The 113,944-nt window shown below is 70.3% G+C and carries 101 protein-coding genes, 3 tRNA genes and 2 pseudogenes (2 of these 106 only partly in view); 28 read left to right on the top strand and 78 right to left on the bottom strand.

Translation table 11 applies throughout. The annotated features are described in order from the left end of the window. Positions 1-493, top strand: the 3' portion of a protein-coding gene (locus DSC45_RS00800; RefSeq protein WP_119286170.1) for an NAD(P)-dependent oxidoreductase. Its footprint begins 149 nt before the window's first position; only the last 493 of its 642 coding nucleotides appear in the window; the start codon falls outside the window, past its left edge; the stop codon is at positions 491-493. Positions 494-513: 20 nt separating this feature from the next. Here the strand turns inward: DSC45_RS00800 and DSC45_RS00795 are convergent, their stop codons facing one another. The 8 genes from DSC45_RS00795 to DSC45_RS00760 all read right to left on the bottom strand — a co-directional run bounded on the left by DSC45_RS00795 (position 514) and on the right by DSC45_RS00760 (position 5,539). Then, positions 514-1,569: a UDP-N-acetylmuramate dehydrogenase gene (locus DSC45_RS00795; protein WP_119286761.1), complete on the bottom strand. Its 1,056-nt coding sequence runs from the start codon at positions 1,567-1,569 to the stop codon at positions 514-516. 93 nt (positions 1,570-1,662) lie between these two features. After that, on the bottom strand, positions 1,663-3,099 hold the full coding sequence (locus DSC45_RS00790) for a DHA2 family efflux MFS transporter permease subunit (protein ID WP_240434302.1): 1,437 nt from the start codon (positions 3,097-3,099) through the stop codon (positions 1,663-1,665). A 239-nt stretch (positions 3,100-3,338) separates the two neighbouring features. Beyond that, positions 3,339-3,908, bottom strand: a complete 570-nt coding sequence (locus DSC45_RS00785) for a TetR/AcrR family transcriptional regulator (protein ID WP_119286168.1) — start codon at positions 3,906-3,908, stop codon at positions 3,339-3,341. A 191-nt stretch (positions 3,909-4,099) separates the two neighbouring features. Continuing rightward, positions 4,100-4,528, bottom strand: a complete 429-nt coding sequence (locus DSC45_RS00780; RefSeq protein ID WP_119286167.1) for a MaoC family dehydratase — start codon at positions 4,526-4,528, stop codon at positions 4,100-4,102. A 1-nt stretch (position 4,529) separates the two neighbouring features. Further along, positions 4,530-4,982 (bottom strand): MaoC family dehydratase N-terminal domain-containing protein, encoded by a 453-nt coding sequence (locus DSC45_RS00775; protein WP_119286166.1) that lies wholly within the window; start codon positions 4,980-4,982, stop codon positions 4,530-4,532. Between the two features lie 115 nt (positions 4,983-5,097). Next, positions 5,098-5,262, bottom strand: a complete 165-nt coding sequence (gene rpmG, locus DSC45_RS00770; protein WP_003948671.1) for a 50S ribosomal protein L33 — start codon at positions 5,260-5,262, stop codon at positions 5,098-5,100. Positions 5,263-5,349: 87 nt separating this feature from the next. Then, a tRNA-Met gene (locus DSC45_RS00765) sits at positions 5,350-5,422 on the bottom strand. A 44-nt stretch (positions 5,423-5,466) separates the two neighbouring features. After that, positions 5,467-5,539, bottom strand: a tRNA-Thr gene (locus DSC45_RS00760). 214 nt (positions 5,540-5,753) lie between these two features. Here DSC45_RS00760 and DSC45_RS00755 point away from each other — a divergent pair. Both DSC45_RS00755 and DSC45_RS00750 read left to right on the top strand, forming a co-directional pair. Further along, positions 5,754-7,001 carry an amidohydrolase family protein gene (locus tag DSC45_RS00755; RefSeq protein ID WP_119286165.1) on the top strand — a complete coding sequence of 416 codons (1,248 nt, stop codon included), beginning with the start codon at positions 5,754-5,756 and terminating at the stop codon, positions 6,999-7,001. 309 nt (positions 7,002-7,310) lie between these two features. Then, on the top strand, positions 7,311-7,967 hold the full coding sequence (locus tag DSC45_RS00750; RefSeq protein ID WP_119286164.1) for an SDR family oxidoreductase: 657 nt from the start codon (positions 7,311-7,313) through the stop codon (positions 7,965-7,967). 170 nt (positions 7,968-8,137) lie between these two features. Here the strand turns inward: DSC45_RS00750 and DSC45_RS00745 are convergent. Beyond that, positions 8,138-8,219 (bottom strand) — tRNA-Tyr (locus tag DSC45_RS00745). A gap of 222 nt (positions 8,220-8,441) precedes the next feature. Here DSC45_RS00745 and DSC45_RS00740 point away from each other — a divergent pair. After that, on the top strand, positions 8,442-8,930 hold the full coding sequence (locus DSC45_RS00740; protein ID WP_119286163.1) for a YajQ family cyclic di-GMP-binding protein: 489 nt from the start codon (positions 8,442-8,444) through the stop codon (positions 8,928-8,930). Positions 8,931-9,074: 144 nt separating this feature from the next. On the opposite strand, the gene DSC45_RS36195 is transcribed toward DSC45_RS00740, so the two are convergent. From DSC45_RS36195 to DSC45_RS00665, 16 genes and pseudogenes are all read right to left on the bottom strand, one after another. Then, positions 9,075-9,920: an MSCRAMM family protein gene (locus tag DSC45_RS36195; protein WP_240434361.1), complete on the bottom strand. Its 846-nt coding sequence runs from the start codon at positions 9,918-9,920 to the stop codon at positions 9,075-9,077. Between the two features lie 69 nt (positions 9,921-9,989). Next, positions 9,990-12,182 (bottom strand): annotated as a pseudogene (locus tag DSC45_RS00735) (MMPL family transporter); the annotation flags it as partial. A gap of 154 nt (positions 12,183-12,336) precedes the next feature. Next, complete coding sequence (locus tag DSC45_RS00730; RefSeq protein ID WP_119286161.1) at positions 12,337-12,936, bottom strand: TetR/AcrR family transcriptional regulator; 600 nt, start codon at positions 12,934-12,936, stop codon at positions 12,337-12,339. Positions 12,937-13,155: 219 nt separating this feature from the next. Beyond that, positions 13,156-13,422, bottom strand: a complete 267-nt coding sequence (locus DSC45_RS00725) for a GlsB/YeaQ/YmgE family stress response membrane protein (protein ID WP_119286160.1) — start codon at positions 13,420-13,422, stop codon at positions 13,156-13,158. A gap of 208 nt (positions 13,423-13,630) precedes the next feature. Next, positions 13,631-14,029: a YccF domain-containing protein gene (locus DSC45_RS00720; RefSeq protein WP_119286159.1), complete on the bottom strand. Its 399-nt coding sequence runs from the start codon at positions 14,027-14,029 to the stop codon at positions 13,631-13,633. Beyond that, a complete protein-coding gene (gene htpX, locus DSC45_RS00715; protein ID WP_119286158.1) occupies positions 14,026-14,889 on the bottom strand; it encodes a zinc metalloprotease HtpX in 864 nt (287 codons plus the stop codon). Before htpX ends, DSC45_RS00720 begins: the two co-directional genes overlap by 4 nt. Before the next feature lie 218 nt (positions 14,890-15,107). Further along, positions 15,108-16,640 (bottom strand): NADH-quinone oxidoreductase subunit N, encoded by a 1,533-nt coding sequence (locus DSC45_RS00710; RefSeq protein WP_119286157.1) that lies wholly within the window; start codon positions 16,638-16,640, stop codon positions 15,108-15,110. Then, positions 16,637-18,223, bottom strand: coding sequence for a complex I subunit 4 family protein (locus DSC45_RS00705; protein WP_119286156.1), 1,587 nt, complete (start codon positions 18,221-18,223; stop codon positions 16,637-16,639). Before DSC45_RS00705 ends, DSC45_RS00710 begins: the two co-directional genes overlap by 4 nt. A gap of 3 nt (positions 18,224-18,226) precedes the next feature. Next, the gene (locus tag DSC45_RS00700; protein ID WP_119286155.1) at positions 18,227-20,236 is read right to left on the bottom strand and encodes an NADH-quinone oxidoreductase subunit 5 family protein; all 2,010 of its coding nucleotides are present in this window, start codon (positions 20,234-20,236) and stop codon (positions 18,227-18,229) included. Then, a complete protein-coding gene (nuoK, locus tag DSC45_RS00695) occupies positions 20,233-20,670 on the bottom strand; it encodes an NADH-quinone oxidoreductase subunit NuoK (RefSeq protein ID WP_119286154.1) in 438 nt (145 codons plus the stop codon). Before nuoK (DSC45_RS00695) ends, DSC45_RS00700 begins: the two co-directional genes overlap by 4 nt. Beyond that, positions 20,670-21,296 (bottom strand): NADH-quinone oxidoreductase subunit J family protein, encoded by a 627-nt coding sequence (locus DSC45_RS00690; protein WP_119286757.1) that lies wholly within the window; start codon positions 21,294-21,296, stop codon positions 20,670-20,672. The genes nuoK (DSC45_RS00695) and DSC45_RS00690 overlap by 1 nt, the downstream gene beginning before the upstream one ends. Next, positions 21,296-21,796: a 4Fe-4S binding protein gene (locus DSC45_RS00685; RefSeq protein ID WP_119286759.1), complete on the bottom strand. Its 501-nt coding sequence runs from the start codon at positions 21,794-21,796 to the stop codon at positions 21,296-21,298. Before DSC45_RS00685 ends, DSC45_RS00690 begins: the two co-directional genes overlap by 1 nt. Before the next feature lie 131 nt (positions 21,797-21,927). Further along, complete coding sequence (locus DSC45_RS00680) at positions 21,928-22,896, bottom strand: complex I subunit 1/NuoH family protein (protein WP_119286153.1); 969 nt, start codon at positions 22,894-22,896, stop codon at positions 21,928-21,930. Beyond that, positions 22,893-24,395, bottom strand: coding sequence for an NADH-quinone oxidoreductase subunit C (locus DSC45_RS00675; protein ID WP_119286152.1), 1,503 nt, complete (start codon positions 24,393-24,395; stop codon positions 22,893-22,895). The genes DSC45_RS00680 and DSC45_RS00675 overlap by 4 nt, the downstream gene beginning before the upstream one ends. After that, positions 24,392-25,015, bottom strand: coding sequence for an NADH-quinone oxidoreductase subunit B (locus tag DSC45_RS00670; protein ID WP_205571211.1), 624 nt, complete (start codon positions 25,013-25,015; stop codon positions 24,392-24,394). The genes DSC45_RS00675 and DSC45_RS00670 overlap by 4 nt, the downstream gene beginning before the upstream one ends. Then, entirely contained in the window at positions 25,006-25,431 is a 426-nt protein-coding gene (locus tag DSC45_RS00665) for an NADH-quinone oxidoreductase subunit A (protein WP_119286755.1), read from the bottom strand. Before DSC45_RS00665 ends, DSC45_RS00670 begins: the two co-directional genes overlap by 10 nt. A gap of 385 nt (positions 25,432-25,816) precedes the next feature. Between DSC45_RS00665 and DSC45_RS00660 the strand changes: the two genes are divergently transcribed. The 5 genes from DSC45_RS00660 (at position 25,817) to DSC45_RS00640 (ending at position 33,120) form a co-directional block, all read left to right on the top strand. Then, on the top strand, positions 25,817-26,992 hold the full coding sequence (locus DSC45_RS00660) for a sensor histidine kinase (RefSeq protein ID WP_119286151.1): 1,176 nt from the start codon (positions 25,817-25,819) through the stop codon (positions 26,990-26,992). 439 nt (positions 26,993-27,431) lie between these two features. After that, positions 27,432-28,775: a sensor histidine kinase gene (locus tag DSC45_RS00655; RefSeq protein ID WP_119286150.1), complete on the top strand. Its 1,344-nt coding sequence runs from the start codon at positions 27,432-27,434 to the stop codon at positions 28,773-28,775. 305 nt (positions 28,776-29,080) lie between these two features. After that, positions 29,081-29,740, top strand: a complete 660-nt coding sequence (locus DSC45_RS00650; protein ID WP_276145437.1) for a response regulator transcription factor — start codon at positions 29,081-29,083, stop codon at positions 29,738-29,740. A 316-nt stretch (positions 29,741-30,056) separates the two neighbouring features. After that, entirely contained in the window at positions 30,057-32,024 is a 1,968-nt protein-coding gene (locus DSC45_RS00645; RefSeq protein ID WP_119286148.1) for a 2-oxoacid:acceptor oxidoreductase subunit alpha, read from the top strand. 94 nt (positions 32,025-32,118) lie between these two features. Then, positions 32,119-33,120 carry a 2-oxoacid:ferredoxin oxidoreductase subunit beta gene (locus DSC45_RS00640; RefSeq protein ID WP_240434360.1) on the top strand — a complete coding sequence of 334 codons (1,002 nt, stop codon included), beginning with the start codon at positions 32,119-32,121 and terminating at the stop codon, positions 33,118-33,120. Between the two features lie 109 nt (positions 33,121-33,229). Here the strand turns inward: DSC45_RS00640 and DSC45_RS00635 are convergent, their stop codons facing one another. Next, positions 33,230-33,655 (bottom strand): winged helix-turn-helix transcriptional regulator, encoded by a 426-nt coding sequence (locus DSC45_RS00635; protein ID WP_119286146.1) that lies wholly within the window; start codon positions 33,653-33,655, stop codon positions 33,230-33,232. 137 nt (positions 33,656-33,792) lie between these two features. Here DSC45_RS00635 and DSC45_RS00630 point away from each other — a divergent pair, with 137 nt between their 5' ends. Further along, on the top strand, positions 33,793-34,650 hold the full coding sequence (locus DSC45_RS00630) for an SDR family oxidoreductase (RefSeq protein ID WP_119286145.1): 858 nt from the start codon (positions 33,793-33,795) through the stop codon (positions 34,648-34,650). Positions 34,651-34,739: 89 nt separating this feature from the next. After that, the gene (gene rarD, locus DSC45_RS00625; RefSeq protein ID WP_119286144.1) at positions 34,740-35,759 is read left to right on the top strand and encodes an EamA family transporter RarD; all 1,020 of its coding nucleotides are present in this window, start codon (positions 34,740-34,742) and stop codon (positions 35,757-35,759) included. 24 nt (positions 35,760-35,783) lie between these two features. Here rarD and DSC45_RS00620 read toward each other — a convergent pair whose 3' ends face one another. Both DSC45_RS00620 and DSC45_RS00615 read right to left on the bottom strand, forming a co-directional pair. Next, entirely contained in the window at positions 35,784-36,203 is a 420-nt protein-coding gene (locus DSC45_RS00620; protein WP_119286751.1) for an SRPBCC family protein, read from the bottom strand. 138 nt (positions 36,204-36,341) lie between these two features. Next, a pseudogene (locus tag DSC45_RS00615) lies at positions 36,342-36,863 on the bottom strand (CGNR zinc finger domain-containing protein); the annotation flags it as partial. A gap of 22 nt (positions 36,864-36,885) precedes the next feature. On the opposite strand from DSC45_RS00615, the gene DSC45_RS00610 reads away from it, so the two are divergent. The 3 genes from DSC45_RS00610 (at position 36,886) to DSC45_RS00600 (ending at position 39,835) form a co-directional block, all read left to right on the top strand. Further along, complete coding sequence (locus tag DSC45_RS00610) at positions 36,886-37,335, top strand: VOC family protein (RefSeq protein ID WP_119286143.1); 450 nt, start codon at positions 36,886-36,888, stop codon at positions 37,333-37,335. A gap of 157 nt (positions 37,336-37,492) precedes the next feature. Further along, on the top strand, positions 37,493-38,680 hold the full coding sequence (locus DSC45_RS00605) for an FAD-dependent oxidoreductase (protein WP_119286142.1): 1,188 nt from the start codon (positions 37,493-37,495) through the stop codon (positions 38,678-38,680). Between the two features lie 216 nt (positions 38,681-38,896). Beyond that, positions 38,897-39,835: a M28 family metallopeptidase gene (locus DSC45_RS00600; RefSeq protein WP_119286141.1), complete on the top strand. Its 939-nt coding sequence runs from the start codon at positions 38,897-38,899 to the stop codon at positions 39,833-39,835. Between the two features lie 58 nt (positions 39,836-39,893). Here DSC45_RS00600 and DSC45_RS00595 read toward each other — a convergent pair whose 3' ends face one another. The 4 genes from DSC45_RS00595 to DSC45_RS00580 all read right to left on the bottom strand — a co-directional run bounded on the left by DSC45_RS00595 (position 39,894) and on the right by DSC45_RS00580 (position 44,452). After that, positions 39,894-40,796, bottom strand: a complete 903-nt coding sequence (locus tag DSC45_RS00595; protein ID WP_119286140.1) for an ABC transporter permease — start codon at positions 40,794-40,796, stop codon at positions 39,894-39,896. After that, positions 40,783-41,811, bottom strand: a complete 1,029-nt coding sequence (locus DSC45_RS00590; protein ID WP_119286139.1) for an ABC transporter ATP-binding protein — start codon at positions 41,809-41,811, stop codon at positions 40,783-40,785. The genes DSC45_RS00595 and DSC45_RS00590 overlap by 14 nt, the downstream gene beginning before the upstream one ends. A gap of 153 nt (positions 41,812-41,964) precedes the next feature. Beyond that, positions 41,965-43,185, bottom strand: a complete 1,221-nt coding sequence (locus tag DSC45_RS00585; RefSeq protein ID WP_119286138.1) for a LolA family protein — start codon at positions 43,183-43,185, stop codon at positions 41,965-41,967. 256 nt (positions 43,186-43,441) lie between these two features. After that, positions 43,442-44,452 (bottom strand): polyprenyl synthetase family protein, encoded by a 1,011-nt coding sequence (locus DSC45_RS00580; RefSeq protein ID WP_119286137.1) that lies wholly within the window; start codon positions 44,450-44,452, stop codon positions 43,442-43,444. Between the two features lie 272 nt (positions 44,453-44,724). On the opposite strand from DSC45_RS00580, the gene DSC45_RS00575 reads away from it, so the two are divergent. Together DSC45_RS00575 and DSC45_RS00570 are read left to right on the top strand one after the other, a co-directional pair. Continuing rightward, positions 44,725-46,233 carry a peptide MFS transporter gene (locus DSC45_RS00575; RefSeq protein WP_119286136.1) on the top strand — a complete coding sequence of 503 codons (1,509 nt, stop codon included), beginning with the start codon at positions 44,725-44,727 and terminating at the stop codon, positions 46,231-46,233. 26 nt (positions 46,234-46,259) lie between these two features. After that, positions 46,260-48,299, top strand: coding sequence for a CocE/NonD family hydrolase (locus DSC45_RS00570; protein ID WP_119286135.1), 2,040 nt, complete (start codon positions 46,260-46,262; stop codon positions 48,297-48,299). Between the two features lie 64 nt (positions 48,300-48,363). On the opposite strand, the gene DSC45_RS00565 is transcribed toward DSC45_RS00570, so the two are convergent. Both DSC45_RS00565 and DSC45_RS00560 read right to left on the bottom strand, forming a co-directional pair. Continuing rightward, on the bottom strand, positions 48,364-49,170 hold the full coding sequence (locus DSC45_RS00565) for an HAD family hydrolase (protein ID WP_119286134.1): 807 nt from the start codon (positions 49,168-49,170) through the stop codon (positions 48,364-48,366). A gap of 113 nt (positions 49,171-49,283) precedes the next feature. After that, on the bottom strand, positions 49,284-50,138 hold the full coding sequence (locus DSC45_RS00560) for an NmrA family NAD(P)-binding protein (RefSeq protein WP_119286133.1): 855 nt from the start codon (positions 50,136-50,138) through the stop codon (positions 49,284-49,286). Between the two features lie 82 nt (positions 50,139-50,220). Between DSC45_RS00560 and DSC45_RS00555 the strand changes: the two genes are divergently transcribed. Beyond that, positions 50,221-50,922: a TetR/AcrR family transcriptional regulator gene (locus tag DSC45_RS00555; protein ID WP_119286132.1), complete on the top strand. Its 702-nt coding sequence runs from the start codon at positions 50,221-50,223 to the stop codon at positions 50,920-50,922. Positions 50,923-51,058: 136 nt separating this feature from the next. Then, positions 51,059-52,282 (top strand): fumarylacetoacetase, encoded by a 1,224-nt coding sequence (gene fahA / locus DSC45_RS00550; RefSeq protein WP_119286131.1) that lies wholly within the window; start codon positions 51,059-51,061, stop codon positions 52,280-52,282. A gap of 104 nt (positions 52,283-52,386) precedes the next feature. On the opposite strand, the gene recQ is transcribed toward fahA, so the two are convergent. The 15 genes from recQ to DSC45_RS00475 form a co-directional block, all read right to left on the bottom strand. Next, complete coding sequence (gene recQ, locus DSC45_RS00545; protein WP_119286130.1) at positions 52,387-54,396, bottom strand: DNA helicase RecQ; 2,010 nt, start codon at positions 54,394-54,396, stop codon at positions 52,387-52,389. A gap of 340 nt (positions 54,397-54,736) precedes the next feature. Next, entirely contained in the window at positions 54,737-56,386 is a 1,650-nt protein-coding gene (gene nuoN / locus DSC45_RS00540) for an NADH-quinone oxidoreductase subunit NuoN (protein WP_119286129.1), read from the bottom strand. After that, positions 56,383-57,993, bottom strand: coding sequence for an NADH-quinone oxidoreductase subunit M (locus DSC45_RS00535; protein WP_119286128.1), 1,611 nt, complete (start codon positions 57,991-57,993; stop codon positions 56,383-56,385). Before DSC45_RS00535 ends, nuoN begins: the two co-directional genes overlap by 4 nt. Positions 57,994-57,997: 4 nt before the next feature. Continuing rightward, a complete protein-coding gene (nuoL, locus tag DSC45_RS00530) occupies positions 57,998-59,896 on the bottom strand; it encodes an NADH-quinone oxidoreductase subunit L (protein ID WP_119286127.1) in 1,899 nt (632 codons plus the stop codon). Positions 59,897-59,911: 15 nt separating this feature from the next. Next, a complete protein-coding gene (gene nuoK / locus DSC45_RS00525) occupies positions 59,912-60,211 on the bottom strand; it encodes an NADH-quinone oxidoreductase subunit NuoK (RefSeq protein ID WP_119286126.1) in 300 nt (99 codons plus the stop codon). After that, positions 60,208-61,074 (bottom strand): NADH-quinone oxidoreductase subunit J, encoded by an 867-nt coding sequence (locus DSC45_RS00520; RefSeq protein WP_119286125.1) that lies wholly within the window; start codon positions 61,072-61,074, stop codon positions 60,208-60,210. Before DSC45_RS00520 ends, nuoK (DSC45_RS00525) begins: the two co-directional genes overlap by 4 nt. Then, positions 61,071-61,715, bottom strand: a complete 645-nt coding sequence (gene nuoI / locus DSC45_RS00515; RefSeq protein WP_119286124.1) for an NADH-quinone oxidoreductase subunit NuoI — start codon at positions 61,713-61,715, stop codon at positions 61,071-61,073. The genes DSC45_RS00520 and nuoI overlap by 4 nt, the downstream gene beginning before the upstream one ends. Then, positions 61,708-63,096, bottom strand: coding sequence for an NADH-quinone oxidoreductase subunit NuoH (gene nuoH / locus DSC45_RS00510; RefSeq protein WP_119286123.1), 1,389 nt, complete (start codon positions 63,094-63,096; stop codon positions 61,708-61,710). The genes nuoI and nuoH overlap by 8 nt, the downstream gene beginning before the upstream one ends. Beyond that, the gene (locus DSC45_RS00505; RefSeq protein WP_119286122.1) at positions 63,093-65,594 is read right to left on the bottom strand and encodes an NADH-quinone oxidoreductase subunit G; all 2,502 of its coding nucleotides are present in this window, start codon (positions 65,592-65,594) and stop codon (positions 63,093-63,095) included. The genes nuoH and DSC45_RS00505 overlap by 4 nt, the downstream gene beginning before the upstream one ends. Continuing rightward, on the bottom strand, positions 65,591-66,976 hold the full coding sequence (gene nuoF, locus DSC45_RS00500) for an NADH-quinone oxidoreductase subunit NuoF (RefSeq protein WP_119286121.1): 1,386 nt from the start codon (positions 66,974-66,976) through the stop codon (positions 65,591-65,593). Before nuoF ends, DSC45_RS00505 begins: the two co-directional genes overlap by 4 nt. Beyond that, on the bottom strand, positions 66,976-67,803 hold the full coding sequence (nuoE, locus tag DSC45_RS00495) for an NADH-quinone oxidoreductase subunit NuoE (protein WP_119286120.1): 828 nt from the start codon (positions 67,801-67,803) through the stop codon (positions 66,976-66,978). Before nuoE ends, nuoF begins: the two co-directional genes overlap by 1 nt. A 44-nt stretch (positions 67,804-67,847) precedes the next feature. Continuing rightward, on the bottom strand, positions 67,848-69,170 hold the full coding sequence (locus DSC45_RS00490) for an NADH-quinone oxidoreductase subunit D (protein ID WP_119286119.1): 1,323 nt from the start codon (positions 69,168-69,170) through the stop codon (positions 67,848-67,850). Next, positions 69,167-69,901, bottom strand: coding sequence for an NADH-quinone oxidoreductase subunit C (locus DSC45_RS00485; RefSeq protein WP_119286118.1), 735 nt, complete (start codon positions 69,899-69,901; stop codon positions 69,167-69,169). The genes DSC45_RS00490 and DSC45_RS00485 overlap by 4 nt, the downstream gene beginning before the upstream one ends. Further along, positions 69,898-70,452 (bottom strand): NuoB/complex I 20 kDa subunit family protein, encoded by a 555-nt coding sequence (locus DSC45_RS00480; RefSeq protein ID WP_119286117.1) that lies wholly within the window; start codon positions 70,450-70,452, stop codon positions 69,898-69,900. The genes DSC45_RS00485 and DSC45_RS00480 overlap by 4 nt, the downstream gene beginning before the upstream one ends. A 15-nt stretch (positions 70,453-70,467) precedes the next feature. Continuing rightward, a complete protein-coding gene (locus tag DSC45_RS00475) occupies positions 70,468-70,827 on the bottom strand; it encodes an NADH-quinone oxidoreductase subunit A (protein WP_119286116.1) in 360 nt (119 codons plus the stop codon). Between the two features lie 1,102 nt (positions 70,828-71,929). Here DSC45_RS00475 and DSC45_RS00470 point away from each other — a divergent pair. Further along, a complete protein-coding gene (locus tag DSC45_RS00470; RefSeq protein ID WP_119286115.1) occupies positions 71,930-72,748 on the top strand; it encodes a C40 family peptidase in 819 nt (272 codons plus the stop codon). Positions 72,749-72,868: 120 nt separating this feature from the next. On the opposite strand, the gene DSC45_RS00465 is transcribed toward DSC45_RS00470, so the two are convergent. Both DSC45_RS00465 and DSC45_RS00460 read right to left on the bottom strand, forming a co-directional pair. Next, entirely contained in the window at positions 72,869-73,237 is a 369-nt protein-coding gene (locus DSC45_RS00465; protein ID WP_119286114.1) for a hypothetical protein, read from the bottom strand. Between the two features lie 156 nt (positions 73,238-73,393). Continuing rightward, positions 73,394-74,911, bottom strand: a complete 1,518-nt coding sequence (locus DSC45_RS00460) for an alpha/beta hydrolase (RefSeq protein ID WP_119286113.1) — start codon at positions 74,909-74,911, stop codon at positions 73,394-73,396. A gap of 135 nt (positions 74,912-75,046) precedes the next feature. Here DSC45_RS00460 and DSC45_RS00455 point away from each other — a divergent pair, with 135 nt between their 5' ends. Beyond that, positions 75,047-75,859, top strand: coding sequence for a helix-turn-helix domain-containing protein (locus DSC45_RS00455; protein WP_119286112.1), 813 nt, complete (start codon positions 75,047-75,049; stop codon positions 75,857-75,859). Between the two features lie 330 nt (positions 75,860-76,189). On the opposite strand, the gene DSC45_RS00445 is transcribed toward DSC45_RS00455, so the two are convergent. After that, a complete protein-coding gene (locus tag DSC45_RS00445) occupies positions 76,190-76,627 on the bottom strand; it encodes an ATP-binding protein (protein ID WP_205571210.1) in 438 nt (145 codons plus the stop codon). A gap of 166 nt (positions 76,628-76,793) precedes the next feature. On the opposite strand from DSC45_RS00445, the gene DSC45_RS00440 reads away from it, so the two are divergent. Both DSC45_RS00440 and DSC45_RS00435 read left to right on the top strand, forming a co-directional pair. Continuing rightward, positions 76,794-77,687: a helix-turn-helix domain-containing protein gene (locus DSC45_RS00440; protein ID WP_240434301.1), complete on the top strand. Its 894-nt coding sequence runs from the start codon at positions 76,794-76,796 to the stop codon at positions 77,685-77,687. Further along, positions 77,684-77,893 carry a DUF397 domain-containing protein gene (locus tag DSC45_RS00435; protein ID WP_119286109.1) on the top strand — a complete coding sequence of 70 codons (210 nt, stop codon included), beginning with the start codon at positions 77,684-77,686 and terminating at the stop codon, positions 77,891-77,893. Before DSC45_RS00440 ends, DSC45_RS00435 begins: the two co-directional genes overlap by 4 nt. A gap of 495 nt (positions 77,894-78,388) precedes the next feature. Here DSC45_RS00435 and DSC45_RS00430 read toward each other — a convergent pair whose 3' ends face one another. The 7 genes from DSC45_RS00430 to DSC45_RS00400 form a co-directional block, all read right to left on the bottom strand. Beyond that, positions 78,389-79,195 carry a hypothetical protein gene (locus DSC45_RS00430; protein ID WP_162929076.1) on the bottom strand — a complete coding sequence of 269 codons (807 nt, stop codon included), beginning with the start codon at positions 79,193-79,195 and terminating at the stop codon, positions 78,389-78,391. A gap of 39 nt (positions 79,196-79,234) precedes the next feature. Continuing rightward, complete coding sequence (locus tag DSC45_RS00425; RefSeq protein WP_119286107.1) at positions 79,235-79,657, bottom strand: hypothetical protein; 423 nt, start codon at positions 79,655-79,657, stop codon at positions 79,235-79,237. Then, positions 79,654-79,953, bottom strand: a complete 300-nt coding sequence (locus DSC45_RS00420) for a hypothetical protein (RefSeq protein WP_119286106.1) — start codon at positions 79,951-79,953, stop codon at positions 79,654-79,656. Before DSC45_RS00420 ends, DSC45_RS00425 begins: the two co-directional genes overlap by 4 nt. A 485-nt stretch (positions 79,954-80,438) precedes the next feature. Then, positions 80,439-80,798, bottom strand: coding sequence for a DUF7674 family protein (locus DSC45_RS00415; RefSeq protein ID WP_119286105.1), 360 nt, complete (start codon positions 80,796-80,798; stop codon positions 80,439-80,441). Next, the gene (locus DSC45_RS00410; protein ID WP_162929075.1) at positions 80,795-82,315 is read right to left on the bottom strand and encodes a polymorphic toxin-type HINT domain-containing protein; all 1,521 of its coding nucleotides are present in this window, start codon (positions 82,313-82,315) and stop codon (positions 80,795-80,797) included. Before DSC45_RS00410 ends, DSC45_RS00415 begins: the two co-directional genes overlap by 4 nt. An 80-nt stretch (positions 82,316-82,395) precedes the next feature. Further along, entirely contained in the window at positions 82,396-83,247 is an 852-nt protein-coding gene (locus tag DSC45_RS00405) for a hypothetical protein (RefSeq protein ID WP_162929074.1), read from the bottom strand. Positions 83,248-83,560: 313 nt separating this feature from the next. After that, complete coding sequence (locus DSC45_RS00400) at positions 83,561-84,844, bottom strand: geranylgeranyl reductase family protein (protein WP_119286102.1); 1,284 nt, start codon at positions 84,842-84,844, stop codon at positions 83,561-83,563. Between the two features lie 100 nt (positions 84,845-84,944). On the opposite strand from DSC45_RS00400, the gene DSC45_RS00395 reads away from it, so the two are divergent. Beyond that, positions 84,945-85,448, top strand: a complete 504-nt coding sequence (locus DSC45_RS00395; RefSeq protein WP_119286101.1) for a GNAT family N-acetyltransferase — start codon at positions 84,945-84,947, stop codon at positions 85,446-85,448. 76 nt (positions 85,449-85,524) lie between these two features. On the opposite strand, the gene DSC45_RS00390 is transcribed toward DSC45_RS00395, so the two are convergent. The 5 genes from DSC45_RS00390 to DSC45_RS00360 all read right to left on the bottom strand — a co-directional run bounded on the left by DSC45_RS00390 (position 85,525) and on the right by DSC45_RS00360 (position 92,250). Then, positions 85,525-88,116 carry a zinc-ribbon domain-containing protein gene (locus DSC45_RS00390; protein WP_162929073.1) on the bottom strand — a complete coding sequence of 864 codons (2,592 nt, stop codon included), beginning with the start codon at positions 88,114-88,116 and terminating at the stop codon, positions 85,525-85,527. Positions 88,117-88,383: 267 nt separating this feature from the next. Continuing rightward, positions 88,384-89,079: a demethylmenaquinone methyltransferase gene (locus DSC45_RS00380; RefSeq protein ID WP_119286098.1), complete on the bottom strand. Its 696-nt coding sequence runs from the start codon at positions 89,077-89,079 to the stop codon at positions 88,384-88,386. A gap of 373 nt (positions 89,080-89,452) precedes the next feature. Continuing rightward, complete coding sequence (locus DSC45_RS00370; RefSeq protein ID WP_240434300.1) at positions 89,453-90,010, bottom strand: imidazolonepropionase-like domain-containing protein; 558 nt, start codon at positions 90,008-90,010, stop codon at positions 89,453-89,455. Between the two features lie 100 nt (positions 90,011-90,110). Next, entirely contained in the window at positions 90,111-91,310 is a 1,200-nt protein-coding gene (mqnC, locus tag DSC45_RS00365; protein WP_119286095.1) for a cyclic dehypoxanthinyl futalosine synthase, read from the bottom strand. 88 nt (positions 91,311-91,398) lie between these two features. Then, positions 91,399-92,250 carry a DUF8017 domain-containing protein gene (locus DSC45_RS00360; protein WP_119286747.1) on the bottom strand — a complete coding sequence of 284 codons (852 nt, stop codon included), beginning with the start codon at positions 92,248-92,250 and terminating at the stop codon, positions 91,399-91,401. Between the two features lie 232 nt (positions 92,251-92,482). Between DSC45_RS00360 and DSC45_RS36190 the strand changes: the two genes are divergently transcribed. After that, on the top strand, positions 92,483-94,567 hold the full coding sequence (locus tag DSC45_RS36190) for a hypothetical protein (RefSeq protein ID WP_240434299.1): 2,085 nt from the start codon (positions 92,483-92,485) through the stop codon (positions 94,565-94,567). 127 nt (positions 94,568-94,694) lie between these two features. On the opposite strand, the gene DSC45_RS00350 is transcribed toward DSC45_RS36190, so the two are convergent. Then, on the bottom strand, positions 94,695-96,539 hold the full coding sequence (locus DSC45_RS00350; RefSeq protein ID WP_119286094.1) for a serine/threonine-protein kinase: 1,845 nt from the start codon (positions 96,537-96,539) through the stop codon (positions 94,695-94,697). Positions 96,540-96,636: 97 nt separating this feature from the next. Then, positions 96,637-97,488 carry a menaquinone biosynthetic enzyme MqnA/MqnD family protein gene (locus tag DSC45_RS00345; protein WP_119286093.1) on the bottom strand — a complete coding sequence of 284 codons (852 nt, stop codon included), beginning with the start codon at positions 97,486-97,488 and terminating at the stop codon, positions 96,637-96,639. 292 nt (positions 97,489-97,780) lie between these two features. Here DSC45_RS00345 and DSC45_RS00340 point away from each other — a divergent pair, with 292 nt between their 5' ends. Beyond that, complete coding sequence (locus DSC45_RS00340) at positions 97,781-97,984, top strand: cold-shock protein (protein WP_016645643.1); 204 nt, start codon at positions 97,781-97,783, stop codon at positions 97,982-97,984. A 261-nt stretch (positions 97,985-98,245) separates the two neighbouring features. Here the strand turns inward: DSC45_RS00340 and DSC45_RS00335 are convergent, their stop codons facing one another. The 3 genes from DSC45_RS00335 to DSC45_RS00325 form a co-directional block, all read right to left on the bottom strand. Beyond that, positions 98,246-99,814 carry an alpha/beta hydrolase gene (locus tag DSC45_RS00335; RefSeq protein ID WP_119286092.1) on the bottom strand — a complete coding sequence of 523 codons (1,569 nt, stop codon included), beginning with the start codon at positions 99,812-99,814 and terminating at the stop codon, positions 98,246-98,248. A gap of 101 nt (positions 99,815-99,915) precedes the next feature. After that, the gene (locus tag DSC45_RS00330; protein ID WP_119286091.1) at positions 99,916-101,808 is read right to left on the bottom strand and encodes an AMP-dependent synthetase/ligase; all 1,893 of its coding nucleotides are present in this window, start codon (positions 101,806-101,808) and stop codon (positions 99,916-99,918) included. Between the two features lie 80 nt (positions 101,809-101,888). Continuing rightward, complete coding sequence (locus DSC45_RS00325; protein WP_119286090.1) at positions 101,889-103,157, bottom strand: acetyl-CoA C-acetyltransferase; 1,269 nt, start codon at positions 103,155-103,157, stop codon at positions 101,889-101,891. A 72-nt stretch (positions 103,158-103,229) separates the two neighbouring features. Between DSC45_RS00325 and DSC45_RS00320 the strand changes: the two genes are divergently transcribed. Continuing rightward, positions 103,230-104,570 carry a 3-oxoacyl-ACP reductase gene (locus DSC45_RS00320; RefSeq protein WP_119286089.1) on the top strand — a complete coding sequence of 447 codons (1,341 nt, stop codon included), beginning with the start codon at positions 103,230-103,232 and terminating at the stop codon, positions 104,568-104,570. Between the two features lie 2 nt (positions 104,571-104,572). Next, positions 104,573-105,460, top strand: a complete 888-nt coding sequence (locus tag DSC45_RS00315) for a MaoC family dehydratase (protein ID WP_119286088.1) — start codon at positions 104,573-104,575, stop codon at positions 105,458-105,460. A 51-nt stretch (positions 105,461-105,511) separates the two neighbouring features. Here the strand turns inward: DSC45_RS00315 and DSC45_RS00310 are convergent, their stop codons facing one another. The 7 genes from DSC45_RS00310 to DSC45_RS00280 form a co-directional block, all read right to left on the bottom strand. Further along, entirely contained in the window at positions 105,512-106,153 is a 642-nt protein-coding gene (locus tag DSC45_RS00310) for a TetR/AcrR family transcriptional regulator (protein WP_119286087.1), read from the bottom strand. Positions 106,154-106,318: 165 nt separating this feature from the next. After that, positions 106,319-107,662: a dicarboxylate/amino acid:cation symporter gene (locus DSC45_RS00305; protein ID WP_119286086.1), complete on the bottom strand. Its 1,344-nt coding sequence runs from the start codon at positions 107,660-107,662 to the stop codon at positions 106,319-106,321. Positions 107,663-108,214: 552 nt separating this feature from the next. Next, positions 108,215-108,589, bottom strand: coding sequence for a DUF4229 domain-containing protein (locus tag DSC45_RS00300; protein ID WP_119286085.1), 375 nt, complete (start codon positions 108,587-108,589; stop codon positions 108,215-108,217). A 102-nt stretch (positions 108,590-108,691) separates the two neighbouring features. After that, entirely contained in the window at positions 108,692-109,216 is a 525-nt protein-coding gene (locus DSC45_RS00295; protein ID WP_119286084.1) for a GNAT family N-acetyltransferase, read from the bottom strand. Between the two features lie 3 nt (positions 109,217-109,219). Further along, positions 109,220-110,386: an aminofutalosine synthase MqnE gene (mqnE, locus tag DSC45_RS00290; RefSeq protein ID WP_119286083.1), complete on the bottom strand. Its 1,167-nt coding sequence runs from the start codon at positions 110,384-110,386 to the stop codon at positions 109,220-109,222. Positions 110,387-110,484: 98 nt separating this feature from the next. Further along, positions 110,485-110,940 carry an Lrp/AsnC family transcriptional regulator gene (locus tag DSC45_RS00285; RefSeq protein ID WP_119286082.1) on the bottom strand — a complete coding sequence of 152 codons (456 nt, stop codon included), beginning with the start codon at positions 110,938-110,940 and terminating at the stop codon, positions 110,485-110,487. Positions 110,941-111,109: 169 nt separating this feature from the next. Continuing rightward, complete coding sequence (locus DSC45_RS00280; protein WP_119286745.1) at positions 111,110-111,763, bottom strand: UbiX family flavin prenyltransferase; 654 nt, start codon at positions 111,761-111,763, stop codon at positions 111,110-111,112. Between the two features lie 290 nt (positions 111,764-112,053). Between DSC45_RS00280 and DSC45_RS00275 the strand changes: the two genes are divergently transcribed. After that, positions 112,054-112,590 (top strand): rhomboid family intramembrane serine protease, encoded by a 537-nt coding sequence (locus tag DSC45_RS00275; protein ID WP_240434357.1) that lies wholly within the window; start codon positions 112,054-112,056, stop codon positions 112,588-112,590. Between the two features lie 89 nt (positions 112,591-112,679). Here the strand turns inward: DSC45_RS00275 and mqnP are convergent, their stop codons facing one another. Continuing rightward, entirely contained in the window at positions 112,680-113,597 is a 918-nt protein-coding gene (gene mqnP / locus DSC45_RS00270; protein ID WP_119286080.1) for a menaquinone biosynthesis prenyltransferase MqnP, read from the bottom strand. After that, positions 113,594-113,944, bottom strand: partial view of a menaquinone biosynthesis decarboxylase gene (locus tag DSC45_RS00265; RefSeq protein ID WP_119286079.1) — the end only. Its footprint extends 1,107 nt past the window's final position; 351 of the gene's 1,458 nt are visible here — the last part of the coding sequence; its start codon lies off the right edge, out of view; the stop codon is at positions 113,594-113,596. Before DSC45_RS00265 ends, mqnP begins: the two co-directional genes overlap by 4 nt.

Here is a 113,944-nt window from a genome sequence, read left to right as displayed (position 1 = left end):
TCTCGGCGACGAGGCCGCGCTGCGCGATGCCGTGGCGGGGCGGGACGCGGTGCTCTCGGGCCTGGGCGCACGCGGGCGCGCAGCGGCCAAGTCCGGTATCGCCGCGCGGCTCACCCGGCCCGTACTGCGGGCCCTGGAGGAGACCGGGACACGGCGGTTCCTCGCGGTGAGTGCGGCTCCGCTGGCCCCGGAGCCCGCCGACCAGACCTTCCTCCACCGCACCCTGGTCCTGCCGCTGGTCAGTGCGATCCTGCGCCCGGTCTACGACGACCTGCGGGTGCTCGAGGAGCAGGTACGGGCGGGCGCCACGGACTGGACCCTGGTGCGACCCCCGCAGCTCCTGGACAGGCCACTCACCGGCTCGTACCGCACCGCTCTCAACGTCAACCTGCGCAAGGGAACGCAGATCGGCCGTGCGGACGTGGCCCACGCGATGCTCGCCATGGTCGATGATCCGGCGACGGTGAAGCAGGGAGTGAGTGTCGCCTACTAGGCCCCGGCACCGCCGACGGCTCAGAGGCTGACGCCGACCGTCACCGGCTCGTTGACCAGAGTGACGCCGAACGCGTCCTGCACACCGGCGACCACTTCGCGCGCGAGGCCGAGCAGATCCTCGGTACGGGCGGAACCGCGGTTGGTCAGGGCCAGCGTGTGCTTGCTCGAGATGCGGGCCGGACCGCTGCCGTACCCCTTGGTGAAGCCGGCCTTGTCGATGAGCCAGGCCGCGGAGGTCTTGGTGCGCCCCTCCCCAGCCGGAAAGGCGGGAGGCTCGATTCCGGCGCCGAGCCGGGCCTCCACGCGCGCGTGGAAGGCGGCGAACTGGGCGTCGTCCAGGATCGGGTTGGTGAAGAACGAGCCGGCGGACCAGGTGTCGTGGTCCTCGGGGTCGAGCACCATGCCCTTCCCGGCACGCAGCTTCAGTACGGTCTCGCGGGCGCGGTCGAGCGGCACCCGCTCGCCGGCCGAGACCCCGAGAGCGCGCGCGGTCTCCGGGTACTTCAGCGGCGCGCTGAGACCGGCCGCGTCCTCGAGGGCGAAGCGGACGCGCAGCACCACGTAGCGCTCGGGGTCCGCCTTGAAGCGGCTGTGGCGGTACGAGAAGGCACAGTCGGCGTTCGCCAGCGTGACCGTCTCGTTCGCCGTCCGGTCGTAGGCCACCACTTCGGTGATCGTCGAGGAGACCTCCTGGCCGTACGCCCCCACGTTCTGGATCGGGGTCGCGCCGGCGGATCCGGGGATCCCGGCCAGGCATTCGATGCCGGCCAGACCGGCCTCCACGGTGCGGGCGACCGCGTCGGTCCAGACCTCGCCGGCGGCCAGTTCGAGGTCGGTGCCGTGCAGTTCGAAGCCGGTGGTGGCGATCCGCAGGGCCGTGCCCGCGAAACCGTCGTCGGAGACGACGAGGTTGCTGCCGCCTCCGATCACCAGGAGCGGCGTGCCCTCGGCGTCGGCCTCGCGGACGGCGGCGACCACCTCGGCATCTGTGGTCGCCGTGATCAGGCGGGTCGCGGGGCCGCCGAGCCGGAAGGTGGTCAGCGGGGCGAGCGGGGCGTCGTGGAGTTCCTGCACGGGCACCAGGGTACGGGCCGGAAGGCGGCGGTCGTACGGGACGGGGCGGGGGCGCACGGGTCCGCGCGCGAGACCCGTGCCCACCCCCACCGGTCAGCCCACCTGCCGTTCCCGCGTGGCCGCTGCCGACCGTCCGGGGATCAGCAGTGCGGCGACGGTGGCGAGGGCCACCGCCCCGGCGCCGATCCAGAGCGCGGGCACCACCCCGTCGGCGGCCTCCTGCGGCGAACCGAACCCGCCCTGCGACGAGAACACCGAGGCCAGGGTCGCGACACCGAGCGTGCCGCCGATCTCACGCAGCCCGTTGTTGGCGCCGGACGCGATGCCCTGCTCGGAGCTCCGCACGCTGCCCATCACCAGGCTGGCCGCCGGCGCGAAATACAGCGCCATGCCGATCCCGCTGAGGATCAGGGCGGGCAACTGCGCGGCGTAGGACATATCGGGTTCGAGCACCAGGGCGTACGCCGCGAGGCCGAGCGCCTGCAGAGCGAGTCCGGTGGCCACCACCGGACGGCCGCCGATCCGGTCGGAGAGGTAGCCGGCGATGGGCGCCACGAGGAGGGGCATGCCGGTCCACGGCAGCATCCGGAGACCCGCTTCGGTCGGCGAGTAGCCGAGCACGATCTGCAGGAACTGGCTCAGCAGGAAGACCGAGCCGAACATCCCGAGGAACATCAGCAGGCTCGCGGCATTGATCCCCGAGAAGGCCCGCTCACGGAACAGCCGCATCGGCAGCATCGGGCGCTCGGCCCGCAGTTCGTGGAGTACGAAGCCGACGAGGAAGGCCGAGCCGCCGATCAGGCCGGCCAGCACCCGGCCGCTGGTCCAGCCGTGCGAGCCGGTACTGACCAGCGCGTAGACGATGCCGAAGAGGCCGGTGCTGACGAGCAGTGTGCCGGGGACGTCCAGGCGGGCGCCGGGTGCGTGGGACTCGCGCAGGCGCAGACGGGCGAGCGGGATCAGGACGAGGCCGATCGGCACATTCAGCCAGAAGATCCACTCCCAGGCGATGTGTTCGGTCAGGCTGCCGCCCACCAACGGCCCGCTGGCGACGGCGAGTCCGGTCACGGCACTGTAGAGGCCGAGCGCCGCACCCCGGCGCTCGGCGGGCACCGCGGCGGTCAGCAGGGTCAGGGTGAGCGGCATCATCACGGCCGCGCCGACGCCCTGCAGCGCACGGGCCGCGATGAGTTCGTCGATCCCGGGCACCGCCGCCGCGGCGGCGGAGGCGGCCGTGAATACGGAGAGGCCGGCGATGAACAGCCGGCGCCTGCCGAACCGGTCTCCGAGCGCGGCGCCGAACATCAGCAGCACGGCGAAGGTGAGCGTGTACGCGTTGACCGTCCACTCGAGGTCGGCGAGCCCGCCGCCGAGGTCCCGGCCGATGGACGGCAGGGCGGTGGTCACGACGAGATTGTCGAGCGCCGCCATGAACGCGGCGACGCTGGTGATCGCCAGTGCCCAGCCGGCGCCGCCCCGCCCGCCGCGCCCGTCCGGCGGGCGCTCCTCCCCAGTGACAGGTCCGGTCACAGGTCCGGCCGATCCACCGCGCGAACCGCCTCGTGACGTGCCCGCTCGTGACGGGTCGACCGTGCTTTCCGGATCGACCGTGCTTTCCGGAGTGATGGACATGACTCCTCCTTCTCTAGTTAGTCATTGATTACTAACTTTCTGAGGCATGACTGTCCGCTCCTCATGACCGACGGAGACACCGCACCCGCCACCTCAGCCCCGGACCGCCACCCCTTCCACGCCGGCCCGCACCACGGCTACGACCCGACCTCGCGCTTGACGCGGGCCGAGATGTCCAGGGCGCCCCACACCCGATGCTCGGACGTGAAGCCCATCGCCGCCAGGCAGTTGATCAGCATCCCGTGCCCCATGAAAGTCGCGACCTCGTCGGCATCCGCGCCGAGCGCCGCCTGAGCGGTGTCCCAGATCCCCATCCAGCCGGCCCGCACCATCTCGCCGAACTCGTGATCCCCCGCAGCCTCCGCCGCGGCGACGGCCACGTAGATCTGCATCTGCAACTGCAACTTGTCGGGATCCTCGACGACCAGCCGCGTGTAGGCCTCGGCCAGCGCCTCCTTGGCCTCTTCGCCTTCAAGCCCCTCGGATGCGGCCTCGAAGACCTCGCGGGTCTCGTCGAGACATCGGGACGCCACGGCCAGGAAGATCGCCTTCTTGCCGGGGAACAACCGGAACAGGTACGGCTGCGAGACACCCACACGCCTGGCGATCGCCTCCGTCGACGTGCCGTGGTACCCGCCCTGCGCGAACTCGGCCGTCGCCGCCCGAATCACGCTCTCCCGCCGGTCCTCGGCACTCATTCTGACCATGCGAGCAAGTTAGTGGCCAATCACTAAGTACGTCAAGGGAAGGCAGCTACGGGGACGGAGCAGCGGCTGCGGCGGACGGCGGCGGATTGCGGCGCCCGAACAGCAGTAAGGAGCGCCCGCCATTGCGAACGCCCCTTACGCCTACCGAACCCCCTACGACCGGTTACGTACCGGCACCGCGTCGGTCGTCCTCAGACCAGCTGCACGACCGCCCGGGCCATACCGAGCACCTTCTTGCCGTCATTCACGGCGGTCAGGTCGACCCGCACCCGGTTGTCGTCCAGGAGGGCCGCGACCTTCGCGCTGACCTCGATCGTCGTGCCCTCGCCGTCGTTGGGGACCACGACCGGCTTCGTGAAACGGACGCCGTACTCGACAACCGCTCCGGGGTCGCCCACCCAGTCCGTCACCACCCGGATCGCCTCGGCCATCGTGAACATGCCGTGCGCGATGACGTCCGGGAGGCCCACCTCGCGTGCGAACTTCTCGTTCCAGTGGATGGGGTTGAAGTCCCCGGAAGCGCCCGCGTAGCGGACCAGTACGTCCCGGGTCACCGAGAAGGTCTGGGCGGGCAGTTCGGTGCCGGCCTCGACCTCGCTGTACTTCACCTGTGCCGCCATCTCAGCTCTCCTCCGGTGCGCGCGCCACGAGCTTGATGGAGGCGGTCACCACGTGCTCGTTCGCCTCGTCGTGGACGTCGGCACGGACGTCGAGGATGTCGTTGCCCGCCATCGACCTGATCGCCTCGATCGTGGTGGTCACGCTCAGCCGGTCGCCGGCCCGCACCGGGCGGGTGTACGCGAACTTCTGGTCGCCGTGCACCACCTGGTTGTAATCCAGGCCCAGTTGCGGGTCCCCGGTCACCTGTCCCGCGGCTTTGAAAGCGATGGAGAACACAAAGGTCGGCGGGGCGATCACATCGGGATACCCCAGCGCTTCGGCCGCCTCCCGGTCGATGTACGCGGGGTGGGAATCGCCTACCGCCTCCGCGAATTCGCGGATCTTCTCCCGGCCGACCTCGTACGGATCGGTGGGCGGGTAGGACCGTCCGACGAAGGACTGGTCGAGCGCCATGGGTCCGGAACCTCCTGCAACGAATCGGTGGATCGGATGCGGCCTGAGAAACGACACCGAGACACGACGCGAGGCCGCCCCCACTGGTGGGGACGGCCTCGTGTACGAGCCTGTTTCAGCGCGTTTCGCGGTGCGCGGTGTGCGCGTTGCAACGCGGGCAGTGCTTCTTCATCTCAAGACGGTCCGGGTTGTTACGCCGGTTCTTCTTGGTGATGTAGTTCCGCTCCTTGCACTCCACGCAGGCCAGCGTGATCTTCGGGCGGACGTCGGTGGCAGCCACGTGAGTGCTCCTTGACGGACATTGGACGGATTAACGCAGAAAAGAGTAGCCGATCGGAGGACCGACCCCACAATCGGCTACTAACAGTAGCGGTGACCGGACTTGAACCGGTGACACAGCGATTATGAGCCGCTTGCTCTACCGACTGAGCTACACCGCTTTGATGCGAGCCCCTCACCCGAAGGCGAGGGAGCCGCACATCAGAGCCCCAATACGGAATCGAACCGTAGACCTTCTCCTTACCATGGAGACGCTCTACCGACTGAGCTATTGGGGCGAGCGATGAAGACATTACACGGTCGGCTGCCGTTCGCCCAAATCCGTTTCGCTGCCCCCTTCTCGACACTTGCCCCACAGGCCACAGCGGTCTCGGTCGGCCACGCCGGTACGACTATTTCGCTCCTGCGCGGGCGCCGTGAAGCGGCGCCCTAGGCTCGTCCCACGCTGCGTGATCTTGATCTCCTGCAGCCGTACGACCTTCCAGGAGCGCGATGCCCGACAGTCAGCCGCAGCCACGCCGTGACGGTGCCGCCGAGGACGCGAGCGCCCTGCTGCTCAGCGGGGCAAAGCTCACCGACGGCAGGACAGTGGATGTCAGGTTGGGCCACGGCCGTATCGAAGCGGTGGGCACCGCGGGCAGCCTGACGGCACACTCCGCGCGCGTGGACCTCGGCGGCTATCTGCTGCTGCCGGCCCCTGCCGAACCACACGGCCACCACGCCACGGCCCAGACCGCCGACGCCGACGGCCCGGTCTCGTACGACGTTCCGGAGGTCCAGCGGCGGGCCACCGAGTCCGCTCTCCTGCAGCTCGGGCACGGGGCCACGGCGTTGCGCTCGCACGTGCGGATCGGCGATGTGCACGGACTGGGGCCGATGGAGGCCGTGCTGCAGGCCCGCCGCTCGCTGCGAGGGCTCGCCGACCTGACCGCCGTCGCGGTCCCCCGGCTGCTCACCGGTCTCGCCGGGGCCGACGGACTCGCGATGCTGCGGGACGCGGTGAAGATGGGCGCCGGCGTGGTGGGCGGATGCCCGGACCTGGACCCGGATCCGACGGGGTACGTGGAGGCCGTGCTCGAGGTGGCCGCGGAGCACGGCTGCCCGGTCGACCTGCACACCGATGGCTCCGACCCGGCCCGTCTCGCCCGTCTCGCGTCGATAGCCGGCGGTCTGCGTCCGTCCGTCAGCATCGGCCCCTGCTCAGGACTCGGAAGGCTTGCGGCGGACAGCGCGGCCCGGGCGGCCGAGAGCCTCGCGGCGGCCGGTGTGACGGTCGTCTGCCTGCCCCAGGGCGACTGCGGGGGCCTCGAGCAGCGCGGGACGGGGGCCGCTCCGGTACGGCTGCTGCAGGCGGCCGGGGTCCGGGTCGCGGCCGGTAGCGGCGCGCTGCGCGATGTGGCGAATCCGGTGGGACGTGGCGACCCGTTGGAGGCCGCGTATCTGCTGGCGTCCCAGCACGGGCGCAGTCCCGGCGACGCGTACGCGGCGGTGAGTGCGACGGCGCGAGCCGCGATGGGGCTGCCGGAGGTCAGGGTCGAGGCCGGCTTCCCCGCCGAACTCCTCGCCGTACGCGGTGAACGTCTCGGGAGCGTGCTGTCCCTCGCGTACAGCCGGGTGGTGGTGCACCGGGGCCGGGTCGTCGCGCGGACCAGCGCGGTGCGGGAGTACTGCGACTCGGCGGCGGCCGTCGCACTCGATCTGCCCCGGCAGGGACGGCCCAAGGGGAACGGCGCTTCCTGAACACGCCCCAGCTGCCCGCCCGCTGGAATTGTGCTCCGAGGCCCGGGCGTCAACTCGATGCGTCAACCGACGTCCCGTCGACTACGCGCGCGTGGACGGGGACCAAACCCCCTACCGTCGTACGCCGTTCGCGTCCTCCGTCAGCGGCTGACTGACACCCGGCATGCGACTCCTGCGCGCGCGTGCAGACGTTTCCGCGTCTTGAGGCGCCCGGCGCGCAGGGCGCGTATCCGAACGTTCAGGAAACCCCCGGTGGGGTGCGTCGCGGTTGGGCGGCAGGAGGGCGCCGCCCGGCGTACCGTCGAAGACATGCGCATTGTCATTGCTGGAGGACACGGTCAGATCGCGCTGCGGCTCGAGCGGCTGCTCGCTGCGCGCGGTTACGAAGTCGCGGGCCTGATCCGCAACCCCGAGCAGGGCGACGACCTACGGGAGGCCGGGGCCGAGCCGGTCAACTGCGACCTGGAATCGGCCACGGTCGAGGAGGTGGCCGCCCATCTCCAGGGCGCGACCGCCGCCGTCTTCGCGGCAGGCGCGGGTCCGGGCAGTGGCACCGAGCGCAAGGTAACGGTGGACCGGGATGCCGCCGTGCTGTTCGCCGACGCGGCCGAACGTGCCGGAGTACGCCGCCACATCGTCGTCTCCGCGATGGGCGCCGACGTCGCCCACGAGGGGGACGAGGTCTTCGACGCCTACCTGCGCGCCAAGGGCGCGGCGGACGACCACGTACGAGGCCGTCCGGGCCTGGACTGGACGATCCTGCGCCCCGGCCAACTCACCGACGACGCAGGCACCGGACAGGTACGCCTGGAGGCCTCCACCGGCCGCGGCCCCGTCCCCCGCGAGGACGTGGCAGCCGTGATCGCCGACCTCATCGAGACGACGGCCACTGCGGGACTGACCCTGGAACTCATCAGCGGTACGACGCCCGTCCCGGTCGCGGTGAAGGACGTGGCAGGCAACTGACAACGGGCGCTGCCCCACTGCGGCCCCACGAATCCTGGACGCTTTACGGACGACCCGTGGACTGACAGGTCGGGGGACGCGCGGGGGACGCCGCCCCGGCTTCGGGGCGTGAAACGAAGAAAGGCCCCGTGGCCAGCATTCACGCTGGTCACGGGGCCTTTCCTACCGTGTGGCGGCGCCAGGATTCGAACCTGGGAAGGCTGAGCCGGCAGATTTACAGTCTGCTCCCTTTGGCCGCTCGGGCACACCGCCTGGGTGGCTGCTCGAAGCTGTGGGCTCCGTGGCAACGACGTAAACGATACCCGATGCCCAGGGGTGGTTCGCCACCCGGTTGATCGTGGGTGGGGCGGTCCTGGGCAGGTGCTGTGTGCGGCGGGCGGTACCCCCTCCGGGCGGCGGTGCAGGGCCTAGGCTTTGCGGTGCAAGCCCGTACGCAGAGCGACATACGCACACCGATACAAGGAGCCACAGGACATGGCCGACTCCAGTTTCGACATCGTCTCGAAGGTCGAGCGGCAGGAGGTCGACAACGCCCTCAACCAGGCCGGCAAGGAGATCTCGCAGCGCTACGACTTCAAGAACGTCGGCGCCTCGATCTCCTGGTCCGGCGAGAAGATCCTGATGGAGGCGAACTCCGAGGAACGAGTGAAGGCGATCCTCGACGTCTTCCAGTCGAAGTTGATCAAGCGCGGCATCTCCCTGAAGTCGCTCGATGCCGGTGAGCCGCAGATCTCCGGCAAGGAGTACAAGATTTTCGCCTCGATCGAGGAGGGCATCAGCCAGGAGAACGCGAAGAAGGTCGCGAAGATCATCCGGGACGAGGGCCCCAAGGGGATCAAGGCGCAGGTGCAGGGTGACGAGCTGCGTGTCACCTCGAAGAGCCGCGACGACCTGCAGTCGGTGATCGCCCTCCTCAAGAGCCACGATTTCGAGTTCGACCTGCAGTTCGTGAACTACCGCTAGGCGGTGCCCGATACCGCAGGCCGGCGTGAACTGCCGCCGGCCCGCGATGCCTCGAGTCGGGCGAGGTGGAACGGGGCGGACGAACGAGGTCCCCGGCCGGTGGTTCCGGCCGGGGACCTCGTCCTTGTGGTGCGCTGTTGCCGGTCAGGGCAGGTCGTGGCTCAGTTCGATGTCGAACTCGGCGGCGTCCGGGCCCGCGGTGTGCAGCACGTTCGCCACGGGCGGGTAGCCGCTGGCGATCACCGAGTACTCACCGGCGTCCAGGTCGGTGAAGGCATACGCACCGTCGTCGCCCGTGGTGGAGGTGGCCACCACTTCGCCCGCCGAGTCGAGCAGCGTGACGAGGGCGTCGGGGAGCGGGCCGCCGTTCGCCGCTGAGCGTACGGTGCCCTGCACGCGGGCGGTCGCGACCAGGTCGAACTCCAGGCGGTTACCCGCCCGTTCGCCCGTTTCCACCGTCCGTGCCGCGGGGCGGAAGCCCGGTGCGCTGACGGTGACGGTGGCCGCGCCCGAGGTCAGCTCCTCGAAGTCGAAGCCGCCGCGTTCGCCGGTCGTGGCGGTGGCCAGGACCTCGCCGCCCGCGTCGGTCACCACGACCCGGGCGCCGGACACGGGTCCGCCGTCGGGGCAACGGACCAGTCCTGCCGGGCCGTTGGACGCGGCGAGGCGGATGTCGTAGCCGAGGACGTCCTCGCGTACGACGACCGTGGCGGCCTGGGGCTGGTGGCCTTCTGCGGCGACGATCAGGCCGTAGCTGCCGGGGCCGGGAACGTCGAGGTCGTAGGAGCCGTCGACGTGGGCGGTGGAGCGGCCCAACTGGTCACCGGTCACCGAGATCAGGGTGACCGCGGCGCGCGGGAGCCCCTCGCCCGCGGCGTCCCTGACCGTGCCGCGGATGCCGGCTCCGGCCGGCTCGACGGCATCGGCCGGGGCGAACGCGGTGGTCCGGGTGACCGCGTCGGCCGGCTGGAGCGCATCGGTCGGCGCCACGGCGCCGACGGCGGCCGGAACCCCCACCGGATCGGCGCCCGAACCCGCCGAGGCGGCAACGTACTTGGCCAGGCCCTCGCCCTCGACGTCGACGTTCGGCAGCGCGCGGTCCAGCCAGCGCGGCAGCCACCAGGCAGCGCGGCCGAGCAGCGCGAGCACCGCGGGAACGATGGCCATGCGGACGATGAACGCGTCGAAGAGCACGGCGATGGCGAGACCGAAGCCGATCATCTTGACCATCGACTCGCTGGAGCCGATGAAGCCGGAGAAGACCGCGATCATGATCACGGCGGCCGCCGTCACCACCCGCGCGCCGTGCGTGAAGCCGGTGACGATCGCTTCGCGTGGGCTCTCGCCGTGGACGTACGCCTCTCGCATGCGGGTGACCAGGAAGACCTCGTAGTCCATCGCCAGGCCGAAGACGACGCCCACCATGAAGATCGGCATCATCGACATGACCGGACCGGTCTCCTCGACGCCGAGCAGCGAGCCGAGCCAGCCCCACTGGAACACGGCGACGACGGCGCCGAGCGCGGCGAGCACGGAGAGCAGGAAGCCGAGGGCCGCCTTGAGGGGCACCAGGATCGACCGGAAGACGATGATCAGGAGCAGGAAGGCCAGGCCCACGACGAGCGCGAGGTAGGGCAGGAGCGCGTCGTTCAGCTTCTGCGAGACGTCGGTGTTCATCGCCGTGGTGCCGGTGACCAGGACGTTCGCATCGGTCGTGGCCTTGAGGTCGCCGCCCGCGTCGCGGATGGCGTGCACCAGGTCCTCGGTCTCGACGGAGGACGGCTTGGAGTCGGGGACGACATTGATCATCGCGGCGTCGCCGGACTTGTTGAACGTCGCCGGGGTCACCGTGGTGACGTTGTCGAGGCCCTTGACGGTGTCCGAGACCTCCTTGACGGCCTGCTTGGGGCTGTCGCTGGAGCCGGCGTCGACGACGACCATCAGGGGGCCGTTGAAGCCGGGGCCGAAGCCGTCGGAGAGCAGGTCGTAGGCCTTGCGCTGGGTGGTGCTTGTGGGCTGTGCGCCGTCGTCGGGCAGGCCGAGTTCGAGCGACGAGGCCGGTAGGGCGGCGGCGCCGAGGCCGAGGACCGCGAGCAGCAGTACGGCGACGGGGTGGCGCAGGACGAAGCGCGCCCAGCGGGTGCCGGCGCCCTCCTTGCGGGGAGCCTCGCTCGCGGGAGCCGCGTGGGCCGGGCCGTCTGCCGCCTCGGCCTTCTTGCGGTCGCGCTTCTTGCGCTTGGCGCCCATGGGGCGCACCCGGCGCCCCGCGTAGCCGAGCAGCGCGGGGATCATGGTGAGGGCGATCAGGACCGCGATCACGACCGTGCCGGCGGCGGCGATACCCATCTTGGTGAGCATCGGGATGTTGACCACCGCGAGGCCGACGAGGGCGATCACGACGGTGAGGCCGGCGAAGACCACTGCGGAACCGGCGGTTCCGACTGCTCGTCCGGCGGCTTCCTCGCGTTCTCGGCCCTCGGCCAGTTCGGCGCGGTAGCGGGAGACGATGAAGAGGGCGTAGTCGATGCCGACGGCGAGGCCGATCATCATGGCCAGGATCGAGGTGGTCGAGCCCAGGTCCATGACACTGGCCAGTGCGGTGATCGTGGAGACGCCGATGCCGACGCCGATCAGTGCGGTCAGCAGCGGCAGTCCGGCCGCGACCAGCGATCCGAAGGTGATGATGAGGACGACTGCGGCGACGCCGATGCCGATGATCTCGGTGGCGCCCGTCTCGGGCACCGCCTGGAGCGCGTCACCGCCGATCTCGACGGTCAGGCCGCTGTCGCGGGCGTCCTTCGCGGTGTCCTCGAGCGCTTCCCGTGAGGAGTCCTCGAGCTCCATGCCGGACACCTTGTACGAGACCTGGGCGTAGGCCGTCGTACCGTCCTGGCTGACCGCCTTGGCCTGGAACGGGTCCATGACCGAGGCGACCTCGGAGTCCCTGCCGAGCTCCTTGACGGTCTCGCGCACGGTGTCCCGGTTGTCGGCGGAAGCGATCTTCTCGCCGTCGGGGGCCTTGAAGACGACGCGCGCGGTGGCGCCGTCCGCGCTGGCTCCGGGGAACCGTTCCTCCAGCAGGTCGAAGGCCTTCTGGGCCTCGGTTCCGGGGATCGAGAACGAGCTGTTGCCGGCCACCGGCGCCTGCGAGGCACCGACTCCGGCGAGCGCGAGTAGGGCCACCCAGAGGAGGGTGACGAGGTGGCGTCGCCGGAAGGCGAGCTTGCCCAGTTTGTAGAGGAAAGTGGCCACGAGGACGTAACTCCCGGTCAGGTCGTGGTACTTGGGCCAGGTGGGGGCCCTGGGGCGTGGAGCATCGGCCCGACGACGTGAGCGGTCGCGTCAGGTGCTGTGGTGCGGGAGCCCGGCGTACGACGGTGTACGCGCGGGTTCCGGTGTGGGGAGATCAGGCGCCGAGGGCGGGGAGCACCACGGCTTCGATGTACGAGTGGAGGAATTGCTGGTCCGGGGGCAGCTCGTCGATCAGGGCGCGGGTCCCTATCGCTCCGACGAGCATGTGCAGGACGTAGTCCTTGGCCGGGTTGTCCGGGCGGATCTCGCCCCGGTCGACGGCCCGCTGCAGCATTTTGCGCAGCTCCGCCAGTTCAGGGTCGATGAGCAGTTCGCACAGGGCCTGGCGCAGGTCGGGGTTGTGGTGCACCGCCGTGGCCAGGCCGCGCATCAGCGCGGAGGACCGCTCGAATTCGCATACGTCCTGCTGGTCGTGCAGAGCGTGCAGATCGCCGCGCAGCGTTCCGGTGTCGATGCCGCCGACCCGGTCGACGCCCAGCGGCTTGTTGTGCCGCAGGGCCCGGACGACCAGTTCGGCCTTGCCGCCCCACTGGCGGTAGAGGGTGGCCTTGCTGGAGCGGGTCCGGGCGGCGACGGTGTCCATGGTGAGCGCCTCGTAGCCGACCTCGCCGAGCAGGTCGAGCACGGCGAGGTACAGCTCGGACTCGCGCTCCGGCGTGATCCGGCTGCGACGGCCCGTCGCGGCTTCCACCATGTCCTGTGCACCTTCCGCTGAATTGGTTCCGCACCTCGGGCACTGGGGATGCACCGCAGGAACGAAACTGTTTCGTACCCGTCCGAGAGTAACCCCTGCGCGCTGCGAAACGAAACCGTTTCGTACGTGGTCCAGGTCACGCAGCGCAGCGGCGCCGGTGAACGCGAGAGCTGCCGCCCGGTTCCCCGGACGGCAGCTCGATGACGGCGAAGGCGGCGGTCAGCGCCGCGAGTGGCCGAACAGCAGCCGGTAGGCGATCAGCAGCACCAGGGAGCCGCCGATCGCCGCGACCCAGGTCGCCCCGTCGTAGAAGTCCGTGGATATCGGCCGGTCCAGGAGCCGGGTGGACAGCCAGCCGCCGACGAACGCACCGGCGATGCCGATCAGTGTCGTCCCGACGAGTCCCCCCGGATCGCGGCCCGGCAGCAGGATCTTGGCGACGGCCCCCGCGAGGAGTCCGAGAACGATCCAGCTGATGATGCCCATGCCGTGGCCTGCCCTTCATGCCTGGTGAACGCGCTTGCCGCGGGGCCCCGTTGGCGTGGTCCGCCGAGGCGGTACCCCGCAGGAGCGGCTACCCGCGGCAGGGGCGCGTACGCCCCTGCACGTCACACCGGTTGCGGTGTCCTGTGAGGGAGGACGAGCAGGAGGGGCCGCACGGTTGCCTCGGCGGGGGCGGTGCGCGCCCGGCGGGTCACCAGCGGGTCTGGGCGAACGCCTGGTTCGTGGAGACCACTTCGCGGCCCAGCGGCATCAGCGACACCGGGATCAGCTTGAAGTTCGCGATGCCCAGCGGGATTCCGATGATGGTGATGCACAGCGCGATTCCGGTGGCGATGTGTCCGAGCGTGAGCCACCAGCCCGCGAGGACCAGCCACAGGACGTTCCCCACGCAGGAGGGCGCGCCCGCGTCACGGCGCTCGACGGTGGTACGGCCGAACGGCCACAGCGCGTACGCACCGATCCGGAAGGCCGCTATGCCGAACGGGATGCCGATCACCGTGATACACAGCAGCGCCCCTGCCACGAGGTACCCGAGGAACAGCCAGAAGCCGCTCAGGACCAGCCAAATAACGTTCAGGATTGTCTTCACTGCTGGCGACCTGCCATCTGTTCGAGACGGGCGATACGTTCCGCCATCGGCGGGTGTGTGGAGAACATCTTCGCCATTCCCTGGCCGGGGCGAAAGGGATTCGCGATCATCATGTGGCTCGCCGCCTCGATCTTGGGCTCCGGGGGCAGCGGCAGCTGCTTCGTCCCCGCGTCCAGCTTGCGCAGCGCGGCGGCCAGGGCGAGCGGGTCTCCGGTGAGCTGAGCGCCTGAGGCGTCGGCCTCGTACTCGCGGGAACGACTGATGGCGAGCTTGATGACGGAGGCCGCGATCGGGCCGAGCAGCATGATCAGGAGCATGCCGAAGATGCCGGGGCCCTCGCGGTTGTTGGAACCTCCGCTCGGGATCAGCCAGGCGAAGTTGACCAGGAACATGATCACCGAGGCGAGGGCGCCGGCCACCGACGAGATCAGGATGTCGCGGTTGTAGACGTGGCTCAGTTCATGGCCGATCACGCCGCGCAGTTCGCGCTCGCTCAGCAGGCGCAGGATGCCGTCCGTGCAGCAGACCGCCGCATTGCGCGGGTTGCGGCCGGTGGCGAAGGCGTTGGGCGCCTCGGTGGGCGAGATGTAGAGCCGGGGCATGGGCTGTCGGGCCTGGGTGGAGAGCTCGCGGACCATCCGGTACAGCTGCGGGGCCTCGAACTCGCTGACCGGGCGGGCGCGCATCGCGCGCAGGGCGAGCTTGTCGCTGTTCCAGTACGCGTACGCGTTGGTGCCGAGGGCGACGACGAGGGCGATGAGCAGGCCGGTGCGTCCGAAGAAGCCGCCGATCACGATGATGAGGGCCGAGAGCCCTCCGAGCAGCAGAGCGGTCTTCAGACCGTTGTGACGGCGGTGCACGGTACGCCCTCCTGATGGTGCGGCAGGGGAACCCTTGACTTACTGGTTCACTCTCCAGTGGACCCTCCCTACCTGGTCAACGCCAGGCGGTGGGCGCGGGTTCCCCGGCCCCCGGGGACGACGGCTCATCCGTTCGGGTGAGATACGCGACGGGCGGGCGGAACCAGGCGCTCCGTGGGGCGCCTACCGGCGAGCGCGGGGCGCTCGCGCGAACCCGCTCAGAACAGCACGCCCTCCGAGAAACGCAGGACGAGCTGCGGTGCCCCGGACAGGGCGATGCCGACGACAGCGGTCAGGGCGACAGCGCCGGTGAGCGGCAGCGGGAGCCGTACCGCGGGCTGCTGCGGGACCGCAGGTGCGTCGTCCCGCGGGCGGAAGAGGACCGCGGTCCAGCGCAGGTAGTAGACCAGCGCGATGACGACGTTGACGGCCATCACCACGGCCAGCCAGCCGAGGCCCGCGTCGACCGCCGCGGCGAACACGGTGACCTTCGCGAACAGGCCGATGATGCCGGGTGGCAGGCCCGCGAGGCAGAGCAGGAAGAACCCGAGGGCGAGGGCGGCGAGCGGGCGCTCGGCGTACAGGCCCCGGTAGTCGTCGATCCGGTTGCGCGGGTGGCTGCGCGCGACGAGGGAGGCGACCGCGAAGGCGCCCAGGTTCACCGCCGTGTACATCAGCGCGTACGCCACGGTGGAGCCGATGGCCCGCTCGGCGCCGGACGCGTCGTCCGCGTAGGCCGCCGAGGCGATCGGCACCAGGAGGTAGCCGGCCTGGCCGACGGAGGACCAGGCGAGCAGCCGAACCGCGCTGTACGCGCGCGTGGAGGCCTGTCGCAGGGCAGCCGCGTTGCCGACGGTCATCGTCAGCGCCGCGAGGACGGCGACCACCGGTCCCCAGACGTGGGCGTACGAGGGGAACGCGACGACGGTGACGAGGATCAGACCGGTGAAACCGACGGCCTTGCCGACGACCGACAGATAGGCCGCGACCGGGAGGGGCGCCCCGATGTACGTGTCGGGCACCCAGAAGTGGAACGGCACCGCGGCGGTCTTGAAGGCGAAGCCGACGAGAGTGAGGGCAACTCCCGTCTGCGCCAGGGTGGTCAGGCCGGGGTCCACGTCGTCCAGGCGGGCGGCGATCTCGGTCAGGTGCAGTGTGCCGGTCGCCGCGTACACGAAGCTGGCGCCCAGCAGGGTGACGGCGGTCGCGACGACCGACGAGAGGAAGAACTTCAGGGCCGCCTCGGCGGAGCGGCGGTCGCCGCGGCGCAGGCCGACGAGTGCGAAGGCGGGCAGTGACGCCACCTCGAGGGCGATGACCAGCGTGGCCAGGTCACGGGACGCGGGCAGCAGGGCGGCGCCCGCGGTGGCGGAGAGCAGCAGGAACCAGTACTCGCCCGCGGGGAGTTCGCCGTCGCTGCCGCGGCTGTCACGCAGCGGGCCCACCGAGAGGAGCGCGGTCACCAGGGCTCCGGCGAGTACCAGGAACTGGATGACGAGGGTGAAGCGGTCCGCGGTGTAACTGCACACCGCCGCGTCCCCGGTCAGGCAGAACGTCGACCGGTCGCCGTCGAGCAACGGCACGAGGGCCAGCGAGGCGGCGACGAGGCCGGCCACCGCGATCCAGGCGAGCACGCCCTTGCGGCGGGCGGGCACGAACAGGTCGGTGACGAGCACGATCAGGCCGGCGACCGCTGCGATGGTCGGCGGCGCGATCGCCAGCCAGTCGACGGACTGGACCAGGGAGGTCATGCCTTGCCTCCTGCGAGGAGCTGCTGCACGGCCGGGTCGGTGAGGCCGAGCAACAGCGCGGGCCACAGTCCGGCGAGGACGGTGAGGGCGACGAGCGGGGTCCAGGAGGCGAACTCGTAGGCCTGGACGTCGGCGAGACGGGGAGCGTCCGGTGCGTCGGCTTCCGGGGCGGCGCCCATGCAGACGCGGCGGACGACGATCAGGAGGTACGCGGCGGTCAGCAGGGTGCCGATTCCGGCGATCACCATGAACGTCAGGAAGGCACCGCGGTGCAGTCCCGCGGCCGGCCGGAAGGCACCGAACAGGGCGAGCATCTCGCCCCAGAATCCGGCGAGTCCGGGCAGTCCGAGGGAGGCGGCGGCGCCGAAGGCGAGCAGTCCGCCGAGGCGGGGGGCGCGGCCGTAGAGGGCGCCGCCGGTCTCCCGGGCGAGTGTGTCGAGATCGGTGCTGCCGGTGCGGTCCTTGAGCGCGCCGACCAGGAAGAACAGCAGGCCGGTGATGAGGCCGTGGCCGATGTTGGCGAACAGTGCGCCGTTGACCCCGGTCGGCGTCATCGTCGCGATGCCGAGCAGGACGAAGCCCATGTGGCCGATGGATGAGTACGCGATGAGCCGCTTGAGGTCGCCGCCTGCGCCCTTGCGGGCGAGCGCGAGGCAGGCCAGCGAGCCGTAGATGATGCCGACCACGGCGAAGGCGGCCAGGTACGGAGCGAACACGGTCATTCCGTCCGGCGCCGCCGGCAGCAGGATGCGCACGAAACCGTAGGTGCCCATCTTCAGCAGGACTCCCGCCAGCAGCACCGAGCCCACCGTCGGGGCGGCGGTGTGGGCATCCGGGAGCCAGCTGTGCAGCGGCCACATCGGGGTCTTCACCGCGAGCCCGACCCCGATCGCCGATACGGCCACGACCTGCACGGACTTGCTCATCCCCGAGCCGTTGTCAGTGGCGAGTGCCACCATGTCGAACGTGCCCGAGTCGAGTCCGATGACGAGGAGGCCGAGCAGCATGACGACGGAGCCGAGCAGCGTGTAGAGGATGAACTTCCAGGCGGAGCGGGCCTTTTGCGCACCGCCCCAGCGCGCGATGAGGAAGTACATCGGGATGAGCACCATCTCGAACGCCAGGAAGAACAGCAGCAGGTCGAGGACGGCGAAGGTCGCGAGCGTGCCGGATTCGAGGACGAGCAGCAGGGCGACGAATGCCCGGGGAGACGGGCCCGCGGGCATCTTGAAGTAGCTGTACAGCGCGCACAGGAAGGTCAGCAGGGCGGTGAGGACGACGAGGGGGAGCGAGATGCCGTCGACGCCGAAGTGGAGCCGTACGTCGAGCGCAGCGATCCAGCTGATGTCGGTGGTCGCCTGCATCGTGGCGGGCTCGTCGTGGTCGAAGCCCGCGGCGAGGACGAGAGCCGCGAGGAGTACGGCGCCGGTGACGGTGACGCCGTGTCTGAGTACGGCCTGGTCGGGCGACTTGCCGCGCAGGCCGGGCGGGGCCGGCAGCAGGGCGGCGCCGGCGCCGATGAGCGGTCCGGCCACCACGAACAGGAGGGCGAACCGCAGGACGGTGTCGGGGATATCGATCACGGCTCAGGCTCCCGCTGCGACGAGTACGGCGGCGACGGCAAGGACCACGGAGCCGGCCAGCAGCACGCTCAAATAGGTCTGCACATTGCCGGTCTGGGCCCGGCGTGCGGCTGTTCCGAGGAGCCGGGGCAGGGCGCCCGCACCGCGTACGTAGGTGTCGACGACCTCGCGGTCCAGGAAGTGGACGAGACGGGCCGCGGCGCGTACCGGACGGACGAACAGCCGGTCGTAGACCGCGTCCAGGTGGAAGCCCGTGGCGGCGTGCCGGTGCAGCGGGCCGAGCAGCAGCCGGCCGGGGTCGGCGGGGTCGTCCGCGGCCGCCGGTGATCCGTAGGCCGGTGTGTGCGTGGCGATGGCCTCCGACTCGGACACGGCGGGGCCTTCGCCGGGGTGGGCGGCGACGGCGCCGAGCGGGACCCGGGCGGCGATCGCGGTGGTGTGCCGCCAGGCGCCGTAGGTGACGAGGCCGCCGACGAGGGCGACGCCGGTGCCGAGGACGGAGGTGGTGACGGTCGGGGTCAAGGCGTGCCCGTCGAACCAGTCGGGGAGCACACTCACGGCGAGGCCGAAGGCGACGGTGGGGACGGCCAGTACCCAGAGCACCGCGTTCATGACGACCGGCTGCCGGCCGTGGTCGGGCGCCTCGGTGCCGTGGCCGCGGAAGGCGAGCAGCCACAGGCGGGTGGCGTAGGAGGCGGTGAGCAGGGCCGTGACCAGGCCGGAGACCAGGACGATCAGGCCTGCCGAGCCGGGCACCGCGTCGGCGTGACCGGTGGCGGCGTGCTCGGCGGCGACGAGCACCGACTCCTTGGAGAAGAAGCCGCTGAACGGCGGGATCGCGGCGAGGGCGAGCAGCGCCACGCTCATCGTCCAGTAGGCGTCCGGGATCCGGTCGCGCAGCCCGCGCATCCGGGACATCGCGGACAGCGAGTTGGTGCCCGCGGCATGGATGACCACGCCGGCGCCGAGGAAGAGGAGCGCCTTGAAGGCGCCGTGCGACAGGAGGTGGAAGACGGCGGCACCGCGTTCGCCGACGGCGAGCGCGCCGGTCATGTAACCGAGTTGACCGATCGTCGAGTAGGCGAGTACCCGTTTGATGTCGTCCTGGGCGAGGGCGGCGAGAGCGGATCCGATCATGGTCGCGGCTGCCATCGCGGCGAGGACGACGAGGGCTGCGGCGGAGGCCGTGAAGACGGGCAGCAGCCGGGCGACGAAGTAGACACCGGCCGCGACCATGGTCGCGGCGTGGATCAGCGCGGAGACCGGGGTGGGGCCGGCCATCGCGTCGGGCAGCCAGGTGTGCAGCGGGAACTGTGCCGACTTGCCCGCCACACCCGCGAGCAGGAGCAGCGCGATGAGGGTCGGGTGGTCCAGGCCGCCGTCCGCGACGGTCCGCAGCACGGTGGTGATGCGGAACGACCCGGCGTCCACGGCGAGCGCGAACAGACCGAACAGGAAGGGGACATCACCGAGCTTGGTGACCAGGAACGCCTTCAGCGAGGCGGCCCGCGCCTCGGGCGTCTCCCAGTAGTGCCCGACCAGGAAGTACGAGCAGATGCCCATGATCTCCCAGCCGACCAGGAGGACCATGAGATCGCCGGTGTAGACGACGAGCAGCATCGCGGCGGTGAAGAGGGAGACGAGCGCCGCGTACGACGGGTAGCGCGGGTCGTCGCGCAGATAGCCCGTGGAGTAGATCTGCACACAGGAGGCGACCAGCGCGACGAGCACGGCGGCCAGGGCGGCGAAGCCGTCGAGGTTCAGGGCGAGTTCGACGGAGACCGGTCCGGTCGGCAGGACCAGTCCGGTCGGGGTGAGTTCGGTGGCCGCGGTGATCGGCTCGCCGCCGCCCTGCCGTACGGCCGCGAGGACGGCGAACGCGAGGGCGGTCAGGGTCGGCAGTACGGCGAGCGGTCGGACGAATCCGGGTGCTTTGCGTCCGAGCAGCAGTCCGGCGACCGATCCGAGGAACGGCAGCAGGGGGACGAGAGCGGCGAGGGTGGTGGTGGTCACGCGGTGGCCTCGGCCTTCTGTCCCGCCGGGCGGGCCGCGTCGGAGCCGGATCCGGCCGGGGCGTCGGGGGGTTCGGGGCCGTCGTCGGGTGCGTCATGGCCGGGTCCGCGGTCGGGGCCGTCGTCCGGGCGCTCGGCGGTGTCGCGGAGGCGGTCGATGTCGGAGCTGCCGCGGTTGCGGTACACCATCAGGACGATCGCCATGCCGATGCCGATCTCGGCGGCGGCGACGGCGATGGTGAACAGGGTCAGCGCCTGGCCTGCGTGCAGGGCGTCGCGCAGCCATACGTCGAAGGCGACGAGATTGAGGTTGACGGCGTTGAGCATCAGCTCGACCGACATCAGGACCAGGATCGCGTTGCGGCGGGCCAGTACGCCGTACAGGCCCGTGCAGAACAGCAGGGCGGCGAGCACTGCGGGATAGGCGAGATGCATCAGCGCGGCTCCTTGTCCCGCTCGCCGGGGGTGCTGCCGGACGAGCCGTCACCCGGCGCGGCGGCGTCGCCGGACCCTGACGTTCCGCCCTTGCGGCTCAGCACGATGGCGCCGACCAGGGCCGCGAGCAGCAGTACGGAGAGGGCCTCGAAGGGCAGTACCCAGTGCTTGAAGAGGATCGCGCCGACCGCGTCGGTGGAGCCGCTCGGGGAGCCGAGGTCGATCCACTGCGTACGGAAGGCGTCGACGACCACCCAGACGAGGGCGGCCGCCGCGGCGAGCGCGACGACGAGGGCGGGCACCCGGTTGCCCGAATCGGCGTCCGGGGAACGGCCGATGGGGGCGCGGGTGAGCATCAGGCCGAAGAGCAGCAGTACGACCACGGAGCCGACGTAGATCAGCACCTGCACCCAGGCGATGAACTCGGCCGTCAGGAGCAGGTACTCGACGGCGAGCCCGCCGAGGGCGACGACCAGCCAGAGCGCGGCGTGCACCAACTGCTTGGTGGTCACGGTGACGAGAGCGGCCCCGAAGGTGACCAGACCGACCAGGACGAAGGCGATCTCGACACCGGTCGGCGAGAGGAAACCGGGGTGGCCGGCCGCGTCGGCCGCTGCGGAGATGATCACTGCCGGCTCTCCTCCCCCGGGCCCGCGTTCTGCTCGAGCGCCTGCTTCTCGGCCGCCTTGCGGGCCGCGACGAGCTCCTTCGGATCCTCGGCCGCCGGGTCGAGCGCGGGCGGCGCGGGCACGGTCCACATCCAGTCGCGAAGCTTGTCGCGCTCATGCGTCAGCTCGTGGATGTCGGTCTCCGCGTACTCGAACTCCGGTGACCAGAACAGCGCGTCGAACGGGCAGACCTCGATGCAGATACCGCAGTACATGCAGAGCGAGAAGTCGATGGCGAAACGGTCGAGGACATTCCGGCTGCGCTCGCGGCCGCCCGGCGCGGTGGCCGGCAACGTCTCCTTGTGGGAGTCGATGTAGATGCACCAGTCGGGGCACTCTCGGGCGCACAGCATGCAGACCGTGCAGTTCTCCTCGAACAGCGCGATGACCCCGCGCGAACGCGGCGGAAGCTCCGGCTGTGCGTCCGGATACTGCGCGGTGACGGTCTTCTTCGTCATCGTGCGCAGCGTGACGGCGAGCCCCTTGGCGAGCCCGGTGCCCGGGAACGGACGAGAGGGCGCGGAGGGCGAGTGCTCGGCATGCGAGTGCGCCGAGTGAGCCGAGTTCGCCGAGTGATCGGACGGCGGCACTACTGGATCACCACCTTGACGATGCCGGTGAGGGCGATCTGGGCGAGGGCGAGCGGGACGAGGGTCGTCCAGGCGAGGCGTTGCAGCTGGTCCTCGCGAAGGCGCGGGTAGCTGACCCGCAGCCAGATGACGACGAAGGCGAGTACGGCGGTCTTGAGCAGCGTCCACACCCAGCCGAGGCCGTCCGCGCCCCACGGCCCGTGCCAGCCGCCGAGGAAGAGGACGGCGGTCAGTGCGCAGAGGATGACGATCCCCGCGTACTCGGCGAGCAGGAAGAGCGCGAAGCGCAGGCCGGTGTACTCGGTGTAGGCGCCGAAGATGATCTCCGAGTCGGCGACGGGCATGTCGAAGGGCGGGCGCTGCAGTTCGGCGAGCCCGGCGACGAAGAACACCAGGGCCCCGATGATCTGCCAGGGCAGCCACCACCACTCGAAGGCGTCGAGGATGCCGGTCAGCGAGACCGTGCCGGCGGCCATCGCGACGGAGGCGGCGGCGAGCAGCATGGGCAGTTCGTAGGCGAGCAGCTGTGCGGCGGTACGCAGGCCACCGAGCAGCGAGTACTTGTTCGCGGACGCCCAGCCGGCCATCAGGGAACCGAGTACGCCGACGCCCATCACCGCGAGGACGAAGAAGATGCCGGCGTCGACGTCCACGCCGACCGCGCCCTCGCCCGGGCCGATCGGGATGGCCACCAGGACGAGGAGGTACGGCAACAGGGCGACGGCCGGCGCGAGCTGGAAGATCCGGCGGTCGGCGCCCGCCGGGACGATGTCCTCCTTCTGCGCGAACTTGACTCCGTCGGCCATGAGTTGGGCCCAGCCGTGGAATCCGCCCGCGTACATGGGGCCGAGCCGGCCCTGCATGTGCGCCATCACCTTGTGCTCGGTCTGCCCGACGATCAGGGGCAGCGCGAGGAAGGCGACGAAGACGACGAGCAGTCGCAGGGCGACGTCGAGTACGTCGTTCATGCGGTGTCGCCTCCGACTGGGGGGTCGGGGGTTTCTTCGGGGGCCGTTTCGGGGGGATTTTCGGGCTTGGGGCTGGGGCTGGGACTGGAGCTGGAGTCGGGGCGGGAGTTGGCGTCCGGCTCCGGCTCCGGCTCGGTGTCGCCCGGTGTCGCGGAGCCCGGGGACGCAGCGGAGTCCGGGGACGGAGCCGCGTCCGGGGCGGGCTCCCCGTCCGGGGCTTGGCGGCTGTCGGTGGGCGCTTCGCCGTACGCCGGACGGGCGTTGTGCCACGGGGCGTCGGTGGAACGGGCCGGTCCGCCGCGACGAGGTGAGCCGTCGGCGGCCTCGTCGGCCGCGGCAGCCTCGCCGTTGCCCGAATTGTCATTACCCGGCCGGTCGTTGCCCGGCTTGTCGTTGCCCGACTCGCGGTTGCCCGAATTGTCGTGACCGGACTCGGGTGCAGCGGGTGAAGGCGGTGCCGGTGCCGGCGTTGCCTCGCCGTCCTGGCCGTCCGGGCCGTTCGGCGCCGACGGGGTCGCGGCGGGCGGCTCCGGGGGCGTCTGCCCCGAGGGCGCCGGTTCGCTCGCGTCCGCCCGCTCGCCCGCCGGTCCTTCGGCGGACGGGCGCTGGGAGGCCGAGCCCTCGCCGGCGCTGCGGGAACGGCGCGGGGTTCCGGCCGCCGGGCCCGTACGCGGCGTCGAGTCCGCACCGGCTTCCGCGGCCACGCCCGGGTCCCCAGCGGGCAAGGCCGGTGATTCCGCGGCCGGAGCGGTCGTCTCCGCGCCCCCCTGTGACGCCGAGCCCTCGCTCGCGCTGCGGGTCCGCCGCGGCGTCGCACCGCCCGACGCCGAGCCCTCCGCCGCGGTCCGGGTGCGCCGGGCGGGACGCTCACCTGCCGCACCTGCCGCACGGGCACCGCGGGCCGGACGGGACGGTGCAGGCGGCAACTGGCCCTTCAGCGGCCCCCATTCATTGGGATCGGGTACGCCGGGAGGCAGCATCTGGCGCCGCTTCGGACCACCGTGACCGGCCCCCGCCGCCGACTCCCCCGGCTCCTTCGCGCCCGGCCAGGCCTTGGCCACCCGTGCCGCGAGGACGAAGTCCTTGCGCAGCGGGTGCCCTTCGAAACCGTCCGGGAGCAACAGCGGGTCAAGCCCCGGGTGGCCGGTGAAGTCGACGCCGAACATCTCGTGCGTCTCGCGCTCGTGCCAGGCCGCCCCCGCGTACACCTCGACGGCCGACGCCAGCACGGGCGCGGCGTGCGGAACCGTCGTACGCAGCAGCAGCCGACGGGTCGGATGCAGCGCGACGACGTGGGCACAGACCCGGAATCCGGCCTCCGGTTCGTCCACCGCGCTCAGCCAGTCGAAGTACGTACAGCCGAGCCGTACGCGCGCAGTGGTCAGCGAAGCGACCCAGACCTCCGGCGGCACGTCGACCGTCAGCAGGTCGTACGCCTCCTCGGCCGTGGCCTGAGCGCCGAACAGCTCGGTCACCTCGTCGGGGAGCCAGCCCGTCACCGCTCCCCCTCCCCCGCCGCGGCCGGCGGCGCGACGAGGTCGCTCTGCAGTGCGGCGGCCGACGGACGTGCCACGCCCTTGCGCCCGTACCGCTCACCGAGCGACTCCCGCGCGATCTTCTCCTGCAGCTTGAGAATGCCCTGGAGCAACGCCTCGGGGCGCGGCGGGCAGCCGGGCACGTAGACGTCGACGGGGATGATCTGGTCGACGCCCTTGGTGACGGAGTACGAGTCCCAGTACGGACCGCCGCAGTTGCTGCACGCGCCGAAGGAGATGACGTACTTCGGCTCGGGCATCTGCTCGTGAAGGCGCTTCACGGCGGGGGCCATCTTGTCGGTGACCGTGCCGGATACGACCATCAGGTCGGCCTGCCGAGGGCCGGGCGCGAACGGGATGACACCGAGCCGGATGAAGTCGTGCCGGGCCATCGACGCCGCGATGAACTCGATGGCGCAGCAGGCGAGTCCGAAGTTGAAGACCCAGAGGCTGTAGCGGCGGCCCCAGTTGAGGACCACCTTCATGGGCTGCGGGGCCAGTCGGGCCAGCGGGCCGAGCTTGGCGGGCACGCCGTCGTCGGCGCTGTCGGAGGCGCCCGGTGCGGGGCCGATCGTCACGTCCATGTGAGGACGCCCTTCTTCCAGGCGTAGAGAAGTCCGATGGTCAGGAAGCCGAGGAAGATGAACATCTCGACGAGCGTCGTCGCGCCGTAGCCGGGCGCGGCGAACACCGTGGCCCAGGGGAACAGGAAGATCGAGTCCACGGCGAAGATGACGTAGAGGAAGGCGTACACGTAGTAGCGGACCTGGGTGTGGGCCCAGCCCTCGCCGACCGGGTCGACTCCGCATTCGTAGGTGAGCAGCTTCTCGGGCGTGGGGACGACCGGCCGCAGCAGGCGTCCGGCGCCGAAGGCCACGGCGACGAACAGCACGCCCACGACGGCGAGCAGGCCGATCACCGAGTAACTCTGGAAGTAGTCGGCGGCGAGGTGCTGCGCGGTGTCCACTGTCGGGCCCGTCGAGCGCACGGATCCCGCCACCGCTGCCGCCGAGCCCGCCGGGTCGTCCGCGAGGCGGCCGCCCGCCGCAGTCGCGAAATCCGCCCCGAGAACGGTCGGTTCCGGCACGTCCGCCCCTCGCTCCCTGATCTCGTCGGGCCACGGCCGCCCCGCGCGCTCCGCTTCCGCGGGAAGCGGCGCTGTCCGACGGACGGCCTTCGATCTGTACGCACGGGAGTCTAGGCCCTGCTAAAGACGCGGTAAGCAGCCCGTCAAGGACTGGGACTTGTCCGGGTGGTTCCGGCCGTTTTCCCCTCGTGTTCTGCGCTGCTGTTTCCCTCGGTTTTTCCGGGGTGGGGTTTTCCCCAGGTGTTTTCAGGGGTGGACCTCATGGCGCGGCGAGGGAGGTCCCGGCAGGCTGGGAAGCATGACAGCACCTGGCCCTTCCGTCGGCAGTTCCGAGCCGCTGCCCCGCCCGCGTCCCGCGCTGCGCGGGCAGACGTGGCGGGAGATCACGCACCTCCTGGCCAACTTCCCCGTCGCGCTGCTCGGATTTCTGTACGCGACGGTGGTGCTCGCCGCGGGTGCCGGTCTGACGGTCACGGTGGTCGGGCTTCCGCTGCTTGCCGGCGGCCTTGTCGGGGCCCGCTGGATCGGACGGTTCGAGCGGGCGCGGGCGCGTGCGCTGCTCTCAGTGCGGATCGACGAGCCGAGCCGGCTGCCGCGGGTCAAGGACGAGGGGATACTCGGGCGGCTCTGGTCGGGTCTGAAGGACCCGGTCGGCTGGCGGTCGCTGCTGTACTCGTTCATCCGGCTGCCGTGGGGGGTGGTGACGTTCACCGTCACCGTCGTCTCGCTGTTCGTGTTGTGGCCGGTGCTGCCCTACATCAGCCGCGGCCTGGCGAACGCGGACCGGGCGATGGTCCGCGGACTGCTCTCGCCCTCCGACGAACTGGAGCGGCGTATCGCCGAACTCGAGTCGGACCGCGGCGTGGTGGTGGACACCGCCGCCGCGGACCTGCGCCGCATCGAGCGCGATCTGCACGACGGCGCGCAGGCCCGCCTGGTGAATCTGGCGATGGGCCTCGGCCTGGCCAAGGAGAAGCTGGTCGAGGGCGAGAGCGAGGAGTTGGTGGCCGCGATGGTCGAGGAGGCGCACGGCGAGGTCAAGCTCGCCCTGCAGGAGCTGCGGGACCTGGCCCGCGGCATCCACCCGGCCGTCCTCACCGACCGCGGACTCGACGCCGCGCTCTCCGCGGTGGCCTCCCGGTGCACGGTTCCGGTCAAGGTGACCGTCGACCTCCCGGCCCGGCCCGCGGCGGCGATCGAGGGCATCGCCTACTTCACCGTCTCGGAGCTCCTGCAGAACATCAGCAAGCACAGCCGTGCGCGTACGGCATCGGTGGACGTGTGGCGCACCGACCGGCGCCTGCTCATACAGGTCGAGGACGACGGGCAGGGCGGCGCCGAGCTGAGCGGCGGCTCGGGGATGGCAGGGCTTGCCGAGCGCCTCGGCGCGGTCGACGGCCTGCTCGCCGTGGACTCCCCGCCCGGCGGCCCCACCACGATCGCGGCCGAACTGCCGTGGCGGGACCGGGAGTAGCGAGCGGGTGGCCTGCGGGGTACGACGCGGCGCCGGGCCGCTCGAGCGGCATGGGCGGGCCCCGTTGCCGGTCTGGTCCTGGGCCGGGCCGGGCTTCGTCAGGTCCGCGGTCGGCTGCCGCCCCTTTCGGGGGTGGGGAAAACCCCCGGTCGAAGACTGAGACGGACCGCATGGTGCGGGGGCCCTCGACCTAGGAACCTGGAGGTACGAAGGAAAGCCGTCACCTGCGAATCCGGCGCCGCCGGCCCCAGGGGACCGCACCTCCGATCCGCACCACGGCACCACTCAGCACCACGTAACAGCACCACCGCAGACACAGCACCACAGCACCACAGCACCACAGCACCACAGCACCACAGCACCACAGCACCACAGCACCACAGCACCACAGCACCACAGCACCACAGAAGCATCCCGCAGAGCAGAACGGATGGCAGCGATGGCGACGGATTACGGACACCCGACCCGGCCGGGGTTCCACGGGGACGGCCCCGCGGAACGGCGTCACCGGATGCCGGCCGCCCTGCGTGCACCGTTCGCGGCCCGTACCTGGAGCGAGTTCGGGTACCTCCTGCTGAGCCTGCCCATCGCCACGTTCACCTTCGTCTTCGCCGTGACGATGCTGTCCCTCGGTGCCGGACTGCTCGTCACCTTCATCGGCATACCGGTCCTCGCGGCGGGCCTGGCCGGCGTGCGGGGCTTCGGCGCGGTGGAGCGGATGCGGGCCAGGTCACTGCTCGGCCTCGAGGTGGGCGACCCGGATCCGGTGCGCCCCAAGAAGGGCGGCGGCATGGCCTGGATCGGGGCCGTCCTCAAGAGCGGCGCCTCCTGGCGCAATGTGCTCTACGCGGTCCTGCACTTCCCGTGGGCGACCTTCGCCTTCACCGTCGCGGTCACCTTCTGGACCACCGGCTGGGCGCTCCTGACGTACCCGCTGTGGCAGTGGGTATTCCCCATGTACACCGGGCAGGACGGCGTCCAGCTCTACGGCGACGAGACGCACTCCGTGTACCTGGACTCGCCGTTCGAGATCGCCGCCACCGCGCTCGTCGGGCTGCTCATCACGCTCGCCACTCCGTGGCTGATCCGGTCCATGACGATGGTCGACCGTCTGATGGTGACCGGCCTGCTCGGCCCGTCGCTGCTCGCCTCGCGGGTGGTCGAGCTGGAGTCGGACCGTGGTGTCGTGGTGGACACCGCCGCCGCCGACCTGCGCCGCATCGAGCGCAATCTGCACGACGGCGCGCAGGCCCGTCTGGTCTCCCTCGCCATGGACCTCGGCCTGGCCAAGGAGAAGCTGCAGGAGGACCCGCAGGCCGCGGCCCGCATGGTGGACGAGGCGCACGGCGAGGTGAAGATCGCGCTGCAGGAGCTGCGGGACCTGGCCCGCGGCATCCACCCGGCCGTCCTCACCGACCGCGGACTCGACGCCGCGCTCTCCGCGGTGGCCTCCCGGTGCACGGTTCCGGTGACCGTGGACGTCGACCTGGACCGCCGGCCCGCGGCGGCCATCGAGGGCATCGCCTACTTCACCGCCTCCGAACTCCTGCAGAACATCAGCAAGCACGCCGGAGCCTCCCGCGCCATGGTCGATGTGTGGCGCGCGTCCGACCGGCTGATGCTGCAGGTCACGGACGACGGTGCGGGTGGCGCGCAGATGTCCCCGGGATCCGGCCTGGTGGGCCTGGCCGACCGGATAGACGCCGTCGACGGCATCCTCGTGGTCGACTCCCCGCACGGCGGCCCGACGACGGTCACCGCCGAACTGCCCTGGCGCGGCTGAGCCCTCCCGGCCGGACCGGGCGGCCACCGTGTCCGCCCGGCCCCCGACGCCTCGTCTCCCGCGTTCACCGGCCACCCACCCGGCAGCAGGCACCATCGCCGTCCGCCCCAGGTCCGCGCGCCGGGGCGGACGACGGGCGTTGGCGGTGGAGGCTGTAGGTGACGGCGGCCGGGGACGGCGGAGAGGTCGCGGACCGAGCGGGGTATTCACGGTGCATGGGGGCAGAGCTTCCCGGATGCTGAGATGCTGGACGGCGTCGGCAGGCGGGGAGCTTCTGGGGGGACGGACGGATCGTGGAGGACAAGGTGCGGGTGGTCATTGCCGAGGATTCAGTGCTGCTCAGGGAGGGCCTGACCCGGTTGTTGACCGACCGAGGGCATGAAGTGGTCGCGGGGGTCGGTGACGCGGAGGCGTTGATCAAGACCATCGGTGAGCTGGACGACCAGGGAGTGATCCCGGACGTGGTGGTGGCGGACGTACGGATGCCGCCGACGCACACCGACGAGGGGGTGAAGGCCGCGGTGCGGCTGCGCCGCGACCACCCCGGGCTGGGAGTTCTGGTCCTCTCCCAGTACGTGGAGGAGCAGTACGCGACGGAGCTGCTCGCCGGTTCGAGCCACGGCGTCGGGTATCTGCTGAAGGACCGGGTGGCCGAGGTCAGGGAGTTCGTGGACGCGGTGGTGCGGGTCGCCGACGGCGGGACCGCACTCGACCCCGAGGTGGTCGCCCAGCTACTCGGGCGCAGCCGTAAGCAGGACGTACTGACCGGACTGACCCCGCGCGAGCGCGAAGTCCTCGGTCTGATGGCGGAGGGCCGGACGAACTCGGCGATCGCCAGGCAGCTGGTGGTGAGTGACGGCGCCGTCGAGAAGCACGTGAGCAACATCTTCCTGAAGCTCGGCCTGTCCCAGAGTGACGGGGATCACCGGCGCGTACTGGCGGTTCTGACCTATTTGAACTCATGATGTCTGACACGCAGTCAGATATCGATCCATCTCCGGCGGGCCATCCGGCACGAATCCCGCTGGAGGCCCGGTCGAGCACCTGCCTGCACACCGGGCACATCCGCGGACCTAGAACTAAAGTACGGGCCGCGAGCGTCCCCGGAGACAGACGCGAGGGCGACCAAATCATGGCAAAGCGGGACCGAGGGCCGTCTCAAATCCAAGTCCACGATATGAGCCACCCAGGGAAGGTCACCCTTACCGACGTAGGGTGGCTTTGGGAGGACCGGTCGGCCGGTTCGTCCACGTGCCGCAGCCTCGAGGGAGGTCCAGTTCAGTGACCAGCCAGGTCAGTAGCCCAGCCGAACAGGCCGACGCCACGGTCGTCGGCGAGCAGCGCAAACCGTCTCCGGACAAAGAGGTACGCCGCCTCGACCGGGTGATCATCAGGTTCGCGGGGGACTCCGGCGACGGGATGCAGCTGACGGGGGACCGCTTCACCTCGGAGACCGCCTCGTTCGGGAACGACCTCTCGACGCTGCCGAACTTCCCGGCCGAGATCCGTGCTCCCGCAGGCACCCTGCCCGGCGTCTCCAGCTTCCAGCTGCACTTCGCGGACCACGACATCCTCACCCCGGGCGACGCCCCGAACGTCCTGGTGGCGATGAACCCGGCCGCGCTCAAGGCGAATATCGCGGACGTCCCGCGCGGCGCCGAGATCATCGTGAACACGGACGAGTTCACCAAGCGCGCGATGGCCAAGGTCGGCTACGAGACGTCCCCGATCGAGGACGGCTCGCTCGACGGGTACAGCGTGCACCCGGTGCCGCTGACCACGCTCACGGTCGAGGCGCTCAAGGAGTACGAGCTCTCCCGCAAGGACGCCGGCCGTTCCAAGAACATGTTCGCGCTCGGTCTGCTCAGCTGGATGTACCACCGGCCGACCGAGAGCACCGAGCAGTTCCTGCGGCAGAAGTTCGCCAAGAAGCCCGACATCGCCGAGGCGAACATCGCGGCGTACCGCGCGGGCTGGAACTTCGGCGAGACGACCGAGGACTTCGCGGTCTCCTACGAGGTCGCCCCGGCCTCGACGGCCTTCCCCACCGGCACGTACCGCAACATCTCGGGGAACCTGGCGCTGAGTTACGGACTCGTCGCCGCCGGGCAGCAGGCCGACCTGCCCCTCTACCTCGGCTCGTACCCGATCACCCCGGCCTCCGACATCCTGCACGAGCTGTCGAAGCACAAGAACTTCGGTGTGCGGACCTTCCAGGCCGAGGACGAGATCGCCGGTATCGGCGCCGCGCTCGGCGCCGCGTTCGGCGGATCCCTCGCGGTGACCACCACCTCGGGACCGGGCGTGGCCCTGAAGTCCGAGACCATCGGCCTGGCCGTCAGCCTCGAACTCCCGCTGCTCATCATCGACATCCAGCGCGGCGGCCCGTCCACCGGTCTTCCCACGAAGACCGAGCAGGCGGACCTGCTGCAGGCGATGTACGGGCGCAACGGCGAGGCGCCGGTGCCGATCGTCGCGCCGAAGACCCCGGCGGACTGCTTCGACGCCGCGATCGAGGCGGCCCGGATCGCGCTGACGTACCGCACCCCGGTGTTCCTGCTCTCCGACGGCTACCTGGCCAACGGCTCGGAGCCGTGGCGTATCCCCGAGGTCGACGAACTCCCGGACCTGCGCACCCAGTTCGCGCACGTCCCGAACCACACCGACAAGAGCGGCACCGAGGTCTTCTGGCCGTACAAGCGCGACCCGGAGACCCTCGCGCGGCCGTGGGCGATCCCCGGCACCCCCGGGCTCGAGCACCGCATCGGCGGCATCGAGAAGCAGGACGGCACGGGCAACATCAGCTACGACCCGGCCAACCACGACTTCATGGTCCGCACCCGCCAGGCCAAGGTCGACGGCGTCGAGGTCCCCGACCTCGAGGTCGACGACCCCGCCACCACCTCACCGCCCAACTCGGGTACCGGAGACCCGGAGGGCGCCCGCCTCCTGGTCCTCGGCTGGGGTTCCACGTACGGCCCGATCACCGCGGCCGTGCGCCGGCTGCGCGGCGCGGGCGAGAAGGTCGCGCAGGCGCATCTGCGCCACCTCAACCCGTTCCCGCGGAATCTCGGCGAGGTTCTCGCGCGTTACGAGAAGGTCGTCGTCCCCGAGATGAACCTGGGCCAGCTCACCACGCTGCTCCGGGCGAAGTACCTGGTGGACGCCCAGAGTTACAACCAGGTCAACGGAATGCCGTTCAAGGCCGAGCAGCTCGCCACGGCTCTCAAGGAGGCCATCGATGGCTGAGACGCAACAGGCGCCCGCGGTGCGGGCCGAGCAGGAGGGCAGCGGTACGTTCGCCTCGCTCTCGCTCGTGCCCAAGGCCGAGGCCAAGCAGTCCATGAAGGACTTCAAGTCCGACCAGGAAGTGCGCTGGTGCCCCGGCTGCGGCGACTACGCGGTCCTCGCGGCCGTGCAGGGCTTCATGCCCGAGCTGGGACTCGCCAAGGAGAACATCGTCTTCGTGTCCGGGATCGGCTGCTCCAGCCGCTTCCCGTACTACATGGACACCTACGGGATGCACTCCATCCACGGCCGCGCCCCGGCCATCGCGACCGGCCTTGCGTCCTCGCGGCGCGACCTGAGCGTCTGGGTCGTGACCGGTGACGGCGACGCCCTGTCCATCGGCGGCAACCACCTGATCCACGCACTGCGCCGCAATGTGAACCTGAAGATCCTGCTGTTCAACAACCGGATCTACGGCCTCACCAAGGGCCAGTACTCGCCGACATCCGAGGTCGGCAAGATCACGAAGTCGACGCCGATGGGCTCCCTCGACGCCCCGTTCAACCCGGTGTCGCTCGCGATCGGCGCCGAGGCGTCCTTCGTGGCCAGGACCGTCGACTCGGACCGCAAGCACCTCACCGAGGTGCTGCGCCAGGCCGCCGCCCACCCGGGCACCGCGCTGGTCGAGATCTACCAGAACTGCAACATCTTCAACGACGGCGCCTTCGAGGTCCTCAAGGACAAGCAGCAGGCCGAGGAAGCCGTGATCCGCCTGGAACACGGACAGCCGATCCGCTTCGGCGTCGACCAGGCCAAGGGCGTCGTGCGCGATTCCGTCACCGGTGACCTCGAGATCGTCGACGTCACCGAGGAGAACCAGTCGCAGATCCTGGTCCACGACGCGCACTCCGCGTCCCCGACCACCGCGTTCGCACTCTCCCGGCTCGCCGACACGGACACCCTGCACCACACCCCGATCGGCGTGCTGCGCAGCGTCGACCGGCCGGTCTACGACACCCAGATGTCCGACCAACTGGACGCTGCAGTCGAGCGGAACGGCAAGGGCGACCTCGGCGCCCTGCTCGCCGGCGGCGACACCTGGACCGTCGCGGGCTGAGCCGACCCGCGGCCGGACATGACGAGGCCCGGCCCCCACTTCCTCGGAGGTGGGGGCCGGGCCTCGTCATGTCCGGCCGCGGGTGGACGTGTCCGTGCCGCAGGCGGCCTCAGGCGCGCTTCTCGTCGTAGGCCTCGCGGGCCGACTCGACCTGCGGGACGTGGCTCTCGGCCCAGTGCGCCAGCGTCCACACATGGTGCGCCGCCTGCCGGCCGAGCGGTGTCAGCGAGTACTCCACGTGCGGCGGGATCACCGGCTTCGCCTCGCGCAGCACGATGCCGTCGCGCTCCAGGGTCTGCAGTGTCTGCGCCAGCATCTTCTCGCTGACGCCGCCGATGCGGCGCCGCAGCGCACTGAACCGGAGCGTGCCCTCCAGGAGGGAGGCCAGGACGAGCACGCCCCAGCGGCTGACGACGTGCTCCAGGATGCCGCGCGAGGCGCAGTCCGCGGCGAAGACGTCGGGCAGGAGTGCGTCCAGGCCCTCGTGGCGCGTCTCGTCGGTCGCGCTGTTGCTCACGCCATTGCTCACCTTCATGCCAGTACCTTACTTCAAAGTGGGTACTTCCTTTGGGTTAGTGTCAACTTTACGATCGGGAGGAGCCGCGGGACAAGAACCCCGCAGCACCGCGCGAGACACCACAGCACGCAACAGCACCGCGAAGGAGCTTCACCATGATCGTCGTCACCGGAGCCACCGGACACCTCGGCCGCCACGTCATCGACGGGCTGCTGGAGAAGGTTCCGGCGGACCGCGTCGCCGCCGTCGTCCGCGACAAGGAGAAGGCCGCGGACCTCGCCGCACGCGGGGTCGAACTGCGGATCGGCGACTACAGCCGGCCGGAGACCCTCGCGAACGCGTTCGGCGCCGGCGATCGCCTGCTGCTGATCTCCGGCAGCGAGGTCGGCAGCCGGGTCGCCCAGCACACCGCGGTGATCGACGCGGCCCGCGCGGCCGGCGTCGCCCTGCTCGCCTACACCGGTGTCCTCGGCGGCCCCGACGCCGACTTCGAGCTCGCCGCCGAGCACAAGGTCACCGAGCAGCTGATCCTCGACTCCGGCCTGCCGTACGTCTTCCTGCGCAACGGCTGGTACCACGAGAACTACACCGAGAACCTGGCCCCCGTGCTGGAGCACGGCACCGTAGTGAGCAGCGCGGGCGACGGCCGGGTCGCCTCGGCCTCACGCGCGGACTACGCCGCCGCGGCCGTCACCGTCCTCACCGGTGACGGTTTCGAGAACCAGGTGTTCGAGCTGAGCGGCGACGTCGCGTGGAGTTTCGGCGAGTACGCCGCCGAGATCGGCCGGCAGACCGGCCGCGAGATCGGCTACGCCGACGTGCCCGCAGCGGACAGTCTCGCGATGCTGACCGGCGCCGGCATCCCGGAGCCGATGGCAGCCATCCTCGTCGACGTCGACCGGGCGATCGCCCGCGGTCTGCTCGCGGGCACCAGCGGCGATCTGGCCCGCCTGATCGGCCGCCCCACGACCCCGCTCGCCGAGGCCGTCGCCGAGGCCCTGAAGTCCGAGTAAGGACCATAGAGCGATACGGAGATGACAGGTGACCCGCGCGGCCGCTACCTTCGTGCTGTTCGCGAAGCAGCACGGCCGGGAGGGCCCTCATGCAGTCGAAGTCGACGCCACGCGAGAGTCGAGCCGGTCTGCTGTACGGCATCGGGGCCTACGGGATGTGGGGCCTCGTCCCGCTCTTCTGGCCACTCCTGAAGCCTGCGGGGGCCGGCGAGATTCTGGCCCAGCGGATGGTGTGGTCGCTCGTCGTCGTCGCCGCAGCGCTGCTGTTCATCCGCCGGTGGGCCTGGGCCCGCGAACTGCTGCGGCAGCCGAAGCGGCTCGGCCTGGTGGCCGTGGGCGCAGCCGTGATCACCGTGAACTGGGGTGTCTACATCTGGGCGGTGAACTCCGGCCATGTCGTGGAGGCTTCGCTCGGCTACTTCATCAACCCCCTGGTGACCATCGCGATGGGCGTGCTGCTCCTCAAGGAGCGGCTGCGTCCGCTGCAGTGGACGGCCGTGGCGGTCGGCCTCGCGGCGGTGCTCGTCCTCGCCTTCGGCTACGGGCAGCCGCCGTGGATCTCACTGACCCTGGCCTTCTCGTTCGCCACCTACGGGCTGGCCAAGAAGAAGGTGAATCTGGGCGGCATCGAGTCGCTCGCCGCCGAGACCGCCATCCTGTTCCTGCCCGCACTCGGGTATCTGCTGTGGCTGGGGAGCCGCGGCGAGGCCGCGTTCGGGGCGCACGGCGTCGGGCATGCCGCGTTGCTCGCGGCGACCGGTCTGGCCACCGCGATCCCGCTGATCTGCTTCGGGGCCGCGGCGATCCGGGTGCCGCTGTCGACGCTTGGGCTGCTCCAGTACCTGGCGCCCGTCTTCCAGTTCATCCTCGGCATCTGGTACTTCCACGAGGCGATGCCGCCCGAGCGGTGGGCGGGCTTCGGTCTCGTTTGGCTCGCGCTGACCATGCTGACCTGGGACGCGCTGCGTACGGCCCGGCGCAATCGGGCACGGGCTGCGGAGCTTGCGCGGGCGGTGGCGGCCGGCGCGCCGGCGCCTTCCGCATCCGGGGTGCCCGAGGACGCGGGAGACCCCGCGGCCGCGCACGAGTCGGGTACGGCGAAGGCCTGACCCCGTAAGCGGCCTCCTCGCGCGTCAGTCCGCGGACGACTCCTCGAGTGCCTGCGCCGCGCGGTCAAGCGCCGACTGCCAGTGGTCGCGCCGACGCTCGCGCTCGTGCGCACTGGCGAGGTGCTCCTGGTGAAAGCGGAGCACCGCGCGCGTACCGTCCGACGACGGGGCCGCGGACACGGCCACCTGGACCGTGGTGGTTCCGAGGGTCGCGCGGATCCGGTCGCCGGGGCGGTAACTGCGGATCTCACCGGACTCCCCCGCCGCATTCGCGAACGGGGTGCCCTTGCGTGGAGCGCCGGGCAGTTCGGCGCCCTCGCCGAGCCAGAGGGCGATGCCTTCCGGGCTCGCGACGAAGTCCCATACGGCGGCGGGTGGATACGGCAGTGTCCGGGAGACTCCGATCTGCCAACCCGCGTCCTGGGTCAGTCCCGTGGGGGCCATGGCTGAGCTCCTCTCCGCGGGCTCGGGGCCCGCATCCGGCCGGTGTTCCGGTGCGCCCCGCTCGTCGGCGTCCTCGAGGCGCGTGCGGTGGTTCCTGACCTTGCTGCGGTTGCCGCAGCGCTCCATGGAGCACCAGCGGCGGCGGCCGGGCCGCGACGTGTCGACGAACAGCAAGTAGCAGTTGCCCGCCGCGCATTCGCGGATCCGGTGCGCGTGCGGACCGGTGAGCAGGTCGACGGCGTCCCGCGCCACCGTGGCGAGCAGTCGCGCGCCCGTGCCGCCCGGCGTCCACGCGCGGGAGCCGTCGGGGGCTATCCGTGAGGTGAGTGCGGGGCGCTCCGCCATGTGGTTCACCACCTCGAGGTCCCGCGGGTCCGGCGCGGCGCCGTGGGCGCGTGCGGCCGCGAGCATCATGATCGCGTCGCGCAAGGGCCGGGCGGCGGCCAACTCGGCATCGGTGACCACCAGTTCAAGACCGGCGGGCAGCCGGCTCGCGTCCGCCCAGCGCCGCAGATCGGCCGGCGCGTGCAGCACCTCGTGCCGCGCGAAGGCGCCAGGCCCTCCAGTCGTGGTGAATTCCAGGCAGAGCGCCCCTGGGTCGAACCGGAAGGACACCCCTGCGGGCGACGTCAGGGTCAGTCCTATTGCATGCCGAACCATGTAACCAGTATAACCGGTTACCATGACACTTCAGTGGAAACTCGTGATCGACTGCTCCGACCCGCACGCCCAGGCGGACTTCTGGGCCGCGGCCCTGGGGTACGAGGTGGAGGACAACAGCCCGCTGATCGAGCAACTCCTCGGCCAGGGCGCGATCCCGGCCGAGATCACCGTCGAGGCCCACGGCCGCCGGGCCTGGCGGGACGCGGCGGGCGCCCGCCACCCGGACGACCCGTTCGACGCGTCCAGCGGCGCCGGCCTCGGCAGGCGACTGCTGTTCAACCGGGTGCCGGAGGCCAAGACGGGCAAGAACCGCCTGCACATCGACCTGCACGCCGGCGGCGGCCGACGGCCCGCAGAGGTGGCCCGACTGGAGGGCCTCGGCGCCACGTTCGTACGGGACGTCAAGGAGCAGGGCGGCCAGTGGGCGCTCCTGCAGGACCCGGAGGGCAACGAGTTCTGCGTGGCCTGACCGCGCCACCGCACCGGACCGTCGCGTTCCGGCACCTCCACGTCACCGGACCCCCGCGTTCCGGCTCCCCCGCCGATTCCCGGCTCCGATCCCCTGCCGATCCCGGTTCGCCGACCGGCCGGGACCGGCTCGGTGAGGGGGCGTACGTTGTATCGCCATGACGCCCCGTATCGCTGTGATCGGCAGCGGCCCCGCCGGTCTTTCCTTCGCCCGCGTCCTGCACCGACACGGTCACCCCGTGACCGTCCTCGAGCGCGATCCCTCTCGCGACGCCCGTCCGCCGGGCGGCACGCTCGATCTGCACGAGGGCCTGGGCCGGCTGGCGCTGGAGAAGGCAGGACTGCTTGCGGAGTTCCAGGAGCTGGCCCGCCCCGAGGGGCAGGCCATGCGCATCCTGGACACGGACGGGACGGTCCTGCGCGACTGGCAACCGGATCCCGACGAGCAGGCCAATCCCGAGATCGACCGCGGACAGCTCCGCGACCTGCTGCTCGGCCCCATGGACGTCGCGTGGGGGCGTGCGGTGACCGAGGTCGTACCCGGGGGCGGCGACGGCGTCCTGGTCCGTTTCGCGGACGGGCGGCAGGAGACGTTCGATCTCGTCGTCGGCGCGGACGGCGCCTGGTCCCGGGTCCGCCCGGCGCTCTCGTCCGTGACGCCGCAGTACACCGGCGTCACCCTGGTCGAGTCCTCCCTGGACGACATCGACACCCGCCACCGCGACCTCGCCGAGCTCGTCGGCGACGGCTCCGTGGCCGCCTACGGCGTGAACCGGTCGATCGTCGCCCAGCGCAACAGCGACGGCCACGTGAAGGTGTACGCCAAGTTCCGCGCACCGCTGGACTGGCATCCGGCACCGGACCGGCCCGCGGGCCCGGCTCAGCGCTCGTTTCAGGAGCCGGCGGACGTCGAGGCCGTGCGATCGAGCCTGCTGGCCCTGTTCGACGGCTGGTCCCCCACCGTCCTCGAGTTCCTCTGCCGCGGCACGGCGTTCGTCGTCCGCCCCGTCCACGCCCATCCCGCGTCCCACACCTGGGCCCATGTCCGCGGAGTGACGCTGCTGGGCGACGCGGCCCATCTGATGCCCCCGCTGGGCGCGGGCGCGAACCTCGCGATGCTGGAGGGCGCCGAACTCGCCGAGTCCATCGCCGCCGCCCGCAGCCAGGATGCTCTGCACGACCTGGACGAACTGGACGAACTGGATGACGTGGTCCGCGCCTTCGAGGAGAGCATGTGGGCACGGGCGGGCCGGTGGGCGACCATGACGCTCGCCGGTCTGGAACGGCTCGTGAGCGACGACCCGTCCCAGGCCGTGGCCCTCTTCGACGACGTCCAGCCCTCCTGACCGAGCGCACGCGTCGCCGTCCTCGACGGATCCGCCCGGATCGCCCCGATATCCGGAACTGCCCGACCGATTTCCGCTCTTGACGGAGAGTCAGTCCCGCCACCACCATCAGGCACGCATCACGCACAGCTCCCCCGGCAGGCGCGCGTGACCCACGGGCCACCGCACCTCCGCGTACGTACCGTCCTGTCCCTGTACGGATCCGGAGCCCCCCACATGAAGCTCTCCGTCCCGATACGTATCGCCGCCGCGGCCGCGCTGCTCGCAGCCGGACTCGTGGCGGTCCCGGCCGCCGCCGCAGCGCCCCCCACCGCCGCGGCCGCACCCGACATACCGGTGGCCGACGTCAAGGCCCACCTGGCCGAACTCGGCTCCATAGCCGAGGCCAACGACGGCAATCGCGCACACGGCAGCGCGGGCTACCAGGCCTCCATCGACTATCTGAAGACCCAGCTCGACGAGGCCGGATTCACCACCTCCGTACAGGAGTTCACCTCCGGAGGCGAGACCGGCTACAACCTGGTCGCCGACTGGCCCGGCACCGATCCCGGCCAGGTCGTGATGGCCGGCGCCCACCTGGACAGCGTCGATTCCGGCGCCGGGATCAACGACAACGGCTCCGGCTCGGCCGCCGTGCTCGAGACCGCACTCGCCGTCTCGCGCGAGCAGCTCGAACCGGCCAAGAGCCTGCGTTTCGCCTGGTGGGGCGCGGAGGAGCTGGGCATGGTCGGCTCCCAGCACTACGTCGACCAACTCCCCGACGACGAGCGGTCGAAGATCTCCGGATACCTGAACTTCGACATGATCGGCTCACCGAACGCCGGCTACTTCGTCTACGACGACGACCCGGCCCTGGAGAAGGTGTTCACCGACTACTTCGCCGGGATCGACGTACCCACCGAGGCCGACACGGAGGCCGACGGACGCTCGGACCACGCCTCGTTCAAGAGCGCGGGGATACCGGTCGGCGGGCTCTTCACCGGAGCCGGCAGCACCAAGTCGGCCGAGCAGGCCGAGAAGTGGGGCGGCACCGCCGGCGACTCGTTCGACCCCTGCTACCACTCGGCCTGCGACGACGCGGCGAACATCGACGACACCGCGCTCGACCGCAACAGCGACGCCCTGGCCCACAGCATCTGGGAACTCTCGGGCTGAGCCGAAGCGCACGACCCACACCGCGTGGGCCCGCCGTCACGCCCCGACCGGGGCTTGGTCACGCCGTGATGTCCTTCGTCGTGAAGCGGGCCCACGCGGCCGACCCGAAGACCGCCGCGTACACCCCCTGCAGCTGCAGATTGCTCACCACGTCGTCCCAGTACACCGGTTCACGCATCAGATCCGCGAAGGACAGCCAGTGATGCGAGAACAGATACGGGTGCAGCGCGTCCAACTGCGGGATCGTGTCCAGGATCTGCACGGTGATCAGCAGTCCGACGGTGGTCGCCATGGCCGCGATCCCGCTGTTGGTGAGGGTGGAGACGAACAGACCGAGCGCCGCGAGACCGATCAGCGAGACCGCCACCACCAGCGCGATCAGCAGCGCGCGCCACAGCCCTTCGGAGAAGCTGATCCGGGTCCCCGAGATGGTGGTGAGCTCCCCGAGCGGGAAGAGTAGCGCCCCGACGATCAGCGCGGACACCGCCACGGTCAACGTCGCCACCAGGCAGAACGCCATCGTGGCCGCGTACTTGGCGAGCAGCAGCCGGCTGCGGCCCGCGGGCGCGACCAGCAGATAGCGCAGCGTACCCGCGCTCGCCTCGCCCGCGATCCCGTCCCCGGCCACCACGCCGACGGCCATCGGCAGGAAGAACGGCAGCGTGGCAGCGAGCGCGGTGAACACCAGGAACAGGCCGTTGTTGGTGATCTGCGCGATGAACGCGGGCCCCTGTCCGGCGCCGCCCGCCGAACCACCGTCCCCCGTCTCGATCTTCACGGCGATGCCCACCAGGACGGGCACGGCGGCGAGTACGCCGAGCAGGGCGAGCGTGCGCCAGCGCCGGAAGGTGGTGGTGAGTTCGGAACGGAAGAGCCCGAGCGTCCAGAGCCTGCGGCGCATCCCGGGCTCGTCCCCGGCAGCCGCCCGCCCGGTGTCGTTCGCCGTCTCAGCCGGTGACATCGAAGTCCTCCCCGGTCAGCTGCATGAACACGTCCTCGAGCGAGGCCCGTTCGAGCCCGAAGCCGCGTACGCGCACCCCGGCGCCGACAAGTGCCGCGTTCAGCTCGGCCAGGTCACCGCCGGCCGGCGGGTCGCCGGTGACCCGGTCGGCGGTCTCGACGGCGATCCCGGTCACGGCGTGCTCCTTCAGTACGCGGGCGGCGTCGGCCGGATCGGGGGTGGTGACCGCGAGCCGGCCGCGGGCGGTCGCGGCGAGGTCCTCGACCGGGCCCTGCGTGACGAGCCGTCCCCGGGCCATCACCGCGGCGTGTGTGCAGACCTGCTCGATCTCGTCGAGGAGGTGCGAGGAGAGGAAGACGGTCGTGCCGTCCCGGGCCAACTCACGGACCAGAGTGCGGATTTCCCGCATGCCCTGCGGGTCGAGCCCGTTCGTCGGTTCGTCGAGTACGAGGAGGCGGCGCGGGGTGAGCAGGGCGGCCGCGAGGCCGAGTCGCTGCTTCATACCGAGCGAGTAGGCCTTGGCCTTCTTGCCGGCCGCGGCGGTCAGGCCGACCCGGTCGAGTGCGGAGGCCACCCGGGCCTTACGGGTGCGGGGGTCGGCCGTCGGGTCGGCGCTGTCGTAGCGCACCAGGTTGTCCCGGCCGGAGAGGTGGCCGTACAGCGCAGGGCCCTCGATCAGCGCGCCGACCTGGGGCAGGACGGTGCGCGATGCGCCCGGCATCCGGTGGCCGAGTACGCGGGCGGTGCCGGCACTGGGGTCGATGAGCCCCATCAGCATGCGGATGGTGGTGGTCTTGCCCGAGCCGTTCGGGCCGAGGAAGCCGAAGACGCTGCCGGCCGGCACCGACAGGTCGAGCCGGTCGACCGCCGGCTGGCCGCCGTACCGCTTGCTGAGCCCACGCGTCTCGATCACGGGCGCGGGCCGGCCCTCGGCGCCGGATCCGCCGCCGTCCCGCTCCGCACCGGCCGTCGCCTCGCCGTCGCCCGGCCCGTTCCCGTCGCCCGTGCTCCGCATCAACGCATCTCCCCTGTCCGCCGCCGCGACCCGGCTCCCGCACCCTTGCACGCTTCCCCGACCGCCGTCCGGACCGGCCGAAACCGAAACCCCGTGCGCGCGCCCCGTGAGGGGCACCCGCACGGGGTGGAGGCGCGAGTCGCCGCGGAGGCGCTACTTCGCCGCGTTCGCCGCCTTGACCAGGCTGGCCTTGTCCACCGCGCCGGCGTAGACCTTGCCGTCGTCGGTGATCAGGGCGTTGACCAGGCGGGTCGAGAAGACCGTGCCCGTGCCGAAGTCGCCCTTGACCTGGTCGCCGAGCGCGGACAGCAGCTTGTCCGCCTCCGGCGGGACGTCCTCGGAACCGGACCCGGACTTCGGCATCGAGGCGCCGGTGTCGAAGCTGGCGATCGAACTCCAGCCCTTCCCGATCACGTTCATCCCTTCGAGGCCCTTGAGACCCTCGAGGTCTTCGGGGCCTTCGGGCCGCTGGCCCTTGTGCTCCTTGGCGGCCTCGTCCGCCTCGGTGACCTTCGTGCCCTTGTTCGGCTTGAAGTCGAAGGTCTTGCCCTCCGGCTTGGCGAAGTCGACGTCGGTGAAGCCCGCGTCGATCGCCGCCTTGCCGCCACTGCTCGGGTTGAGCGTGAACTTCAGCGGTACGCCGTTCTCCGCGTCCACCGCGATCCGGATCGAGCCGATCGTCGAACCGGACTGCTTCGGCTTGATGACCAGCTGGTACGCGTCGCGCCCCGCGACCTTCGCGGTGCCGTCGACGGTCACCGCAGTGGTGTCGTCGACCGCCTTCAGCGCCTCCTGGGCGAACTCCTTCGGGGTGGACGGCGCACCCTCGGGCAGCTTCTCGGGCTTGCCCTTGCCCCGCGCTTCCTTGCCCGCCTCGGCGTGGAACGCCTCGTCGGAGCCGCTGTCGTACGCCCAGACGTCCTCGCCGTTGCGGATCAGGCTGTACTCGGACGTGTCGTCCACGATGGACAGCTTCTGCTTCTCGGGGCCGTCGGCCGCGACCCGCAGCGTGTGCGTGCCGGAGGCCAGCTCCATCAGGCGAGACTCCGGGTCCGCGGACGAGTCCCCGCCCTCGCCGCCCGGGGCGAGCGAGGAGACGGCGCCGCCGAGCGCCGGGATCCCCAGGTCGGTGCTGATCTTGACGCTGCCGGACAGCTGCTCGGTGTCGGATGCGGCGATCTTCTCGACGAGCTCCTCGGCCGTGATCTTGGGCAGATCGGGGTCACCGGAGTCGGCGAGCGCCGGGACGAGCCCGATGGTCGCCGCCGCCACTCCGGCCACCGCGACCGGGACGACGTAACGGGTGACCTTGCGGCGCCCGGTGCCGACGTCGTCGGCCTCCTCGGTGGTCCTTGACGTTTCGTACGGTGCCATGTGTGCCTTCCTCCGTGATCGGCGGCGGCCTCTCCCTTGCGCGCACTCGTCCACCCTGCGCCGCCATTGTCACCCGGATTGGTAAGGAGTGGGTGTCTCTATCCGACCAAATCGGCCACCCGGAAGCGTCAGCCCCCGGGATCAACTCCCTGTACACCTACGGGATGACACCACCCGGACCTGCCTCCGCCGACCAGCACAACTGCCGTCGTCACCCCCTAGGGGTCACGACGGCAGCCTCGTACGCAGGAACGCTTCACCCTGCCCGGTGCACCACCGCGTCGCACAGCTCCACCAGGCTCGCCCTGGCGTCGCAGTCGGGGAGCGGGGCCAGTGCGGCGCGGGCCTCCTCCGCGTACCGGACGGTGTCGCGGCGGGCCTGTTCGAGGGCCGGGTGGACGCGCAGGCCCTCGAGAGCCTCCGCCAGCCGTGCGTCGTCGGTCAGATCGCCGTCGAGCAGCTCGCAGAGTGCCACGTCCTGCGGCCGGCCGTGGGCCGCGGCCTGCGCCCGCAGGTGCAGTACGGGCAGCGTCGGGATGCCCTCGCGCAGGTCGGTGCCGGGCGTCTTGCCCGACTCGCGCGAGTCCGAGGCGATGTCGAGGACGTCGTCGGCGAGCTGGAAGGCGACGCCGAGGCGTTCGCCGTACTGGGTGAGGACGTCCACGACCGTCTCGTCGGCGCCCGACATCATCGCGCCGAAGCGGCCGGCGACGGCGATCAGCGAGCCGGTCTTGCCGCCGATCACATCGAGGTAGTGGTCGATCGGGTCGCGGCCGTCGCGCGGGCCCGCCGTCTCCAGGATCTGGCCGGTGACGAGGCGTTCGAAGGCCTCGGCCTGGATACGGACGGCCTCGGGACCGAGGTCGGCCAGGATGTGCGAGGCGCGGGCGAAGAGGAAGTCGCCGGTGAGTACGGCGACCGAGTTGCCCCAGCGGGCGTTGGCGCTGGGCACACTGCGGCGTACGTCCGCCTCGTCCATCACGTCGTCGTGGTAGAGCGTCGCGAGATGGGTGAGCTCCACGACGACAGCGGACGGGACGATGCCCGGCGCGTAGCGGTCGCCGAACTGGGAGGCCAGCATCACCAGGAGGGGGCGGAAGCGTTTGCCTCCGGCGCGCACCAGATGCTGGGCCGCCTCCGTGATGAAGGGGACCTCGCTCTTGGTGGCCTCCAGCAGACCCTCCTCGACAGCTGTGAGGCCCGCCTGGACATCGGCTTCGAGGGCCTGGTCCCGCACGCTCAGCCCGAACGGCCCGACGACGGTCACGAGGGGTTCTCCTGTCTGCTGACTGCCTGCTGACAACTCGAGCTTGCTGACGACCCGAGGCCGAATCACACGTAGATCACACACGCGACGCCGCGGTTTGTCGATGTGTCGCTGCCATCAATCAACTCAGCGTATCCGGTCGCGTTTCGATCATGGCGAGCACCTGTCCGACTCGGGGAGGCAGGACGAGCCCGGGCGTCCTTCCGGCACCACCGGTATCTTCGGATCAACCGGAATGGGTTCGTACCGTCCACCAGGCTGGAGCAGCCCCCTTGAGCACCACCTCCGAGGCCACGCCGCCTACCGAACCGGAGCCCGACGGCGACCACGACGACCACGCCTTCTTCGGGCAGCCACGCGGTCTGCTGACCCTGTCGGGTCTCGAAGTGTGGGAACGCTTCTCCTTCCTGGGCATGCAGGCCATCCTCGTCCTCTACTTCGCGGACAAGGTCGCGAACGGCGGCATGGGCATGGACCCGGGCACCGCCGCCTCGGTCTCGGCCGCGTACGGAACGCTGGTCTACCTGGTGTCGGTCGGCGGCGGCTGGCTGGCCGACCGCATCCTCGGTTCGTACCGCGCCGTCCTGTGGGGCGGCATCCTGATCGCCTGCGGGCACTACGCGATGGCCGTGCCCACCGACGCGATGACCTGGGTCGGACTCGGCCTGATCAGCGCCGGCACCGGGCTGCTCAAGCCCAATGTGGCCAGCATGGTCGGCAAGCTCTACCGCACCGAGGACGAGCGCCGCGACGCCGGCTTCGCGCTCTACTACATGGGCATCAACATCGGTGCGTTCCTCGGCCCGCTGATCACCGGCTGGCTCGGCGACCACCGCGGCTGGCACTGGGGCTTCTCCGCCGCCGCGATCGGTATGACCTTCGGACTCGTCCAGTACGTGGCCGGGCGCCGCCACTTGGCGGGGCGCAAGGCATCGGCCGAGTACGCACTGCCGCGGGACGCGATGCGCCGCGCGGTGATCTGGATGGCCGCCGGTGCCGCGGGCTTCGCCGTGCTCGCCGGGCTGCTCGCCGCGGTCGGCTGGCTGACCATGGGCCGGTTCGTCGACCTGCTCACCCTGATCTCGGTAATCGCACCCGTCGTGTACTTCGCCGTGATGTTCAAGAGCCCGCGGGTCAGCGGCGAGGAACGCGGGCGGCTGCGGCCCTACGTGGTGCTCTTCCTGGCCTCGGTGGCGTTCAACTTCATCCTGTTCCAGGCGTACTCGACGATGATGCTGCTCGCCGCGTCCAACGCCCGCAGCGACATCCTCGGCTTCGACTTCCCCGCCAGCTGGTACGCCTCGGCGCTCGGCGCCTTCGAGGTGCTGCTCGCGCCGGTGGTGGCCGGCCTTTGGGTCAAGATGGGCCGCCGCCAGCCGCACGCCTCCAACAAGATCGCGTACGGGGTGATCCTGGGCGGGCTCTCGTTCATGCTGATGGCGCTGCCGACCTCGGGGCACGACAGCGACACCTTCAAGATGGCCGCCTGGTGGATCGTCGGCTCGTACCTGCTGCTCGGGCTCGGTGACATCCTCGTCGAGACCTCCGGCATGTCGGCCACCACCAAGCTCGCGCCGCAGGCCTTCGCCAGTCAGACCATGGCGCTCTGGTTCCTCTCCCTCGCCCTCGCCAACGGCATCCAGGCGCAGGTCGTGAAGCTCTACGACGACGTCTCGCACCCCATGTACTTCGGCGTCAACGGCGCCATCGCGGTCGCGGTCGGCGTCGCCGTGATCGCCGCGGCGCCCTGGCTGCGCCGCACCATGCACCCCGTCCACTGAGCCCCCCACGCTCCCCAGAGGTACCCATGCGCATCCGCACCGATTTCCCGTACGAGACGACCCACGAGGACATCCGGATTCCGCTTCCCGACGGGACGCGGCTGTACGCGCGGGTCTGGCGGCCGGTGACCGACGAGCCGGTGCCCGTACTGCTCGAGTACCTGCCCTACCGGCTGAGCGACTGGACGGCACCGCGGGACGCCCAGCGCCATCCCTGGTACGCGGGGCACGGCTACGCCTCGGTGCGCGTCGACGTGCGCGGGCACGGCAACTCCGAGGGGATGCCGGGCGACGAGTACGACGCGACCGAGCTCGACGACGGTGTCGCGGTCGTCAACTGGCTTGCGGAGCAGCCCTGGAGCAACGGCAAGGTCGGCATGTTCGGCATCTCCTGGGGCGGCTTCAACTCGCTGCAGATCGCCGCGCTCGCTCCCGAGGCGCTCAAGGCGATCGTGACCGTCTGCTCGGCAGACGACCGCTACGACAACGACGTGCACTACATGGGCGGTTCGGTGCTCGCCGTGGACATGCACGCCTGGGCCTCGACGATGCTCGCCTTCGCGTCCCGGCCGCCGGACCCCACCTGCGTCGGCGACGACTGGCGGACGATGTGGACGGACCGGCTCGAGGCCGTCGAGCCCTTCATCCACACCTGGCTCGGCCATCAGACCCGGGATGCCTACTGGCAGCACGGCAGCGTCTGCGAGGACTACTCCGCGATCAAGGCGGCCGTGCTCGCGGTCGGCGGCTGGCACGACCCGTACCGGGACACCGTCCTTCGCCTGGTCGAGCATCTGCCCGGTCCGGTACGGGGCCTGATCGGGCCCTGGTCGCACCAGTACCCGGACCGCGGACTTCCGCCGGGCCCGGCGATCGGCTTCCTGCAGGAGACGCTGCGGTGGTGGGACCAGCACCTCAAGGGCGTGGACACCGGGGTCATGCACGAGCCGAAGTTGCGCGCCTGGATCAGCGAGCCGCACCGGCCCGCCACCGTCTATCCCGAGCTCGCGGGCCGCTGGGTCGGTGAGCCGACGCTTCCCTCGCCCGGGATCACCTCGACGCCGCTCGGCCTCGACTCCGAACTGGGCACCGACACCCCGGGCGGCGCGGACGGCGAGGAGAGCCTGGTGCCGGTGCGGTCCCCGCAGCACACCGGCGTGGACGCGGGCCGCTTCTTCCCGTTCGGCAACGACTCGGACCTGCCGCCCGACCAGCGCGAGGAAGACGGCCGCTCGGTCTGCTTCGACTCGGCGCCGCTCGGCCGGACCGTGGAGATCCTGGGGCGGCCGAAGGTGCGTCTGCGGCTGCGCAGCGATGTCCCGCGCGGGCAGGTGATCGCCCGGCTCTGCGAGGTCGACGCGGACGGCGCCTCCACGCTGATCACCCGCGGGGTGCTCAATCTGAACGCCCGCCTGGGCCGCGACCGGGTCGTCACCTGGGAGCCGGGCACCACGGAGGACGTCGAGTTCGAGCTGAACGGCATCGGCCACCGCTTCGCCTCCGGCAGCCGGATCCGGCTCGCTCTCTCGTCCGCGTACTGGCCGTGGATCTGGCCGGCGCCCGACGCGGAGGGCTGGAGCGTGGACGTCACCGAGAGCACCTTCGAGCTGCCGGTGCGGGACGCCGAGCACGAGGACGACTTCGCCATCGCCTTCGAGCCTCCGGAGCAGTCCGAGCCGCTCGGTGTCGTCTCCCCCGAGACGCTCGACGCACCGCGTCCGGAGCGCCTGGTCGTACGCGACGTGGCGGCCGGCACCTGGCGGCTCGAGGTCGACCCGCGCTACGGCGGCACCCGGATCTATCCGGACGGCCTCGAGTTCAGCGAGGACGCCCTGGAGACGTACGAGATCCAGGAGTCGGACCCGCTGAGCGCGCGCACCCGCTCGGACTGGACGATCCGGCTGCACCGGCCCGAACTGGGGTGGGACGCGCGGGTCGAGACCCGCTCCGAGATCACCTGCGGCGCCACGCACTTCGTCACCGCGAACGAGGTGGTGTGCCGGGACGGCGACGAGGTCGTCTTCCATCGCACCTGGGAGAAGCGGATTCCGCGTACGGCGGGCTGAGGCGGCTGAGGTCCGGGGCCGGGTGCTTGCGGGGTACAGCCCCCGTACAGCCCCGGTGCCCGGCTCAGGCGAAGAGGGCCTCCAGGACGGTGGCGACTCCGTCGTCCTCGTTGGATGCGGTGATCTCGTCGGCGACGGCCTTCAGTTCCGGGTGGGCGTTGGCCATCGCGACGCCGTGGCCGGCCCAGTGGAACATCGGGATGTCGTTGGGCATGTCGCCGAAGGCGATGGTGTCGGCCGGGCGTACGTCGAGGCAGTCCGCGGCGAGGGCGAGGCCGGCCGCCTTGGTCACGCCGAGCGGCTGCAGTTCCACGGTGCCGGGGCCGGCCATGGTGACGGTGACCAGGCCGTCGGCCGCGCCGCGGGCCGCGGCGGCCAACGCGTCGTCGGACAGGCGCGGATGGCGCAGCAGGACCTTGTTGATGGGCTCGGCCCACAGCTCCGCCCGGCCGCTCACCCGGACCGCGGGCAGCGCCGGATGCGGGGACTGGTAGCCCGGCTCGAAGAGCATCAGGCCGTCCGTACCGTCCTGGTTGACCGCCGCGAAGACCTCACCCACCTCGGCCTCGATCTTGCCGAGGGCGACGTCGGCCAGCTCCCGGTCCAGGGTCAGCGAGCTGACCATCGCATGCGCGTCCACGTCGTAGACCTGCGCTCCTTGACCGCAGACGGCGAGGCCGCGGTAGTCGAGTTCGAGCAGCAGATGCCGTACGTGCGGGACGGGCCGGCCGGTGACCACGACGTGCCGTGCGCCACCGGCCGCCGCCCTGGCGAGGGCGGCTCGGGAACGCAGGGAGACGGTGTCGCTGCGCTGCAGGAGTGTGCCGTCAAGATCGGTGGCGACCAGCGCGTAGGCGGGTGGGGTGGACATGGCCCACAGGATAGGGACAGCCCAAGGGGCCGAGCGGAGGCGGGGGTTGGCGCCGCCGACGGCATCGCCCGTCGCATGCCGTCGGCAGGCGCAGTCGGCTGCCGGCCGATCGTTCAGATGTACCGGGCCAGGACTTCGCGGACCGGTGTGGCGGGGCGGCCCAGTACGGACTCCAGCGTCGGGTCGGTCACCGCGAACTCGCCGCGACGGGCAGCGGTGAACATCGTCAGCGCGAACTCCGCGGCGGGCCGTGGCATCCCGCCGTCGACCGCGCCCTGCACCCAGTCCTCGTCGCTGACGACCAGGCGCTCGACGGACGTGCCGGTCATCTCACCGATCAGCTCGGCGATCCGCGCGAAGTCGTAGGTACGGGTGGCGGTCAGCGGCGGCGTGACGCCGTCGAGGACCCCGTCCTTCGTGAGCGCGATCGCCGCCGCCTCGGCCAGGTCCTCATGGGCGGTCCAGGAGACCGGGCCGTCCTCCGGCAGAGCGAGGACCCCGGTCTTCGCCGCGGTCCCGACGTAGTGGCCGAGTGTGGAGGCGTAGAAGCCGTTGCGCAGTGCGGTGAACGGGACGCCCTGGCGGGAGAGGTGCTGCTCGCACGCGGCATGCACGGGCTGCGGCAGGAACAGCGAGTCCTCGGCGGCCGCCTGGTGGCTCGTGTACAGGATGCGCTGCGCTCCGGCCGCGCGGGCCGCGTCCACGGCCGCGCCGTTGGCCCGGATCGCGGTCTCGCCGACGAGGGAAGCCGAGACGACGAGTACCTTCTCCGCCCCCTCGAAGGCGTGCTCCAGGGTCTCGGGGCGCGTGAAGTCGCCCTCGCGGACCCGCACTCCGCGCTCGGCGAGCGCTGCGGCCTTGGTGGCGTCCCGGACGGTGACACCGATCTCCTCGGCGGGGATCCGCTCGAGGAGGCGGTCGACGACCAGGGATCCGAGGCGCCCGGTGGCGCCGGTGACGATGACCATGACGAGCTCACTTCCATTGATTCCAGTTTTTGAGTATCAACGGTAACACCAATGGAACTGGGTGCTTGATATCGTCGGAACCATGACAACGGAGGAATCGACCACCGCACGCCGCGAGAGCACCCGGGCGCGCATCATCGAGGCCGCGGACCGGATCCTGCGCAGCAAGGGGCCGGCCGCCGTCACCACCCGAGCCGTCGCTCAGGAGGCCGGGCTGCAGCCGCCCGCGCTCTACCGGCTCTTCGACGACAAGGAAGCGCTCCTCGACGCGGTGGCCGAGCACGCCTTCGCCGAGTACGTCGAGGGCAAGAAGCTCGTGGCCGCCACCGACGACCCGGTCGCCGACCTGCGCGCCGGCTGGGACGCGCAGATCGGGTTCGGCCTGGCCAATCCCTCCGTCTTCGCGCTGCTCTCCACCCCCGGCAGGCAGTCACCGACCACCGAGGCCGGCCTCGATGTCCTGCGGGGCCGCGTCCACCGCGTCGCGGCGGCCGGCCGTCTCCGCGTCCCCGAGCAGGAGGCCGTGGACCTGATCCACGCCGCCGGCACGGGAGCCGTCCACACACTCCTCGGCAAGCCGGAGTCCCAGCGCACCACCGCCGTCGCCGACGCCCTGTACGCCGCCGTGGCCGCCACGATCCTGGGCGACGCCCCCGCCCTGCCGGCGGACGACACCACTGCGGCGGCCGTCTCGTTCCGCGCACTGATCCACCGGCTGCCGCGGCTGAGCGAGGCCGAGCGCTCACTGATGACGGAGTGGCTGGACCGCGCGACGGCGGAGTGAGCAACGGGCCGTGGACGAACGGGCAGGTGGGCAACTGACGCTCGAGCGGAGGGTGGTCGGGCAACGGGCGAAGGCGGCGCAGTGGCGCGCTTGTAACGTGTGCTCAACCTGACGAAGGAAAGTGAGGCAGCGTCCCATGCCCGAGCACACCCCGCTCGACCTTCCCGAGGGCGACCCCTTCGGACCGCACAACCTTCCGTACGGCGTGTTCTCCCTGTCCGACGGCCGCGACCGGAGGGTGGGCGTACGACTCGGCTCGCACGTCCTGGACGCCGGCGCCGCCGCACACGCGCTCGGTTCGCCGTACGCCTCGCTGCTCGCGCAACCGTCGCTCGGTCCGCTGCTCGCGGCCGGACGCCAGACCTGGCGCGACGTGCGCCGGGCGCTGACCGCCTGGGTGACCGTGCCCGCCCACCGTGAGGTGGTCGAGCCGCTCTTCGAGCCGCTGTCCGCGGTACGGCTGCACCTCCCCTTCGACGTCGCGGACTACGTCGACTTCTACGCGTCCGAGAACCACGCGACCAATCTGGGACGCCTCTTCCGGCCCGATGCGGAACCCCTCCTCCCCAACTGGAAGCATCTGCCGGTCGGTTACCACGGCCGCGCCGGCACCGTCGTGGTGTCGGGCACCGACGTGGTGCGCCCTTCGGGCCAGCGCAAGGCGCCGTACGCGACGGAGCCGACGTTCGGCCGGTCGACGAAGCTGGACATCGAGACCGAGATCGGCTTCGTGGTCGGTGCGCCGTCCACGCTCGGCACGCCGGTCCCGCTCTCCGGCTTCCGCGACCACGTCTTCGGGCTCTGCCTGCTCAACGACTGGTCGGCGCGCGACATCCAGCCCTGGGAGCAGGTCCCGCTCGGGCCGCACACCGCGAAGTCCTTCGCCACTTCCGTGTCCGCCTGGGTCACCCCCCTGGAGGCCCTGGAGACCGCGCGGGTCAGGCCGCCGAAGCGTGACGTACAGCCGCTGCCGTACCTCGACGACACCAAGGCGGAGGAGCCGGGCGGCTACGACATCCGGATCACCGTGACGTTGAACGGAGAGGTGATCTCCGAGCCTCCCTTCGCCGGGATGTACTGGACGGGTGCGCAGATGCTCGCGCACATGACGGTGGCCGGAGCGTCGCTGCGGACCGGTGACCTCTACGGGTCGGGGACGATCAGCGGCACCGAGCGGGGTCAGCGGGGTTCGCTGATCGAGCTCACGTGGAACGGGGCGGAGCCGCTGACACTCGCCGGTGAGGAGCGGCGCTTCCTGGTGGACGGGGACGAGGTCACGATGACGGCGTGGGCGCCCGGGCCCGATGGGACACGGGTGGGGCTCGGGGAGGTGTCAGGACGGGTGCGGGGCGCGGTCTGAGCCCTGCGTCCCGCGCCCCGCGTTCCGGTGTTGGTGCCGTCCGGGCGCCGCGCCCTCGGGCGCCGTGAGGGCTTCTTGTCGCCCTTACGGCCCCGGCCCCGGCCTCAATCGCCGGACGGGCTCTCTGCCCCGGACGAGCTCGAGTCGTCCTCGAGAGCCGTACCGGCCTCGAGGCGTCCGTGGTCGGCGAGGACCTTCAGGACCGCTTCTCCGTAGTTCGCCAGTTTCTTCTCGCCGAGGCCCGGGAGCTGGGCAAGTTGGGTCAGGTCGGCGGGGAGAGAGAGGGCGATTTCGCGGAGCGTGGCGTCGTGGAAGATGACGTAGGCCGGGACGCCCTGTTCGCGGGACTGGTCGGCGCGCCAGGCGCGCAGAGCCTCGAAGACGGGGAGCGCTTCCTCGGGGAGGTCCACCGCCTGCTTGCGTTCCCCCTTCGCCGTGCGCTCCGACTTGGGGCGCCCGGCGGGGCGCTTCGGCTCCTTGCGCATCAGGACCTCGCGCTCCCGGCCGAGCACGGTCGCGCTCGCGTCGGTCAGGACCAGGGTGCCGTACTCCCCCTCCACCGACGCCAGCCCCTGGGCCAGCAACTGGCGGACCACACCGCGCCATTCGGCCTCGGACAGGTCGTCCCCGATACCGAAGACGGACAGCTGGTCGTGGTCGAACTGGATGACCTTCGCCGTCTTCCGCCCGAGCAGGATGTCCACGATCTGTCCGGTGCCGAACTTCTGCCCGCGCTCGCGCTGCAGCCGCACCACCGTGGAGAGGACCTTCTGCGCGGCGACCGTGCCGTCCCAGGTCTCGGGCGCGGTCAGGCACGTGTCGCAGTTACCGCACTTCTGACCCGAGGCCTCCTGGCCGAAGTACGCGAGGAGTTGGGCGCGGCGGCACTGGACGGTCTCGCACAGCGCGAGCATCGCGTCCAGGTGGGAGGCGGCGCGACGGCGGAACGCCTCGTCCCCCTCGCCGCTCTGGATCAACTTCCGCTGCTGGACGACGTCCTGCAGCCCGTAGGCCATCCAGGCCGTGGACGGCAGGCCGTCGCGGCCCGCGCGGCCCGTCTCCTGGTAGTACCCCTCCACCGACTTGGGCAGGTCGAGGTGGGCCACGAAGCGGACGTCCGGCTTGTCGATCCCCATGCCGAAGGCGATCGTGGCGACCACCACGAGGCCCTCCTCGCGCAGGAAGCGGGACTGGTGGCGGGCACGGGTCCCGCCGTCCAGGCCGGCGTGGTACGGGACGGCCGGCACGCCGTTGCGCTCCAGGAACTCCGCTGTCTTCTCCACCGAGTTGCGCGAGAGGCAGTAGACGATGCCGGCGTCGCCCTCGTGCTCCTCGCGGAGGAAGCGGAGCAACTGCTTCTTGGGGTCGTCCTTGCCGACGATGCGGTACTGGATGTTCGGCCGGTCGAAGCTGGCCTCGAAGTGGCGGGCCTCCGGCAAGCCCAGCCGCTCGGTGATCTCGCGGTGGGTGGCCGGGGTCGCGGTCGCGGTCAGGGCGATACGCGGGACGTCCGGCCAGCGCTCGCCGAGGACCGCGAGCGCCAGGTAGTCCGGGCGGAAGTCGTGGCCCCACTGGGCGACGCAGTGCGCCTCGTCGATCGCGAAGACCGAGACCGTGCCCCGGGAGAGCAGGTCGAGCGTGCCCTGCATGCGCAGGCGCTCCGGCGCGAGGTAGAGGATGTCGAGCTCGCCGGCCACGAACTCGGCCTCCACCAGGCGGCGTTCCTCGAAGTCCTGGGTGGAGTTGATGAAGCCGGCGCGGACGCCGAGCGCTCTGAGCGCGTCCACCTGGTCCTGCATCAGTGCGATGAGCGGGGAGACGACCACGCCTGTGCCGGGCCTGACCAGGGCGGGGATCTGGTAGCAGAGGGACTTGCCGCCGCCTGTGGGCATCAGGACCACGGCGTCTCCGCCGTCGACCACGTGGTCGATCACGGCCTGCTGCTCGCCGCGGAACGTGTCGTATCCGAACACTCTGCTCAGGGTGCGCAGAGCTTCGCTCCGCGAGCCCTCGGCCGCGCTTGCCGCAGCGGCCGCGTTCAGTGCGTCCCTGCCTGCGGTCCCGTCAGCCCCTACGGTCTCCGCCGTCCTGTCTGTCACTACGGTCCCGTCCATTGGCCCGGCCCCCGTCCTTCGTTCTGTCCCCCGTGCGTCGCTCTTCGACCACGACCCCCACGATAGGCTCCCCGGCGGACGCCACTCGAAGTTATCCACAGGCAGCCCGGACCTCTTCCCGCCGGGAGCCCACCCGCCGGCCCCGGCGCCGTGTCCTCGAGCGCCGGACGGGCTCAGCTGTCCTCGAGCGCCGAACGGCCTCAAGGATCCGCCCCGACCGGCTGGAGATGCGCACCGGCCAGGCCGAGGAGAAGCCGGACCGGACACCGGGACGTGAACGCGCCACCGCCCGGCCCCGGATGTCCGGGGCCGGGCGGTGGCGCGTGGCGAGGCGGGAGGGTCAGCGGACGAAAACGCCCGCCTGGCCCGCCAGGTCCAGGAAGTACTGGGGGGCCACCCCGAGTACCACCGTGACCGCGACGCCCACCGCGATGGCCGTCATGGTCAGCGGGGAGGCGACCGCGACGGTCGGGCCGTCCGGCTTGGGCTCGCTGAAGAACATCAGGACGATCACGCGGATGTAGAAGAACGCGGCGATCGCGGACGAGATCACACCGACCACGACGAGCGCCCCGGCCCCGCCCTCCGCAGCCGCCTTGAACACGGCGAACTTGCCGGTGAAGCCGCTGGTCAGCGGGATACCGGCGAAGGCGAGCAGGAAGACGGCGAAGACCGCCGCCACCATCGGCGAGCGCCGCCCGAGCCCCGCCCACTTCGACAGGTGAGTGGCCTCGCCGCCCGCGTCCCGTACCAGCGTGACCACGGCGAACGCACCGATCGTCACGAAGGAGTACGCCCCCAGGTAGAACAGCACCGAGGAGACGCCGTCCGGCGAGGTCGCGATGACACCGGCGAGGATGAAGCCGGCGTGCGCGATCGAGGAGTACGCCAGGAGCCGCTTGATGTCGGTCTGCGTGATGGCGACGATCGCACCGAGCAGCATGGTGATGATCGCGACGCCCCACATCACCGGTCGCCAGTCCCAGCGCAGGCCGGGCAGGACGACGTAGAGCAGCCGCAGCAGCGCGCCGAAGGCCGCGACCTTCGTGGCCGCCGCCATGAAGCCGGTGACCGGGGTGGGCGCCCCCTGGTAGACGTCCGGGGTCCACATGTGGAACGGCACCGCGCCGACCTTGAACAGCAGGCCCATCAGGATCATCGCCGCACCGATCAGGAGCAGCACGTCGTTGCCCATGGTCTCGGCAAGCACCGGGTCGATGTTCTGGATGGTGCCGTCGACGACCTCGGCGATGCCGGCGTAGTTGACCGTGCCCGCGTACCCGTAGAGCAGCGCGACGCCGAAGAGCAGGAACGCCGAGGAGAAGGCGCCGAGGAGGAAGTACTTGACCGCGGCCTCCTGCGACATGAGGCGCTTGCGGCGGGCCAGCGCGCACAGCAGGTAGAGCGGCAGCGAGAAGACCTCGAGGGCGATGAACAGGGTGAGGAGGTCGTTGGCCGCCGGGAAGACCAGCAGGCCGGCGATCGCGAAGAGCACCAGCGGGAAGACCTCGGTGGTCGCGAACCCGGCCTTGACGGCGGCCTGTTCGCCTTCGCTGCCGGGCACCGCGGCGCCCTGCGCGGCGAACGAGTCGACGCGGTTGCCGTGCACCTCCGGGTCGAGCCTGCGCTCGGCGAAGGTGAACACGGAGACCAGGCCGATCAGCAGGATCGTGCCCTGCAGGAACAGCGCGGGCCCGTCGACGGCGATCGCGCCCATGGCGACGATGCCCGCCTCGGTCGTCGCGTGCCCGCTGGTCGCGAGGCCCACCACGGCGGCGAAGGACGCCACCAGCGCGACCACGGTGAGGAACAGCTGGGCGTAGTACCGCGCCCGGCGCGGCACGAAGGCCTCGAGCAGGATGCCCAGGACCGCCGCGCCGACGATGATCAGTACGGGAGCGAGCTGGCCGTACTCGATGTGCGGGGCGTCGATCTTCTCGATCGGCTCCGCCGCCGTTGTCCACAGGCTGTGGACGGCTGATGCGCTCACTTGGCCGCCTCCACCTCGGGCTCGGGGTCGTGCTTCTGGACGTCGGACAGCGTCTGGTCCACCGCCGGGTTCACCAGATCGGTGACCGGCTTCGGGTAGACGCCGAGGAAGATCAGCAGGGCGATCAGCGGGGCGACCACGACCAGCTCACGTACGCGCAGGTCGGGCATGGTGCTCACGTTCTGCTTGACCGGGCCCGTCATCGTCCGCTGATACAGGACGAGGGTGTACAGGGCGCCGAGGACGATGCCGATCGTGGCGATGATCCCGACCACCGGATAGCGCGAGAACGTCCCCACCAGAACCAGGAACTCACTGACGAACGGGGCGAGTCCGGGCAGCGACAAGGTCGCCAGCGAGCCGACCAGGAAGGTGCCGGCCAGGATCGGCGCCACCTTCTGCACTCCCCCGTAGTCCGCGATGAGACGCGAGCCGCGGCGGGTGATCAGGAAGCCGGCCACCAGCATCAGGGCGGCGGTCGAGATCCCGTGGTTGACCATGTAGAGCGTCGCGCCCGACTGCCCCTGGGACGTCATGGCGAAGATGCCCATGATGATGAACCCGAAGTGCGAGATCGAGGCGTACGCGATCAGGCGCTTGATGTCCCGCTGACCGACCGCGAGGAGTGCGCCGTAGACGATGCTCACCAGGGCCAGGCCCAGGATCACCGGGGTCGCCCACTCGGAGGCGTTCGGGAACAGCTGCAGGCAGTAGCGGAGCATCGCGAACGTGCCGACCTTGTCGACCACCGCGGTGATCAGCACGGCGACCGGTGCGGTCGCCTCGCCCATCGCGTTCGGCAGCCAGGTGTGCAGCGGCCACAGCGGCGCCTTCACCGCGAAGGCGAAGAAGAAGCCGAGGAAGAGCAGCCGCTCGGTGTTGGTCGCCATCTCGAAATTGCCCGCGGCCCGGGCCTCGGCGATCTCGGTGAGCGAGAAGGTGCCGCCGACCACGTAGAGGCCGATGACCGCGGCCAGCATGATGAGGCCGCCGACCAGGTTGTAGAGGAGGAACTTCACGGCGGCGTACGACCGTTGGGTCGCCGCCTCCTTCTCGCCGTTCGCTCCCGCCTTGTCGCCGAAGCCGCCGATGAGGAAGTACATCGGGATGAGCATGGCCTCGAACAGGATGTAGAAGAGGAAGACGTCGGTGGCGACGAAGGAGAGGATCACCATCGCCTCGACCATCAGGATCAGCGCGAAGAAGCCCTGGGTCGGGCGCCAACGGCCGCTGGCCACACTGTCCTTGGCGTTCTTGCCGTCCTCCGGGTCGGCGTCGTGCCAGCCGGCGAGGACGACGAACGGGATGAGCAGCGCGGTGAGGCCGAGCAGGGCCACGCCGATGCCGTCCACGCCGAGTTCGTAGCGGACGCCGAAGTCGGCGATCCAGGCGTGCGATTCGGCGAGTTGGTACCGGTCGCCCGGGGCGTTGACCGCCTTGTCCGGGTCGAAGCGGAACACCACGACGAGGGCCGCCGCCAGGGTGGCGAGCGAGAACAGCAGCGCCAGCCACTTCGCCGCGGTGCGCCGGGCCGCCGGGACGGCCGCGGTGGCGATCGCGCCGACCGCGGGGAGCGCGGCCGTAGCTGTCAGCAGAGGAAAGGACATGGGATCAGACCGCCCTCATCAGCAGGGTCGCGGCGATGAGGATCGCCGTACCGCCGAACATCGAGACCGCGTAGCTGCGTGCGAAGCCGTTCTGCAGCCGGCGGAGCCGGCCGGAGAGTCCGCCGAAGCCGGCCGCCGTGCCGTTCACGACCCCGTCGACCAGGCTGTGGTCGACGTACACCAAGGACCGGGTGAGGTGCTCGCCACCGCGGACGAGTACGACATGGTTGAGGTCGTCCTGGAGCAGGTCGCGCCGGGCCGCCCGGGTGAGCAGCGAGCCCTTGGGCGGGGTGACCGGCACCGGCCGCCGCCCGTACTGCAGATACGCGAGGCCGGCGCCGAGCAGCAGCACGACGACGGTGGACGCGGTGATGGCCGGGACGCTGATCACCGGATGCGGGTGGTGGAACTCGGTGACGGGTTCCAGCCACTTCACGAACGCTTCGTTCAGGCTGAACAGGCCGCCCGCGAAGACCGATCCGAAGGCGAGCACGATCATCGGGATCGTCATCGACTTCGGGGACTCGTGCGGGTGCGGCTCGTTGCCCTCCGCATCCGGCTGCCAGCGCTTCTCGCCGAAGAAGGTCATGATCATCACGCGGGTCATGTAGAACGCCGTGATACCGGCGCCGAGCAGTGCGACGCATCCGAAGATCCAGCCGCGGATCCCGTCGTCGTACGCGAACGCCGCCTCGATGATCTTGTCCTTCGACCAGAAGCCGGACAGGCCCGGGAAGCCGATGATCGCGAGATAGCCGAGGCCGAACGTCACGAAGGTGACCGGCATGTACTTGCGCAGGCCCCCGTACTTCCGCATGTCGACCTCGTCGTTCATGCCGTGCATGACGGAGCCGGCACCGAGGAAGAGCCCGGCCTTGAAGAAGCCGTGGGTCACCAGGTGCATGATCGCGAAGGCGTAGCCGATCGGGCCGAGGCCCGCCGCCATGATCATGTAGCCGATCTGCGACATCGTCGAGCCCGCCAGGGCCTTCTTGATGTCGTCCTTCGCGCAACCGACGATCGCACCGAAGAGCAGCGTGACCGCTCCGACGATGACGACGGCCAGTTGGGCATCGGGCGCCGCGTTGAAGATCGCGCCGGAGCGGACGATCAGGTACACGCCCGCGGTCACCATGGTGGCCGCGTGGATCAGGGCCGAGACCGGAGTCGGACCCTCCATCGCGTCCCCGAGCCAGGACTGCAGCGGCACCTGGGCGGACTTGCCGCAGGCCGCGAGCAGCAGCATCAGGCCGATCGCCGTCAGCTTGCCCTCGCTCGACTCCCCCGCCGCCTCGAGCACGCCGCCGAAGGCGAAGGTCCCGAAGGTGGTGAACATCAGCATGATCGCGATGGACAGGCCGATGTCACCGACCCGGTTGACCAGGAAGGCCTTCTTGGCCGCGGTCGCCGCGCTCGGCTTGTGCTGCCAGAACCCGATGAGGAGGTACGAGGCGAGGCCGACGCCCTCCCAACCGACGTACAGCAGCAGGTAGTTGTCGGCGATGACCAGGATCAGCATCGCCGCGAGGAACAGGTTCAGGTAGGCGAAGAAGCGGCGGCGCCGCTCGTCGTGCTCCATGTACCCCATCGAGTAGACGTGGATGAGTGAACCCACGCCGGTGATCAGGAGTACGAACGTCATCGACAACTGGTCGACCTGGAAGGCGATGTCGGCCTGGAAGCCGCCCACCGGGATCCAGCTGAACAGGTGTTGGTGCAGGGCACGGTCCTCGCCGGCCCGGCCCAGCATGTCGGTGAACAGCGCGACCGCCACCCCGAACGAGGCGAAGGCAAGGACGGTGCCGATCACATGGCCGGCGCCGTCGAGCCGGCGTCCGCCGCACAGCAGGACGGCCGCTCCGAGCAGAGGCGCCGCCACCAGCAGCGCAATCAGGTTCTCCACGTTTCTTCCGACCCCTCAGAGCTTCATCAGGCTGGCGTCGTCGACCGAGGCCGAGTGGCGGGAACGGAACAGCGACACGATGATCGCGAGCCCGACCACGACCTCGGCGGCGGCGACGACCATCGTGAAGAACGCGATGATCTGGCCGTCGAGATTGCCGTGCATCCGGGAGAAGGCGACCAGCGCGAGGTTGCAGGCGTTGAGCATCAGCTCCACGCACATGAACAGCACGATGACGTTCCGCCGGACCAGTACGCCGGTGGCACCGATCGAGAACAACAGGGCCGCTAGGTAGAGGTAGTTGACGGGATTCACTGCGAGCCCTCCGTCTTCCCCGATTCGCCGGCCCCGGCGGCGGTCGCCGCGCTGCGGGAGAACCCGGCCTCGTCACGTCCGAGCCGTTCCTCGGAGCGCTGCTCGAGGGCCCGCAGGTCGTCGAGCGCCTCGTCGGACACGTCCCGGATCTGGCCGCGTTCGCGCAGCGTCTGCATGACCGTGAGCTCGGACGGGGTGCCGTCCGGGAGCAGCCCCGCGATGTCCACCGCGTTGTGCCGGGCGTACACGCCCGGTGCGGGCAGCGGCGGCAGGTGCTTGCCCTCACGGACCCGCTGCTCGGACAACTCGCGCTGGGTGCGCGCGCGTTCGGTGCGCTCGCGGTGCGTGAGCACCATCGCGCCGACCGCGGCGGTGATGAGCAGGGCGCCGGTGATCTCGAAGGCGAACACGTACTTGGTGAAGATCAGCGAGGCGAGTCCCTCGACGTTCCCGCCTGCGTTCGCCTGGGCAAGGCCCTTGGCCTCGCTCAGCGAGGCGTTGCCGATGCCGCCGACGAGCAGGACCGCGAAGCCGATTCCGCAGAGGGCCGCGAGCAGCCGCTGACCCTTGATGGTCTCCTTCAGCGAGTCCGCCGCCGTGACACCGACGAGCATGACCACGAAGAGGAAGAGCATCATGATCGCGCCGGTGTAGACGACGATCTGCACGATGCCGAGGAAGTACGCACCGTTCGCCAGGTAGAACACCGCAAGGATGATCATGGTCCCGGCCAGGCACAGCGCACTGTGCACGGTCTTCTTCATGAATACGGTGCTCAGGGCGCCGATCACCGCGATCGTGCCGAGCACCCAGAACTGGAAGGCCTCGCCACTGGAGGTGGCGTAGGCGGCGAGCGCGTTCATACGTCCGCCCCCTTGCCCGTGGCCGGCTCCGGCGTCTCCTGGCCCGGGGTGACCGCCTGCTGCACCGTGCCGGGCGCGGCCTCGGTCACCAGGCCCCGGTAGTAGTCCTGCTCGTCGGTCCCCGGGAAGATCGAGTGCGGGGAGTCGACCATGCCCTCCTCCAGGCCCGCGAGCAGCTGCTCCTTGGTGTAGATCAGGCTCTCGCGGCTGGAGTCGGCGAGCTCGAAGTCGTTCGTCATCGTCAGCGCCCGGGTCGGGCACGCCTCGATGCACAGGCCGCACAAGATGCAGCGGGCGTAGTTGATCTGGTAGACGCGGCCGTAGCGCTCACCGGGTGAGTAGCGCTCCTCCTCGGTGTTGTCCGCGCCCTCCACGTAGATCGCGTCGGCGGGACAGGCCCAGGCGCACAACTCGCAGCCCACGCACTTCTCCAGGCCGTCCGGGTGCCGGTTGAGCTGGTGGCGGCCGTGGAAGCGCGGAGCGGTGGTCTTCGGCTGCTCCGGGTACTGCTCGGTGAGCCGCTTCTTGAACATGGCCGAGAAGGTCACGCCGAAGCCGGCCACCGGATTCTGGAATCCCGTTTGCGTGTCCTTGGACGCAGCGTCGCGGGACTCACCGGATTTCCTGGATGACTCAGACACCGTCGGCCTCCTTTCCGTCACGGGCGCCGGGGGTCGGAGCAGCGCCTTCTGGGTCGGTACTGCCGGGGCCGCCGCTGGTGACCAACTCCCGTTCCTGACGGGACCGGCGGCGCGGCACGGGCGGCAACTCCTGTCCGGGCAGCGGTGGTACGGGGAACCCGCCCGCCATCGGGTCGAAGGCCGGGGCCCGTTCGGCCTCCGCCGCGGCCTCCTCCTTCTCCCGTTTGTCCCGGAAGGTGTCGTACAGGAAGGAGAGGACCAGCAGAGTCAGGACGCCGCCGGCGACGTAGAGCACGATCGAGGAGAAGTCCACGTTCTCGTTGCGCAGTGTGCGCACGGTCGCGACGACCATCAGCCAGACGACCGAGACCGGGATCAGGACCTTCCAGCCGAGCTTCATCAGCTGGTCGTAGCGGACGCGGGGCAGCGTGCCGCGCAGCCAGATGAAGAAGAACAGCAGCAGCTGGACCTTGACGATGAACCAGAGCATCGGCCACCAGCCCTGGTTCGCCCCCTCCCAGAAGGCGCTCACCGGGTACGGGGCCCGCCAGCCGCCGAGGAACAGCGTCGTGGCGACCGCCGAGACGGTGACCATGTTGACGTACTCGGCCAGCATGAACATCGCGAACTTGATCGAGCTGTACTCGGTGTTGAAGCCGCCGACCAGGTCGCCCTCGGACTCCGGCATGTCGAACGGGGCGCGGTTGACCTCGCCGACCATCGTCACGATGTACAGCAGGAAGGACAGCGGCAGCAGGATGATGTACCACCGGTCCGCCTGCGCCTCCACGATCGCCGAGGTCGACATCGACCCGGAGTACAGGAAGACCGAGGCGAAGGCGGCGCCCATCGCGATCTCGTAGGAGATCATCTGCGCGCAGGAGCGGATCCCGCCGAGCAGCGGGTACGTCGATCCGGACGACCAGCCGGCGAGCACGATGCCGTAGATGCCGATGGAGGCGACCGCGAGGAGGTAGAGCATCGCGATCGGCAGGTCGGTGAGCTGCATCGTGGTGCGGTGGCCGAAGATCGAGACCTGGTTGTCGGCCGGGCCGAACGGGATCACCGCGATGGCCATGAAGGCCGGGATGGCCGCCACGACCGGCGCGAGGACGTAGACCACCTTGTCCGCGCGCTTGACGATCACGTCTTCCTTGAGCATCAGCTTGACGCCGTCCGCGAGGGACTGCAGCAGACCCCAGGGACCGTGCCGGTTGGGGCCGACGCGACGCTGCATCCAGGCGACGACCTTGCGCTCCCACACGATGGCGAAGAGCACGGTCACCATCAGGAAGGCGAAGCAGAAGACCGCCTTGATCCCGACGAGCCACCACGGATCGCGGCCGAACATCGAGAGGTCTTCGAGGGCGAGCACGGTCATGACTGCACCTCCTGAGCCACGGGTGCGGCCACGGCCGGGCCGATGCGGACGAGTGCGCCGGGGAGGGCTCCGGTGTCGGAGGCGACCCCACCGCCGGCCGAGTTGAGCGGGAGCCAGACCACGCGGTCGGGCATCTCGGTGATACGCAGCGGCAGTTCGACGGATCCGGTCGGTCCGGAGACCGCGAGGATGTCGCCGCTCTTGACGCCGGACTCGGCCGCGGTGGCGGCGGAGAGCCGGGCCACCGCCTCGTGCCGGGTCGCCTTGAGCGCCTCGTCGCCCTCCTGCAGCCGGCCCTGGTCGAGCAGCAGCCGGTGACCGGCGAGTACGGCCTCGCCCGCGGCGGGCCGGGGCAGGTCACCCCCGGTGGAGTCGGGGGCGCTCGACCGGTCACCGCTCCAGGTGCCGAGCCGGTCGAGCTCGCGGTGCGCCGCGGCGTTGTCGGGCAGCGCCAGGTGGACATCCATCGCGTCGGCCAGCATGTGCAGGGCACGCGCGTCGGTGGGTGCGAGCCGCCGGGTCATGTGGTCCGGCTTGAGCGCGGCCTCGAACGGCCTCGCCCTGCCTTCCCAGTTGAGGAACGTGCCGGCCTTCTCGGCGACCGCGGCCACCGGCAGGACGACGTCCGCGAGCGCGGTCACCTCGCCGGGCCGCTGTTCGAGGCTGACCACGAAGGACGCCTCGGCGAGCGCGCGGCGGGCCAGCGCCGGGTCCGGCAGGTCGGCGATCTCCACGCCCGCGACGAGCAGCGCACCGAGTTCGCCGGTGGCCGCGGCCTGCACCATCTGTGCGGTGTCGCGTCCGTGGGTGCCGGGAAGGCGGGCCACGCCCCACTGTGCGGCGACCTCGTCGCGCGCCTGCGGGTCGGTGGCCGGCCGGCCACCGGGCAACAGGGACGGCAGAGCGCCCGCTTCGAGCGCCCCCCGCTCGCCGGCCCGGCGCGGGATCCACACGAGTTCGGCGCCGGTGGCCTCGGCCGTACGCAGGGCAGCGGTGAGTCCGCCCGCGACGGCCGCGAGGCGTTCGCCGACGACGATGACCGCACCGGGTGCGCGCAGCGCCTCGGCGGCGGCCGCTCCGTCGCCGTCCAGTCCGGTGTTCGCGGCCAGCGCGTTCAGCCACTCCGGTTCGGTGCCGGGGGCGGCGGGGAGCAGGGTGCCGCCCGTCTTGTCGAGGCCGCGGGTGGCGAACGGGGCGATGGCGAAGGTCCGTTGACCGGTCTTGCGGTGCGCCTTGCGCAGCCGCAGGAACACTCCCGGCGCCTCCTCCTCCGCCTCGAAGCCGGCGAGCAGCACCGCGGGCGCGTGCTCCAGAGCCGTGTTGGTGACCCCGGTGCCGCTCAGGTCCCGTCCCCGTCCGGCCACTCGGGCCGCCAGGAAGTCGGCTTCCTCGGCGCTGTGCGGGCGCGCGCGGAAGTCGATGTCGTTGGTGTCGAGCGCGATCCGGGCGAACTTGCTGTACGCGTAGGCGTCCTCGACGGTGAGACGGCCGCCGGTGAGGACCCCGGCCCGGCCGCGCGCCGCGGTCAGACCCTTGGCCGCCGCGTCCAGGGCCTCCGGCCAACTGGCCGTCTCCAGCTCGCCGTTCTCGTTCCGTACGAGGGGGTGGGTGAGGCGGTCCGGCTTCTGGGCGTAGCGGAAGCCGAAGCGGCCCTTGTCGCAGACCCACTCCTCGTTGACCTCGGGGTCGTTCTCGGCGAGGCGCCGCATGACCTTGCCGCGGCGGTGGTCGGTGCGGGTGGCGCAGCCGCTCGAGCAGTGCTCGCACACCGACGGCGAGGAGATCAGGTCGAACGGCCGGGACCGGAAGCGGTAGGCCGCCGAGGTCAGCGCTCCCACCGGGCAGATCTGGATGGTGTTCCCGGAGAAGTACGACTCGAAGGGGTCGCCCTCGCCGGTGCCGACCTGCTGCAGCGCGCCCCGCTCGAGGAGCTCGATCATCGGGTCGCCCGCGACCTGGTTGGAGAAGCGGGTGCAGCGCGCGCACAGCACACAGCGCTCACGGTCGAGCAGCACCTGCGCCGAGATCGGCACCGGCTTCTCGAACGTGCGCTTCTTGCCCTCGAAGCGGGAGTCGGACTGGCCGTGCGACATGGCCTGGTTCTGCAGCGGGCACTCGCCGCCCTTGTCGCAGACGGGGCAGTCGAGCGGGTGGTTGATGAGCAGCAGCTCCATCACGCCCTGCTGCGCCTTCTCGGCGACCGGCGAGGTGAGGTGCGTCTTGACGACCATGCCGTCGGTGCAGGTGATGGTGCAGGAGGCCATCGGCTTGCGCTGGCCCTCCACCTCGACGATGCACTGGCGGCAGGCGCCGGCCGGGTCGAGCAGCGGATGGTCGCAGAACCGCGGGATCTCGATGCCGAGTTGCTCGGCGGCGCGGATCACCAGGGTGCCCTTGGGGACACTGATCTCCACGCCGTCGATGGTCAGCGAGACGAGGTCCTCGGGCGGGACCGCCGCCGCTCCGCCCCCGGAGGGAGCATTAGTTGTGACCGTCATGCGTTCACCTCCGTGTGCTGGTCGGCTGCGTCGCTCCAGAGCGTCGACTTGGCCGGGTCGAAGGGGCAGCCCTTGCCGGTGATGTGCTGCTCGTACTCCTCGCGGAAGTACTTGAGCGAGGAGAAGATCGGCGAGGCGGCGCCGTCGCCGAGTGCGCAGAACGACTTGCCGTTGATGTTGTCGGCGATGTCGTTCAGCTTGTCGAGGTCGGACATGACGCCCTTGCCGTCCTCGATGTCCCGGAGCAACTGGACGAGCCAGTACGTTCCTTCACGGCACGGTGTGCACTTGCCGCAGGACTCGTGGGCGTAGAACTCGGTCCAGCGGGTGACCGCGCGGACCACGCAGGTGGTCTCGTCGAAGCACTGCAGGGCCTTGGTGCCGAGCATCGATCCGGCGGCGCCGACGCCCTCGTAGTCGAGGGGTACGTCGAGGTGCTCGTCCGTGAACATCGGGGTGGACGAGCCGCCCGGTGTCCAGAACTTCAGCTGGTGCCCGGGCCTCATCCCGCCGCTCATCTCGAGGAGTTGGCGCAGTGTGATGCCGAGCGGTGCCTCGAACTGACCGGGGTTGGCGACGTGGCCGCTGAGCGAGTAGAGCGTGAAGCCCGGGGACTTCTCGCTGCCCATCGACCGGAACCAGTCCTTGCCCTTGTTGATGATGGCGGGAACGGACGCGATGGACTCGACGTTGTTCACCACTGTGGGGCAGGCGTACAGACCGGCGACGGCAGGGAAGGGGGGACGCAGCCGGGGCTGGCCGCGGCGCCCTTCGAGCGAGTCGAGCAGCGCGGTCTCCTCACCGCAGATGTACGCGCCCGCGCCCGCGTGCACGGTGATCTCGAGATCGAGCCCGCTGCCGAGGATGTCCTTGCCGAGGTAGCCGGCCTCGTGCGCCTCACGCACGGCCTCGTGCAGCCGCCGCAGTACGGGGACCACCTCACCGCGCAGATAGATGAAGGCGTGGCTGGACCGGATCGCGTAGCAGGCGATCACGATGCCCTCGATGAGCGAGTGCGGGTTGGCGAAGAGGAGCGGGATGTCCTTGCAGGTGCCCGGCTCCGATTCGTCCGCATTGACGACGAGGTAGTGCGGCTTGCCGTCGCCCTGCGGGATGAACTGCCACTTCATGCCGGTCGGGAAGCCCGCGCCACCGCGGCCGCGCAGCCCTGCGTCCTTGACGTACGCGATGAGATCGTCCGGCGACATGTCGAAGGCCTTGCGCAGTCCCTCGTAGCCCTCGTGCCGGCGGTAGGTCTCCAGCGACCACGGCCGGTCCGCGTCCCAGAAGGACGACAGGACGGGCGTGAGGAGCTTCTCGGGGCTCGACTCGCTTTCGGCATCGGGCCGGGACGCGCCCCCGTATTCGGTGGACACGGACATCACTCCCCCTCCTCGGAAACGTCCCCGGAAGCGTCCCCGGAGACCGGGCCCGACGGGTGCGACGGGTCGGACGCCGAGGTCTCCTGCGGCGCATCGTGGGAACTCGGGTGACCGGGCGCGGTCTTGTCCTGCGGAGCGGATCCGCGTGGGTGGACGACCCGGCCGTGGCCCTCGCCCTTGGCGAGCCGCAGGCCGAGCAGCGAGGCGGGTCCGGCGGCGCCGGAGGCCTCGACCGCGCCCGGGCGCTCGTCGGGGAAGCCGGCCAGGATGCGGGCGGTCTCCTTGAAGGTGCACAGCGGAGCGCCGCGGGTGGGCGACACCTCGCCGCCGGCGCGCAGGTCGTCGACGAGCTGCTTGGCGCTGGCGGGCGTCTGGTTGTCGAAGAACTCCCAGTTCACCATCACGACGGGCGCGAAGTCGCAGGCGGCGTTGCACTCGATGTGCTCGAGGGTGACCTTGCCGTCCTCGGTCGTCTCGTTGTTGCCGACGCCGAGGTGTTCCTTCAGCTCGTCGAAGATGGCGTCGCCGCCCATCACCGCGCAGAGCGTGTTGGTGCAGACCCCGACCTGGTAGTCGCCGCTCGGCTTGCGGCGGTACATGCTGTAGAAGGTCGCGACCGCGGTGACCTCGGCGGTGGTCAGTGCCAGCACATCGGCGCAGAACTGCATGCCGGTACGCGTGACATGGCCCTCCTCGGACTGCACGAGGTGCAGCAGCGGGAGGAGCGCCGACCTGCTGTCGGGGTAGCGGGCGACGATTTCCTTGGCGTCCGCCTCCAGACGCGCGCGTACGTCGGCCGGGTATTCGGGGGCCGGGAGCTGGGGCATGCCCAGGCTCGTCGGGCCGCCGGTGCTTGTGGGCTGTGCGTCCGTCACCGGTCGACGCCTCCCATCACGGGGTCGAGGGATGCGACGGCGACGATGACGTCGGCGACCTGTCCGCCTTCGCACATCGCCGCCATGGCCTGCAAGTTGGTGAAGGAGGGGTCGCGGAAGTGCACCCGGTAGGGACGGGTGCCGCCGTCGGACGCGACGTGTACGCCGAGTTCGCCCTTGGGCGACTCGACGGCGACGTACGTCTGTCCCGGCGGGACCCGGAAGCCCTCGGTCACCAGCTTGAAGTGGTGGATCAGGGCCTCCATCGAGGTGCCCATGATGTTCTTGATGTGGTCGAGGGAATTGCCCAGACCGTCGGGGCCGAGGGCCAGTTGGGCGGGCCAGGCGATCTTCTTGTCGCCGACCATGACCGGGCCCGGCTCGAGCCGGTCGAGGCACTGCTCGACGATCCGCAGCGACTGGCGCATCTCCTCCAGGCGGATCAGGAACCGCCCGTAGGAGTCGCAGGTGTCCGAGGTCGGCACCTCGAAGTCGTAGTCCTCGTAGCCGCAGTACGGGTTGGACTTGCGCAGGTCGTGCGGAAGGCCCGCGGACCTCAGGGGCGGCCCGGTGACACCGAGGGCCATGCAGCCGGCCAGGTCGAGGTAGCCGACGTCCTGCAGGCGGCCCTTGAAGATGGGGTTGCCGGTGGCGAGCTTGTCGTACTCGCCGAGGTTCTTCCGCATCGTCTTCAGGAATTCGCGGATCTGGTCGACCGTGCCCGGCGGCAGGTCCTGGGCGAGGCCGCCCGGCCGGATGAACGCGTGGTTCATCCGCAGACCGGTGATCAACTCGAAGAGATCCAGCACCAGTTCACGGTCACGGAAGCCGTAGATCATGATCGTGGTGGCGCCGAGCTCCATACCACCGGTGGCGAGGCACACCAGGTGTGAGGAGAGCCGGTTCAGCTCCATCAGGAGGACCCGGATGACCGAGGCGCGGTCCGGGATCTCGTCCTCGATGCCGAGCAGCCGCTCCACGCCGAGGCAGTACGCCGTCTCGTTGAAGAACGGCGTCAGGTAGTCCATGCGCGTGACGAACGTGGTGCCCTGCGTCCAGGTCCGGTACTCGAGGTTCTTCTCGATGCCGGTGTGCAGGTAGCCGATGCCGCAGCGGGCCTCGGTCACCGTTTCGCCGTCGATCTCCAGGATCAGCCGGAGCACGCCGTGCGTGGACGGGTGCTGGGGGCCCATGTTGACGATGATGCGCTCGTCGTCGGACTTGGCGGCCTGCTCGACGACCTCGTCCCAGTCGCCGCCGGTGACGGTGTAGACGGTGCCTTCGGTCGTGGCGCGAGGCGTTGCGTGGGGAGTTGTCACGAGTACGACCTCCGCTGGTCAGGAGCCGGGATCTGGGCGCCCTTGTACTCGACGGCGATGCCGCCGAGCGGGTAGTCCTTGCGCTGCGGGAAGCCCTGCCAGTCGTCCGGCATCATGATCCGGGTCAGGGCCGGGTGCCCGTCGAAGATCAGCCCGAAGAAGTCGTAGGTCTCGCGCTCGTGCCAGTCGTTGGTCGGATAGACCTCGACCAGCGAGGGGACGTGCGGGTCGCTGTCCGGTGCGGACACTTCCAGCCGGATCAGGCGGTTGTGGGTGATCGATCGCAGGTGGTAGACGGCGTGCAGCTCGCGGCCCTTGTCGTTCGGGTAGTGCACGCCCGCGACGCCGGTACACAGCTCGAAGCGCAGGGCCGGGTCGTCGCGCAGGGTCCTGGCCACGCGCGGCAGGTGCTCGCGGGCGATGTGGAAGGTGAGTTCGTCGCGGTCGACGACCGTCTTCTCGATCGCGTTGGCGGGCAGCAGGTCCTGCTCCTCGAGGGCGCCCTCCAGCTCGTCGGCCACCTCGTCGAACCAGCCGCCGTAGGGCCGGGTGGATTCGCCGGGCAGTCGTACGGAACGGACCAGGCCGCCGTAGCCGGAGGTGTCGCCACCGTTGTTCGCGCCGAACATGCCGCGCTGGACGCGAATCTCCTCGCCGTCGTCACCGCGCTGCCCCGGCAGGTTGTCCACGCCGAGGTCCTTCTCGGGGTTCACGCCTTCGTTGTCACTCATCGCAGCAGCCCCTTCATCTCGATCAGGGGAAGCGACTTGAGGGCCGCCTCCTCCGCCTCGCGGGCTGCGTCCTCGGCGTTCACACCGAGCTTCGAGGTCTGGATCTTCTCGTGGAGCTTGAGAATCGCGTCCAGGAGCATCTCCGGCCGCGGCGGGCAACCGGGCAAATAGATGTCCACCGGGATGATGTGGTCGACACCCTGAACAATCGCGTAATTGTTGAACATGCCTCCTGAAGAGGCGCAAACCCCCATGGAGATAACCCACTTGGGGCTGGGCATCTGGTCGTAGACCTGCCTGAGGACGGGCGCCATCTTCTGACTGACCCGTCCGGCCACGATCATCAGGTCCGCCTGCCGCGGCGACCCCCGGAAGACCTCCATACCGAAGCGAGCAAGGTCGTACCGCCCGGCTCCGGTCGTCATCATCTCGATCGCACAGCAGGCGAGGCCGAACGTGGCCGGAAAGACGGACGACTTACGCACCCATCCCGCGGCCTGCTCGACGGTCGTCAGCAAGAACCCGCTCGGCAGCTTCTCTTCAAGTCCCATGGGTGAATCAGCCCCTCAGTCCCAGTCCAGGCCGCCGCGCCGCCACACGTAGGCGTACGCGACGAAGACGGTGAGCACGAAGAGCAGCATCTCCACGAGCCCGAAAACCCCGAGCGCGTCAAAGGTGACGGCCCAGGGATAGAGGAAGACGATCTCGATATCGAAAATGATGAAGAGCATCGCCGTCAGGTAGTACTTGATGGGGAATCGCCCACCGCCGGCCGGTGTCGGCGTGGGCTCGATACCGCATTCATAGGCTTCGAGCTTTGCCCGGTTGTACCGCTTTGGACCGACAAGCGTGGCCATGACCACGGAGAAGATCGCAAAGCCGGCGCCTAGGGCTCCCAATACGAGGATGGGCGCATAAGCGTTCACCGCTCCTCGCTCCTCTCAGTCGACATTGACTGCTTCGGCGGTCGGACCTGCGGGCATCGCCCACCCCACGAAGATCGCGCTCATGTGAGGCAGTTCACAAGCCCAACTGCCCCGCATCCTATGCCTGCCGTCCTGTGACGTGCGACACGGGGTACGACAACGACTTTGTGATCTCCACCACCTGACGAAGGATCATGAAGCCGGATGAGCGGTGATCTTCATACGCGAAGCTCCGAAGTGATCACCAGTAGTGACATCCGGATGCGTTACCGCTGGTCGGGGCGGTGTCGGCGTATCAAGTGATGGCAGCTGCAAGCAAATTGGTGCTGGACGGCGGGCCTTGATAGAGGAGCGGGCTCGCTCGTTGGAGGGAGCCGGCGGGGTGGGGGTGGACGGCCGCGCGCGAGAGGCGAAGAGGACAAGAAGGGGGAGGGACGAGAGGGCAGGGAAGGGAGGGGTGGGGAGAAGGGGACGAGAGAGGGAGCGCGCGAACGGTCGCTACGCGCGCGCGTTCACCAACTCCGGCGAGGTCCCGCGACCCCGGTGAGGCCCACGACCCCGGTGGGTCCCGCAACTCCCGCGAGGCGCCGCGAGTCCGCAGCGCGCGGAACCTGTCGGCGACCGGCGCACCGGAGGACGGAACGACGGTCCGAAGCACCGGCCGCCCGGACTCGCACCGAGGGACCGGCAGTTGGACGCCACCGGTTCGGCGCCTGCGGTTCGTCACCTATGGACGCACTGCGTCCGGTTTGCCCTGCCGTCCGGCCGGGCAGTCGAGCGACAGGGCCGACTGCAGGGTGATGCGCGATCCCTAATGTCCGTTCCACACACGGCCGTTCCGTGACCTGTGCGTGACCTGTGCCACGTCGCCATCGAGGGCGAAACGAAGGGCTTGGCCATCGAGTCGCGTCGATGGTAGGCGGCGGGCAAAAGGGGCGTAACGCTGAAAACCCGTGATCATGGCCTTGATCGACGGTGTCCTAATTGCCCGTTACGGCGTCAATAAGGGCCGACACGCGCGGGATTCAGCCGGGAACGCAGCAACTGTGGCGCAGCACACGTTTCTTGAAGGGAACCCGTGTGCCCTGATAGCGGTTGTCCCATGTCCCACACCGCTCACATACCCAGCCACCGGAAGCCCCGCCGCAGCGCCTCCAAGGTGGCCCTGCGCGCCGGAGTTGCCGGTGGCGTCCTCAGCACCCTCGCAGTGGCCGGTGCATCCGGTTCGGCGAACGCGGCCGAGCCGGTGACCGAGACCATCGAAATGCCCACGCTCACCACTGAGCTGGCCACCAAGATGGCCGCCACCGCGGACGCCACCCAGGACGTCGCGGACTCCGTTCGGCACCAGGCCGAGCAGGACGCCGCGACGGAGAAGGCCGTCAAGGACGCCAAGAAGGCCAAGGCCGAGGCGGAGCGCAAGGCGGAGGCCAAGAAGAAGGCCGCCGCCGAGCGCGCCGAGGAGGCGCGGCAGGCCCGTGCCGACCGCTCCACCGAGCGCGCCGCGCTGAGCACCCAGAGCGCCTCCGACTCGTCCTCCGAGGCCTCCACCGCCGCTCCCGCCAGCGGCAGCGCCGGCGCCGTCGTCAGCTTCATGAAGGCCCAGCTCGGCGACGCCTACGTCATGGGCGGCACCGGCCCCAACTCCTGGGACTGCTCCGGTCTCGTGCAGGCCGCCTTCAAGCAGGCCGGCGTGGACCTGCCGCGCACCTCGCAGGCCCAGTCGACCGCGGGTACCCAGGTCGGCACGTCCAACCCCCAGGTCGGCGACATCCTGTACTGGGGCGGCGCCGGTTCGGCGTTCCACACCGGTGTGTACATCGGCGACGGCCAGTACCTGGACGCCGCGAACCCCGGCAAGGGCGTCGTGATCCAGGACCTGTCCGGCTACCCAGCGGACGGCGCGGTCCGCGTCCTCTGACGTCCCCGTTCCCGCCACCAGATACGACGAGAAGGGCCCGGAGTCTCTCCGGGCCCTTCTTCGTGTCCCGCGCGGGCACCGCGAGCGGCTTCCCGTGCCCGGGAGGCCGCCGTGCGCGCCTCAGGCGCCCACCGTCCCGTCGACGCCGCCACCCCCGGCCGGTCGCGTACGGGGAAAGGCGAGGCGCGGGCCGAAGAAAGCGCCCGCCGCAAGCAGCGTCGCCGGGCACAGAATCAGCGTCATACCCGCCGCGTAAGTCGTCCTGCGCCGGTCGCACTTGGACTCGACACGGTCCTGTACGGCCCAGGCGTCCTGTCCTCGCTCGGGCTCCGGAAGCTCGCCGGCGGTGACATCGAAGGTGTACGAGCGCGAGTTGCCGCCTTCACTCAGCAACGGGTCCGGCCAGCCCGCGTTCGCCACCGACTCGCAGGCGATCTCCGCGTCGTCACCACGGAAGGTGATCACCGGCGAGACGAGAAACAGACTCACCGCCCATATCCCCAACAAGCCACCCAGTACGCCGCATATCACTCGCCCCCGTGTCGTCATAGCCGCGACGCTATCGCCCGCGTCCGGTGCCGTAGGGGGCTTCGACCCGGCCTCGCCGCCCGCGGGACCGGCCACTCCCGCCGCCTGCCCCGCAGGTCAGTCCGCGCGGCAGAGCGTGTCCTTCGCGGGCATCTCGCCCTCGACGAGAAAGCGCGTGGTGGTGTTCAGCGCGCAGGCGTTGTCGCCCATCACGTAGGCGCCGTGCCCGCTGTCGTCGACGCTGAGCAGCCGGGACCGTTCCGCGAACTTCTCGCGCAGCAGCTCGCCACCGCGGTGCGTTGTGGCCGGATCACGCAGGTTCTGCACGAGGAGCACGTTCTGCGGTCCTTCGTCCTCTACCGCGACCGGCGGCTCGGCAGGGGCGTACGGCCAGAAGGCGCAGGGCGTGATGTTGGCCGTGGCAGCGCCGAACAGCGGGTAGCGCTCGCGGTCCTCGGCGACGCCTTGACGGTAAGTGTCCACGTTCCTGGGCCATTTGACGTCGTTACAGGTCACCGCGGCGAACACGGCCAGAGGGGTGTCGATCGCGGGCGACGCCGGGCCCGCGGCCGTCTCCTGCCCCTGCCCCGCCAGGCTCCGGGCCTTGGAAGCGTCGCCGTCCGCGAGCGCCTGCCACTGCTGGGCCAGCTTCGGATACTGCAGCTTCTTGTAGAGCTGGGCGAACGTGTACTGCCGCAACAGGCTGCCGTCGAAGCCTCCCACCGGAGCCTTGTCGAGCCGCTTGCCGAGCGCCATGTACGTCTCGCGTACCTGCGCGGCGGTACGGCCCAGGCCGTAACTGTCGTGGCGAGCGGCCGCCCACGCGGCGAAGTCGGGGAACGCCTGCTCCATGCCGAGCGCGTAGCGGCGCAGGCCCTCGCGGTCGAGGTGGGTGTCGCCGATGTTGCTGTCGAGCACGATCCGGTCGGACTGCTCGGGAAACATCGACGCGTAGGCGGCGCCCAGCGCCGTGCCGTACGAGTAGCCGAGGAAGCTGGTCTTCTCCTCGCCCAGCGCAGCCCGGATGCGGTCCAGGTCGCGGGCGGTGTTCGCCGTGGTCACGTGCCGCAGCAGTCCGTCCTTGTCGTGGCTCGCGCACTGCTCGGCCGCTCGCTCGGCGACCTTCGCCTGTTCCGTCACCGCCGCGTCGTCGGCCGCGTACGGAGGAATGTTGGCGGTGTAGGGCCCGTCCGCTGTGAACCCACACTTCACCGGCGCCGAGCGTCCGGCTCCGCGGGTGTCCATGCCGATCAGGTCGTAGCTGTCCAGGACGTCGGCGGGAATCCCCCGGGCCACGAGGAGCGCCGGCTGCGCGAGGCCGGATCCTCCCGGGCCGCCCGGATTGAGCATCAGGGTGCCGCGCCGCTTGTCAGGTTTCGTACTCGCCAGGCGGGAGATCATGACGTCGATCCGGTCGCCCTCGGGCTCGGTGTAGTCAACCGGCACGGGCACGGTGGCGCACTGCAGCACCGTCGGGGCCGCCTCGGCCACCACGTCGTTCGGACACGCCTTCCACCGCACCTTCGGCGCCTGCAGCCCGCCCTCCGCGACGGCGGGCACACCCACCAGCGCGCCACCGAGTGCAAGGACGACTGCCAGGGCCGGGCCCCTGCCGATACCGCGTTGCCGTTTCATGTCTGTTCTCCGCATCCCCGTAGCGCACCTGTGGTCGCCGCACACTGCACTCCATGCCCCTGGGGCGTGGTCAACACGTTGAATGGGACCGCCTCCGGGCAGGCAGGAGTGAATCCCCCAGGAAGGGACCCGCTGATGGCGTGGAGTACGAGTGAGCTGGCCGAACTCGCCGGCACGACGCTGAAGACCGTCCGGCACTATCACCGGATCGGCCTGCTGGCCGAGCCCGAACGATCGTCCAACGGCTACAAGCAGTACGGCGTCCGGCATCTGGTCCGCCTGCTGCGCATCCGCAGACTGGTCGCCCTCGGCGTACCCCTCTCGGATGTCGCGTCGGTCGAGGCCGCCGACGAGGGGGCGGAGCAGACGCTGCGCGCCCTGGACGCCGAGCTCGCGGCGAGCATCGAACGCCAGCGGGAGATGCGTCGGGAACTGGCCGCGGTCCTGGAGAACCGGGCCCTGCTCGACCTGCCGACGGACGCGGGGACGGCCACTGACGAGCTGTCACCGGACCTGCTGAACGCGGTCGAGGACCTGTCGGAGACGCAGCGGTCCCTGCTGTTGACGTACTCCAGCATTCTCACGCCGTCGGCGATGTCCATGCTGCAGGAACAGTTGGCCGCACCGCTGAGTGAGGTCGGCGCACAGTTCGAGTCCCTGCCCGCGGACGCGCCTGACGATGTCCGACGACGGCTCGCCGAACGTCTGGCTCCCGAAATCCGCACCCAACAGGAGGACCACCCGGCTCTGCGTGACCTGCACGCCTCCTCCCGCCGGGGAAGAGCGATCACCCAGTCCGTCGTCGTGCAGTCGTTGACCGAGTTCTACAACGCGGCCCAACTCGACGTCCTGCGCCTCGTACACGACCTGCTCTCACGACAGGACAACACGGGCGGCCAGGGGGAGGAGCCGGGCGGGCCGCACGGGCCGGCCGGCGGACTCGACTGACGCGGGCCGGGCGGCCGGCGCCGGTCCTCGGCCACTACTGGCTATCGGCCGACGGTTCCCAGGCCCGGGCGCAGTTCTTGCACTCCAGCATCCCGTTGAGCCGGTTGTCCGACACAATCGTCCGGGTCCGGCCACTACCGCACCCGGGACACCGGCCCCGAGCCCGGTCCCGCCGCGAAAAGTACTCGGGCCGCCACGAGTCCACGCGGATCAGCAGCCACACAATTCCGGCCACCACGAGAGCCAGACACACCACACCGACCGCCACCGCCACGTTCCCTCACCTCTCGCACGACAGGACCGGCCCCCCGGCTGGCCGAAGGGGCCAGGCTACGTTCCGCCACCGCGCGACGGACGCGGGCGGTCCAGTTCGGCCCATACGGTCTTGAGCGGTACGGGCCCGAGGCGCGTACCCCACCGATCGGCCAGAGCGTCCACGAGGAGCAGACCCCGCCCCGACTCGGCATCCGCTGCCGGACGGCGCGGCACGGGGACGCGTTCGCGGCGCGCATCGGCGACCTCGATACGGAGAGTGGCACCTCGGGCCCTCAGCCCGAGCCGGAAGTCCCGGCCATGGACGCGCCCGTGGGTCATGGCGTTGGTGGCGAGCTCGGCCACGATCTGGCGCGCTGGATCCAACGGCCAGCCCCAGGCGCGGAGTTGCTCACCCGCGAGCAGCCGCGCGAGGCGCGCGCCGCGCGGCGTGGCGGACAGCTGAACGGAGAAGTGGCCGAGGGGGCCCGGGAGTTCGTCGATTTCCGTCTTCACGGCACTCAGCCTGAGCCGCCACCTCTACGCTCCACGGTGACATTCCAGGTGCGTACGGTGACTGTCCATGCTTTGGCCAGGCCTGTACAGGCTGTCCGCAGGACCTTGCGGGTACGAAATCCGCTGGTACGGCGGGGAGTTCGCGAAGCGGTGGAGGTACGGGCGGATGGACGAGCGCATGGGCGTACGGGAGCGGGAGCCGGTTCGACCGGTGGCGGAAGAGCCCGAGGAGCCGGGGTGGGAGGTGGACCCGGACGACGAACAGGGGGTCGCCCTGGTCACCTTCGTGGGGCGGCAGTTGAGAGCGCGCCGGGAGGCCGCGGGGTTGCGGGCCGCCGAGTTCGCGACGGCGATGGGCTACGGCGAGGGCCTGGTCTACAAGGTCGAGTCGGGCAAGCGGATCCCACGCCCTGAGTACTTGGAGAAGGCGGACGACGTACTGGGGGCGGGCGGTTCCGTCTCCGCGATGAAGAACGACGTGGCGGAGGCGAGGTACCCGAAGAAGGTCCGGGATCTGGCCCGGCTGGAGGCCCAGGCCGTCGAGCTGACTGCGTACGGGAACCACAATGTGCATGGGTTGCTGCAGACTCGGGAGTATGCGGAGGCGCTGTTCGCGATGCGCCGGCCAGCACTGGAGCAGGGCCGCATGGCGCAGCTGGTGGCAGCCCGCATGGCACGGCAGTCGATCTTCGAGCGGGAACCCTCACCAGCGCTCAGCTTCGTCCAGGAGGAGGTCACTCTGCGACGCCCGATCGGAGGTCAGGCCGTGCTGCGGCGACAGCTCGAACGGCTCCTGGAACTTGGGGCGTTGAGGACGGTGGAGATCCAGGTGATGCCGACCGATACACGTGATCATGCGGGGATGAGCGGCGAGATGCAGGTGCTGAAGTTCCGTGACGGGACAGCAGTCGGACGGTCCGAAGGGGAGTTCGGCAGCAGGCCCGTGTCCGACCTCAAACAACTGCGCATCATCGAACTGCGGTGTGGCATCATCCGGGCTCAGGCGCTCACGCCAGAGGAGTCGCTGGCCTTCATCGAGCAACTGCTGGGAGAAACATGATCCGCGATACCCACGCCGGGGACCCCTCCGAGCTGTCCTGGCGCAAGAGCAGCTACAGCAGCAACAGCAACGAGCCCGACTGCGTCGAGATCGCCCACACCCAGGACGCGACCCACATCCGCGACTCCAAGAACATCCAGGCCCCCCACCTCACCGTAAGCCGCACGGCCTGGACGTCCTTCATCACGTACGCCCACGAGGGCTGACGCCAACCAGCCTTCCCCCGCCCCTGGAGCGATGTCCAGGGGCGGGGAACGTTGCGACCACCAAGGCCACGCCCTCTCGGCCCCGTCAGTCGCCTTCCAGGTGCAGTTCCAGGGATGTCTCATCCCAGCATCGCCGAGCGAGAGATCGCACTGCCGCCAATATGGCTCGCTCAGACTCGGACACATTGCCAGCGAGCACTGTGTCGACGTCAGCCAGCAATTCCGGCATGTCCTGTGCGGTCAGGACCAAGTCGCCGTACGGATCAACTCGATTCAACATGGGGAGATCGGTTGCACTACAGATCCGGACAAACAAGTCAGATGCGTCCAGCACAGCATCCTCCTGCACGAGCCACCGCCTCTTGGGGCTCGACCCCGGGTTAGCGACCTGCTTCAGGACAACATCGACACCAAAACAATTCCTCCCTGCGCCACTTGCTCTCTCACGGACCGTCCGACGGGAAAGCCGTGATCAGCGTTCGACCGGCCCAGAGGTCACCACGGCTCCGGGTCCGGGCTACGGAACCACCACCATCCGAGGCACCCGGAAAGGCCGACGGTACCGCCGCAGTCCAGTGGATCGAGTACTGGATACTCATGATCAGCAGTCAACTCCCTGTAGATCAGATCCAGTTCCGCGACCTCCATGACGATGTCCTCACTACGCTCGAGGGCGTCGCGTGCCCGCAGATCCTCGGCGTACATATCGCGCCGGTACCTCCCGTCCGGCGGCCAACCGGCCTGCATGCGCCGTACGAGCCGCTCCCAGGTCCTCAGGTCAACCTGCTCGCGAACGCCCGCACCGTGCCGAGCCGCGTACGCATCAGCCACTGGAGTGGGGAGCAGTTCCGCATGCAGCACCTCATCGATCACCTCGACTGACGCGCCCTCCAGACCCGGCACGGGAGCCTGCACAGCGATCACTCGCCACGCCTCGTCCTCGGCCTCGGGTTCAAGTACCACTGCGCGCGTGGCCGATCCGTCCGGGGCGACGGCCATGTGCGTCGTGCCAACCCCCGGGTACAGCACTGACGATCCGCACGCGGAGGCAAGGCGACCGGCGATCCCCGCCTCCCCCGGCAAGGCCCGCGCCAGCCCGTCCTCGACGTACACGTCCACCACCCGCCGCACATCTCCCTGGACAGCCCTGGTGGTCACGAGAACGGCAGCCCCCCAGTCGCGGTCCTCGACCGAGTCCCAGGCCACATCAACACTCCTGGAAGAAACTTGGCACGCCTGCGAAAAGCCTGCCTTCAGTGCCGACAGTTCAATCCCGCGCACGATCAGGAAGTCACACCTCATGGATGCGTCCCGTCATATACCTGCTTCGCCTTCGCCACATCACACGGCCAGCGATGTTTCCGAGCGGGTGATGGTGAACTGGTCGGGCGGCGTGTGGGATTGCATCAGTACCACCCGCACCTTGCGACCCTCCGGGGTGACGGCCCAGTAGTCGGAAGGAGGATGCGGATCCGCCCCGTACAGCACAACGGACTCCAACTTCCTCGCGAGCTTCGTCATCGCTTGAGACTCCTCGGGCGCCGAGACAAGAGCCTCATCCCCCGCGCAGATGTCCCAACCCTGCGCGACGTCCCCACTCACGGCATGCCGATTTACCAGAACAAGCGCGTCCCAGTTCCGCTTCTCCTGATTCCCTTCATCGGCGATGTCGATACCATCTGGCCGAATATCGAGAATTTCGGCCAACGCCTCAACCATTAGATCGTCACACACGCCCTCGACGGTCAGGAAATTATAATTCACTCATAACTCCTGTCATAGTTCGCGGGGCGGCAGTTGAAAGGCGCCGGGAGGCTGCGGGGTTGCACTTCATCAACCTCTGCAAGACCCGGCAATCGGGCCTCGCCGCCAAGCTCACGCATCTGTTGCAGGAGACTCGCCGCCACGTCACGGGCGTTCTCACGGAAGAATCCTGTCCGCCGGTAGAAGTCCTCCTCCGAGGATGGGAAGTAGAACTCCCAGGAGAACAGGACGCAGAAGCGAACGTGTAGTTCCTCCCGTGAGAACTCGACCTCCTCAGCCCTACGATGCACCGCCACAGCAGCTCGAGGTTCTCCTTGTCCGTTCCCGTTGCGACGCGGGTTACGAGGTCACCCTCCTCGCGCGAGGTCATGTATTCCAGGGCAGCGAGGAACAGCTGGCGCTGCGGATCACGGAAACGAACGGTGAATCCGCCATGCGTCACAGCGACCCGAAGAGAAGGCCTCACTTCTTCTTGTATTTCTCCTCGCTGCGGCGCGGTCTGGTCAAAGCATTGCAACTCTGCGGAGTTCAGTGCACGCTCCATTGAATCCCCTCGAGATCGTTCAAGTAGCCCCGCGTCGCCCGAGCAACCCTGCTCACGGGCTTGCACGAACTCGACCCAGCGGGATGGGAGTTCCACCGGCTGGACGTCTCGCCACCGCACAATTTCCCTGACAACCCGGCGGACCTCTCACGAAAATTTTCAGCGCCTTGAGCCATCGGGCCACTTCCCGCCCAAAATGTGCAAGTGGTCCGTCGGGACGAAATGCGAAGAATACCTCTACCCGTCGGGCCGGATCCGGGAAAACTTCACAGCCAAGGTCGGACTCAACTCCTCCACAATCCCATAACCAGGAGAACCCGGGAAAGGGAGGTTCCCGAGAAATGACGTCACGATTACTTCATCAACCTCTGCAACACCCAATCCTGCGCACTCTTCCATGAATTCAAGGACTTCTCGCCAGTTCGCACCGTACTCCCCCTTGCCGAGATACCCATCGACCATCTCGACCGTCACATCCCAAAAAAATACATGCGGCAGCACTTCGCCATTCTGATCATCCACATGTATGGCCAGCATCTCCTCGAACTCCGGGACCCTGAGCACCAGTTCATTTACAAAGTGAACACTCCGACTCATTCACAGCCTCCAATCCCACGGTACTTCTTGTGGCCACCATAGCGCCCTGCATGCGCATCGTCGATCGCCTTGATGAGCGTCTTCGCCACCTCGATATCCTTTTCCGACCTCACGACTGGAATCTTCTTCCCGCCCTTGACTCTCTTGGTGTCCTGGGTGAGGAAGTTGTTCAGACCCCGCCTGTACTCAGCAGTGCTGTTGAGGTGGCTTTTACCTTCCGCCTTCTCCGCGCCATTTGCCTCTGCACTGGCCGCGGCCATCGCCGTCCCATCGCCGACGAGTCGCCCGCTACCCACCCCGTGATACAGAGCATTTACGCGCTTCTGCAGGTCCGGATTGTCCACCTGCGGGATAGGAGCAGCATCGCCGTCATTGTTATGAACGAGCGATTCCGTGCTGCCAATGCCGACGTAATAGGTGCGGTAGCCGGCAACGCTCAGATCGTAGGTGACCTGACGCTTGGTATAGCGGTCGACTGACGTCACACCGAGCGAGTTGCCATCGAGGGAGCGGAGGGACATTCCGGCGTTGATTTCCCCCGCGTCCACCCAGGCACTCTGCCTCGGCAACCAGAAGGGGTGGGTATCCGTAGCCGTTATCGTGGCAGCGCCTGCCGCGGTCGCTACCGTCAGCTTCGTGAAATACCGATCGTCATACGTCGTGATGGTTCGCAGAACCTGGCGCGCCGCAGTCCGGCCCGTGGTCGGGTCGGTGGCGAGGACCTTGTCGCCGGTGTCGACTGTTTCGATGGGGATGCGGTGGCCGTCGGCCATCAGGACTGAAGTGCCGGGCAGGAAGGAGTGTTTGGGCTTGCAGGCCGTGCGCTTCTTCTTCGCCGCGTCGGCCTTCTTCTTCAGGGCCGCGGTCTTCTTCTTGAGCTTTTCCAGGGACTTGGACTGCTTGTAGAGGGAGGTGAGGCCCTTGGCGATCTTTGTGCCGTTGGTGATGATCTTCTTGCCGGTCTCGATGCCCTTCTTCGGGTTGAAGAGGTACTTCTTGACGAGCTTGAGCGGCATGCCGCCCGCAGCCATCAGCAGCGCGTTGATGACGGTTTCCGTGCAGGCCGAACCGTCGCCCTCCGTAATGCACTTGAGGGCATCGGTGACGCCGGTTTCCTCACCGGCGATCTTGATGAGTTCCTCGGCGGCCTTCTTCAGGTCCTTCTTCGTGACGTCGTACTTCTTGAGGGCCTTGTCGAGTTCGGACTTGGACTTGTTGTAGGCGATCTCGTCGGCGGAGAGGTTCTTGTCGCCGGCATTCTTGTTCTGGCCGTCGCCGTTGCCGTTGCCGTCGTCGGCCGGGTTGATGTCCGCCTTGCCGGGGTTGCCGCCGTCACCCTTGTACGGGCCGTCGTCGGCCTGGGCCCCTCCCCCGCCGTCGTCGCCGCAACCGTCGCCGCCGGTGACCTCGCAGACCTTCGTCGAGACCGTGTTCGCGACCGTCTCGTTGATCGACGTACCGAACAACGCCACGACCACCAGCGAGACGATCACCAGCAGACCCGCGTACTCCGTCATCGCCGCGCCGCGGTCCAGATGCCGCAGCCCCAACTGACGGGACAGGCACAGTCTCCGGCGCCACCAGCGGGACCGGGCGCTCACGCCTTCGTGCCCGTCAGCTTGTTGACCTGGGCGTCGATCAGGCCGTTCGGGAAGGCCGTCTTCTTCGGGTCGAACGGGTTGTACGTCAAGAACATGGCGACGGTCGAGCCGGAGCGCGCGTAGGCGAACTTCATCGGCATCTCGGTACTCAGACCTTCGGCCGCCTCCTCGCCCTCCGCGAGGTCACCGACGAGCGCGTACGCGACGGACTGGTCCGCGCCCTGCGGCGCCGGCTCCTTGTCCACTCGCGTGAAGGTCTGATTGTCCTCGGCCTTCGCGCCCGTCGCCGAGAAGCCGTCGCCGCAATCGGCCACGGCCGTTTCGAGCGCTTCGAGTGCCTTCGTCGCGTCTGCCCCCGACTTGTACGAGGACAAGGCAACCTGCGAACCGAGGCCCTCCTCCAGACGCTTCGCCTTCGTACCCATCACCGCCCGCCGCTCCGTCTCCGCAGCGCCCGCCGGAGCAACCTCGTTCAACGTGTCGACCAGCGGCTGACACTCACCCCCACTCGCCTTCATGCTGTCCGACGTCTCCACCTCACCCGGGCCCGGCTTCTCCACGACATAGCCCCTCAACGGGCCCGTCAGGTCAGCCTTCGCCAGGATGCGCTCGCCCAACTCGGCCGCCGACAAAGCCCCTTCAGGGGCCGCGCCCTCGTCCGCACCGGAGTCCGCACCGCCGCCGCCCCCGGAGCCGGCCTCCTCGGACGGCGCCGACGAATCCGCCCCGGGCTTCTTGGACGCACCATCCGAACCACCATCACCCGAACCGCAGGCCGCAACCGAAACACCCAGAACCACCGACACCACCGAGCCCACGACACCGCGCCGAACGACAGACAGCTTCACGAACAACCCCTCCAGACGGGCCACCACGTCGGCGGCCACGCACATGCAAACGAACGCCACCCGGACACGGGTGCACATATCACCGCACACACAAGGTCATTGGCGTTTCAATAACACCCGACCATCGTGTGCGTTCGCAAATCATGACGCAGAGGCGGACGCGTGCGCAGTGACGAAAGGGGCGAAATGGCAAGGAGGGACGGTGAGTTGCGTCACACGGCGCCCTGAACGCACCACACCCCCCGCTCCACCAGCTCACCGCTGAGGAACGAGGGGCGCGTGTACGGGCGTCGCAGTGGCCGCCCGGTGAAGGTCAGGCCTTCGGGGCCACCTTCGAGAGGCCGTTGATGATGCGGTCCATGGCGTCGCCGCCCGTCGGGTCGGTGAGGTTGGCGAGCATCTTGAGGGTGAAGCGCATCAGCATGGGGTGGGTGAGGCCGCGCTCGGTGGCGAGCTTCATGACCTTCGGGTTGCCGATCAGCTTCACGAAGGCGCGGCCCATCGTGTAGTAGCCGCCGTAGGTCTCCTTGAGCACCTTCGGGTAGCGCTGCAGCGCCAACTCCCGCTGCGACGGGGTCTGTCGGGACTGCGCCTGGACGATGACGTCCGCGGCGAGCTGCCCCGACTCCATGGCGTACGCGATGCCCTCGCCGTTGAACGGGTTGACCAGGCCGCCCGCGTCGCCGACCAGGAGCAGGCCCTTGGTGTAGTGCGGCTGGCGGTTGAAGGCCATCGGCAGGGCCGCGCCGCGGATCGGCATCGTCATGTTGTCCGGGGTGTAGCCCCACTCCTCGGGCATCGAGGCGCACCAGGCCTTGAGGATCTCGCGCCAGTCGAGTTCCTTGAACGACGACGAGGTGTTGAGCACGCCCAGGCCGACGTTCGAGGTGCCGTCGCCCATGCCGAAGATCCAGCCGTAGCCGGGCAGCAGTCGGTCCTCGGCGCCGCGGCGGTCCCACAACTCCAGCCAGGACTCCAGGTAGTCGTCGTCGTGCCGGGGCGAGGTGAAGTACGTGCGGACCGCGACACCCATCGGCCGGTCCTCGCGGCGGTGCAGGCCCATCGCGAGGGAGAGCCGGGTGGAGTTGCCGTCGGCGGCCACCACGAGCGGGGCGTGGTACGTGACCGGGGTCTTCTCCTCGCCGATCTTGGCGTGCACGCCGGTGATGCGGCCGGTGCGCTCGTCGACGATCGGAGCGCCGACGTTGCACCGCTCGTAGAGGCGGGCGCCGGCCTTCTGGGCCTGCCGGGCGAGCTGTTCGTCGAAGTCGTCGCGCTTACGGACCAGGCCGTAGTCCGGGTACGAGGCGAGGTCGGGCCAGTCCAGCTGCAGCCGGGAGCCGCCGCCGATGATGCGCAGGCCCTTGTTGCGCAGCCAGCCGGCCTCTTCGGAGATGTCGATGCCCATGGAGACGAGCTGCTTGGTGGCGCGCGGGGTGAGGCCGTCGCCGCAGACCTTCTCGCGCGGGAAGGCCGTCTTCTCCAGGAGCAGGACATCGAGGCCTGCCTTGGCCAGGTAGTAGGCCGTCGTGGAACCGGCGGGTCCGGCCCCGACGACAATCACATCTGCGGTGTGTTCGGAGAGGGGCTCGGTCACGGCGGGTTCTCCCCCGGTCTTGAGAATTCGGTGCCGTTCAGCACGGGACCTGTGCAGTCTATGGGGGCGTACTGATCGTCAACCCGAAGGGCTGCCCCGGATGACCGAATCGCTTCCCGTCGTGACATTGCGCGTCCCCACCGAAGAGGACGCCTACGCCTGGCACGAGGTCTTCGACGACCCGGATGTCATGGAATTCCACGGCGGGCCCGCGGAACTCTCGGTCTACATGGAGCTCACCGCACGACAGCGCGCGAGCGACGCCCAGCACGGCTTCTGCCTGTGGACGCTGCTCGACGCGGACGGCCGGGTGATCGGGTTCACCGGGGCGCAGCACTGGGCGCGGGACTGGGGCCCGGTCGGCGAGATCGAGATCGGCTGGCGGCTCGCGCGCAGCGCCTGGGGGCGTGGCTATGCGACGGCGGCGGCCCGGGAGACCCTCGCGCGGCTGCGGGCGTCGGGGGTGCGCGAGGTGGTCGCGATGGTCGACTCGCGCAACGAGCGGTCCGTGGCGGTGACCCGGCGGCTCGGGATGCACCTCGGCGAGACCTTCCGGACGCCGCAGTCACAGCGCGCGGGGTACTGCTTCCGGCTCGCGCTGTGACGTGAGGCCGTACTGCTGCGGGGTCCGGTCGTGACGTGGAGCGTGGAGTACGGACCGTGACGCCGGCGGCCCGCGTTCAGTGCTCCAGGCGCCAGGTGTCGAGCGCCACCCGGAAGGTCTCCTCCGAGCCGTTCGGCCAGTTCTCGTCGTAGTCGGTGAGGTAGATGGCGTACTCCGTGCCGTCCTCGGCGACGTAGCCCTGGTCGATGGCGTGCACCGTGCGGCCGGTCTTCGCCTCGGTGAAGGTGTACTCCCACACGGCGCCGGGGCGGCCTCGGTAGGTGTTCTCCTCGAGCTTGAGCCGCTGGTAGTCCGACTTCATACGGGTGCGCAGCTCGAGGGCGCGGAAGTTTTCGAGGCTGGAGACGGGGCTGTTCGGGACGACGCCGATGAGGAAGTGGGCATAGCCGGTCGAGCCGGCGTAGGTGATCTGCCCGTTCTCCTCACCGGCGCGGCTCCAGACGTCCGGTACGGCGAACGAGAAACCGGCCGGGTCCCGCAGGATGTGGAAGCCGTCGGGGGCCGTGGCCTCCTCGGTCGGTCCCTCGGCGGTCGGTCCCTCGTCGGGGGATGTGGAGGGTGATGGGTCGGCCGGTTCCGTAGGGGCGTCGGCGGCGGACTCGCCGGGTGAGCTGTCGGGGCGCTCGGAGGTGGCGACCGGTTTGTCGTCGCGGCCGGGTGCGGCCCGGTCGTTGCCGCCGTCGGAGAGCAGCAGGGCGCCCGCGGTCAGACCACCGCCGATGACGAACGCCGCCACCAGAGTCACCGTCCACACGAACGCCTTGGACCGCGGCGGCTTGGCCGGCACGCTGTGGCCCGCACCGAGGTGGAAGGTGTGGGGATCGTACGGATCGGCGGCGAACAGGCCCGCGGGGCGCGGGTGTCCGGGCGGCGGTACGGGAGGGGGCGTGCCCGGAGTGGGATCCGCCTGGGGCTCGGGCGGCGTGGCGGGAGAGTCCGGAGTGGCTGGACCTTCGGGGGAGGCGGAGGAGGCGGCGGGCGCGTCCACGGCAGTGGGCTCGTGGGGCGGCACGGCGGACTCCGGTGCCGCACCGGGCGTGGATGCCTCCGGTGCCGCGCCAGGGATGGACGCCTCCGGTGCCGCCCCAGGCGCCGCGGCCCCCGCCGGCCCGCTCGGCATCGGTGGCACCGGAGGCGCCACGAGCCCCGTCGGGCGCCCGGCCATCTGCAGCAGATACGGGCCGAGGAAGGTGGCCGCGGCGATCCAGAGCAGGCCGAAGAGCAGGGCGTCCGGCACGCTCGTACCGACCGACAGGTTGCCGCTGCCACCGAGGTCGCCCGCCGAACCGGAGGCGCGCAGGCCGAGACCGGCCACGGCGCAGAGCAGCAGGAAGAGGACCAAGTACACAGTGGCGGAAACCAGTTGCTCCCACCGGTCCCGCGACCGCGCTGCCGTGACCATGCCCATCACCACGGCACAGAGCAGGCCGAGTGCCAGGGCGCCCACCACGGCCCAGGAGTTGACCTCGTCGCCGAGCGTGCCGAGGTCGAGAGTCTCCGACTCGTAGCCGCCGCCGAGGCCCGAATTGCCGGCGAACTCGGCCTTGATGCCCGCGCCCCAGCCGAGACCGAGCACCATCGCCCCGATGTTGGGCAGGACGAGCAGCGAGAGCAGCAGGCCTTCCTGTTCCAGGTCGTCGATCTGGGTGAGGACCACGAATCCGACCAGGGAGCAGACGGCGAGGCCGATCAGGAGGGCCCGTACGGCCGTGCCGATGGCGGCGAACAGGGCCCGGGCGCCGGGACGTTCGACCAGCCAGCGGGTGAGGTCGGCCCGGTTCAGCACGCCGACGGCGATGAGCAGACACAGGGCAAGCGCTCCGAGCGCGGCGAGCAGCGGAGACGAGGACACCTCGACGCCCATGACCTCCGGCTGGGCGAACAGGCCGAGTACCAGCACGCCGCCCGTCACCACCGCGGCGACGCGTACCGCCGCCTCCAGGCCCGCGGTGCCCGCCGCCGACTCGACGAGCCGGGCGCGCAGCGTGCGGACGCGGAGGAGCGCCGCCGCCCACAGCGCCGTCACGGTGAGCGGAACGACCGACAGGCTGCCGCCACCGCTGAGTTCGGAGCCGATGTCGCCGAACGACGAGCCGTAGCCGCTGCTCGCACCGCCGACCTCGAAGCCGCCGCCGAGCCCTTGCAGGAGCAGCGCGAGCGCGATCCGCAGCCGGTCGGTGAACCCAACGACGACCTCGTCTCCCTGGTCGTACGACGGGACGGCGACGGCCACGGCCGCCACCAGGAGCAGCGCGAGCGGCCAGGCGGCCGCCTTCGCGGAACCGGCCCAGTCCCCGCGCATGGCCCGCCCGAAGAAGGCACCGACGGGGGAAGGACCGCCGGCTGGCGGGGCGTGCGCCGGGGGCGGCGGGGCCGTCGGAGGAGCGACGGGCGGTACGGCGGGGGTGGGTGGTGTCGCCGGTGGGGACGGCTTGTCGGGAGTGGGTTCCGCGGTGGCGTCAGGGGCTCCGTCGTCCGGGGTCCTCCCGCCGTCCGCGGCAGTGTCGGGCGTGGTGTCCGCGCCGGATGCGGGCGGGGCCGATTCGCCGTCGCCGGCGGGCAGTTCGGTCCGCTCCCGGCCGCACTTCATGCAGAACCTGGCGTCTTCCAGGAACTGGGTACCGCAGGCAGGACAGTACGGAGACAAGGGAGCGCTCCTGGCATAAGGCCCGAGGGGACGAGGCGGCGACACGGACGGGAGAGCGGGGCCCGGACGAGACGGCGACGCGGACGAAACGGGGATACGGCCGACGTGACGCTGGGGTGGGGTCCGCCACACACACGGACACATCCTGCACAGACCGTGGTTCCCGTCAACCCGCAGTGATCGGCGTGCTGTTGAACGTATCCGCCCCGGACTCTCGGCGGAGTCCGGGGCGGAGGCAGGACAGCGGTGCGCGGGAGTCGCGCAACGTCAGGCGGGCTTGAAGCCCCGGTGCAGGGCGACGATCCCGCCCGTCAGGTTGCGCCAGGCGACCCTGGACCAGCCGGCCTGCCCGAGGCGGGCGGCGAGCGCGGGCTGGTCGGGCCAGTCGCGGATCGACTCGGCGAGATAGACGTACGCGTCCGGGTTGGAGGAGACGGCGCGGGCGACGGGCGGCAGCGCGCGCATCAGGTACTCGGTGTACACCGTCCGGAACGGGGCCCAGGTGGGCTGCGAGAACTCGCTGATGACGACCCGGCCGCCGGGCCGGGTGACCCGGAGCAGTTCGCGCAGGGCGAGGTCCGTGTCCTGGACGTTGCGCAGACCGAAGGAGATCGTCACGGCGTCGAACACGTCGTCGCGGAACGGCAGTCGGTTCGCGTCACCGGCGGTGAAGGGCAGATGCGGATGGCGCACCTTGCCGACCTGCAGCATGCCCGTGGAGAAGTCGCACGGCACGACGTACGAGCCGGCCGCGGCGAACGGCAGCGAGGAGGTGGCCGTACCTGCCGCGAGGTCCAGGATCTTCTGGGCCGGCCGGGCGTCGACGGCCTTGGCGACTTCCTTGCGCCACAGCCGGGACTGCCCGAGGGACAGCACGTCGTTGGTGAGGTCGTATCGTTCCGCGACGTCGTCGAACATCGTGGCGACTTCGTGCGGCTGCTTGTCCAGAGATGCGCGGGTCACGCCTCCCATTCAAGCAGTACGGGGGCGGCGGCCCGCGATCGCCCGGAACGTGGCCCTGCCGAAGGCTGTCGGAGAGGAGAACGGTGACATCGCGGGCGAAGGCGTGGGGAGTGGGAGCCTGGCTCGTCGTGGTGGTCGGGGCCTGGGGTGCGACCGAGTTGCTGGACTCGGGCGTCGAGCCGGTCGAAGGGCCGCGCAGCGAACAGGGGGTCGCGCCGATGGTGACGCCACCGCCCCAGCCGTCGAGTTCGGGATGCCCGACGCCGCGGTCCCCCACCCGCGCGTCGGTCTGCGATTCCCTCCGTCTCGAGGTCCGCTCGCGCTGACCGCGTCCGTCGTCTTCGCGCCGTCGCCGTCGCCATCGCCGTCGCCGTCAGCGCGATCGGTGCACCAGCCGCCCGCCGAGCACCGTCACCAGGCACCCGCCGTCCGCCGCGAAGACCGCGAAGTCGGCCGCGCCGGAGGGCGTCAGCGAGCGGGCCAGCGGGCGCTCCGGCGCGACGGCGAGCCGGCGGATGCCCGAGCGCTCGACCGCGGTGAGCACCTCGGGGCGGCGAAACGGCCCGGCGAGCGCCGTGGTTCCGGACGCGAGCATCCGCTGCAGTCCTCGCCGGGCACTCGCGCCCCATCGGGTTCCGGTCATGTCCAGGGCGGCGAGCGCCTCGCCGGTGAGCGGTCCGCTGCCGAGCGCGTCGGCCTCGCGCGGGTCGGGCCAGTAGGTGTCGTCGAGCAGCGCGGGCGCGTCGGGCTCGTACCGGCCCGGAGTGAGGACGCCGTCCCAGGTACGGACCCTGGCCTGCTCGCCGTACCGGGCGAGCAGCTCCTCGTAGGGACCGATCGCGGCGATGCGGCTGCTGTCCACCACCAGGGCGTGCCCGAGGTCGGTCGTCGTCTCACGCAGGTCGTCGGCGTGCGGACGGACCCCCTGCACGCGGTGGATGGTGAGCAACTCGGCCTCGTCTGGGGGCGGTCGGGACCGCGTCGAAGGGAGAGCGGGCGGGGCCCGGTGGGTGACGACCGGGCCCGCGCCGTCAGTTGGAGGTGAGCAGCTTCAGCTCGGGGTGGGCCGTGCCGCCGTCGATCGCGGTGGACGACATGTGCGAGACGACGCGCTCGTCGACCGGGTCGTTCGCCGGGTCGTCGTGCACCATCAGGTGCTCGTAGGTGGTGGCGCGCTGCGCCGGGACGCGGCCGGCCTTGCGGATCAGGTCGATGATCTCGAGGCGGTTGGAGCGGTGCTTGGCGCCGGCGGAGGAGACCACGTTCTCCTCGAGCATGATCGAGCCCAGGTCGTCCGCGCCGTAGTGCAGGGAGAGTTGGCCCACCTCCTTGCCGGTGGTGAGCCAGGAGCCCTGGATGTGCGCGACGTTGTCCAGGAAGATGCGGGCGATCGCGATCATCCGCAGGTACTCGAAGAGCGTCGCCTGGGTGCTGCCCTTCAGGTGGTTGTTCTCCGGCTGGTACGTGTACGGGATGAAGGCGCGGAAGCCACCGGTGCGGTCCTGTACGTCGCGGATCATGCGCAGGTGCTCGATGCGCTCGGCATTGGTCTCGCCGGTGCCCATCAGCATCGTGGAGGTCGACTCGACTCCCATGCCGTGCGCGATCTCCATGATCTCCAGCCAGCGCTCACCGGACTCCTTGAGCGGGGCGATGGCCTTGCGCGGCCGCGCCGGGAGCAGCTCGGCGCCGGCTCCGGCGAAGGAGTCGAGCCCGGCCGCGTGGATCCGCCGGATCGCGTCCTCGACGGAGACGCCGGAGATCCGTGCCATGTGCTCGACCTCGGAGGCGCCGAGGGAGTGGATGACCAGCTCCGGGAAGGCCTCCTTGATCGCCGAGAAGTGCTTCTCGTAGTACTCGACGCCGAAGTCCGGGTGGTGGCCGCCCTGGAACATGATCTGGGTGCCGCCGAGCTCCACGGTCTCCGCGCAGCGGCGCAGGATGTCGTCGAGGTCGCGGGTCCAGCCCTTTTCGGTGTCCTTGGGCGCGGCGTAGAAGGCGCAGAACTTGCACGCGGTGACGCACAGGTTGGTGTAGTTGATGTTGCGCTCGATGATGTACGTCGCGATGTCCACGGTGTCCGCGTACCGCCGCCTGCGTACGGCGTCGGCCGCCGCGCCCAGGGCGTGCAGCGGCGCCGAGCGGTAGAGGTCGAGGGCCTCTTCCGGTGTGATCCGCCCGCCGTCGGCGGCGCGGTCGAGAACGGACTGGAGGTCGGCCTTCTCGGTCACCGGATGTCCCTTTCAGCGGGGTGTGCAACGACCGATCCAGCGTACGCCAGGCCCGCCCCGCCGACCGGAGCGCCTCCCGCGGCATCGGTCACTGCCGTCCGTCGCCGTCCTGCTGCCGCCCGTCGCCCTCCTTGAAGAGCCGTACGGTGCTGAGGATCTTGGCGACCGTGGCGTCGGACACCTCGTCGGGCACTCCGTGCACCCCGATGAGGGTCCAGGAGACGAAGTCGCCCTGCGCGTTCTCGAAGGCGAAGGTCGTCGCCTTGCCGTCGCTGTCGCACTTTCCCTGCTTCGGCGCTCCGGACGAGGTGACGGTGGCGAGGCTGCCCTCGACGCCCGCCTTGGTGCGGTACGGCTCGGCCTTGCCGAGGTCGAGGTGGGTGCGGTCGGGCTGGGTGTACGCGCCGTACACCCACTTCTTCGCGGTGCTCTCGGCGGCGTCCGCGGTGCTCTCGGCACTCCGGTTGCCGGTGGTGCCGGTGGAGGCGAGCGGGGTGTCCTCCTGGGTGCCGTCCTTGTCGTCGTCGGACGAGCACCACTTCTCCTCGAGGACGGCCGGGGCCATCATCGCGACGAGCGGCTTCTCGTCGGGGTCGTCGTCCTCGGCGACGTAGCTCACCCAGTCCGGGGACTGCCGGGCCCAGGAGGCGGGGACGTCGAAGGTGACGCCCTTCTTGGCGTTGACCACGGTCTTCCAGCCGGGGATCAGGGGGCCGGATCCGCCGCCGTTGGACGCGGAGCGGTCCGGGTCGTCGGTGTCCGGTGAGGCTTTCGACGATGCCTTCGCGGCGGGTTTCGCGTCCTGCTCGGTGTCCCCGTCGTTGCCGCGGAGGACCAGGAATCCGGTGGCTCCGGCCGCGAGGACGACTGCCGTGGCGGCGGCCACGACGGCGATGGTGGTCCGATTGCGGGGACGGCGGGGCGGCTCGGGTGCGCCCATGCCGCCGGGTGCGGGCCCCCAGCCGGCGGCGGAGGGTCCTGGCTGTCCGGGAGCGGCCGGATCGGCGTGCCCGTCATGGGAGTTCGGCTGCCCCGAGGGCGACTGCTGTCCTGGCCACATGAGCGGTCATCCTAGATGTGTCATGATCCGGCCAGTCACGCTGTACGGGGCGGGCCGCCGGAGGGTGGGGCACAAGAACGGCGCCGGCAGCCGGCGTGAGAAGGGGCAGACGATGACGACGAGTTCGCCGAACGCCCGCTCGCCCCTGCCGCCCTTCCCACCGGAACTCCCGTACGCCGCCGCACCATCGCCGTACGGCACCCCGCCCGCCGCGTACGGAACCGGGCCTTCCCCATACGACACCGGGCCTTCCGCGTACGGCACCCAAGCCCGCCCGTTCGCGCCCACGTCGCGCCACGAACTGCTCGCGCTGCGGGCCGAGGCCTTGCGCGTCCTGGTCGGCAAGGACCTTGCGCCGGTCCGGCTGGTCTCCGGCACGCTGCTCGCCCTGGCGGTGGGCACGGTCTGGGTCTGTCTCATCGGCACGGTGGACGATCTGACGCGCGAAGGAGGCGACCCGGCGCGGGCCGTGTTCGCCGCGATCGTCGGCGTGCTCGCCGCCGTGGGCTGCGCGTTCGCTCTCGTACGCGGCCGGGAACCCCGCCGGCACCGGCAACGCCTCCTGCACACCTGGGCCGCCTGGCACCAGCACCCGGCCGTCACCGCGACCCCGGTCGCACACGACCCCGACCACGCCCCGCGGGCGTCCGGCCGCTACGGCCTGCGGATCCTGTGGATGTGCGCCGCCGCCGTCGCCGTACTGTTCGGCCTGGTCCTGGTGTCACGCGGCGCCGGGAACGACCGAGCCCTGCACTCCGTGGGATTCGGCGGGCTCGGGCTCGTCCTGCTCGCCGCGGCGGCGCGGGGCGGGTGGAAGGCATGCCGACTGGCCCAACGGGTCCGGTTCACCGGCATCGACGAGATCCCGGGGGCCGAGCACCTGTCGCCGCGATCACCGAGCGCGCGTGGCACGAAACCGCTCGGTACGGCGTCCCTGCGCGACCCCCGCACACGGCTGGCCCGGTTCACGATCCGAACCCCGGCCTGGGCCGTGACCTGCGGGTCCACGCTCGTGGCCGCCCTGACCGCGGTCGCGGCCTCCGGCATCGCGGGAGTGGTGGTCCTGGTCGCCGGCGCGGTGATCGCTCTCGCCCTGGTGATCGCCATCGGCGCGTACGACTATCGGCCCCGGTACGCGGTCCCCGCCCTGATCGCCGCCATCTGCCTGGCCGGATTCGGCTTCGCCGCGAGCGAGGCCCGGATCCTGGCGGACCGCGGCGTGTGGGTCGACGGCGTGGTGACCGACGTCCGCAAACCGCGTGGCAAGGGCTCGCCCAGCTGCGGCGTACGCGACGAGGACGGGAAACCGCTCGCGCAACGCGTCTCCCAGTGCCACGACTACGAGCCGGGCGACCCGGTCCGGGTCATCGTCGACCCGGAGGCCGAGGCCTCCCCGTCGTTCAGCACACCGTCCCCGGACGGTCTCGCCGTCGCCACCGCCGTCTCGGCGCTGGTGTTCGTCGCCACCGCGACGACGGGCATGTCCCGAGGACACCGCAACCGCAGCCGCCTGCTGAGGGCACATCGCTTCCCCCACCGCCTCCCCTCCGCACGCGATCTGGCGGACACTCGGCGGGTGGCAGGGAAACGGGAATCGGACGCGGGGACGGACACCGGTGTCGACGAAGCCGCTCAGTGGCACGACCGACTGGGCTGGACGCACGGCCTGACAGCAGACGATCCGGCGGTACGAGCCGCCGCTCTGACCCGCCTCGCCGACACCCGCAGAGACATCCAGGACACACTCGACGAGCTCAACGGCATGTGGCGCCGGAAGTCCCCGCCGGGTTCGAGCAGGCGGTACCGGGAGCCGGACCTGACCCGGGCGAGCGTCAAGTACGCCGAGGCCAGGAGCCGTTCACTGCCCGACGGGCTCTGGGACCGCCCGCCCGGCACCGACATCACGCGCTGGCCCGGGCTGCCGTACGCACTGTGCTTCCTGGAGTGGGAGGCGAAGCACCCGCGGGAGTGGACGCAGCTGGCCAAGGCCTGGGGCACGAAGGAGCGCCTGCTCAAGGACCTCGCCGTGACGCATCACGCCGAGCCGGTCGCCGCGCGGCTCGCCGTCCTGGTCGAGACGGTCGTCGGCCGCCCGTACCGCTGCAAGGACCACCAGTACGTACGCATCGCCCGTGCCGTCGACTGCACGGACCTGCGCCGCGGGCTCGAGGCCGCACTCCGCTCGGAACAGGACTAGTCGCGCCGGCACGCGGGGTACGTGCTCTGGATGCTGGACCACCCCGGAGTGCCGAACACCCGTCACACCTGGCGGACTTGGCTCGCCTCGGCCCCACACTGACCGCACGCCCGCGGCGGCCCCGCCGTCAGTTCGGCTTGGCCAGGCGGGCCGTGGGGTTGCCGGCCTTCGGGTCCTTCAGGGCGTAGGTCAGACCGTCGCCGCGGGCGGTGAGCGTGACGGTGCCGGTGTTCGAGGAGCAGCGGGCGTCGTCCTTGTCCGCGGGGACGGCCTTGGCGACGAGCCGCTTCTCCGAGACGGACGTGAGCTCGAGGATGTCGGTACAGGTACTGGCGCCGAGTTCGTCCGTCATCGCGGCGGTGCCGATCTCCTCGCCCTTCTTCCCCTGCTTCACGACCACCTTCATGGTGCCCGCGGGGAGTTTCCTGCCCAGGGCGTCCGCGGTCGCCCTGCCCTCCCAAGTCCCCAGATACGTCTTGGGGATCGGTCCCGGCCCGCCCTCGTCGGGACTCGTGGTCGCGTCCGGGCCGCCCGAGGAGCCACCGTCGCTGGGACCGTCCGAGGGATGGGCGGAGGCCCCGTCGCTCGGCGCGCCACCGGCGTTCTCGTTCCCTCCCCCGCCGCCGCCGGGCAGCAGGTCGAACATGAAGGCCGATCCGAGGGTGACGGCGGCGAGCGCACCGGCGACGGCGAGCGCGACCGTGCAACTCACCTTCCGGCCACGGCCGTCGGCGTCCCGGGCGGATCCTGCCGCGACGGAGACGGACAGCTTCCCGGGACCGGTCTGTGTCGCCACGCCGTGCTGCCCGTGGGCGGCGGCCGGCGCGCCCTCCGTCCGCGGGTGATCCCCCGTGGCGGGCGTACTCGCGGGCAGGCCGCCTGCGTACGACGGGTCGGGAGGACCGAACGTCCCGCCGGCCTCAGCAGCGGCCACGTCACCGGCTGACGCGGCCCCGCCCGTCGGCCCGGCAGCTCCCGGTCCTGGCCCGGGAGCGCCCGTACCGCCATCGGTTCCTCCGGCGACGGACGCGTTGGTGAACGGCACCGGACCCGACGGCGCCTCGCCCGTCGCCTCCAGGTCGAGCAGGCTGACCGCGCTGCGGCTCACCTGCTCCACCAACGGCGCCGGCAGCCAGCCGGGGGCGGCGAGCGCGGCGGCGCCGTCGGGGGCGAGCCGGGCCGCCAGCTCCTGCGGAGTGGGCCGGTCCGCCGGATTCTTGGCGAGGCAGGCGGCGATCAGGGTGTGCAGATCACCGTCGGGCAGGGCGAGTTCGGGCTCCTCGTGGACGACCTTGTAGAGCAGCGCGGCCGACGAGTCACCGGCGAACGGCGCCCCTCCCGTGGCCGCGTAGGCGAGTACGGCGCCCAGTGAGAAGACGTCGGCCGCCCCGGTCACGCCCTTGCCGAGGATCTGCTCGGGCGACATGTAGCCGGGCGAGCCGATGGAGACGCCGGTCGAGGTGAGCGAGGCCGTCCCGTCGACGGCCCGGGCGATTCCGAAGTCGATCAGGCGCGGGCCGTCGAGGGAGAGCAGGACGTTGGACGGCTTCACATCGCGGTGCACCAGGCCGAGCCCGTGCACCGCGGCGAGCGACTCACCGAGCCCCGCCCCGAGCACCCGTACCGAATGCTCGGGCAGCGCGGGAAGCAGTCCGCGCTCACCCACCGCCCGGGACAGCGCGGGGCCGGCGACGTATCCGGTGGCGGCCCAGGGCACCGAGGCCTCCGGGTCCGCGTCGAGGACCGGCGCCGTCCAGGCCCCGCCGACCCGGCGAGCGGCCTCGACCTCGCGCCGGAAGCGTTCCCGGAACTCCTCGTCGAGCGCGAAGTGCGGGTGTACGACCTTGACCGCGACCGTGCGTCCACCGCTGCTGCGGCCCAGGTAGACGCGTCCCATGCCGCCCGCGCCGAGCCGGCCGAGCAGCCGGTAGGGACCGATGACGGTCGGTTCGCCGGCTTCGAGCGGCTGCATGGCGTGGCCTCCCCCTGGAACTGCACGTACAGGGAGGGTAGGCGCTGTACGGCAGGGGATCACGGGGTGGTCGGCCGGGAATGTCCGGGACCGCCCGTCAGGAAGTCAGCAGCTCCACGCGTGCGTCCGGTGCGAACCCGGTCGTCGGGCCGACCCGGCGCGCGAACTCCTCCACGCCCGCCAGCTGTCCGGGGCCGAAGCGGAAGTCGAGCGTCGTGAAGTACCGCTCCAGGACCGTCGCGTCGAAGGACTCCCAGCGTGCGGCCTGCTCCGCGACCTTGGTGACCTCCTCGAGCGAGACGTCACGGGAGGCGAGGAACGCCTCGTGCACCTGCCGCACGAGCGCGGGCTGCTCGGCCAGGTAGTCCTTGCGTACGGCCCACACGGCGAAGACGAACGGCAGGCCCGTCCAGTCCTTCCACATCTGCCCGAGGTCGTGCACCTGGAGGCCGAGCCGGGGAGCGTCGTGCAGATTCGCGCGCAGCGCCGCGTCCCCGATCAGTACCGCCGCGTCCGCCTCCTGCATCATCAGGCCGAGGTCGGGCGGGCAGGTGTAGTAGTCCGGCGTGACACCGACGCTCTCCGCGAGCAGCAGCTCGGCCAGGCGCACGGAGGTGCGCGAGGTCGAGCCGAGCGCCACCCTCGCCCCGTCGAGCTGGTCGAGCGGGAGCTGCGAGACGATCACGCAGGACATCACGGGACCGTCGCAGCCGACAGCGATGTCCGGCAGGGCCACCAGCTGGTCGGCGTGCTTGAGGTACTCGACGAGGGTGACGGGGCCGATGTCCAGGTCGCCGCGGACGAGCTGTTCGCTGAGCTTCTCCGGGGTGTCCTTGCTGAGCTCCAGGTCGAGCAGCGTCCCGGTGCGAGCGAGGCCCCAGTACAGGGGGAGGCAGTTCAGGAACTGGATGTGCCCGACGCGCGGGCGAGTACGAGCAGAATTGTCCACATCGCGAGGCTAGCCCCTTCTCCGGGGGATGCGACCTCGGGGTACCGAACAGTCGCTTGGCCAGGGCTTTCGGTGCGACCTTCAAGCTTCCGGGTGAAGTGATCTTGCCCCCTATCCCTTTCCAGTGACTGCGTGCTAGGCTCACCGCAAGTTGCAGTTTGGTTTCCCTTGCAGTACAGAGCCTGCGGAGCATGTGACCGCAGGCTCTCGTCGTTTTCAGACTTTTACGAATGTGCTTGACACGCGTGCAGGTTCTGGAGCAGGGACAACCCTTTGGCCCAAGGAGGGCTTTATGGCTACCGGAACCGTGAAGTGGTTCAACGCTGAAAAGGGCTTCGGCTTCATCGCCCAGGAAGGCGGCGGCCCGGATGTCTTTGTCCACTACTCCGCGATCAACGCATCCGGCTTCCGCTCCCTCGAGGAGAACCAGGCCGTGACCTTCGACGTCACGCAGGGTCCGAAGGGCCCGCAGGCGGAGAACGTCACCCCGGCCTGAACCGGAAAACCGGCCTGGCCGGTTCTCTGATCCGGAACGGATAGCAGTACCCAAGGAGCCCCTCCCCCGCTCAGGCTGGGGCGGGGCTCCTGCCTTTGTATCCGTACGCCCGTATCCGTACATCCCGCTTTCCCGTGACCCGTGGAGAAGTCGGCACGGAAAGGCCATGCGGACGGAGGGTGAACTTCCGGTTTCTCGGACGCGCGGAAACCGGACGGATCGGACGTGTCGCCGGCGGCGCGACAACGCGATGAGTGCCTTCTAGGAATCCGATTCCTCGTCCGCCCCGCAGGATGCCCCGGTACGCGGCACATTGCCGTACATCAGATAGTCGTCGACCTTCTGGTGCACGCATTTCGACGACATGTAGCCGGTGTGGCCCTCCCCCCGGTTGTCGATGACGACGGCGGAGCCGCCGAGGCGTCCGGCGGTCTCCTCGGTCCACCGGTACGGGGTCGCCGGGTCGCCGCGCGTACCGACGAGGACGATCTTCGGCGTATCCACGTTGTGGATCTTGCGGATGAAGTCGGTGCCCTTGGGCAGGCCGGCGCAGCTGATCACGCTCTGCAGTCGGGACGGGCCGAAGACGGGCGAGGCCGCCGTGTACTCCTTCAGGAGCTTGCCCGACTTCTCCTCGGCCTCGAGCTGGGCGACGGACGGACGGTCGGGGTCGTCGGCGCAGTTCACCGCGACGAGCGCGGTCGTCTCGTTGTCGGAGGGGATCTTGCCCGGCGCGAGCCGCGGGGCCGGCGTCCGGCCCGCCGGATGTCCCAGGCCCTGACCCTGGCCCTGGCCCTGGCCCGTCGGTACGGAACCGGTGAGGCGGAGCAGGGGCATCGGGTCGCCGTCGCTGCCGAGGGCGCCGAGCGCCTGCGAGAGATAGGGCCACAGTGCGCGCTGGTAGAGGGCGGCACCGATCGAGTTCACCAGGTCGTCGCCGCTGAACTGCAGTCCGTCGGCGGTCTCCAGGGGCTTGTCGTCGAGCCCCCGGACCAGTTCGTCCATGCCCTCGCGGGCCGTGCGGGCGTCGTCGCCGAGCACACAGCCCGCGTTGCCGGTGCACCAGGTGATGAAGTCGTCGAGCGCGGTCTGCTGGCCCTCGGCACTGATCAGGCCCTGCTCGGCGAGCGGCTCGACGAGGGTGTCCACACCGTCCAGCGCCATCCGGTGGACCTTCTTCGGGAACTGCGCCGCGTAGACGGCGCCGAGCCGGGTGCCGTAGGAGAAGCCCAGGTAGGTGAGCTTCTTGTCGCCGAGTGCGGCGCGCATGATGTCCATGTCGCGGGAGACGTTCACCGTGCCCATGTGCTCGAGGACCGGGCCGGAGAGCTTCTTGCACTGCTCGTACGCCTTGCGCAGGTACGCGATCTCCGCGCGGACCCCGTTCTCGGTGGGCTCCGGCAGGCCCTCGCCGTCTCCGCAGGTGACCGGGGAACTCTGGCCGACACCACGCGGGTCGAAGCCCACCACGTCGTAGGTGTCGGTGAGGTCGCCGAGCGGTTTGGCGAGGTCGGCGATGCCGGAGACACCGGGGCCGCCCGGTCCGCCGAAGTTGACGAGCACCGAACCCTTCGGCTTCGTGGAGGCCGGGATCCTGCCGACCGCGAGCTTCACGGTCCCCTTGTCGGGGGCGGCGTAGTCGAGGGGGACGGTGACCGTTCCGCACCGCATGTCCTTCGGGGCGTTCGGCAGATCGCAGGCGCCCCACTTGATCTTCTGCTGGTAGAAGCGGGCCGGACCCGGGTCGTCCTCGGCGGCGGCGAGGCCGGGCGCCCCGGCCGCGAGCAGGCCGAGGGCGGCGGCGCCGGCTATCGCACTGCGGATGCGCATTGGCAGCCCTCCTGGAAGGTGCCCCTCGGGTCACGATAGGGGCGACCTTCCGGTGTCGCCTGTTCACGCTGAGTGGCCGCCGGACGCCGCGCGCCGGTCGGCTACGTTCCGTAGAGCGTGTCGATCTCCTTGGCGAAGTCCCGCTCGATCTCCGTGCGCTTCAGCTTCAGGGACGGGGTCAGGTGTCCGCCCTCCTCGGTGAAGTCGCCCGGCAGGACGGTGAATTCGCGGATCGACTCGGCGCGCGAGACCAGCTTGTTCGCATCCTCCACCGCCCGCTGCAGGGCCTCGCGCAGCTCGGGGTCCCGCACGAGTTCCTCGGCGGGCATGCCTTCCTTCTTGCGCATCCGGAGCCAGTGGGCGATGCCGTCGGGCTCCAGGGTGAGCAGGGCGGTGATGTACGGGCGGCCGTCGCCGACGACCATGCACTGGCCGATCAACGGGTGCGCGCGCAGCCAGTCCTCGAGCGGTGCGGGGGCGACGTTCTTGCCGCCTGTGGTGATGAGGATGTCCTTCTTGCGCCCGGTGATGCTGAGATAGCCGCCGTCGTCGAGCACGCCGATGTCGCCGGTCGGGAACCAGGTGTCGTAAGCGGGCACCGCGGCGCCCTGCTCCGGGTCCCAGTAGCCGCTGAAGACCTGGTTGCCGCGGAGCAGCACCTCGCCGTCGTCGCCGATGCGCACCCCGGTGCCGGGAAGCGGCCAGCCGACCGTGCCGAGACGGGGCTGCAGCGGCGGGGTGACGGTGGCGGCTGCGGTGGTCTCGGTGAGCCCGTAGCCCTCGTAGATCTGGATGCCGGCGCCCGCGTAGAAGGCGGCTAGGCGGCGGCCGAGCGGGGAGCCGCCGCAGATCGCGTACCGGACGCGGCCGCCGAGTGCGGCCCGGATGCGCCGGTAGACCAGCGGGTCGTACAGCGCGCGGGCGGCCCGGAGGGTGAGGGACGGGCCGGGGCCGGTGCCGTGCTGCGCGGCCTCCACCGCCTCCGCGTAGCGGCGGGCGATGCCGGCGGCGCGGTCGAAGGAGGCGGCGCGGCCGAGCTTCTCCGCGGTGGCCCGGCCGGTGTTGAAGACCTTCTCCAGTACGTACGGGATGGCCAGCAGGAAGGTCGGGCGGAAACCGGCCAGATCGGCGAGCAGGTCCTCGGTCTTGATGCTCGGGGCGTGGCCGAGGCGCACCCGGGCGCGCAGGCAGCCGATCGCGACCATCCGGCCGAACACGTGCGAGAGGGGCAGGAAGAGGAGGGTCGAGGCGGGGTCGTCGGAGAGCGACTTGAACACCGGGTGGAGGAGTTCGATGGCGTTGTCGACCTCGGCGAAGAAGTTGCCGTGGGTGAGGACGCAGCCCTTGGGGCGGCCGGTGGTGCCGGAGGTGTAGATCAGGGTGGCGATGCTGTCCGGCGCGAGCGCCGAGCGGCGGTCGTCGACCGCGCCGTCCGGCACGTCGGCGCCGGATTCGGTGACCCCCTGGAGATCGTCGAAGGCCCACAGGTGTTCAAGGTCGGGGATCCGGTCGCGTTCCGGTCCGAGGGCCGCGGACTGGCCGCGCGTCTCCACCACGAGGGCGCGGGCGCCGGAGTTCTGCAGGATCCAGCGGGTCTGGAAGGGCGAGGAGGTCGGGTACACCGGCACCGTGACCAGGCCCGCCGACCAGGCGGCGAAGTCGAGCAGGGTCCACTCGTACGTCGTACGGGCCATGATGGCGAGCCGGTCGCCGGGCTCCAGGCCCTGGGCGATCAACCCCTTGGCGAGAGCGCGCACTTCGGCCGCGAAGGCCGCCGCGGTGACGTCACGCCACTCCCCCGCCGGGTCCTTCCGGCTGAGTACGGCCTCGTCCGGGGCCTCGTCCGCGTTGGTGAACGGGATGTCGGCGAGCGACCCCTGGGCGACGGGTTCGACGAGCGCGGGTACGGACACCTCGCGCACCTCGCCGTCCGCCCTGACCCGGTGGGGCTCGACGAGCTGGGGCGGCGGCGGGGTGGACGTCCTGCGGGGCATGGTGACTCCAGGGCGACTTGGTGGCGAGGTTTCCGTGACGAGAAGGAGGGTGCGGTGCGGGCAGGTGGCAGGCGTGCGGTTCAGGCGCGTTCGAGGATGGCCGTCACTCCCTGGCCTCCGGCGGCGCAGACGGAGATCAGGCCGCGGGCCGGACCCTCCCGTTCGCCGAGCAGCTTGGCAAGGGTCGCGACGATACGGGCGCCGGTCGCGGCGAAGGGGTGGCCGGTGGCGAGCGAGGAGCCCGCGACGTTGAGCCGGTCACGGTCCACCGTGCCGAGCCCGCGCTTCTCCCAGGCCGCGAGGGTGGCGAGCACCTGGGAGGCGAAGGCCTCGTGCACCTCGACCAGGTCGAAGTCCGCCAGGGTGAGCCCGGCCCGTTCCAGCATCCGGGGCACCGCGTGGGCGGGCGCCATCAGCAGGCCGTCCTCGCCGTCGCGCACATCGCCGTCGACGAAGTCCACGGCGGCCGTCTCGTACGCGGTCAGGTAGGCGAGCGGGGTGTGGCCGTGCTCGGCGGCCCACTCCTCGCTGCCGAGCAGGACGGTTGCGGCGCCGTCGGTGAGCGGGGTCGAATTGCCCGCCGTCATGGTGGGGTTCGCGCCGTCCGTGCCGAAGACCGGCTTCAGACCGGCGAGTTTCTGCACGGTGGAGCCGGGCCGCAGGTTGTGGTCGCGGGCGAGGCCGTTGAACGGCACCACGAGGTCGGTGAAGAAGCCGCGCTCGTAGGCGTCGAACAGCCGGCGGTGACTCGCGGCGGCCAGTTCGTCCTGGTCCTCGCGGCTCACCCCCCACTTGAGCGCGGTGACGGCGGCGTGCTCGCCCATCGAGAGCCCGGTCCTGGGCTCCGAGTTGCGCGGGATGTCGGGGGCCAGGTGGCCGGGGCGGATCTTGGCGAGCGCCTTGATCCGGGCGCCGGTGCTCTTCGCGCGGCGGGCCTCGAGGAGGATGCGGCGCAGCTTGTCGTTGACGCCGAGCGGGGCGTCGCTCGCGGTGTCGGCGCCACCGGCGATCGCGCTGTCGAGCTGGCCGAGGGCGATCTTGTTGGCAGCGGCGATCACGGCCTGGAGGCCGGTGCCGCAAGCCTGTTGAATGTCGTACGCGGGGGTGCGGGGGTCGAGGGCGGAGCCGAGGACCGTCTCGCGGGCGAGGTTGAAGTCGCGGCTGTGCTTGAGCACGGCACCGGCCACGAACTCGCCGACCGTCCGCCCGCGCAGTCCGTAGCGGTCCGCCAGGCCGTCGAGCGCCGCGGTCAGCATCTCCTGATTGGACGCGGTGGCGTACGGGCCGTCGGCGCGCGCGAAGGGAATGCGGCTCCCTCCGACGACGGCCACCCGCTTGACGGTTGTCATCTCTCGACCAGCTCCTGACTCTTGAGTAACCTTACTCAGAAGTAAATCTACGACCGCGCAGGGAGTCGGACAATGGCGGACCGCTATCTGAACTTCACCGGCACAGGGCCGGGCCGATTCCTGACAGGGAAGTTCGGACTTCCGCAGCCCGCGCCCCTCCACCGCTGGTCGGCCGAACGACCTTCCCTGGAAGGGCCGTTGCTGCATCTGACCGCGGGCGGAACCCCGGTTCCGGGCCTGGCCGGCGTACTGGAGCGGACCGGTCTAAGGCGGACCGATGACGCGGCGGCCGCCGAACGCCCGGCCGCCGTTGTGGTGGATGCCACATCCGTCGCGACCACCGATGACCTCGCCGCCGTGCACGCGGCGCTGCATCCGGTGGTGCGGTCCGTGGCGCGCGGCGGCCGGGTGATCGTACTCGGTGCCCCGGTGTCCGCGGACGATCACCATCAGGCGGCCGTACAGCAGGGACTCGAGGGTTTCGTCCGCTCGCTCGGCAAGGAGATCGGGGGCGGGCGCACGGTGACCCTGGTGCGCCTCACCGCGGCGGGGCCGGCCGAGTCGACGCTGCGCTTCCTGCTCTCGCCCAAGTCGGCCTACGTCAGCGGGCAGGTGATCTCCGTGGCGGCGAGCGAGGAGGCGGGCCGCCCGGACGACGCGAAGGCCGCGGGGACGCCCGAGGCGCCGCTGGCCGGCCGTACTGCCCTGGTCACCGGAGCGGCCCGCGGTATCGGCGCAGCCGTCGCCGAGACCCTGGCCCGGGACGGCGCCCGCCTCGTCCTGCTCGACGTACCGGCCGCCGAGGAGGACCTGAACCGCCTGGCGGACCGGCTCGGCGGCACCGCACTGCCGCTCGACATCACCGCCGACGACGCCGGCGAGATCATCGTCGCGGCCCTGCCCGACGGGCTCGACGTACTCGTCCACAACGCGGGCATCACCCGCGACCGGAGACTCGCCAACATGCCCGCGGACCGCTGGAGTTCGGTGCTCCAGGTGAACCTGGCGAGTGTCCTGCGCACCACCGACGCCCTGCTCGAGGCCGGCACCCTGCGCCGCGGCGGCCGGATCGTCACCACCGCCTCCATCGCCGGGATCGCGGGCAACGTCGGCCAGACCAACTACGCGGCCAGCAAGGCGGGAATCATCGGCCTGGTGCACTCGCTCGCCGCGCGCGCACTCGCCGAGCACGGCGTCACGGTCAACGCGGTCGCGCCCGGCTTCATCGAGACGAGGATGACGGCCGCGGTGCCGCTGTTCATCCGCGAGGCAGGCCGCCGGATGAACTCCCTTTCGCAGGGCGGTCTTCCCGTCGACGTGGCCGAGACCACCGCCTGGTTCGCCGCCCCCGGATCGGGCGCGGTCAACGGCCAGGTCGTGCGCGTCTGCGGCCAGAGCCTGCTGGGGGCCTGACGATGCCGACCCCCGCCACCCCGACGACCGTGACGCTGGCGCGCGCTCCGCGCCTCACCCCGCTGCTCGCCCGCGGCGCGCTGCTCTCGCCGCTGAAGCGACCCGGCGCGACGGGTGGTTCGGGCGAGGCGCCGGCCGCGCGGCTCGTCCTAACGGATGCCGCGGCGGCGCCGGAGCGGCTCGCCTCGTACGCCCGGATCTGCGGCTTCCCCGCGGACGGGCCGCTGCCCGTGACGTATCCGCACGTCATCGGATTCCCGCTGGCCATGCGGCTGATGGCCGACCGGGCCTTCCCGCTGCCGGTGCTCGGCCTGGTGCACATGACCATCGCCCTCACCCAGCACCGCGCCCTTGATCGGGCCGAGCGCCCGGAGATCACGGTGTACGTCGACGGCCTCGTCCCGCACCGCAGGGGTACCGAGGCGATCGTGGTCACCGAGGCGCGCGTGGACGGCGTACTGGTGTGGGAGTCGCACAGCCGCTATCTGGCGCGGCACCGGACGGCCGCCACCGGCACGGACTCCCCGGAGCGTGCGCCGGAGAAGGCCGTCGGGCTGCCCGCCGTCGCCGAGTGGGAGCTGCCGGCCGATCTCGGACGGCGGTACGGCGCCGCATCCGGCGACCGCAATCCGATCCACCTGTACCCGCTCACGGCTCGGCTCTTCGGCTTCCCGCGGGCGATCGCGCACGGCATGTGGACGGTCGCGCGGTGCCTGGCGGAGTACGGCGCACAGGGGCAGGTGCGGGCCTCGGCCGAGTTCCGGGCGCCCGTACTGCTGCCCGGGACGGTGACGTACGCCGCGGGGGACGGCGCCTTCGCACTGCGTACGCCCGCAACAGGTGGGCGCCCGGGGCGCGTTCACCTCACCGGGGAGATCGCCTCGGACTGAATCCGTGCGGCCGTCGGGGGCGGCGGTCGGTGCGATCAGGTGCGGAGCCGGTCATTTCGGTGGTGACCAGGACTTGCCGTCCATCAGGTTCCCGAGGCCCGACCAGGAGAAGTTCATCAGGGTCGCCGCGGCCTCCTTGGCGGTGACGCCCGAGGCGGCGTTCGCCCACACGGCGAGCGACTCCGCGGCGCCGACCAGCGCCTCGGCCAGACCGGCCACGTCCGCTTCGGGAAGCAGCGGATTGTCGTGCGCCTCGCGCGCCGCCTCGGCGATGAGCAGCGTGACGAACGCCACGATCTCCTCGCGCATCACGGCCACCTCGGCGGCGAACGGCTCGCCGTGCGTCCGCGCCTGGCTGTGCAACACCGCCCAGGCGTCGGGGTGTTCGGCGGTGTGGGTGAAGAACGCCCGCAACCCGGCCCAGAGTTGCCGGTCGGCGGGCTCACCCGGCGTGACCCCGCTGCGGACGGCGTCCACCAGGGCCGCGGCCTCGCGCCTGATGCAGGCGGTGAACAGCTCTTCCTTGGAGTTCAGATACAGGTAGACCAGCGGTTTCGACACTCCGGCGAGCTCCGCGATCTCGTCCATCGACGCCGCACGGTAGCCGCGCTGTCCGAAGATGCGCACCGCCGCGTCCATCATCTGCTGCTCCCGTACGGCACGCGGCATCCGCTTGCCCTTCACAGCCCCCACGCCGGTCGCCCTCCCGATCCGCCCAACTACTCCTTGGTAAGCCTACGACCCGGCCGAGGCCTGCCGGACCCTGCGGCCGTGAACGGCAGACGGCCGCGCTCCCCGAGCGGGAGGAGCGCGGCCATCGAGGCGCCGGACGGACCCGGCGGTGGATCAGACGGTCGATCAGGCGGTGGCGGGTGCCGGGACCGCCGCCGACTCGGACTCGTCCGAGTCGAAGTCGTCGATCGGGGACGCCGTGGCGGAGTCGTACGCGTCCTTGTCGAGGATCTTCTCGCGAGCCGCGACGATCACCGGGATCAGCGCCTGGCCGGCGACGTTCGTGGCCGTACGCATCATGTCCAGGATCGGGTCGATGGCGAGCAGCAGACCCACGCCCTCCATCGGGAGGCCGAGCGTCGACAGGGTCAGGGTCAGCATGACCGTGGCTCCGGTCAGACCCGCGGTGGCCGCGGAGCCGATGACCGAGACGAACGCGATGAGCAGGTACTCCTTGATGCCGATCTGCACGTCGAAGATCTGCGCGACGAAGATCGCGGCGATCGCCGGGTAGATCGCGGCGCAGCCGTCCATCTTGGTGGTGGCGCCGAACGGCACCGCGAAGGACGTGTACTCCTTCGGCACACCGAGACGCTCGGTGACGCGCTGGGTGACGGGCATGGTGCCGACCGAGGAGCGGGACACGAAGGCCAGCTGGATCGCGGGCCAGGCGCCCTTGAAGAACTGCAGCGGGTTGAGCTTGGCGACCGACGAGAGCAGCAGCGGGTAGACGCCGAACAGCACGATGGCGCAACCGATGTAGATGTCGGCGGTGAAGGTCGCGTACTTGCCGATCAGGTCCCAGCCGTAGTCGGCGATGGCGAAGCCGATGAGGCCGACGGTGCCGATCGGGGAGAGCTTGATGACCCACCACAGGGCCTTCTGCAGCAGCGTGAGGACGGACTCGCTGACGTCGAGGATCGGCTTGGCCTTCTCACCGATCTTCAGGACGGCGATACCGGCGACGACGGCCATGAAGACGATCTGCAGGACGTTCAGGTCGGTGAACGGCGTGATGATGTTCTCCGGGATGATCCCGGTCAGGAAGTCGATCCAGCTGCCGGTCGAGTCGGGCTTGGCGCCGTCCTTCGGAGTCAGGCCGGTGCCGGCGCCCGGGTTGGTCAGCAGACCGATGGCGAGACCGATGACCACGGCGATCAGCGACGTGATCATGAACCAGAGCAGTGTCTGGCCGGCGAGCCGCGCCGCGTTGTTGACCTTACGCAGGTTGGTGATCGACACCAGGATGGCGAAGAAGACCAGCGGGGCCACGGCCAGCTTCAGGAGCTGGATGAAGATGCTGCCGATCTTGTCGAGGGTGGTGACCAGCCAGCTCACGTCCTGGCTTCGGGCCAGCCAGCCGAGCAGGACGCCGAGCACGAGACCGGCCACGATCTGGGCCCAGAACGGGATCTTGGGTATCCCGAAGCCGGATGGCTTATGGGTGGTGGCGGTGGAATTCGCGGACACGGACACACTCCGGTGAGGAACGCACAGGGGCAGGGACAGGGGGTGCAGGTGGAGCGACGGCCGCAGGCGGTCGTACGCGAGGCCCGGACGGGGACCCGGCGCTTGCCCTCAGGGGCGCCACTGCAGTTTGACGCTTCGTCAGGCGCGGCAACAGGCCGCGGGCAGGAATCCGCGGCGACATGTTGCGGACATACAGCGGCAGAGGTCGATGTGCAGGCGCGCCACGAGCGGAACGCTCGGCTCCACGAGCGTGTGGCTCGTGGGCATCGCAGGCGCGGCTGATTTCATCACGTCGAATACGTTAACACTCGTACTTTGAGAACATCAAAGGTGTTCTTTGAGCCTTCCCTGTGGATCAAAGGCTGACCTCTGGCCACCCCGGACCACCTCGCACCCACCGGGACGCCACCCACGGCAACGCCTCCGGCGGGCGCACCGCAACTCCCTTATGGGATACCGGAGTTCACCCGTAAAAGTACGTACCAAAGTCGAACGCCCCGGCACGAGCGGCATGCTCGCACCGGGGCGCCCGGAAGTCTGCTGTGACGAAGGTTACGAGGCGGAAGCGGAGCCCTGCGCCTCGGAGCCGGTGGACCGGGTCTGCGCCCGGCTGCGCTCGGCCGCGTCGATCTCGTCGTCCTCCATCGAGCGGTTGGCGGCCAGCTTGGTACGGGCCTTCTCGCGCGCGCGGTCGATACCGGGCGCGATCTGCTCGGACATCGCGTCGCGCTGGCCGCGGAGCAGGACGAAGCTGAGCGGGGCCGAGACCACGATGGCCAGGACGAGGACCCAGAAGAGGTTGGAGGAGCCGAGCCCGGACGGCAGCCAGCCCAGCGCGACCAGGCCCCAGATGGCCAGGAAGCAGCCGGCGAAGATGCCGATGCGCAGTGCGGTGTAGCGGAGGGTGGCACTCGCCTTCGATGACACGGCCGGCCTTCTCTCTGATTCGTCCTGACTGTCCTGCCCGACCAGTGAAGCATGTCCGGCCCGGTCCCCTTCACAGACCCCCTGGGCCTGTGAGAGGCCTGCTCACCCCAGGGGCAGCAGCATCGTGACGTCGTCGCGGTCGTCTCCCGGTGCCACCCGGATCATCCCGGGGACCCGGCCGACCTCCTTGTAGCCGCAGGCTTCGTAGAAGCGGTCGGCTCCGGTGCCGCCCCGGCAGGTGAGCCGGATCGCCTCGATGCCGTCGAGGGAGCGGGCCGCGTCCGCGGCGGCGGCCATCAGGTCCCGGCCGTATCCCTCGCCCTGGTGCCGCGGGTGCACCATCACCGTGTACAGCCACACCCAGTGCCGCATCAGCCGGTGCGCGTTGTACGTGAGGAAAGCGGAGGCGGCGACGGCGCCGTCCTCGTCGTACCCGACCAGGAGCCGGGTGCGCCCCTCGGCCATCGCCGCGAAGTGCCGAACCAGCTCGGGACGTACCTCCTCGGCGGTGACGGGCGGCACGAAGCCGACCGCACCGCCCGCGTTCGTCACGTCGGACCACAGGGTGAGCAGTCCGTCCCGCAGAGCGGGATCGACCGGTGGGTCGAACCGGAACGTCAACGCCATCGGTCAGACCCGCATGGCCTGCGGCGACTCCCGCCGGTCCGGGTCCGGACCCGGGTACTCGCGGAGGATCTCGTACCGGGTGTTCCGCTCGACCGGGCGGAAGCCGGCGTCGCGGATCAGGTCGAGGAGGTCGTCACGGGTCAGCTTGTTGGGCGTGCCGTAGTTGTCCGCGTCGTGCGTGATCTTGTACTCGACGACCGAACCGTCCATGTCGTCCGCGCCGTGCTGCAGGGCGAGCTGGGCGGTCTGCACGCCGTGCATCACCCAGAAGACCTTGACGTGCGGGACGTTGTCGAAGAGGAGGCGGGAGACCGCGAAGGTCTTCAGGGCCTCGGCGCCGGTGGCCATCGTGGTGCGCGCCTGGAGCTTGTTGCGCACCTTGCCGTCCTGCATGTCGACGAAGTCGTGCTGGTAGCGCAGCGGGATGAAGACCTGGAAGCCACCGGTCTCGTCCTGCAGCTCACGCAGCCGAAGCACGTGGTCCACGCGGTGCCGCTGCTCCTCGATGTGGCCGTAGAGCATGGTGGCCGGGGTCTTCAGACCCTTCTCGTGCGCCAGGCGGTGGATCCGCGACCAGTCCTCCCAGTGGGTGGCGTGGTCGACGATGTGCTGGCGGACCTCCCAGTCGAAGATCTCCGCGCCGCCGCCGGTGAGCGACTCGAGTCCGGCCTCGATGAGCTCGTCGAGGATGTCCGACGCGGACATGCCCGAGATCGTCTCGAAGTGGTGGATCTCGGTGGCGGTGAAGGCCTTCAGCGAGACCGTCGACGGCAGGGCCTTCTTGAGCTCGCTCAGGGACTTCGGGTAGTAGCGCCACGGCAGGTTGGGGTGCAGGCCGTTGACGATGTGCAGCTCGGTGAGGTTCTCGCCCTCCATGGCCTTGGCCAGGCGGACGGCCTCCTCGATACGCATCGTGTACGCGTCCTTCTCGCCCGGCTTGCGCTGGAACGAGCAGTACGCGCACGAAGCGGTGCACACATTGGTCATGTTGAGGTGGCGGTTCACGTTGAAGTGGACGACGTCGCCGTTCTTCTGCGTCCGCACCTCGTGGGCGAGACCGCCGAGCCAGGCCAGGTCGTCCGACTCATAGAGCGCGATCCCGTCCTCGCGGGTCAGCCGCTCCCCGGCCCTGACCTTGTCCTCCAGCTCGCGCTTGAGCCCCGCGTCCATGTACGGCCTCGCAATCCTTCGTCAAACCGTTCGCCAAACGGGCAACGCCCACGGTACTCCCCCGCCGACGGCGCCCAAGGGGCGGCCGTCCCCAGCGGTCAGGCCTCTTCGGGCAGTTCCCCGACGCGGTTCTCCCACTTGGTCGAGAGCACGATCGTGGTGCGGGTGCGGGAGACACCCTTGGTCCCGCTCAGCCGACGGATGGTCCGCTCCAGCCCGTCCACGTCGCCGACGCGGACCTTGAGCATGTACGAGTCGTCGCCGGCGATGAACCAGCAGTCCTCGATCTCGTGCAGATCCCGCAGCCGGACCGCCACGTCCTCGTGGTCGGCGGCGTCGGACAGGGAGATGCCGATCAGAGCGGTGACACCGAGGCCGAGGGAGGCGGAGTCGACCGTCGCGCGGTAGCCGGTGATGACACCGGCCGCCTCCAGGCGGTTGATGCGATCGGTGACGGACGGGCCGGAGAGGCCCACGAGGCGTCCGAGCTCGGCGTAGGAGGCCCTGCCGTTCTCGCGCAGAGCCTGAATGAGTTGCCTGTCGACCGCATCCATATGCCTGGAGCCTTCCATTGTTCAGCGATGTTGCAGCTTAACTTATAGAATCTAAGGCGCACAGGGTCAACACCCTGCGATCATTCAATGATCCGTCGAAAGTCATACACGACGAAGAAGCAGAGGCGGTCCGGGTGTCGCGGTGCACGCCGCCCGCACGGCAGCCGGTCTACGCCGAGCCCCGAGAGCCGCCGAGCTCCCCCTCCCAACGGCGGTACAGCGTGTGCGGCACTCCGACCGCGTCCAGCGCCCGGCCGGCGACGAAGTCCACCAGATCCTGGATGTGCGTGGCCCCCGCGTAGAACGCCGGTGACGCCGGAAGCACCACCGCGCCCGCCTCGTCGAGCGCGACCAGGGACTTCAGCGTCTGACCGCTCAGCGGAGTCTCGCGTACCGCGACCACCAGCGGGCGCCCCTCCTTGAGCGTCACGCTCGCGGTCCGCTGCAGCAGGTCCTTGGACAGGCCGAGGGACACCCCCGCCACACAGGCCGTCGACGCCGGGACGATCAACATGCCCTTGACCGGGTACGAGCCGGACGACGGCCCCGCCGCGAGATCGCCCGCGGCCCAATGGCGTACGCGGTCGGCCTCGATGCCCTCCGGGACGGCGAAGGTGCCGGGCTTGCCGTCGGCGCCGCGGGTCAGCCAGGCGCGCAGGTCGTCCTGCCAGTGCGCGTCGCGAAAAGCGATGCCGGTCTCGTCGAGCAGGGTGAGCCGTGCCGCCCTGCTCACCACCAGATCGACGCTCTCCCCCGCGGCGAGCAGCCCCCGCAGGACGGCGGCCGCGTACGGAGTGCCGGAAGCGCCGGAGACACCCACCACCCAGGGGCGACGGGCCGGTGCCGCACCGCTTCCGGTGCCGTCCGGCGGGCGGACTTCCTCTTCACGATCCTCACGCTCCACGCGTCCGAGCCTATCCGCCCCGCTCCGGCGGAACCCGGGCGCCCGCACCGGACGTTGACCAGACAGAAAGGGGCAAGCGGTGGACCGCGCCACCGCGCCGACCGAGGGGGACCGTCATGGCGTACGGGACACAGGGCCGAGGGACAGCGGGCGGCGGGACGTGGCGGCCGCCGTCGCGGCGCGAGCGGGCGAAGGCCGCGGCCGTGGTGATGACCGCCTGGCTCGCCCTGCTGTGGGCCCTCGAGCTGATCGATGTGGCGAGCGGCCACGCCCTGGACACCTTCGGGATCTCGCCGCGGGAGGTGGGCGAGCTGCGGGACGTGGTTCCGGCCGCGTTCATGCACTTCGGCTTCGACCACCTCTCGGCGAACAGCGTGCCGCTGTTCGTCCTCGGCTTCCTCGCGGCCCTGTCCGGGATACGCAGGTTCGCGGCGGTGGTCGCGGTGATCGTGCTGGCCAGTGGACTCGGGGTCTGGTTCACGGCGCCCGCGTACTCGACGACCGCGGGCGCGTCCGGAGTGGTCTTCGGGCTGCTCGGCTATCTGCTGGTACGCGGGTTCGTGGACCGGCGCATCGGCGATGTGGTGATCGGGCTCCTGGTCGGCCTGGTGTACGGCTCACTGCTGTGGGGCGTGCTGCCGTCCGCTGCCGGGGTGAGCTGGCAGGGCCATCTGTTCGGGCTGGTCGGCGGGGTGGCAGCGGCGTTCCTGTTCCGGCGCGAGGAGCCGCGGACGGTCACTGCCTGAGCGGCGCCCGGGGTTCCCGGGCGCCGTCGCGTCGCGTCGCGTCGGACAGACGTTTCGGAGCGTCGGACAGACGCTTCGGGCCGTCGACGTCAGACCGTCAGGCCGCGGACCAGCAGGTCGAGCAGGGCGCAGACGAAGAGCGCGATCCCGATGAATCCGTTGACCGTGAAGAAGGCCCGGTTCAGCCGGGACAGATCGTGCGGCCGCACGATCGAGTGCTCGTAGAGGAAGGCCGCACCCACGATCACCAGGCCGATCCAGAAGAAGACCCCGGCGTCGGTGGCGAGCGCGTACCAGACGAGGAGCGCCGTCGTGACGGCGTGACAGGCCCGCGCCCCGTACAGCGCCGCGGGGATGCCGAAGCGCGCCGGGACCGACTTCACGCCGTGCGCCCGGTCGGCCCCCACGTCCTGGCTGCCGAAGATCAGGTCGAAGCCGCCGATCCACACCCCGACCGCGAGGCCGAGAATCACCGCGTCCCAGGACCAGCTGCCGGTCACCGCGATCCAGGCGCCGATCGGTCCGATGGCCTGGGCGAGACCGAGGATCGCGTGCGGGAAATTCGTGAACCGCTTGCCGTACGGATAGACCACCATCGGCACCACGGCGATCGGCGCGAGCATCAGGCACAGCGGGTTGAGCAGTGCGGCCGCGCCGAGGAAGACCACGAGCGCGACCAGGGCGCCGGTCCAGGCCGACTTCACCGAGACGGCGCCGGTGACGATCTCCCGGTTCGCGGTGCGCGGGTTCCTGGCGTCGATCTCGCGGTCGATGATCCGGTTGCAGGCCATCGCGAAGGTGCGCAGGCCGACCATCGCCACGGTGACGAGCAGCAGCCGGCCCCAGTGGATGTTCCGGTCGAGCTGGAACATCGCGGTCAGCGAGGCGATGTACGCGAAGGGCAGCGCGAACACCGAGTGCTCGATCATGACCAGGCGCAGGAAGGCCCGCACCTTGCCCGGATGCGCCGGTTCCGGTGCGCCGAGCACGCCTTCGGCGGCGCTCACAGGCCGTACTCCTTCCAGCGGCGGTCGACGACGGCCGCCGTGTTCGGGTCGGACTCGACCATCTCGGGCCAGCCGCCGTCGCGGGTGTAGCCCTCCTCGGGCCACTTGCGCGTGGCGTCGATCCCGGCCTTGCCGCCCCAGAACTGCTGGTACGAGGAGTGGTCGAGGTGGTCGACCGGTCCCTCCACGACCGACAGGTCGCGGGAGTAGTCGGTGTTCCCGAGGGCGCGCCAGGAGACCTCGTGCATGTTGCGCACGTCGCAGTCGGCGTCGACGATCACGATCAGCTTGGTCAGCGACATCATGTGGGCGCCCCAGATGGCGTGCATGACCTTCTGCGCGTGCTT

The sequence above is a fragment of the Streptomyces sp. YIM 130001 genome (assembly GCF_003574445.1).
GTDB lineage: Bacteria > Actinomycetota > Actinomycetes > Streptomycetales > Streptomycetaceae > Streptomyces.
Note: the sequence above shows the minus strand (reverse complement) of the source record. Positions and strands in the feature narration are given on the sequence as shown.

Excerpts from the sequence above, each read along its gene's own strand:
- DSC45_RS00785 (WP_119286168.1), bottom strand. The coding sequence starts at position 3,908 with ATGGTCAGAATGAGTGCCGAGGACCGGCGGGAGAGCGTGATTCGGGCG.
- DSC45_RS00780 (WP_119286167.1), bottom strand. The coding sequence starts at position 4,528 with ATGGCGGCACAGGTGAAGTACAGCGAGGTCGAGGCCGGCACCGAACTG.
- DSC45_RS00775 (WP_119286166.1), bottom strand. The coding sequence starts at position 4,982 with ATGGCGCTCGACCAGTCCTTCGTCGGACGGTCCTACCCGCCCACCGAT.
- DSC45_RS00755 (WP_119286165.1), top strand. The coding sequence starts at position 5,754 with ATGCCCGACAGTCAGCCGCAGCCACGCCGTGACGGTGCCGCCGAGGAC.
- DSC45_RS00750 (WP_119286164.1), top strand. The coding sequence starts at position 7,311 with ATGCGCATTGTCATTGCTGGAGGACACGGTCAGATCGCGCTGCGGCTC.
- DSC45_RS00740 (WP_119286163.1), top strand. The coding sequence starts at position 8,442 with ATGGCCGACTCCAGTTTCGACATCGTCTCGAAGGTCGAGCGGCAGGAG.
- DSC45_RS00730 (WP_119286161.1), bottom strand. The coding sequence starts at position 12,936 with ATGGTGGAAGCCGCGACGGGCCGTCGCAGCCGGATCACGCCGGAGCGC.
- DSC45_RS00725 (WP_119286160.1), bottom strand. The coding sequence starts at position 13,422 with ATGGGCATCATCAGCTGGATCGTTCTCGGACTCCTCGCGGGGGCCGTC.
- DSC45_RS00710 (WP_119286157.1), bottom strand. The coding sequence starts at position 16,640 with ATGACCTCCCTGGTCCAGTCCGTCGACTGGCTGGCGATCGCGCCGCCG.
- nuoK (WP_119286154.1), bottom strand. The coding sequence starts at position 20,670 with ATGCATCTCGCCTATCCCGCAGTGCTCGCCGCCCTGCTGTTCTGCACG.
- DSC45_RS00685 (WP_119286759.1), bottom strand. The coding sequence starts at position 21,796 with ATGACGAAGAAGACCGTCACCGCGCAGTATCCGGACGCACAGCCGGAG.
- DSC45_RS00680 (WP_119286153.1), bottom strand. The coding sequence starts at position 22,896 with ATGAACGACGTACTCGACGTCGCCCTGCGACTGCTCGTCGTCTTCGTC.
- DSC45_RS00670 (WP_205571211.1), bottom strand. The coding sequence starts at position 25,015 with ATGGACGTGACGATCGGCCCCGCACCGGGCGCCTCCGACAGCGCCGAC.
- DSC45_RS00660 (WP_119286151.1), top strand. The coding sequence starts at position 25,817 with ATGACAGCACCTGGCCCTTCCGTCGGCAGTTCCGAGCCGCTGCCCCGC.
- DSC45_RS00655 (WP_119286150.1), top strand. The coding sequence starts at position 27,432 with ATGGCGACGGATTACGGACACCCGACCCGGCCGGGGTTCCACGGGGAC.
- DSC45_RS00640 (WP_240434360.1), top strand. The coding sequence starts at position 32,119 with ATGAAGGACTTCAAGTCCGACCAGGAAGTGCGCTGGTGCCCCGGCTGC.
- DSC45_RS00635 (WP_119286146.1), bottom strand. The coding sequence starts at position 33,655 with ATGAAGGTGAGCAATGGCGTGAGCAACAGCGCGACCGACGAGACGCGC.
- DSC45_RS00630 (WP_119286145.1), top strand. The coding sequence starts at position 33,793 with ATGATCGTCGTCACCGGAGCCACCGGACACCTCGGCCGCCACGTCATC.
- rarD (WP_119286144.1), top strand. The coding sequence starts at position 34,740 with ATGCAGTCGAAGTCGACGCCACGCGAGAGTCGAGCCGGTCTGCTGTAC.
- DSC45_RS00620 (WP_119286751.1), bottom strand. The coding sequence starts at position 36,203 with ATGGCCCCCACGGGACTGACCCAGGACGCGGGTTGGCAGATCGGAGTC.
- DSC45_RS00610 (WP_119286143.1), top strand. The coding sequence starts at position 36,886 with ATGACACTTCAGTGGAAACTCGTGATCGACTGCTCCGACCCGCACGCC.
- DSC45_RS00605 (WP_119286142.1), top strand. The coding sequence starts at position 37,493 with ATGACGCCCCGTATCGCTGTGATCGGCAGCGGCCCCGCCGGTCTTTCC.
- DSC45_RS00600 (WP_119286141.1), top strand. The coding sequence starts at position 38,897 with ATGAAGCTCTCCGTCCCGATACGTATCGCCGCCGCGGCCGCGCTGCTC.
- DSC45_RS00595 (WP_119286140.1), bottom strand. The coding sequence starts at position 40,796 with ATGTCACCGGCTGAGACGGCGAACGACACCGGGCGGGCGGCTGCCGGG.
- DSC45_RS00590 (WP_119286139.1), bottom strand. The coding sequence starts at position 41,811 with ATGCGGAGCACGGGCGACGGGAACGGGCCGGGCGACGGCGAGGCGACG.
- DSC45_RS00585 (WP_119286138.1), bottom strand. The coding sequence starts at position 43,185 with ATGGCACCGTACGAAACGTCAAGGACCACCGAGGAGGCCGACGACGTC.
- DSC45_RS00570 (WP_119286135.1), top strand. The coding sequence starts at position 46,260 with ATGCGCATCCGCACCGATTTCCCGTACGAGACGACCCACGAGGACATC.
- DSC45_RS00565 (WP_119286134.1), bottom strand. The coding sequence starts at position 49,170 with ATGTCCACCCCACCCGCCTACGCGCTGGTCGCCACCGATCTTGACGGC.
- DSC45_RS00560 (WP_119286133.1), bottom strand. The coding sequence starts at position 50,138 with ATGGTCATCGTCACCGGCGCCACCGGGCGCCTCGGATCCCTGGTCGTC.
- DSC45_RS00555 (WP_119286132.1), top strand. The coding sequence starts at position 50,221 with ATGACAACGGAGGAATCGACCACCGCACGCCGCGAGAGCACCCGGGCG.
- fahA (WP_119286131.1), top strand. The coding sequence starts at position 51,059 with ATGCCCGAGCACACCCCGCTCGACCTTCCCGAGGGCGACCCCTTCGGA.
- recQ (WP_119286130.1), bottom strand. The coding sequence starts at position 54,396 with ATGGACGGGACCGTAGTGACAGACAGGACGGCGGAGACCGTAGGGGCT.
- DSC45_RS00535 (WP_119286128.1), bottom strand. The coding sequence starts at position 57,993 with ATGTCCTTTCCTCTGCTGACAGCTACGGCCGCGCTCCCCGCGGTCGGC.
- DSC45_RS00520 (WP_119286125.1), bottom strand. The coding sequence starts at position 61,074 with ATGAACGCGCTCGCCGCCTACGCCACCTCCAGTGGCGAGGCCTTCCAG.
- nuoH (WP_119286123.1), bottom strand. The coding sequence starts at position 63,096 with ATGACCGTGCTCGCCCTCGAAGACCTCTCGATGTTCGGCCGCGATCCG.
- DSC45_RS00505 (WP_119286122.1), bottom strand. The coding sequence starts at position 65,594 with ATGACGGTCACAACTAATGCTCCCTCCGGGGGCGGAGCGGCGGCGGTC.
- nuoF (WP_119286121.1), bottom strand. The coding sequence starts at position 66,976 with ATGTCCGTGTCCACCGAATACGGGGGCGCGTCCCGGCCCGATGCCGAA.
- nuoE (WP_119286120.1), bottom strand. The coding sequence starts at position 67,803 with ATGCCCCAGCTCCCGGCCCCCGAATACCCGGCCGACGTACGCGCGCGT.
- DSC45_RS00485 (WP_119286118.1), bottom strand. The coding sequence starts at position 69,901 with ATGAGTGACAACGAAGGCGTGAACCCCGAGAAGGACCTCGGCGTGGAC.
- DSC45_RS00480 (WP_119286117.1), bottom strand. The coding sequence starts at position 70,452 with ATGGGACTTGAAGAGAAGCTGCCGAGCGGGTTCTTGCTGACGACCGTC.
- DSC45_RS00470 (WP_119286115.1), top strand. The coding sequence starts at position 71,930 with ATGTCCCACACCGCTCACATACCCAGCCACCGGAAGCCCCGCCGCAGC.
- DSC45_RS00460 (WP_119286113.1), bottom strand. The coding sequence starts at position 74,911 with ATGAAACGGCAACGCGGTATCGGCAGGGGCCCGGCCCTGGCAGTCGTC.
- DSC45_RS00455 (WP_119286112.1), top strand. The coding sequence starts at position 75,047 with ATGGCGTGGAGTACGAGTGAGCTGGCCGAACTCGCCGGCACGACGCTG.
- DSC45_RS00440 (WP_240434301.1), top strand. The coding sequence starts at position 76,794 with ATGGACGAGCGCATGGGCGTACGGGAGCGGGAGCCGGTTCGACCGGTG.
- DSC45_RS00435 (WP_119286109.1), top strand. The coding sequence starts at position 77,684 with ATGATCCGCGATACCCACGCCGGGGACCCCTCCGAGCTGTCCTGGCGC.
- DSC45_RS00430 (WP_162929076.1), bottom strand. The coding sequence starts at position 79,195 with ATGAGGTGTGACTTCCTGATCGTGCGCGGGATTGAACTGTCGGCACTG.
- DSC45_RS00415 (WP_119286105.1), bottom strand. The coding sequence starts at position 80,798 with ATGAGTCGGAGTGTTCACTTTGTAAATGAACTGGTGCTCAGGGTCCCG.
- DSC45_RS00410 (WP_162929075.1), bottom strand. The coding sequence starts at position 82,315 with ATGACGGAGTACGCGGGTCTGCTGGTGATCGTCTCGCTGGTGGTCGTG.
- DSC45_RS00395 (WP_119286101.1), top strand. The coding sequence starts at position 84,945 with ATGACCGAATCGCTTCCCGTCGTGACATTGCGCGTCCCCACCGAAGAG.
- DSC45_RS00360 (WP_119286747.1), bottom strand. The coding sequence starts at position 92,250 with ATGGGCGCACCCGAGCCGCCCCGCCGTCCCCGCAATCGGACCACCATC.
- DSC45_RS36190 (WP_240434299.1), top strand. The coding sequence starts at position 92,483 with ATGACGACGAGTTCGCCGAACGCCCGCTCGCCCCTGCCGCCCTTCCCA.
- DSC45_RS00350 (WP_119286094.1), bottom strand. The coding sequence starts at position 96,539 with ATGCAGCCGCTCGAAGCCGGCGAACCGACCGTCATCGGTCCCTACCGG.
- DSC45_RS00340 (WP_016645643.1), top strand. The coding sequence starts at position 97,781 with ATGGCTACCGGAACCGTGAAGTGGTTCAACGCTGAAAAGGGCTTCGGC.
- DSC45_RS00335 (WP_119286092.1), bottom strand. The coding sequence starts at position 99,814 with ATGCGCATCCGCAGTGCGATAGCCGGCGCCGCCGCCCTCGGCCTGCTC.
- DSC45_RS00330 (WP_119286091.1), bottom strand. The coding sequence starts at position 101,808 with ATGCCCCGCAGGACGTCCACCCCGCCGCCGCCCCAGCTCGTCGAGCCC.
- DSC45_RS00325 (WP_119286090.1), bottom strand. The coding sequence starts at position 103,157 with ATGACAACCGTCAAGCGGGTGGCCGTCGTCGGAGGGAGCCGCATTCCC.
- DSC45_RS00320 (WP_119286089.1), top strand. The coding sequence starts at position 103,230 with ATGGCGGACCGCTATCTGAACTTCACCGGCACAGGGCCGGGCCGATTC.
- DSC45_RS00315 (WP_119286088.1), top strand. The coding sequence starts at position 104,573 with ATGCCGACCCCCGCCACCCCGACGACCGTGACGCTGGCGCGCGCTCCG.
- DSC45_RS00295 (WP_119286084.1), bottom strand. The coding sequence starts at position 109,216 with ATGGCGTTGACGTTCCGGTTCGACCCACCGGTCGATCCCGCTCTGCGG.
- mqnE (WP_119286083.1), bottom strand. The coding sequence starts at position 110,386 with ATGGACGCGGGGCTCAAGCGCGAGCTGGAGGACAAGGTCAGGGCCGGG.
- DSC45_RS00285 (WP_119286082.1), bottom strand. The coding sequence starts at position 110,940 with ATGGATGCGGTCGACAGGCAACTCATTCAGGCTCTGCGCGAGAACGGC.
- DSC45_RS00275 (WP_240434357.1), top strand. The coding sequence starts at position 112,054 with ATGACCGCCTGGCTCGCCCTGCTGTGGGCCCTCGAGCTGATCGATGTG.